This is a genomic window from Cupriavidus sp. GW822-FHT03E04, assembly GCF_058801495.1.
In genome coordinates, this window is the sequence record NZ_JBXANI010000022.1 from 57,672 (window position 1) to 164,364 (window position 106,693).

At 66.3% G+C, this 106,693-nt stretch carries 86 protein-coding genes, 2 pseudogenes and 1 riboswitch (1 of these 89 running past the window's edge); of the genes and pseudogenes, 32 read left to right on the forward strand and 56 right to left on the reverse strand.

Annotation, left to right across the window (positions count from 1 at the left end; all coding sequences use genetic code 11):
* The 3 genes from AC1RQC_RS28530 to AC1RQC_RS28540 all read left to right on the forward strand — a co-directional run.
* Positions 1–408 carry the end of a tripartite tricarboxylate transporter substrate binding protein gene (locus AC1RQC_RS28530; RefSeq protein ID WP_492375802.1) on the forward strand. 582 nt of this gene lie to the left of the window's left edge, so 408 of the gene's 990 nt are visible here — the last part of the coding sequence; the start codon falls outside the window, past its left edge; its stop codon occupies positions 406–408.
* Between the two features lie 80 nt (positions 409–488).
* The gene (locus tag AC1RQC_RS28535) at positions 489–1,484 is read left to right on the forward strand and encodes a Bug family tripartite tricarboxylate transporter substrate binding protein (RefSeq protein ID WP_492813326.1); all 996 of its coding nucleotides are present in this window, start codon (positions 489–491) and stop codon (positions 1,482–1,484) included.
* A 52-nt stretch (positions 1,485–1,536) separates the two neighbouring features.
* The gene (locus AC1RQC_RS28540) at positions 1,537–2,475 is read left to right on the forward strand and encodes a 2-hydroxyacid dehydrogenase (protein ID WP_492885302.1); all 939 of its coding nucleotides are present in this window, start codon (positions 1,537–1,539) and stop codon (positions 2,473–2,475) included.
* A 62-nt stretch (positions 2,476–2,537) separates the two neighbouring features.
* Here the strand turns inward: AC1RQC_RS28540 and AC1RQC_RS28545 are convergent, their stop codons facing one another.
* Positions 2,538–4,727: a TonB-dependent receptor gene (locus AC1RQC_RS28545; protein ID WP_492885304.1), complete on the reverse strand. Its 2,190-nt coding sequence runs from the start codon at positions 4,725–4,727 to the stop codon at positions 2,538–2,540.
* Positions 4,728–4,878: 151 nt separating this feature from the next.
* Here AC1RQC_RS28545 and AC1RQC_RS28550 point away from each other — a divergent pair, with 151 nt between their 5' ends.
* The gene (locus AC1RQC_RS28550) at positions 4,879–5,112 is read left to right on the forward strand and encodes a hypothetical protein (protein WP_492375798.1); all 234 of its coding nucleotides are present in this window, start codon (positions 4,879–4,881) and stop codon (positions 5,110–5,112) included.
* Positions 5,113–5,384: 272 nt separating this feature from the next.
* The gene (locus tag AC1RQC_RS28555) at positions 5,385–5,522 is read left to right on the forward strand and encodes a hypothetical protein (protein WP_174426420.1); all 138 of its coding nucleotides are present in this window, start codon (positions 5,385–5,387) and stop codon (positions 5,520–5,522) included.
* 42 nt (positions 5,523–5,564) lie between these two features.
* Here the strand turns inward: AC1RQC_RS28555 and AC1RQC_RS28560 are convergent, their stop codons facing one another.
* Positions 5,565–6,260 carry a GntR family transcriptional regulator gene (locus AC1RQC_RS28560; protein ID WP_492885306.1) on the reverse strand — a complete coding sequence of 232 codons (696 nt, stop codon included), beginning with the start codon at positions 6,258–6,260 and terminating at the stop codon, positions 5,565–5,567.
* 205 nt (positions 6,261–6,465) lie between these two features.
* Here AC1RQC_RS28560 and AC1RQC_RS28565 point away from each other — a divergent pair, with 205 nt between their 5' ends.
* Both AC1RQC_RS28565 and AC1RQC_RS28570 read left to right on the forward strand, forming a co-directional pair.
* Positions 6,466–7,890 carry an amidase gene (locus AC1RQC_RS28565; protein WP_492813334.1) on the forward strand — a complete coding sequence of 475 codons (1,425 nt, stop codon included), beginning with the start codon at positions 6,466–6,468 and terminating at the stop codon, positions 7,888–7,890.
* A gap of 55 nt (positions 7,891–7,945) precedes the next feature.
* A complete protein-coding gene (locus AC1RQC_RS28570; protein ID WP_492375795.1) occupies positions 7,946–8,950 on the forward strand; it encodes a Bug family tripartite tricarboxylate transporter substrate binding protein in 1,005 nt (334 codons plus the stop codon).
* 28 nt (positions 8,951–8,978) lie between these two features.
* Here the strand turns inward: AC1RQC_RS28570 and ybiA are convergent, their stop codons facing one another.
* Entirely contained in the window at positions 8,979–9,569 is a 591-nt protein-coding gene (gene ybiA, locus AC1RQC_RS28575; RefSeq protein WP_492885308.1) for a riboflavin biosynthesis intermediates N-glycosidase, read from the reverse strand.
* A gap of 185 nt (positions 9,570–9,754) precedes the next feature.
* Between ybiA and AC1RQC_RS28580 the strand changes: the two genes are divergently transcribed.
* The 5 genes from AC1RQC_RS28580 (at position 9,755) to AC1RQC_RS28600 (ending at position 13,186) form a co-directional block, all read left to right on the forward strand.
* Entirely contained in the window at positions 9,755–10,180 is a 426-nt protein-coding gene (locus tag AC1RQC_RS28580; protein WP_492885310.1) for a GNAT family N-acetyltransferase, read from the forward strand.
* 31 nt (positions 10,181–10,211) lie between these two features.
* Positions 10,212–10,397: riboswitch (yybP-ykoY riboswitch) on the forward strand.
* Between the two features lie 9 nt (positions 10,398–10,406).
* Positions 10,407–10,991: a TMEM165/GDT1 family protein gene (locus AC1RQC_RS28585; protein ID WP_174426415.1), complete on the forward strand. Its 585-nt coding sequence runs from the start codon at positions 10,407–10,409 to the stop codon at positions 10,989–10,991.
* Between the two features lie 246 nt (positions 10,992–11,237).
* The gene (locus AC1RQC_RS28590; protein WP_492885312.1) at positions 11,238–11,864 is read left to right on the forward strand and encodes a trimeric intracellular cation channel family protein; all 627 of its coding nucleotides are present in this window, start codon (positions 11,238–11,240) and stop codon (positions 11,862–11,864) included.
* Between the two features lie 2 nt (positions 11,865–11,866).
* Positions 11,867–12,688, forward strand: coding sequence for an AraC family transcriptional regulator (locus AC1RQC_RS28595; RefSeq protein WP_492885314.1), 822 nt, complete (start codon positions 11,867–11,869; stop codon positions 12,686–12,688).
* Between the two features lie 93 nt (positions 12,689–12,781).
* A complete protein-coding gene (locus AC1RQC_RS28600) occupies positions 12,782–13,186 on the forward strand; it encodes a cupin domain-containing protein (RefSeq protein ID WP_492813341.1) in 405 nt (134 codons plus the stop codon).
* A 48-nt stretch (positions 13,187–13,234) separates the two neighbouring features.
* Here the strand turns inward: AC1RQC_RS28600 and AC1RQC_RS28605 are convergent, their stop codons facing one another.
* Both AC1RQC_RS28605 and AC1RQC_RS28610 read right to left on the reverse strand, forming a co-directional pair.
* A complete protein-coding gene (locus AC1RQC_RS28605) occupies positions 13,235–14,311 on the reverse strand; it encodes an MBL fold metallo-hydrolase (RefSeq protein WP_492376577.1) in 1,077 nt (358 codons plus the stop codon).
* 156 nt (positions 14,312–14,467) lie between these two features.
* Positions 14,468–14,866: a cupin domain-containing protein gene (locus AC1RQC_RS28610; RefSeq protein ID WP_492885316.1), complete on the reverse strand. Its 399-nt coding sequence runs from the start codon at positions 14,864–14,866 to the stop codon at positions 14,468–14,470.
* On the opposite strand from AC1RQC_RS28610, the gene AC1RQC_RS28615 reads away from it, so the two are divergent.
* The 5 genes and pseudogenes from AC1RQC_RS28615 to AC1RQC_RS28635 form a co-directional block, all read left to right on the forward strand.
* Positions 14,751–15,518 carry a class I SAM-dependent methyltransferase gene (locus AC1RQC_RS28615; RefSeq protein WP_492885375.1) on the forward strand — a complete coding sequence of 256 codons (768 nt, stop codon included), beginning with the start codon at positions 14,751–14,753 and terminating at the stop codon, positions 15,516–15,518. The genes AC1RQC_RS28610 and AC1RQC_RS28615 overlap by 116 nt on opposite strands.
* Positions 15,519–16,440: 922 nt before the next feature.
* The gene (locus AC1RQC_RS28620; RefSeq protein WP_492376580.1) at positions 16,441–17,175 is read left to right on the forward strand and encodes an XpsR family transcriptional regulator; all 735 of its coding nucleotides are present in this window, start codon (positions 16,441–16,443) and stop codon (positions 17,173–17,175) included.
* A 78-nt stretch (positions 17,176–17,253) separates the two neighbouring features.
* Complete coding sequence (locus AC1RQC_RS28625; protein ID WP_492813349.1) at positions 17,254–17,520, forward strand: cupin domain-containing protein; 267 nt, start codon at positions 17,254–17,256, stop codon at positions 17,518–17,520.
* Between the two features lie 86 nt (positions 17,521–17,606).
* Positions 17,607–19,328 carry a dipeptidase gene (locus AC1RQC_RS28630; RefSeq protein WP_492885318.1) on the forward strand — a complete coding sequence of 574 codons (1,722 nt, stop codon included), beginning with the start codon at positions 17,607–17,609 and terminating at the stop codon, positions 19,326–19,328.
* A gap of 65 nt (positions 19,329–19,393) precedes the next feature.
* Positions 19,394–19,498: pseudogene (locus AC1RQC_RS28635) on the forward strand (MarR family transcriptional regulator); the annotation flags it as partial.
* Positions 19,499–19,582: 84 nt separating this feature from the next.
* Here AC1RQC_RS28635 and AC1RQC_RS28640 read toward each other — a convergent pair.
* Positions 19,583–21,022, reverse strand: a complete 1,440-nt coding sequence (locus AC1RQC_RS28640) for a purine-cytosine permease family protein (protein WP_492813353.1) — start codon at positions 21,020–21,022, stop codon at positions 19,583–19,585.
* A gap of 268 nt (positions 21,023–21,290) precedes the next feature.
* Complete coding sequence (locus AC1RQC_RS28645; RefSeq protein ID WP_492376584.1) at positions 21,291–22,019, reverse strand: cysteine hydrolase family protein; 729 nt, start codon at positions 22,017–22,019, stop codon at positions 21,291–21,293.
* A gap of 216 nt (positions 22,020–22,235) precedes the next feature.
* On the opposite strand from AC1RQC_RS28645, the pseudogene AC1RQC_RS28650 reads away from it, so the two are divergent.
* A pseudogene (locus AC1RQC_RS28650) lies at positions 22,236–22,325 on the forward strand (conjugal transfer nickase/helicase domain-containing protein); the annotation flags it as partial.
* On the opposite strand, the gene AC1RQC_RS28655 reads toward AC1RQC_RS28650, so the two are convergent.
* Positions 22,307–22,507 (reverse strand): hypothetical protein, encoded by a 201-nt coding sequence (locus tag AC1RQC_RS28655; protein WP_492885380.1) that lies wholly within the window; start codon positions 22,505–22,507, stop codon positions 22,307–22,309. The pseudogene AC1RQC_RS28650 and the gene AC1RQC_RS28655 sit on opposite strands and share 19 nt — an antisense overlap.
* Positions 22,508–23,162: 655 nt before the next feature.
* Between AC1RQC_RS28655 and AC1RQC_RS28660 the strand changes: the two genes are divergently transcribed.
* Complete coding sequence (locus tag AC1RQC_RS28660) at positions 23,163–25,115, forward strand: S8 family peptidase (RefSeq protein WP_492885320.1); 1,953 nt, start codon at positions 23,163–23,165, stop codon at positions 25,113–25,115.
* Positions 25,116–25,134: 19 nt separating this feature from the next.
* A complete protein-coding gene (locus AC1RQC_RS28665; RefSeq protein ID WP_492829352.1) occupies positions 25,135–25,632 on the forward strand; it encodes a hypothetical protein in 498 nt (165 codons plus the stop codon).
* 147 nt (positions 25,633–25,779) lie between these two features.
* Here AC1RQC_RS28665 and AC1RQC_RS28670 read toward each other — a convergent pair whose 3' ends face one another.
* The 16 genes from AC1RQC_RS28670 to AC1RQC_RS28745 form a co-directional block, all read right to left on the reverse strand.
* Positions 25,780–26,883, reverse strand: a complete 1,104-nt coding sequence (locus AC1RQC_RS28670) for a helix-turn-helix domain-containing protein (protein WP_492885322.1) — start codon at positions 26,881–26,883, stop codon at positions 25,780–25,782.
* A 505-nt stretch (positions 26,884–27,388) separates the two neighbouring features.
* Positions 27,389–30,508 carry an efflux RND transporter permease subunit gene (locus AC1RQC_RS28675; RefSeq protein WP_492813361.1) on the reverse strand — a complete coding sequence of 1,040 codons (3,120 nt, stop codon included), beginning with the start codon at positions 30,506–30,508 and terminating at the stop codon, positions 27,389–27,391.
* Positions 30,509–30,514: 6 nt separating this feature from the next.
* Complete coding sequence (locus tag AC1RQC_RS28680) at positions 30,515–31,675, reverse strand: efflux RND transporter periplasmic adaptor subunit (RefSeq protein WP_492885324.1); 1,161 nt, start codon at positions 31,673–31,675, stop codon at positions 30,515–30,517.
* Between the two features lie 2 nt (positions 31,676–31,677).
* Positions 31,678–32,958 carry a TolC family protein gene (locus AC1RQC_RS28685; RefSeq protein ID WP_492885376.1) on the reverse strand — a complete coding sequence of 427 codons (1,281 nt, stop codon included), beginning with the start codon at positions 32,956–32,958 and terminating at the stop codon, positions 31,678–31,680.
* A 193-nt stretch (positions 32,959–33,151) separates the two neighbouring features.
* The gene (locus tag AC1RQC_RS28690; RefSeq protein WP_492885326.1) at positions 33,152–33,640 is read right to left on the reverse strand and encodes a cobalt-zinc-cadmium resistance protein; all 489 of its coding nucleotides are present in this window, start codon (positions 33,638–33,640) and stop codon (positions 33,152–33,154) included.
* Between the two features lie 292 nt (positions 33,641–33,932).
* Positions 33,933–35,489, reverse strand: coding sequence for an AAA family ATPase (locus tag AC1RQC_RS28695; protein WP_492829360.1), 1,557 nt, complete (start codon positions 35,487–35,489; stop codon positions 33,933–33,935).
* 2 nt (positions 35,490–35,491) lie between these two features.
* A complete protein-coding gene (locus tag AC1RQC_RS28700; RefSeq protein WP_492885328.1) occupies positions 35,492–36,076 on the reverse strand; it encodes a hypothetical protein in 585 nt (194 codons plus the stop codon).
* Between the two features lie 19 nt (positions 36,077–36,095).
* Entirely contained in the window at positions 36,096–36,290 is a 195-nt protein-coding gene (locus AC1RQC_RS28705; protein WP_492376196.1) for a hypothetical protein, read from the reverse strand.
* Positions 36,291–36,309: 19 nt separating this feature from the next.
* Complete coding sequence (locus tag AC1RQC_RS28710; protein WP_492885330.1) at positions 36,310–38,031, reverse strand: hypothetical protein; 1,722 nt, start codon at positions 38,029–38,031, stop codon at positions 36,310–36,312.
* 1 nt (position 38,032) lies between these two features.
* Positions 38,033–38,509: a hypothetical protein gene (locus tag AC1RQC_RS28715; RefSeq protein ID WP_492376198.1), complete on the reverse strand. Its 477-nt coding sequence runs from the start codon at positions 38,507–38,509 to the stop codon at positions 38,033–38,035.
* A 230-nt stretch (positions 38,510–38,739) separates the two neighbouring features.
* Positions 38,740–40,878, reverse strand: a complete 2,139-nt coding sequence (locus AC1RQC_RS28720; protein WP_492885332.1) for a YehQ family protein — start codon at positions 40,876–40,878, stop codon at positions 38,740–38,742.
* Positions 40,875–42,035 (reverse strand): VWA domain-containing protein, encoded by a 1,161-nt coding sequence (locus tag AC1RQC_RS28725; protein ID WP_492813369.1) that lies wholly within the window; start codon positions 42,033–42,035, stop codon positions 40,875–40,877. The genes AC1RQC_RS28720 and AC1RQC_RS28725 overlap by 4 nt, the downstream gene beginning before the upstream one ends.
* Positions 42,032–44,506 carry a DUF5682 family protein gene (locus tag AC1RQC_RS28730; protein WP_492885334.1) on the reverse strand — a complete coding sequence of 825 codons (2,475 nt, stop codon included), beginning with the start codon at positions 44,504–44,506 and terminating at the stop codon, positions 42,032–42,034. Before AC1RQC_RS28730 ends, AC1RQC_RS28725 begins: the two co-directional genes overlap by 4 nt.
* A gap of 22 nt (positions 44,507–44,528) precedes the next feature.
* A complete protein-coding gene (locus AC1RQC_RS28735; RefSeq protein ID WP_183035408.1) occupies positions 44,529–45,638 on the reverse strand; it encodes an ATP-binding protein in 1,110 nt (369 codons plus the stop codon).
* Positions 45,639–45,754: 116 nt separating this feature from the next.
* Positions 45,755–49,672, reverse strand: coding sequence for a DUF4132 domain-containing protein (locus AC1RQC_RS28740; protein ID WP_492885336.1), 3,918 nt, complete (start codon positions 49,670–49,672; stop codon positions 45,755–45,757).
* A 192-nt stretch (positions 49,673–49,864) separates the two neighbouring features.
* On the reverse strand, positions 49,865–50,749 hold the full coding sequence (locus AC1RQC_RS28745; RefSeq protein ID WP_492885337.1) for a LysR family transcriptional regulator: 885 nt from the start codon (positions 50,747–50,749) through the stop codon (positions 49,865–49,867).
* Between the two features lie 100 nt (positions 50,750–50,849).
* Between AC1RQC_RS28745 and AC1RQC_RS28750 the strand changes: the two genes are divergently transcribed.
* On the forward strand, positions 50,850–52,826 hold the full coding sequence (locus tag AC1RQC_RS28750) for an alkyl/aryl-sulfatase (protein ID WP_492885339.1): 1,977 nt from the start codon (positions 50,850–50,852) through the stop codon (positions 52,824–52,826).
* Between the two features lie 34 nt (positions 52,827–52,860).
* Here the strand turns inward: AC1RQC_RS28750 and AC1RQC_RS28755 are convergent, their stop codons facing one another.
* On the reverse strand, positions 52,861–53,790 hold the full coding sequence (locus AC1RQC_RS28755; RefSeq protein WP_253928788.1) for a LysR family transcriptional regulator: 930 nt from the start codon (positions 53,788–53,790) through the stop codon (positions 52,861–52,863).
* A 140-nt stretch (positions 53,791–53,930) separates the two neighbouring features.
* Between AC1RQC_RS28755 and AC1RQC_RS28760 the strand changes: the two genes are divergently transcribed.
* Genes AC1RQC_RS28760 through AC1RQC_RS28770 form a run of 3 tightly spaced genes read left to right on the forward strand, consistent with a single transcriptional unit; the run spans position 53,931 to position 56,202 of the window.
* Entirely contained in the window at positions 53,931–54,632 is a 702-nt protein-coding gene (locus AC1RQC_RS28760) for an HAD family hydrolase (protein ID WP_492375924.1), read from the forward strand.
* Positions 54,633–54,653: 21 nt separating this feature from the next.
* Positions 54,654–55,799 (forward strand): DSD1 family PLP-dependent enzyme, encoded by a 1,146-nt coding sequence (locus AC1RQC_RS28765; protein ID WP_492885341.1) that lies wholly within the window; start codon positions 54,654–54,656, stop codon positions 55,797–55,799.
* The gene (locus AC1RQC_RS28770) at positions 55,789–56,202 is read left to right on the forward strand and encodes a RidA family protein (RefSeq protein ID WP_492885343.1); all 414 of its coding nucleotides are present in this window, start codon (positions 55,789–55,791) and stop codon (positions 56,200–56,202) included. The genes AC1RQC_RS28765 and AC1RQC_RS28770 overlap by 11 nt, the downstream gene beginning before the upstream one ends.
* Before the next feature lie 32 nt (positions 56,203–56,234).
* Here AC1RQC_RS28770 and AC1RQC_RS28775 read toward each other — a convergent pair whose 3' ends face one another.
* The 4 genes from AC1RQC_RS28775 to AC1RQC_RS28790 all read right to left on the reverse strand — a co-directional run bounded on the left by AC1RQC_RS28775 (position 56,235) and on the right by AC1RQC_RS28790 (position 58,387).
* Positions 56,235–57,320: an SRPBCC domain-containing protein gene (locus AC1RQC_RS28775; RefSeq protein WP_492813379.1), complete on the reverse strand. Its 1,086-nt coding sequence runs from the start codon at positions 57,318–57,320 to the stop codon at positions 56,235–56,237.
* Positions 57,317–57,700 carry an ArsR/SmtB family transcription factor gene (locus AC1RQC_RS28780; protein ID WP_492830797.1) on the reverse strand — a complete coding sequence of 128 codons (384 nt, stop codon included), beginning with the start codon at positions 57,698–57,700 and terminating at the stop codon, positions 57,317–57,319. Before AC1RQC_RS28780 ends, AC1RQC_RS28775 begins: the two co-directional genes overlap by 4 nt.
* A 75-nt stretch (positions 57,701–57,775) precedes the next feature.
* Positions 57,776–58,105, reverse strand: a complete 330-nt coding sequence (locus AC1RQC_RS28785) for a hypothetical protein (protein ID WP_492375919.1) — start codon at positions 58,103–58,105, stop codon at positions 57,776–57,778.
* A 78-nt stretch (positions 58,106–58,183) separates the two neighbouring features.
* Positions 58,184–58,387 (reverse strand): CopG family transcriptional regulator, encoded by a 204-nt coding sequence (locus tag AC1RQC_RS28790; protein ID WP_492375918.1) that lies wholly within the window; start codon positions 58,385–58,387, stop codon positions 58,184–58,186.
* 327 nt (positions 58,388–58,714) lie between these two features.
* Between AC1RQC_RS28790 and AC1RQC_RS28795 the strand changes: the two genes are divergently transcribed.
* Entirely contained in the window at positions 58,715–59,530 is an 816-nt protein-coding gene (locus AC1RQC_RS28795) for a fused MFS/spermidine synthase (protein WP_492375917.1), read from the forward strand.
* A 124-nt stretch (positions 59,531–59,654) separates the two neighbouring features.
* On the forward strand, positions 59,655–60,002 hold the full coding sequence (locus AC1RQC_RS28800; protein ID WP_492375916.1) for a YkgJ family cysteine cluster protein: 348 nt from the start codon (positions 59,655–59,657) through the stop codon (positions 60,000–60,002).
* 83 nt (positions 60,003–60,085) lie between these two features.
* Here AC1RQC_RS28800 and AC1RQC_RS28805 read toward each other — a convergent pair whose 3' ends face one another.
* The 3 genes from AC1RQC_RS28805 to hppD all read right to left on the reverse strand — a co-directional run bounded on the left by AC1RQC_RS28805 (position 60,086) and on the right by hppD (position 63,983).
* Positions 60,086–61,288 carry an amino acid aminotransferase gene (locus AC1RQC_RS28805; RefSeq protein WP_492375915.1) on the reverse strand — a complete coding sequence of 401 codons (1,203 nt, stop codon included), beginning with the start codon at positions 61,286–61,288 and terminating at the stop codon, positions 60,086–60,088.
* A 65-nt stretch (positions 61,289–61,353) separates the two neighbouring features.
* Positions 61,354–62,751, reverse strand: coding sequence for an amino acid permease (locus tag AC1RQC_RS28810; protein ID WP_492885345.1), 1,398 nt, complete (start codon positions 62,749–62,751; stop codon positions 61,354–61,356).
* Between the two features lie 158 nt (positions 62,752–62,909).
* A complete protein-coding gene (gene hppD / locus AC1RQC_RS28815) occupies positions 62,910–63,983 on the reverse strand; it encodes a 4-hydroxyphenylpyruvate dioxygenase (protein ID WP_174426710.1) in 1,074 nt (357 codons plus the stop codon).
* A gap of 235 nt (positions 63,984–64,218) precedes the next feature.
* Here hppD and AC1RQC_RS28820 point away from each other — a divergent pair, with 235 nt between their 5' ends.
* Complete coding sequence (locus tag AC1RQC_RS28820) at positions 64,219–64,692, forward strand: Lrp/AsnC family transcriptional regulator (protein WP_174426711.1); 474 nt, start codon at positions 64,219–64,221, stop codon at positions 64,690–64,692.
* Between the two features lie 59 nt (positions 64,693–64,751).
* On the opposite strand, the gene AC1RQC_RS28825 is transcribed toward AC1RQC_RS28820, so the two are convergent.
* On the reverse strand, positions 64,752–66,170 hold the full coding sequence (locus AC1RQC_RS28825) for an aminotransferase-like domain-containing protein (RefSeq protein WP_492885347.1): 1,419 nt from the start codon (positions 66,168–66,170) through the stop codon (positions 64,752–64,754).
* A 123-nt stretch (positions 66,171–66,293) separates the two neighbouring features.
* Here AC1RQC_RS28825 and AC1RQC_RS28830 point away from each other — a divergent pair, with 123 nt between their 5' ends.
* The gene (locus AC1RQC_RS28830; RefSeq protein ID WP_492830800.1) at positions 66,294–66,860 is read left to right on the forward strand and encodes a DJ-1/PfpI family protein; all 567 of its coding nucleotides are present in this window, start codon (positions 66,294–66,296) and stop codon (positions 66,858–66,860) included.
* Positions 66,861–66,890: 30 nt separating this feature from the next.
* On the opposite strand, the gene AC1RQC_RS28835 is transcribed toward AC1RQC_RS28830, so the two are convergent.
* From AC1RQC_RS28835 to AC1RQC_RS28880, 10 genes are all read right to left on the reverse strand, one after another.
* Entirely contained in the window at positions 66,891–68,120 is a 1,230-nt protein-coding gene (locus AC1RQC_RS28835) for an MFS transporter (RefSeq protein WP_492885378.1), read from the reverse strand.
* Between the two features lie 177 nt (positions 68,121–68,297).
* A complete protein-coding gene (locus AC1RQC_RS28840) occupies positions 68,298–68,627 on the reverse strand; it encodes a hypothetical protein (protein WP_492375911.1) in 330 nt (109 codons plus the stop codon).
* Positions 68,628–68,798: 171 nt separating this feature from the next.
* Complete coding sequence (locus tag AC1RQC_RS28845) at positions 68,799–69,044, reverse strand: hypothetical protein (protein WP_492375910.1); 246 nt, start codon at positions 69,042–69,044, stop codon at positions 68,799–68,801.
* Positions 69,045–69,175: 131 nt separating this feature from the next.
* Positions 69,176–70,099, reverse strand: coding sequence for a 3,5-dioxohexanoate:acetyl-CoA acetone transferase (gene kce, locus AC1RQC_RS28850; RefSeq protein ID WP_492375909.1), 924 nt, complete (start codon positions 70,097–70,099; stop codon positions 69,176–69,178).
* 57 nt (positions 70,100–70,156) lie between these two features.
* Positions 70,157–73,618, reverse strand: coding sequence for an indolepyruvate ferredoxin oxidoreductase family protein (locus tag AC1RQC_RS28855; protein ID WP_492885349.1), 3,462 nt, complete (start codon positions 73,616–73,618; stop codon positions 70,157–70,159).
* Positions 73,619–73,744: 126 nt separating this feature from the next.
* The gene (locus AC1RQC_RS28860; protein WP_492885351.1) at positions 73,745–75,070 is read right to left on the reverse strand and encodes an OmpP1/FadL family transporter; all 1,326 of its coding nucleotides are present in this window, start codon (positions 75,068–75,070) and stop codon (positions 73,745–73,747) included.
* Between the two features lie 74 nt (positions 75,071–75,144).
* Positions 75,145–76,119, reverse strand: a complete 975-nt coding sequence (locus tag AC1RQC_RS28865; protein ID WP_492885353.1) for a fumarylacetoacetate hydrolase family protein — start codon at positions 76,117–76,119, stop codon at positions 75,145–75,147.
* A gap of 13 nt (positions 76,120–76,132) precedes the next feature.
* Positions 76,133–76,729, reverse strand: coding sequence for a VOC family protein (locus AC1RQC_RS28870; RefSeq protein ID WP_492885355.1), 597 nt, complete (start codon positions 76,727–76,729; stop codon positions 76,133–76,135).
* The gene (locus AC1RQC_RS28875; protein WP_492885356.1) at positions 76,726–78,681 is read right to left on the reverse strand and encodes an FAD-dependent monooxygenase; all 1,956 of its coding nucleotides are present in this window, start codon (positions 78,679–78,681) and stop codon (positions 76,726–76,728) included. The genes AC1RQC_RS28870 and AC1RQC_RS28875 overlap by 4 nt, the downstream gene beginning before the upstream one ends.
* 41 nt (positions 78,682–78,722) lie before the next feature.
* Positions 78,723–80,573 (reverse strand): FAD-dependent monooxygenase, encoded by a 1,851-nt coding sequence (locus AC1RQC_RS28880; RefSeq protein WP_492885358.1) that lies wholly within the window; start codon positions 80,571–80,573, stop codon positions 78,723–78,725.
* Between the two features lie 237 nt (positions 80,574–80,810).
* Here AC1RQC_RS28880 and AC1RQC_RS28885 point away from each other — a divergent pair, with 237 nt between their 5' ends.
* Complete coding sequence (locus AC1RQC_RS28885) at positions 80,811–81,539, forward strand: TetR/AcrR family transcriptional regulator (RefSeq protein WP_492376253.1); 729 nt, start codon at positions 80,811–80,813, stop codon at positions 81,537–81,539.
* A 3-nt stretch (positions 81,540–81,542) separates the two neighbouring features.
* Here the strand turns inward: AC1RQC_RS28885 and AC1RQC_RS28890 are convergent, their stop codons facing one another.
* From AC1RQC_RS28890 to gdhA, 12 genes are all read right to left on the reverse strand, one after another.
* The gene (locus tag AC1RQC_RS28890; RefSeq protein WP_492376252.1) at positions 81,543–84,017 is read right to left on the reverse strand and encodes an ankyrin repeat domain-containing protein; all 2,475 of its coding nucleotides are present in this window, start codon (positions 84,015–84,017) and stop codon (positions 81,543–81,545) included.
* A 176-nt stretch (positions 84,018–84,193) separates the two neighbouring features.
* Positions 84,194–84,646, reverse strand: coding sequence for a GNAT family N-acetyltransferase (locus AC1RQC_RS28895; protein WP_492376251.1), 453 nt, complete (start codon positions 84,644–84,646; stop codon positions 84,194–84,196).
* Positions 84,647–84,678: 32 nt separating this feature from the next.
* Complete coding sequence (locus AC1RQC_RS28900) at positions 84,679–85,092, reverse strand: cupin domain-containing protein (RefSeq protein WP_492376250.1); 414 nt, start codon at positions 85,090–85,092, stop codon at positions 84,679–84,681.
* A gap of 105 nt (positions 85,093–85,197) precedes the next feature.
* A complete protein-coding gene (locus AC1RQC_RS28905; RefSeq protein ID WP_441634547.1) occupies positions 85,198–85,620 on the reverse strand; it encodes a hypothetical protein in 423 nt (140 codons plus the stop codon).
* Between the two features lie 513 nt (positions 85,621–86,133).
* A complete protein-coding gene (gene cysC, locus AC1RQC_RS28910) occupies positions 86,134–86,718 on the reverse strand; it encodes an adenylyl-sulfate kinase (protein WP_492813402.1) in 585 nt (194 codons plus the stop codon).
* A 38-nt stretch (positions 86,719–86,756) separates the two neighbouring features.
* Positions 86,757–88,856: a site-2 protease family protein gene (locus tag AC1RQC_RS28915; protein WP_492885360.1), complete on the reverse strand. Its 2,100-nt coding sequence runs from the start codon at positions 88,854–88,856 to the stop codon at positions 86,757–86,759.
* 1 nt (position 88,857) lies between these two features.
* Positions 88,858–90,201, reverse strand: coding sequence for an efflux RND transporter periplasmic adaptor subunit (locus tag AC1RQC_RS28920; RefSeq protein WP_492885361.1), 1,344 nt, complete (start codon positions 90,199–90,201; stop codon positions 88,858–88,860).
* Positions 90,198–90,968: an efflux RND transporter periplasmic adaptor subunit gene (locus AC1RQC_RS28925; protein ID WP_492885363.1), complete on the reverse strand. Its 771-nt coding sequence runs from the start codon at positions 90,966–90,968 to the stop codon at positions 90,198–90,200. Before AC1RQC_RS28925 ends, AC1RQC_RS28920 begins: the two co-directional genes overlap by 4 nt.
* Positions 90,969–91,031: 63 nt before the next feature.
* Positions 91,032–92,498, reverse strand: a complete 1,467-nt coding sequence (locus AC1RQC_RS28930; protein WP_367651515.1) for a TolC family protein — start codon at positions 92,496–92,498, stop codon at positions 91,032–91,034.
* A 118-nt stretch (positions 92,499–92,616) separates the two neighbouring features.
* Positions 92,617–100,104, reverse strand: coding sequence for a DUF4347 domain-containing protein (locus tag AC1RQC_RS28935; RefSeq protein WP_492885365.1), 7,488 nt, complete (start codon positions 100,102–100,104; stop codon positions 92,617–92,619).
* Positions 100,105–100,245: 141 nt separating this feature from the next.
* Positions 100,246–101,085, reverse strand: coding sequence for a sulfotransferase family protein (locus tag AC1RQC_RS28940; protein WP_492387181.1), 840 nt, complete (start codon positions 101,083–101,085; stop codon positions 100,246–100,248).
* Positions 101,086–101,494: 409 nt separating this feature from the next.
* Entirely contained in the window at positions 101,495–102,838 is a 1,344-nt protein-coding gene (gdhA, locus tag AC1RQC_RS28945; protein WP_416050706.1) for an NADP-specific glutamate dehydrogenase, read from the reverse strand.
* Positions 102,839–103,226: 388 nt separating this feature from the next.
* Here gdhA and AC1RQC_RS28950 point away from each other — a divergent pair, with 388 nt between their 5' ends.
* The gene (locus tag AC1RQC_RS28950) at positions 103,227–103,877 is read left to right on the forward strand and encodes a HugZ family pyridoxamine 5'-phosphate oxidase (RefSeq protein WP_492885367.1); all 651 of its coding nucleotides are present in this window, start codon (positions 103,227–103,229) and stop codon (positions 103,875–103,877) included.
* Positions 103,878–103,894: 17 nt separating this feature from the next.
* On the opposite strand, the gene AC1RQC_RS28955 is transcribed toward AC1RQC_RS28950, so the two are convergent.
* Positions 103,895–104,650 carry a DeoR/GlpR family DNA-binding transcription regulator gene (locus AC1RQC_RS28955; protein ID WP_492885369.1) on the reverse strand — a complete coding sequence of 252 codons (756 nt, stop codon included), beginning with the start codon at positions 104,648–104,650 and terminating at the stop codon, positions 103,895–103,897.
* Positions 104,651–105,384: 734 nt separating this feature from the next.
* Between AC1RQC_RS28955 and AC1RQC_RS28960 the strand changes: the two genes are divergently transcribed.
* Positions 105,385–105,888 (forward strand): fimbrial protein, encoded by a 504-nt coding sequence (locus tag AC1RQC_RS28960; RefSeq protein ID WP_492885371.1) that lies wholly within the window; start codon positions 105,385–105,387, stop codon positions 105,886–105,888.
* Positions 105,889–106,006: 118 nt separating this feature from the next.
* Positions 106,007–106,342: a hypothetical protein gene (locus AC1RQC_RS28965; protein WP_492885373.1), complete on the forward strand. Its 336-nt coding sequence runs from the start codon at positions 106,007–106,009 to the stop codon at positions 106,340–106,342.
* Positions 106,343–106,693 lie beyond the last annotated feature (351 nt).

A 106,693-nucleotide genomic window follows, 5' to 3' on the forward strand; every position in this document is an offset into this window, starting at 1 on the left:
CTGGCGCATCCGGACCTGACCAGCGGCCGCGTGTCGCTGATGTTCGACACCGTTGCCGCCATCGGGCCGCAGGTCAAGGGCGGCAAGGTGCGCCCGCTGGCGGTGACGACCGCCAAGCGCTCATCGGCCGCCCCGCAGGTGCCGACCATGGCGCAGGCCGGGCTGCCCGGCTATGAGACCAGCACCTGGGGCGGCGTGCTGGCCCCGGCCGGCACCCCCAAGGCGGTGGTGGACAAGCTCAACGCCGAGATCAACAAGGCGCTGGCTTCGCCCGACGTGCGCGAGCGCCTGCAGAACGCCGGCATCGAGCCCGCAGGCGGCACGCCCGCGCAATTCGCCAGCTTCCTGCAAGTGGAAATGGGCAAGTGGGCCAAGGTGGCCAAGGATGCGGGCATCCAGCCCGAGTGAGTTGCCGCCGGGCAACCACCAACCCATGCGTGCCGGCGCCAAGGCGCCCGGCCAGCAAGCCGTACTTTCGGAGACAAGACATGCGCTCGCTCTACACCCCCACACTTGGCCGCCGCGCGGCCCTGATCGCCCTGGCCATCGGCGCCTGGCTGCCCGCCGCGCAGGCCCAGCCCGGCGTTGCCTGGCCGACCAAGCCGGTGACCATCATCCTGCCGTTCGCCCCCGGCGGCGGCACCGACGTGGGCACCCGCCTGGTGGCGCTGCGGCTCTCGCAACTCTGGGGCCAGCCGGTACTGGTGGACAACCGCCCCGGCGCGGCCGGCAATGTCGGGCTGGACATCGTGTCCCGCGCCAAGCCGGATGGCTACACGCTGGTGGCCGGCAATGTCGGCACGCAATCGATCAATCCCTCGCTTTACAAGAAACTCAACTATGACCCGGCCGCCTTCGTGCCGGTCAGCCTGATGGCGGAGTTGCCCTTTGCCCTGGTGGTAACGCCCAAACTGCCGGCCAGGAACCCGAAGGAACTGGTGGCGCTGGCCAAGGCGCAGCCCGGCAAGCTGACCTATGCCAGCTCGGGCAGCGGCGGCTCGCCGCATCTGTCGGCCGAGATCTTCAAGGTGGCTACCGGTACCGACCTGCTGCATGTGCCCTACAAGGGCGGCGGCGCGGCCATGACCGACCTGATGGCAGGCAATGTCGACATGCTGTTCGCCTCGATCCTGGAAACCGCCGGCCATGTGAAATCCGGCAAGCTGCGCGCGCTGGCCGTGACCAGCAAGGTCCGCTCGCCCGCGCTGCCGGACGTGCCGACGCTGGCAGAGGCGGGCATCGCCGGCGCCGAGTCGGGATCGTGGGTCGGCCTGCTGGCGCCGGCCGGCACGCCCAAGGACATCGTCGACAAGATCGCCGCCGGCGTGAAGGAAGTGGTGGCGATGCCGGCGGTGAAGGAGCAACTGATTGCGCAAGGCGCCATTCCCGTGGGCAGCACGCCCACGCAGTTCGCCGACCTGATTGCCACGGATCGCAAGCGCTACGCCAAGATCATCCAGGACAACAAGCTCAGCGCGGACTGAATCAAGCACCGCCGGGCCACCATCACCATTTTCACCATTTGGACCTCTTCTCATGAAACCACGCCTTGCCCAGCACGGACGCCTGCCCGCCGCGCTTGAAGCCAGCCTCGCCGAGCACTACGACGTCCACCCGCTGTGGGCCGAGACCGATCCCGCCGCCTTCCTCGCCAGCCACGGCGGCGAGTTCGCCGCACTGACCACGCGCGCCGCGATCGGCGTCGACGCCGCGATGATCACGGCCATGCCAAAGCTGAAGGTTATCTCCAGCTTTGGCGTGGGCCTCGACAAGATCGATCTGGACGCCGCACGCGCGCGCGGCATCGCCATTGGCTATACACCCGACGTGCTCAACGATTGCGTGGCCGATACGGCCTTCGGCCTGCTGATGGACGTGGCGCGCGGCTTCAGCGCGGCCGACCGTTTCGTGCGGCGCGGCGAGTGGCCAAAGGCGCAGTTCCCGCTCGCCACCCGCGTCAGCGGCAAGCGCATGGGCATCGTCGGCATGGGCCGCATCGGACGCGTCATTGCCCGGCGCGGCGCGGGCTTCGACATGGAAGTGCGCTACCACAGCCGCCGCCCCGCGCAGGATGCGCCCTACCGCCATGAGCCCTCCCTGAGCGAGCTGGCCAGGTGGGCGGACTTCCTGGTCATCGCCACCGCGGGCGGCCCCGAGACCCGGCACCTGGTGTCGGCCGAGGTACTCGACGCGCTAGGCCCGAAAGGCTTCCTGATCAATATCGCGCGCGGCTCCGTGGTCGACGAAACCGCGCTGGTGGAGGCGCTGGTGCAAGGGCGCATTGCAGGCGCCGGGCTGGATGTGTTCGAGAACGAGCCGCAGGTACCGCAGGCGCTGTTCGCGCTGGACAACGTCGTGCTGCTGCCGCATATCGCCAGCGCCACGCACGAGACGCGCAATGCGATGGCGGATCTGGTGTTTGAAAACCTGCAGGCATTCTTTGCCAATGGGGCGGTGAAAGCCTCGGCGGTGTAGAGCGGTTAGATCGACGTTAACTGGGGGGCGACGCGGGCCAACGCCGCGCGCCACCCCCGCGCTCAGAAGGGCTTTGACAACGCCACGTAGAAGCTGCGCCGCGGCGCATACTGCGGCGCGCCCACCCCGATGCCGGTCCCGTCGCGCAACTGGTAGTTGCGATCGAACAGGTTGATCACCGTCAGCCGGACTTTGAATTTGCCGATGACCGGCGCATCGAAGGCGTGTCCGGCGCCCACGTTGACCTGGAAGTAGGCGCCCAGGTGATTGGTGTTGGCGAAGCCGTTGCGCAAGCCGCTGCCGAACAGCGCATCCGCGCTCAGCAGCGTGCCGTGCCACGTGTACGAGGTACCGAACGAGCCCGCCACCGTCTGGTCGTGGTCGAGGTGGACCCAGTTGCTGGCGATATACGCCAGCTCATCCGCGCCGAAATGGAACTGCCCGGTCTCGACCCCCTTGGCCAAGGCGCGCGAAACGCCCAGGTTGGCGTAAGCGGCAAAGCTCCCCTGCCGGTAGTTGGCCGTGCCCTCCAGCCCGTAGATCTTGCCTAGGTCGTAGTTGAACGAGGAGAAGATCAGCGCGTTGCCGAACTGCCCTTCGTCCTGCAGGTGGCGCACCTTGCGGTAGTAGGCATCCAGGCCCAGCGTGAGGTTGCGCGTGGCCTGGTGCGACACGCCAAGGTCGAAGTAATCCGAGCGCTCCGAGCGCACGGCCGTGTTGGCGTCCGACGGCAAGGCGTTGGTGGTGCCGGCGAAGCTGGCCACCGAGGTGGTGTCGATCTTCTCGGTCGCCGGTGGCGTGAAGTAACGCGCGTAGCCGGCATGCAGGCGGGTGACGTTGGTGAGATCGTAGGTCAGCCCCAGGCGCGGGCTGATCTGCTGCTCGCTGACAACCGTGTTGACGTGGTCATAGCGCGCGCCGTAGTTGACAGTCAGCTTGTCGGTGGCCTTCCACTCGTCTTGCAGGTAAAAGCCCAGCGTGGTGCCCGTATTGCTGGTGTTGTCCACGATGGTGAATGGCACCCCGCTGGTCTGGTTGCCGTTGGCGTCGGCGGGAAGCACGCTGGAGGTGTTGTCCACGCCGTAATGCTCGCGCTGCACGAACACGCCGGTGCGCAGCGTGTGGCTGGGGTTGAGCACGTAGCTGCCGTCGGCCTGCACGCCGTAGGCTTCGTTGCTGCGCGTGATGTTGGCGGCAACGCCGGTGTAGGCCAGGTCGCCGATCGGGTCCGGGTTGTAGTCGACGCGGCTGGTGCGATGGAACAGCGACACCTGGAAATCGAGCGCGGACGATACCTTGTTCTGGTACGAGAGGATCTGGAAATCGGTCTTCTCGCGCTGGTTGGCGTTGAGCTGGTCGGAGGGCGGCGTGGCCACGCCGTCGACGGTAAACGATGGCGACAGGCCCGGCCGGTTCGGAATCTGGAAGCGGTTGTCGGCGCTGCCAAACATGAAGCTCACCCGGCTGTCCGGATTGATCAGGTAGGACAGCATGCCGAATGCCTTGCCCTGGTCGGTGTGATCGTGAATGGCATTGCGCCCGGCGGCGGGGTTCTCGATGCCGAGGTTGTTCTCGACAAAGGAGCCGCTCAGGAAATAGCTCCACGGCCCTTTTGCGCCCTGCACATAGCCGTTGAGCTCATGATCGGCGTGGCTGCCGAAGACCGTGCCGATCTCGCCGCCGAAAGCCTTGGGCTGCCCCTCCTCGTCGGCGGCCGCACCCTTGGTGCGGATGTCCACGATGCCCGCCGTGCGAAAACCGTACTGCGCCGGCAGCGCCCCGGTGATCAGCTTGATCTCGTCCGCGAAACGCGTATCCAGCATTTGCCCGAAGCCGCTGATCGGCTCGGGAATGATGACGCCGTTGATGCGGTATTGCAGGTTGGCGTGGTCGCCGCGCACGTGCAACTGGCCAAAGGAGTCCTGCACCACGCCGGGGGCTTGCAGCAGGACCTGGTTCAGCGGTGTGTTTTCTCCCTGGGGCAGCGCGTTGATGTCCTCGCTGTCGAAACGATAGACCGAGCTGCCGGTCTCGGGCGACAAGGCGTTGCGCGCCTCGTCGAGCCGCTTGGCGGTGACCACGACGGCATTCAGGGCCTTGGCGCTGGCTGCCGGCGCGGGTGCCGGGGCGGGAACCGATGGCGAGGATGGCGCGGAAGAAGACGGGTCGGCCGGCGATGACTGCGCGTGGGCGGACAGGGCGAGCGCCGACGCGGCGCCGGCCGCGATGGCTCGAAGCGGAAAACGGGACATGGGGTGCCTCTGACGGAATGGGAATGTTGCGCACGGCCCTCAGGCCCGCGCGCATGCACTAAGCGAACAATCCGCCAGTCAGAGGGGGGCCACGGCTGCGGGGCCGTGGCGAGAAGATGGGAGCGATGTGCCGCTCGGCGAGCAGCGGGTAGTGCCAGCGGCGGAAGCTGACGAGCAGCAGCCAGCAAGCCATCGACGGCATGCCCACGGCGGCGGCCGCGAAGGCCAGGCATTGCAGGCAGGCGTCGTGGCCGGGCCCGCACTGTTCAATGTCGGCCGGTGCCGCGCATGGATTGCTCTGCTGGGACGCGTGGAGATGGGAAAGCGCGTGGACGACCGCACCCGCCTGCCCGAAGAGCAGGAACACGCAGAGCAGGAGCACTAACGGGCGTCGCCACATGGGATGGCTGGGAGGGCGAGGGCGCGGGGCCATGAGCGGCCCGGCCTTCTATTTTTGCAACAGTGTTGCAAGTGTGCCATCAGGACCCATCAGGACACAAGCGAACTCAACACCCATGTACCTGGCTGCCTGTGCGGCCAACCACGTTGTGATTCGGGCCACACCCCCCTCCGTCGAGTGGTAGCGGGCCAGGTGTGCTTTTGCGCATACTCGCGGCTAGCAAAAAAATAGCGCGAACGTGCATAGAGGGGTCAGAGATGGAAGCAACCATTACGTTTGCGGGGTACCTGCTGGCGTTTCTGCTGGCGCTGGTCCTCGGGGCGAGAAGCGTGAACCGGCACCATCCGGCGCTGCGCCAGGAATTGCCGGTTGCCGCGGAGCCGCAGCAGCCATAAACGTGGTCCTTGCGGCCCCCGCCAGCACTTAGCACTTAGCACTTAGGGTTCAGCAACCACCGCGACCTCGTCGCTTTCCCCCTGCGCCAGCGCCCTGAGCCGCGCCATCGAATTGCGGATATGCAGGCGGGCCAGATGTTCCGCCTCATCGGCATCCGCGCCTTCGATCGCCGCCACGATCTGCTCGTGCTCCTCGATGGCTGCCAGTGCCCGGTCCCGGGCAAACAGGACCCTTGGCGCAAACACCTGCGATGTCATATGCACAATGGGCACCTGCCGCGCCAGGTACTCGTTCGCTGCCAGCCCGATGATGGCCGTGTGAAACTCGACATTGGCCGCTGTATAGACCTCGGGCCGCCAAGGATCGAGGCTCCCCCGCTGCGCCTCGATGATGGCGCGCAAGGGCGCCCCGGCCAGCTCGCTGGCGCGTGATGCCGCCAGCCGGGCCGCCAGGCCGTCGATCACCTCCCGCAACTCGTAGGCATCCATCAGCTGCCGGAAATCCGCGCTGACCACGGTCACGCCGCGTGCCGTCTCGGCGCTGACCAGGCCCTCGCGCTCCAGGATGCGCAGCGCTTCGCGCAGCGGCGTGCGGCTGATCTTCAGGTCTTCGGAAATCTCCACCTGGCGCAGTGGCTTGCCCGGCGGATACACCCCGCGGTAGATGCGCTGGCGCAGTACCTGGGCGACTTCCTCGACCAGCCGCACCCGGCCTTGCCATTCGAATGTTTCTGCCATTTGCCCCCAATTTTATGAAATTTCACGCAATTTTGCGCATCCCGGCGCCGTTTGGGCACGGGGTGATTCAGCTTGGGTGGCGCAGTTTACAAGGGCTGCCCACGGGTCTACTATAGCCGCAAACAGTGGATTCTGGATCCAAAAACCAAAGCCTCGCAAAGCGCGGCATCCAGGCCCCCGAGACACTTTCTGGAGACGCCCACCGATGAGCGATGCGCTTTGCTTTCTGTCCGCCGCCGAGCTTCAAGGCCGCATCGCCCGCAGGGAAATCTCACCCGTCGAGCTCACGCAGGCCGTGCTCGACCGCGCCGCCCGGCTGCAGCCTGAGCTGAACTGCTTCATCACGCTGTGCGCCGACCAAGCCATCGCCGCCGCCCGCGAGGCGGAGCAAGCCGTCATGGCGGGCAAGCCACTTGGGCTGCTGCACGGCATTCCCTTCACCGCGAAAGACCTCGTCAATACAAAGGGCGTGCGCACCACATTTGGCGTGGCGCCGTACCGGGACAACGTGCCCGACCACGATGCGGTGGCCATCGCCCGCCTGCGCGAACAAGGCGCCATCCTGATCGGCAAGACCACCACGCCCGAGTTCGGCTCCAAATGCCTGACCGATTCGCCGCTGTTTGGCCGCACGCGCAATGCCTGGAGCCGCGAGCGCACCAGCGGCGGATCGAGCGGCGGCGCGGCGGTCGCCGTGGCTAGCGGTATCGCGCCGCTGGCGGTCGCAACCGATGGCGGTGGCTCCACGCGGATTCCGGCCGCTTGCAACGGCGTGGTCGGCATCAAGCAGAGCAACGGCGTGATTCCGCACAGCCAGGCGCAGGACCTGTTCGGCAACCAGACCTATGTCACGCCGACCACGCGCACGGTCGCGGATACCGGCCTGATGCTGCAGGCGATGGCCGGCGAGCATGCCTGCGACCCCTGGTCCATCGGCGTGCCCAAGCCGGACTATGTCAGCGCGGCGCGAGCGCAAGGCGATCTGCGCGGGCGCCGCATCCTTTACTGCCTGACGCCGCCAGGACGCCCGGCATCGGCGGAGGTGGCGCGGGCATTCGAGGCGAGCCTGTCCAAGCTGGCCGACCTTGGCGCGGAGCTGGAACCCTTTTCCGGGGAAGGTTTTGACGTGGAGCCGATCTGGCGCGCCATCAACCATACGGTCTGGCGCGCGCGTTTTGCCGCTATTGCCGAGGAGCACGGCGACCAGCTCAGCGCCACGTTCCTGCGCCAGGTGGCCTCCGCCGCGCAGGTCAGCGGCGTGGAGTACCAGCAAGCCATGTTCGACCGCACGAAGCTGTTCCAGCGCGTGCAGGCGCTGCTGCAGCGCGCAGACCTCCTCGCCATGCCTACGCTGACGCGCACGGCGCTGCCCATCGGGCAGGACCTGTTCGGCACCATCGACATCGACGGCGAGGCTTTCGAAAACGTGCGCGCGCACTGGTTCCCGTGGACCATGCCGTTCAACATGACCGGCCACCCCGCCATCAGCCTGCCCTGCGGCTTCGGCAGCGACGGGCTGCCGATCGGCTTGCAGCTGGTGGGCCAGTTCCGCGGCGACGCTGAACTGCTGCGTGTGTCGGCGCTGTTCGAGGCGTCGCACGGGCTGCTTGGCCAGTGGCCGCAACCGTAATCCGCTGCAACCGCCTCCCCCTTCATCACCGATAGACTTCGCCACCGCATCCGCCATGACCCAAGCTTTACGCCGCAACCTCGTGATCCACACCCTGGCGCTGTCGGCCTGCGCCGTTGCTGTCCTCGCCCTGCCCCGGCCAGCCAGCGCGGCGGACAACCCGGATGCCGCGATGCACATCATCGTCGGCTACGCCCCCGGCGGCGCGGCCGACAGCCTCGCCCGGATCTATGCCGAGCAACTGCGCCAGGATGGGCATGGCACCGTCATCGTGGAGAACAAACCCGGCGCATCGGCCCGCCTGGCGCTCGACTACGTGAAGCGCGCCAAGCCGGATGGCAAGACCATCTTCATCGGGCCGTCGCCGCTGTTCACCATCTTCCCGCTGACCTACAAAAAGCTGGGTTACGACGCGGACAAGGACCTGGTGCCCGCAGCCGTGCTGACCGACGTGCCAACCGTGATCGCGGCGGGCGTGCAGCAGCCGTACAAGAACATGAAGGAGTTCGTGGAGTGGGCCAGGCGCAATCCCAATAGCGCCAGCCTGGGCCTGGCGACCATCGGCAGCGCCGGCCACCTGGGCACGGTAGCGCTGGGCAAGGCCGCCGGCATCGCCATCACGCCGGCCGCTTACCGCGGCGCGTCCCCGATGCTGGTCGACGTGATCAGCGGCACGGTGTCGATCGGCTGGGATGCCGTGGCCAGCATGATGCCGCTGTACAAGGGCGGCAAGCTGCAGTTCCTGGGCGTGAGCGGCACGCGGCGCGCCAAGGCGCTACCGGATGTGCCGACCTTGAAGGAGCAAGGCTTCAGCCAGTATGACTACGCCACCAGCTGGTACGGCGCGTTCCTGCCGGCCGGCACCCAGCCGGATGTCGTTGCCAAGGTCGAGAAGATGTTCATCGTCGCCTCCGGCAACGCCGCGACCGCCGGCAAGCTGGAGGCCCTTGGGCTGGAAGTGGCAGCCAAGCCTGGCCAGGAGGCGCGGCATCGCATCCAGCTGGAGCGCGCCGCCTGGAAGCCGATTGTGGAGGCTACCGGTTTCGTCGCGGAGGACTGATCAAGGCCTGATCGAGGCCTGCGCCACGTTAGCGCGCTGATGCGTTCCTGAGTGCTTCGCGCGCCGCCATCAGCGCGAATCCCAGCAGGTTGGGGCCGCGCCATTGCTCGGGATTGCCGGCGCGCGGGTCATCGGCCGCCAGCCCAATGCCCCAGACGCGATCCACCGGGCTGGCCTCCACCAGTACGCGCTCGCCGGTACCGAGCAGGTAGCCGGCCAGCGCCGGGTCCTGGCGGAATTTCTCGATATTGCCCTGCGTCACCAGCGCCAGGCACACAGCGTCCCAACGCGGCGCATCGAAGCCGTGCACCTCGCGCCCCACCTGCTTTGCGGCGGCGGGTGTCGGCGCCGCCAGGATGCGCGACAAAGCCTGCGCATCCCCGAACAGCCGGGCCTTGCCTGCCATCATGAAATGCTCTGCGCTGGCATACGCCTGGCCATCCACGCTGAACGATGCGGGCCACCACTGCGACAGGCACTCCTTGCCCACCGGGGCCCCGGCCTTCGCGCTGTGCCCCCAGAAGAACAGGTAGTCAGGCTGCCGGCCTTGCCGAACGGCGCGGATCAGGCTGGCGTGGTCATGCGGAAGATGCGGGACGTGGGTGTCGGGTTGGCTCATTGCGGATGGTGGCATTCTGGCTGGATTGGAGTTGGCGCGAACCCTATAGTATTGTTCCCGGCACCAGCGGGCGTCAAAGGGTGCTAGCGGCTGCCGCGCGCCCGCCTGTTCCGCCAGCGGCAGATGATAGCCCCACCTTTATCTCACCTCCCACCCTTCCCCCTTCCCCCAGGAACGCAGACGTCATGAACAATCCCGAAATCGTTGTGACCGATGTGATTGACGAGCAGGTGGCGTCGATGATCGGCGACGGCCTCGACCGCTTCAATGCCTTGCAGACCGGATATAGCGACAAGCAACCGCTCGCGGTGGTCGTCAAGCACCCCGACACGGGCCAGGTCCTGGGCGGCGCGGTTGGCCGCTCGTCCCTCGGTTTGCTTTTCCTGGATCTGTTCTACCTGCCGGAATCGCTGCGCGGCTCGGGCCTTGGCACGCAGATACTGCTTGCGTTTGAAGCGGAAGGACGGCGGCGCAACTGCCGCTCCGCCGTGCTCTACACCATCAGCTTTCAGGCGCCAGGTTTCTATGAGCGCAATGGATGGCACATCTTTGGCGAGATCCCCTGCGAGCCGCCGGGCACCAGCCGGGTGTTCATGACCAAGGCACTCTGACCGCCCGGGCACGCAAGCCTATGGTATTATTTGCGCCGTCTTAGGGGAGTAGCTAGCCTCCAGTCCCCCTGGAGGAGCCTGCGTCAACATACTTGGTACAAAAAACCATGGCGCCGGCAGCCTGATTGGCTCAGCGAGACCTTTGACTTTTCTGTCCACCAGCTGGGGCTGGCACTGGGCAGCGAAGTCATTGGTTCGTTTGTTGCCGGCCCCCTTTGGATGTCACATGGAAGCACTCATTGCTTCGTTCGGTATGGTCGCCCTGGCTGAAATGGGCGACAAGACTCAGCTCCTTTCCTTTCTCCTGGCCTCCCGGTTTCCCGGCAAGCAATGGAGCATCATTGCGGGCATTTTCGTCGCAACGATCTTCAACCACCTCTTTGCCGCCGCCTTGGGCGACTGGGCTGCATCGCACGTCAGCCCGGATGTGACACGCTGGGTGCTGGGCATCGCCTTCCTGGCCTTTGCCGCCTGGGCGCTGATCCCCGACAAGCTGGACGACGAAGGGAACAACGGCAAGCGTGCCGGCGCCTTCGCCACCACCGTCGTCGCCTTCTTCCTCGCCGAGATGGGCGACAAGACGCAGTTCGCCACCATTGCGCTAGGCGCGCAGTATGCCAACCTGAGCATGGTCGTGGTCGGCACCACGCTCGGCATGATGGCGGCCAACGTGCCCGCGGTCCTGCTGGGTGAACGCCTGACCCGCATCATCCCGCTGTCCAAGATGCGCTTCGTCGCCGCGGCGCTGTTCGCCATCTTCGGCATCCTGATCCTGTTCAAGGTGAACTTTGGCCTGAACCTGGGGACCTGAGCCAGCCGCAGGGCATGGTCAACTCGCATGGTCAACTCGCATGGCCAACTCGTGTGCCTTCGCCAGCTTGCGCTTGCGCGCTGGCGTGGCAGGCGATTGGCCGCGATCGACGCTGGCCGTGCCATGAACAGCAACGCGCCGCCGCTGCACGCGCGGCGCGTACCACCGCAGGTGTCTATGGCGCCACTGCCCGGAGGCCAGTATCCTCCTACAGTTGCCCCGCCCCGAGCCCAATTCATCAGCCCAATGAGAACAAGAGCCGAAGTCGTCGTGCTGGCAGCCGATCTTGCCGGCACCACCGTGTTTGCCGTGGAGGGCGCCATCGTCGCCATGCGGCATGGGCTGGACTTTCTCGGCGTGCTGGTGGTCTCGCTGGTCACCGCGGTCGGCGGCGGCATCATCCGCGACCTGCTGATCGGCGCGGCCCCGCCCAATGCGATCCGGGACTGGCGCTATCCCGCCCTTGCCTGTCTTGCCGGCACCGCGGCGTTCGTATTCCACTCGGCGGCGCAGGGGTTTACCGGCCCGCTGATCATCGCGCTGGATGCGGCGGGCCTGGCGCTGTTTGCCGTGGCGGGCGTGCAAAAGGCGACGAACTACGGCGTGCGCCCGCTTGTGGCGACGCTGATGGGCACGCTCACCGGCGTGGGCGGCGGCGTGGTGCGCGACATGCTGCTGGCGCAGGTGCCGACCGTGCTGAGCGCCGACATCTACGCCACGGCGGCCTGGCTGGGATCCGCGGTACTGGTCAGTGCCAGGGCCTTGCGCCTGCCGCCAACCGTCGCCGCGCTGGCCGGCGGCGCCAGCTGCTTTGCGCTGCGGCTGCTTGCCGTGCAACATGACTGGCACCTGCCGAAGGTGCCGGTCTGGTGATCATGCCGTTGAAAGACACCCACACCCCAAAGGACTGGGTTCTGCGCGCGCCGCAAGCAGGCCGCATGGAACGCATCGAGGCGTTCTTTTCCGGGCATGGCTACGATCCGCATCGCCACGATACCTATGCCATCGGACGGACGCTGTCGGGCGTGCAGCGCTTTCAATATCGTGGTGCAGAGTGCAACAGCGTGCCTGGCGGGACCATCGTGCTGCATCCCGATGAAGTCCATGACGGCGAGGCCGGCACCGAGGCTGGCTTCCAGTACCGGATGTTGTATATCGAGCCAGCGTTGATCCAGCAGGTGCTGGGCGGCAAGCCGCTGCCCTTTATCAAGAACGGCCTGTCCTCGGATGCGCGGCTGTGCGAAGCGACCGGCGTCTTGCTGCAAAGCATGGAGAGCCCGCTCGATCCGCTGGAGGAGGACGATGCGCTGTTCGATCTCGCGCATGCCCTGAGCGCCGCTGCCGGCGCCCGCGCCAGGCACCAGGGCTATGACTACCGGGCCGCAGAGATCGCGCGGGGATTTATTCACGGCGCGCTACACCGCACGGTCACCTTGAGTGAGCTGGAAGCGTGCAGCGGGCGCGATCGCTGGAGCCTGTCGCGCGACTTCCGCTTGCTGTTCGGCACCAGCCCTTACCGCTACCTGACCATGCGCCGGCTTGACCTGGTCCGCTCGCTGCTGATGCGGGGCCAGTCGCTGGCCGATGCCGCGCTGGCCGCGGGCTTCACCGATCAGAGCCACATGACGCGTCACTTCGGCAAGGCCTATGGCATGTCGCCGGCACGCTGGGTGACGATGCAGCAAAGACTGCGCTGATGGCGCCGGCTGAGAGCTTGCACGATCGTACAAGATTTTGCCCGCCGGCCTTGCTAACGTGTGCGTTCATGACAAGGCAAGGAGATACACGCTATGCAACACGATCTGGCAAGCGCCCCACACAAAGAGCCCGGTGAATACAAGAGCCTGAACTTCGCGCAGAAGCTCGGCCTGATCCATGAGCGCTGGACGCCGAAAGTCATCGCCGAGATGAACGACTACCAGTTCAAGCTGGTCAAGATCGAAGGCGATTTTCTCTGGCACCACCATGCCGAGACCGATGAGGCGTTCATCGTGCTGGAGGGCGCGCTGCGCATCGATTTTCGCGACGGGCACGTGCAGCTATCGGCCGGCGAGATGTTCGTGGTGCCCAAGGGCGTGGAGCACAAACCTTTTGCCGAGACAGAGGTGAAGCTGCTGTTGATCGAGCCCCGGGGCGTGCTCAATACCGGCGGCGAAGGGGGCGAGCGGACGGCGGTCAACGACGTCTGGATCTGATCGCCCCGCCCGCCCTGCCCGCCCCGCCCCGCCCGATCGTCCCGGCGCTCAGGCCTTGCGATAGCGTGCGATGCCGTCCGGGCCCACCTCCATCACGGCCTCTTCCCGATGCACGAGATAGTTCAGGTGGGCAATGCTCTCGCCGGTTGCCATGCCGAGCAGCCCGGGCTCGGCGCCGATGGGGCGGGAGAATAGCTCGCCGAAGACATCCACCGCCCGCCTGGGCTCGGCCAGCGCGGCGCGCAGCCGGTCCAGCGCGTGGTGCTGGCTGCGCTCCAGATAGTCGATACGCGCGTGCAAGCCACGGAAGGGCTCGTTGTGTGCCGGCAGCACCAGTACGTCGTCCGGGACTTCCCGGCGCAGCTTGGCAAGCGAGGCCAGCCAGTCGCCCATCGGATCGGCATCGGGTTCGGTCGGGAAGACCGATACGTTGGAAGAGATGCGCGGCAGGATCTGGTCGCCGCTGATCAGGATCTTCAACGCCTCGCTATAGAGGCAGGCGTGTTCAGGCGAGTGGCCGTTGCCAACCACGACCCGCCACTGGTGCTCGCCAATCGTCAGGTTCTCGCCGTCGCGCAAGCGCCGGTAGCTGTCGGGCAAGGCATGGACGTACTTGCCGAAGCCGCCAAAGCGCACGCGGTAGGCCTCGATGGCATTGTCGCCCCAGCCTGCACGGCGATAAAAGCGCACGCCGTCTTCCGGTGCCTCGCGCCCGGTGTCCGCCGCGAGCACGCGGCAGTTCAGGTACTCCAGCCGGGTCATCCACAGGCGGCAGGCAAACTTGCGGGTCAGCCAGCCGGCCATGCCGATATGGTCGGGATGCATGTGCGTGACGAAGAGCCGGGTGAGCCCGTCCGCCAGCGCCCCACCCTGCGCGAAAAGCTCGCTCCAGGCGGCGGCGGTTTCGCTGGTTTGCAAACCGGCGTCAACCCCCGCCCAGCCTGCGCCGTCGCGCACCGCCCACAGGTTGATATGGCTCAGCGCGAATGGCATCGGCATGCGGATCCACAGCACGCCCGGTACGATTTCAATCGCGCTGCCAGGCGCCGGCGCTTCTCCGCAGGGGTAGTCGAGAACAGGCTTGCTCTCGGTCCCGGGTGAGGGGGTCAGACTCTCGTCGCTCATGTTGTTGTTTTCCTTGGGTCCGTGCGGACATGCCAGTTGCGCCACGTGGCGCTCCGGATACTGCACCGGCATGGGGCAAGGCTGCGCATCCTTGCGTGCGACGCCGTGAGCGATTCTACCGAGGTCCGGCCGTTCGCGCAGCAGCACGTACCCGGCTCAGCTGGCGCGCGCGGGCGGCGCGTGATCGCCCGGACCCGCCGGGTCGGCCATCAGCGGCGCAGTCGCCACGCCCTTGGCGCCGCGGCGGCGCCAGCCTGCCGGCGGCATGCCGAACTCCGCCGGCAGCGCATCGATGCAACGGCGCACCGCCTCCACAAAGAGCAGTTCGGACAACCTGGCAAGGACGATCTCGGTACCGGCCCGCCATTGCCCCGCCTCGGCCGTTGCGAACTGCAACGAGGCATCAAGCCAGGCCGAACGGGGATCGTTGCGCATGTCGATCTTGAAGATGCGCGGCAGCGCTGACAGCAAGGGGGGGCTCAACGTATCGTCGCAAGCCAGGAAGCCGCATACGAGACGCGTGCCGGCGCCTGCGCCGCCGTATGACAACCGCATCACCTGGCGTGGCGCCTTGGCGGCCGCGCGCCGCTGGTGCGATGTCACCTCCTCCGACTACGTGCCCGCCCTGCTCGAATCGGGGCGGGCACGCGCGCAAGCGGAAGGCCACACGATCTGCTTCCAGGAGGCCGACGCGGAAAACCTGCCGTTCCCCGATGCCTCGTTCGACGTGGCGATGTCCACCTTCGGCGTGATGTTCACCCCTGACCAAGGACAAGCCGCGAGCGAACTCGCGCGCGTATGCAAGCCCGGCGGCAGGATCGGGCTGGCCAACTGGACGCCCGAGAGTTTTATCGGCCAACTGTTCAAGACCATCGGCAAGTACATTCCGCCTTCGCCGGGCGTTAAGTCGCCCGCGCTATGGGGCACCAAGGCAGCACTCGAAACCATGTTCGGCGAGACCGCCCGGGCGATCCACACGGCCACCCGCGAGTTCACCTTCCGCTACCGCTCGCCGGCGCACTGGATCGAAGTGTTCCGCACCTGCTATGGCCCGATGCACAAGGCGTTCGGCGCGCTGGACGCCGGGAAGCAGGCGGCCTTCACCGAGGAAGTGATGGCGCTGATGGTGAGTCGCAACCGCTCGGGCGATGGCACGCTGGTTTTGCCCAGCGAATATCTCGAAGTGGTGATCGAACGCAACCGCTAATGCGCAGCGCGAAGCGTGCCCTGAAAAACTGACAACCCTGGTGGAAAAAGAACTTCAGGCATTCGATCGCAACCGGCGCCAGCTCCCTACTCTGCTGGCCGGTATCCACCCCCTTTCAGCAGGGTACTGAAATTGCTGTACTGCAGCACACTTACCAACGGCAACTCGATTGACCCTGTTGTTGCCATTCCTTGAGGGTGTAGGCGATCTCCCCGGCCTACACCCCTTTTTCCCCTTCCTCTCTCCATTTGAAGGGCCAGGACGCGTCAATCCAGGGGCGTTTTCACAAAACCAATCCCCCCATCAGAGGGGATGAAAATAATAGATGCGGCGTAACTCCTGGCATTCCATCGTTTTTATGTCAGACATTAAAATATTGCAATGTGTATCACAAATAATCTCGGATATAGTGCATCGCAACAATTGAATATTTAGCATTTTATTTATTTCATATCGATTTACTGCGGGAAGTAACTCAGAATATGAACGGTTCAGTCCGACAGGCATGAACTGGCTATTTCAGTTTCCAGCACCGTGCAAGACAAATACAACGAGCGAGGCCGCAGCCGGCGCGGGAGGGGGGAACCTCCGCATCGTGCAGCCGACCCGCCGGACACATCAAACAACCACGCGGCACGCGCGGCGCTGCAAGCGCCGGGCGGCACGTTGTGGAATCGGTGAAAACGGGGTCCCACCAAAAGGTAGGGGGGCAAAAGTGCAGCACACAGGGGTATTCACGCGTCAGGAACTAGACAACTACTTTGCCTCGTACGTAGGGATGGAAGGCGGAAACCCCAGGGCCAGTCTCTGGATCTGCGACAGAAGCCCGCATCCCTGGTACGAGCGCCTGGCGGGGCCATTGCGGCCGCGCACGGAGCCACCGGCATGGGATGCGGAGTTTCGCGCGAAGCATCGGGAAGACATGGGCAAATGGCTGAACCACCAGCGCATTGCCCGCATCATGGCCGCAGCGCGCGCGCAAGCGCTCGGTATCCGGCTGGATGACAATGACTGGAAGGCGTACTACCGGGACGAGCTCTACGCACCCGACGGCGCGCAATTCAAGCTGAACCTGTTTCCGCTGCCCGTCATGCTCGATGGCCTGACACCCTGGTCCAAAGTGTTCCGCGGCCAGTCCGAACTCGTGCCCAAGGATCGCTACCTGGACCTGTGCCGGCATGGCGGGCGATTCCGCTTCCTGCGCACGCTCTGCGCGCACTGGCGGCCCAAGGTGGTCGTCTGCATCGGCTATCGCCAGGCCGACGACTTCGTACGCGCATTTGGGCTCGAGCAGGTCGCATGTGAAGAGCGGCAATTGCAGCCGGCAGACCAGGTAAGAATCCTGCACATCTACAAGAGGGATGGCACCACATGGATCGTCTGCCCTGCACTCGCAGGCAGCGCGGGGCTGACCTCCGACGTGCAGCTCAACGCGTTCGGCAAGCTGCTCGGCGCCAGCCTGGCGCCGAGCGACTTCGACCACCCTCCCGCGGCGGCATGCGGTCCGGGCAGATTGCCGGAGAGCCTGAATGCGCTGTTGGCCGGCAATGCATCTGGTGGACTGCCAAGCGGCGGATATCCTGCCCAACGGCATCACCACCCTGACCCAAGGGACGCGCGGCAACACCGATCCGATTTCGTGCCCCAGGCCATGTAGCCGCCAGGGCCATGCGCCGGGCCTACGGATTACGCCTATATTCAAAGACCGAACCAAGCGCACGGACAGGGAGCAGCCATGGATCCTGAAGCCTTTGCCGGTCTCCTCGCTCGCGAGGGGTTCCAGGAAGTCGTCACCGTCACCCGTGAGGCTAACGGATCTCTTGACGTCCATGCGCATCCCTTCGAAGCCAGGGCGCTGATTCTCGAAGGCATGCTCTACCTGGCCACCGAAGGCGAGGAACAAGCCTTCCGGGCCGGGGATGAATTCCACTTGCGCGCCAACGAAGCGCACTCGGAGCGCTACGGGCCACAGGGCGTGAAGTACATGGTCGGCAGGAAATAGCGCGCCGCGGCTGCCGGCCGCCCGGCGGGATTTGCACCAGTTGGCCAACTCATGCGAACATCCTTCGTTTTTTGGGAGCCCTGCCCATGAAACGCTCGACCTTGCTCGCATCGCTTGCCCTGCTCACGCTGGCCGTGGGGCAGCCCGCGCTCGCGGACACGCTGAAGAAACCCGGCCTCGACGCACTAGCCGCCGCCGCGCAGGCCAGCCCGCCAGCCGATTTCAACGCATTCCTGAGTGCGGCAGCCAAGGCCGATCCCTCGCTGGCAGGCAGTGTCACCGCCTATCAAAAGCACGCCCCGCTGCACGGCGACGACCTGACCAATATCGGGCGCCTGCTGGGCCTCTATAACCGGATTCACAACCACCAGGCGGTGATCGGCGCCATCGAGCGCATGGTGGCCTTGCGCACCGTGCGCGACGACAAGATCCCGCAGCATGAGAACCCCGCCATCATCGCCTTCGGCAACCTGGTGGAAGGCATGGCCAAGGACTTCGGCCTCACCTTCCGCAATGTCGACAACCGCGTGTTCGAAGTCACGCTGCCGGGCACGGGCAAGGAAGAATTCGGCTTGCTTACCCACGCCGACGTCGTCCCTGCCGTGGCGGACGAATGGGGGCTGGACGACGGCACCAAACTCGATCCGTTCAAGGTCACGCGCGTGGGTGATTATCTGTACGGCCGCGGCACCATCGACGACAAGGGCTCGATTGCCACCGTGCTGTATGCAATGAAAACCGTGAAGGAAAGCGGGCTGAAGCTCAACCGCACCATCCGGCTGATGATCGAGACCACCGAGGAAACGGGCGGCGACGGCATGAAATATTACCGGCAGCACACGAAGCTGCCCGAGTACAACATCGTGCTCGACAGCAAATACCCGGCCGTGGTGGCCGAGAAAGGCTCGGGCAGCCTGAAGGTGTTCTTCCCCGTGCAGGCCACCGACGGCAACGCTACCGCCATCGTCGGCATGAGCGGCGCGGCCGCCGCCAACGCCGTGCCGCAAACCGCGAGCGCGCAACTCAAGGGCGGCGACCTGAACGCGACCCGCGCCCGGCTTGAAGCAGCACGCGCCGCCTTTATCGAGAAGTACGCGCCGCAGGGCAAGTTCGCCATCGATATCACCCAGCGCGCCGACAGCCTGGAGGTCAAGGTCACCGGCAGTTCCGCCCACGGCTCCCGGCCTGAGGAAGGCGTGAATCCCCTGCCGCGCCTGGCGCTGTTCCTGCGGGAATCCGGCATCGCGCTGGCCGACAACCACTACGCCCGTGCAGCGAAGTACCTCGACGACCTGTACGGCACGGGCTACCTCGGCGAAAAGATGGGCGTGGCCTACAAAGACGACTTCATGGGCCCGCTCACCCTGTCGCCCAACCTCGTCCAGGAAAAAAATGGCCAGCTGGAAGTCACCACCAACGTGCGCATGCCGCGCGGCAACACGCCGCAAGCCCTGTCCAAGGCCGTGGCCGACAAGATCAACGCCTGGGCTGGCGCCAACCACGCAACGGTGACCATCAGCCACGACCAGGGCGACTGGATGGCACGCGACCCTAAAGGCGCGTGGCTGTCCACGCTGCTCAACATCTTCGGCGACACCACGGGGCTGGAAGCCAAGCCCGTGCCCACTGCCGGCAGCACCACCGCCAAGCTGATGCCGAATGCCATCAACTTCGGCCCCGCCATGCCCGGCAAGAAGTACACCGCGCACAACGCCAAGGAGTACAAGGAAGTCACCGACCTGGACCTGGACATGCAGATGTTCACCGAGATGCTGATCCGCATCGGGGATCTGAAGACGATGCAGTGAGGACCTGGCGGCTGCTCAGTTCGTCATGCTATGCACCGTCCAGGAAATGGGGGGCTGTTCGCTTCATCGAGAAGACGATTCCCTTCGCCAAAGACGTGACTGAGAACACTTACGGCGATCTCAACCAGGGCGAGCGCATCGCCCTCCTGTTTCTGCTTCGCAAGATGATGAGTATGCAAGCGAATCGAGCGCGGATGGATCCGCATCGCCAATCACGCAGGGCCAAGTTGATCCATGATCGATCCACACTCTCTTTACATGGCCACACATCGCTTGTTAACAGCGAGGCGCTCATCAGACGCATCGGCAAAGTAAGTTCGACCTTTAGTTGCAACCGCCAGAGCAACATGGACCGTGAAGGCAACAGCAAAGCCGATGTACGCCGACAGGCCTGCAAGGATTGGGTCCTTTGCGAAGAACCAGAGCCATGAAGCGACAATCGTGCCCGACAACAGCGCAATGACACCGACCGGATTGCATGCGCGGATGTGGCCGGTACGATATTCAATCGGGCCAGTCACGATTTTCAATGCACCGCGGACTACGACAATGTCCGATACGACACAGGCGACCCAAGAGAGCAAAAAGATGCCAGTCCATTCCAGATAGACAGTGAGGTTACCCAGCACGTTGAACCACATCAGGGCGATCGACGCAGCAGTTACCATCAGGAGCCAGAATCGGCGGTGGAGCTTGCGTGCCCCGACGGCTTCGGCCCCGGACGCAAACGCGACGGAACTCACATGGAGATTCGTCAGGTTCACGCGGATTTGCGACACCCATGCCAGCGCAACACCGGGAAGCAATCCAATCAATCCGATGAAGTAGATCGATGGGTCCACGCTCCCGGTCACAAGCGTGAAATACATACCCAGGGGGATGGCCCCAAAGAAAAGCAGCGCATACGGCAGAACAACGCTGATGAGCGCCTTACGCTTGAACTCTTCGGCCCGGATGAAGCGATTGTAGTCCGCGGCCTCGAATGGATTGATACCCACCGTCCCCGCCAGCGCCGCAACAATCGCGATGGTGCCGGCGACACCCCCAACCGCGCCCGCGGGCATGGCCGTGAACATGCCGGAAGGCATTCCGGGATTCTTGTTCCACGCAGCCACAATCGCGGCCCCAAGGAGAATGACGTAGACCGGCACGGTCCATGCAAGAATCTTCGTCATGGTGTTAATGCCATTCCAGGCCATCGGCAGAAAGATCAGGGAGACCACCACGTACCAGATCTGCTCGGGGATATGAAAGATCTGGTTAATGGAGTGAGCCAGGATCTGCCCCTCAGTCCCGGCATAGATGACAAAGGTGCTTGCATAGATAGCGGAAGGGAGAATCGAACCCACTGCGCCAAAGCCAGTTCCACGGGTCAGCAGTTCGGCGGTCAAGCCTTCTTGCGATGCGGTCCGGCAGACGATGAGCGTGAGGACGACCAAAATCACGAACGAAATGACGAGGCCGGACCACGTCGCGGCGGCGCCGCTCTTGGCCAGGAACAGCCCCCCGACGAGTACAAAGAAGAAGGCTGTGACGAAGCCAACCAGTACGGTGAGAATCGAGCCTGCTCCACGCTTAGCGTGATCAGGCACTCTCGAACGGGCATAGTCGTCATGCTCGCCGGAAGCGGCATCGGCTCCTGACGCATGCGGAACTACCCCGCTGCCAGGTGTAATTTCAGAGGTATTGGACATTTCGCTCTTTCGCCTGACTTCAGGCCCGATTGATTTGGTTGGTCGTACAGTCCAGCACATGGGCAGGTAGCTGGGGCCTTGTGGGCCGACCTGTCAGGCCTGTGCTGGCAAGCTTGCAATCCGCCAATAAAGCGCATGAGCGCGGGGCGAAAAGGCGGTCATTCCGCCGCGCGAACCTTCCTCACACGCCGCGCTGTCGTGCCTCTTATGGCACCTCTGCATGCGTCGAGCGCGTATTCGATTCATTTGGGGTGGCGTGTCTACACGACTACTTGGCGATGCTCGGCAGGACGTTCGCTGTCATCGAACGATGAGGTGGGGTCCCAAGCTTCTCCGTCAGTTCGTCCGCAAGCATCAGGTCGACGAAGGTGGGATACAGGTTATTCAGCGTGGCGTTGTGTTCCTCGTCGCTTAGCGTCGCGTTAGCGTCTGCAACGAACACGACGTCATAGTTCAACTGGTGGGCATCGCGCGCCGTGGACTCGGAACAGCAGTTGGTGAGTGTGCCGGTAATGATCACTGTTTCGATGCCGCGCTCCATCAGCCGTTCGTGCAGTGAACAGGTTCCGGGCGTAAATGCACTAAAGCGTGTTTTTTCGACGATCCAATCACCCTCTCGAACATCAAGTTCGGGCCAGAGTTGATGCTCTCGCGCACCACGGCGGAAAGCTGCGCGGGATAGAGCGGCGACTTCCGGGCCACAGAACCTTTCGTACCATCGCGTCCACGGGGTTCGCTCATGCGGATCGTAGGTATATCGCAGGAACACATTGACCCCGCCGCCCTCTCGCACTGCAGTACATATCCGGTTGACGTTCGGAACGATTTCACGCGCAACAGGCACTTCTACGGGAGCACCAACTTCCAGAAATCCCACCTGGAGATCGATGACAAGGTGTGCGGTGCGCGTTACATCAATCGGCCTTGGTGTCAGGTGTCCGCCACGCTGACGTTGGGCGCGCTCCACGATGTGGGGCGAGAGCTTGATTTGATGCATTTATCCCCTCTTGCTGTGCGAGACGGTTGAAACGAGTTCATCCGCCACTTTTGCTCATATCGAGTGTCTACACTCTATTTCATAAGAAGAAACAGGGAATATAGGTAGATACCATGAGCGTAGTCACTGTATTTAAGAGCGATCCCCCGCAAGTATCGCGCTAGGGAAGCCCTCCGATTGCAAGCTGCCAGATTGGTTGAAAATCAACGATGCTGCCAACAGGCCGATGGACTGAATATCTGGACGTACGAGGTGACGGGGCCCCGCAAGTCGAGGCGGCTTCACGGCTACCTTCTTGCAGACCCGAAGCGTTTCCTTATCTCTCCCATCGGATGCGCAACAGGCCTCTTGTGCGCATCGTCGCCGGCCTCGGCGTGCTTCTCGCTTTCGATGGGCTCGACTTTGCCGTTGCTACCATCCTGATGCCGATAGTCCGGAGGCAGGTCACCACCGAGGCCATCGTCGCCTATGGGGTGGTGGCGTTCCATGATTTTCGAAGCGCAGGCCAAGGCAGTCGCACTCCCTAATGCGCCATCGACTGCATCCGGGATGCCAAGGGATCACTGATGCGCGCACAGCGGCTGTTTCAATTGCTGGGGGTACTTTCTATTGTGCATTGGACGCAGAAGTATGTACCCATCAAATCGCCACATGCCGCAGCGTGTGCGCGTCCTGATCCATTTCCTGCTACGCCGGCTGGGCCTATCTGCTTAGCAATCACGCTTGGCACGACGATGGACGCGCTCACCATCCTGAATCATGGCCGCCACAGGCAACCGCCCCGTTGAACACGGCCCGGCCCCCTCATGTGAGACAGAACGTCGGTTTTTGTGAGACACAGCGTCAAGTGACTAAACGATAACTCTGCAAAAATTGGCGCCGGTTCGTGGTACGCGCCACCCATCTAGCAAGAGCGCGGCCCGGGCCTGAGTGGCAAGCGACCTTCGATGGCAAGCATGACTTGCTTGCCGGCACCTGGCCGCGCACGACCAGGCCATCCAAGGGTTCTCGATAGCAGCCCGGCAGCGCAGCTTGTGTGCGGCACAGCCCACCGCGGCTGGCTGACACCATGCAGTTCCTGGGGGATGCGCCCGGCACGAGCCATAGCGTACTGAAAACACCATATTGAAGGCGGGAAATCTCATGTTGAAAAGTAGGACGACATTCATATCGCTGACACTCCTGGCCGCCGCCGCGCTCTCGGCATGCGGAGGTGACAATCCAGAGAACGCTGCCGCGAACGCTCAGACGCCCGCCGCGCCCACGCCCACGCCGGTGCCCCCGGCGTCCACCTGCGCCGAAACCGGCGTGGATGCGAAGTTCGCCTGCCAGACCGGGGCCACGGAGCCGCTCTACATCTACCAATGGGCGCTCAAGCAGGCCACCAGCTACTTCAAGTCTTTCTCCGGGATCGCGGATGGCGTCACCGATCTCAACGTGGAAGACGTGCACGCCGCGGGCATCAAAGGCCAGGGCGTCAATGTCCTGGTGCTCGACGACGGCGTCGATATCGGCAATGAGGACCTGGCCGCCAATGTGAACAAGTCGATGACTTACAACTTTGACAACGGCACCAACAACCCCACGCCCGCCGATATCCCCAATAACGTTTCGGAGGCCCATGGCACCCATGTCGCCGGCATCATCGGCGCGGCGCAGAACGGGAAAGGCGTGATTGGCATCGCGCCCCGCGCCACCCTGGGCGGCGCGCGTTTCATCGGCACCGCGAATGCCAGTATCTTGCAGGCCTACGGCGGTGCCGACTGGTCCAGGAACGCCCACATCATCAATGCATCATACGGAGGCAATCCCGTAGTGCCGGACGAGTACGACACCGAATCCGGGAGCAGCTCCGTCATCAGGGCCTTTCCAAACCTGAGAAGCGGCAAGGGCCTGGTCATGGTGAAGGCCTCAGGCAATGAGTACAACAACACCGGCGGCGACAACCCCAGGTTTTGCCCGGATGTCGGTGGGATACGCGGCGTCATCAGTTGCGAGAATCCCGCGAACGACACAGAGGCGCTGGAGCCAGGCGTCATCCTGGTCGGCGCGGCCAACGCCAAGGGCATCAAGTCAAGCTACTCCAACGCCGGGGCGGTCAACTGGATCACCGGGCTTGGCGGTGAATTCGGAGAAGCGGGACAATACGGCGAGCTCGGCTCCGGTCCGATGATCTTCTCGACCGACCTGAGCTCTTGCGCGAGAGGCTATAGCCGCAACTTCCTGGAACTCACCAACGCATTCAGCATTGGCGGCAGCGCAACCAACAAGAAAGATAACCCGAACTGCGACTATGCCAGCATGAATGGCACCTCGGCCGCCACCCCGACCATTTCAGGGGTGGTTTCACTGATGCTGGCGGCAAATCCAAACCTGACGTGGCGAGACGTGCGCGAGATTCTGCGCGCAACCGCCAGGAGAATCGATCCGGACTATGGCTCGCGCGACAACCGGAATCTCCGGCTTGACCTGAAGCAGGGGACATTTACCGGCAGCGAAGACGCCAGCCTCGTCGATGGCAGCCAAACGGCACGGCTGGACCTGGGCTGGCAAAAGAATGCCGCGGGCAACTACTACTCGAACTGGTACGGCTTCGGCCTGGCGGATGCCGCGGCCGCTGTCAGGCTGGCGAAGGCGTACAGTGCCTACAAGCCGGCAACCCTGGCCATTGGCGACTTCACCAAGGCGTTCGCCGATAGCGCCCAGCTCAAGTACGGCTCGGTCCAGAAACTGGGGCAGTTCACGGTCGGCGGCAATGACAAGGTGGATGCCCTGCAGTTGAGACTGAGCGGCTCCATCTGCGTCGGCAGCGTTGGCGTCTTTGTCAAATCGCCCTCCGGGACCATTTCCGCACTCGCTGTTCCATACAACAGCTACTACAGCACGGGCGTTCCGGAAGTGAAAAGCTACGGGCTAGGCAGCTATGCATTCCATGGCGAGAACGCCGCCGGGAATTGGGAGGTGTATGCGGTCAGCGTGATGCCGGCCACCGCAGCGCCCGGCACGTGCAGCAGTTTCCAGCCAGAAGCCGACGGCGTCAGCGTCAAGCTCAGCAAGCCCTTGGCTGTTGAATACCGTGTGATTGCCGCGAAATAACGGGGCGAGGAGAATGATGATGATGAAAATGAATTTGTCCTTCAGGGGCTTGCTGTGCGGCGTCGCAGCGCTGGCCACCACGCTGTGCTACGCAGGCGCGTCGACTTATGTGGCTGGGCAACAGCTGTCGCCCGCGCAATTGAAGAGCCTTGCGGGCGCAACGGTCGTTCGCCTTGGCAGCCAGTCGCTCCAGACGCTGCCGGCCTCGGCCACGGCGAAGAACGCGGGAGCCGTGGGCAGTGCGGTGACGCTGGTCGTCAACGATCGGGGCGTTGTGGGCGAAAGCCGCAACGAGGTGGTTGTTTCGCAAGTATCGACCCAGGAAGTCCAGCAGACGATCGGCAAGCTAAGCCACGCCGCAATCGGGGTCCAGTACTTTGACCACATGCGCATCAGCCAGTTGACGTTCGCTTCGTTCCAGGACGCGGTCAGCGCCAGGGAACAGCTCAAGACACTGCTTGCACCGGGGGCGGCGGTCGATGTCCCGATCCGGTATGGCAAGCCCAAGGTGCGCTGAGCCGGCTTTCGCGGCCGGAGTCACGCCTTCCTGCCGCGCTTGAAGACCCCGGCCGCCCGGGGCGTTGCCAATGCGACGGTGCTTGCCTGGCGTGCTACACGCAGTGCGGCGGGCAAGCGATCGACATCGAGGATGGAGGCCTTGCAGTCAGGCGCCGGCACCGATGGCAGTGAATTCGCTCCGGAGGCTCTCCAGCCATTCGTTGATGGTGGCAGCTTCGCTGCCGTTGGCCGACGCCGCTGGCCAGTTGTTGCGGGGACGCTCCGCGAGCGCGCGCACCTCCCGCGGACTCAGGCTGAAGCGCCGGCGAAAGGCGCGGCTGAACGTGCTCTCGTTGGAATAGCCGTAACGATATGCCAGCTCGGCGATACTGAGCCCGCTGCCCTTGGATCGGGCCAGTTCATCGAAACAGCGATCCAGCCGCCTGCCCTGGATGTAGGCGTTGACACCGCCGTCGCTCTCGAACAGCCGATAGAGGCTGGCTCGCGACAGGCGGAAGACGCTGGCAACTTGCTCCGGCGAGAGCGCTTCCGTGGCCAGATGTTGTTCGATATAGCGCCGTACCAGCTTGCGCATGCTGCGGCGTGCCGCCGTTTGCACTTCGGGCTCGCTATCGCGCAGCTTGGCGCCGCTGCCCTCCAGCATGATCAGCGCCGCGGTGACCGATGCGGCCGTCTCCTGCGCTGTCAGGCTGGCGCCGGCCAGCATGAGTTGCGACAGGTGAGACGCCAGCAAGCGTGTGGAACCCTGGCCGGCATCCAGCACGGTGCCGTGCAGGTTGCAACTCCTCAGCGAGGCGGGAAGGCGGTCGCGCGGCACGGTGAGGGTGATGTTCGAGAACGCCGGCGTCCGGCTATCCAACGTCCGCCCCAGGTCGAGCAGGCTGATCGATCCCTCGCTCGCATGGAACGGCCGGTTGCCGTACTCGCCCTGAACGCCGCCCGTGACGTAAAGCTGGATCAGGATGTGGTCGATATTGCTGCGCCGGATCTCGACGCTGCCCCGCTTGAAGCGATGCGCCACGGAGCCCCCGACACGGGCGATCAAGCTGTCGCCCAGATGGACGCCCATCAGCTCGGCCGAGAAAGCGTCAGATGCGGCACCAATCTCGACGTCAAAGAGCGGCGATAGCGCTGCGCGCCAGAGTTCGCCGGCGTCGGGAAGCGCCCGCCCATCAAGCCGGACATGCACTTGCGGCGGCGGCGGCGCCGCGCCGTCTGCCTGCGCGCCGGTTTCGGGTTCTGCCGCCATCTGTGCTGATGCTGGGCCTGCCACGCGCTTCTTTCCTTTTTGATTCATCCGACTTTCGTGTGGGTTGATGCATCGCTGGGCCAAATCCAGCGCTGCCGTAGCTCCCCTCTCCCGCATGGCGGGAGAGGGGTTGGGGGAGAGGGCGGGCCTGCGCAAGAGCGAGGCGCATCACGTTGAGCGAACGCCCACCCTCTCCCCCGGTTGCTCTCCCATTTCATGGGAGAGGGGAGCAAACCAGCGTTTTGCTTCCCGCCACTTATCCACGCGAAAGTCTGAATAACCTCTTTTTTGGGGGGCCGGTAAAAGGCTTCGGCGCGCCCCGCATCGGCACCCCGTCCACCCCACCCGGGTGTGATGCCATGCCGTAGCGTGCGCGCTGGTGCCGCTGCAGGGCACATGATATCGAATGGATGAGGCCATGCGTTAGCGCGGCGGCTTGCCCCAAATAAAAACGCCCCACCGGGACCGCGTGGGGCGTTGCCTGACTGTGCGATGTCTCTGCGCGTTACACCGGCACGTCCTTCATCGGGTCCGGTTTCCGGTTATCGAACCAGCGATACAACGTCGGCACCATCACCAGTGTCAGCAGGGTCGAGGTGATCAGCCCGCCGATCACCACCACCGCCAGCGGGCGCTGCACTTCGGAGCCCGGGCCGGTGGAGAACAGGAAAGGCACCAGCCCCAGCATGGCGATGGTGGCTGTCATCATCACCGGGCGGAAGCGCTGGGTCGCGCCCTGGATCACGGCCTGGTCCAGCGACAAGCCGGAGTCACGCAGCGTGCGGATGTACGACACCAGCACCACGCCGTTGAGCACCGCCATGCCCCACAGGGCGATAAAGCCCACCGAGGCCGGCACCGACAGGTACTCGCCGGTAACGAACAGGCCGATGATGCCGCCGATGGAGGCAAACGGCAGCACGGTGATGATCAGCGTGGCAAAGCGCACGGAGTTGAACAGCAGGAACAGCAGGAAGAAGATCGCGGCGATGGTCACCGGCACGATGATCTTCAGGTGGCCCATGGCGCGTTCCATGTTCTGGAACTGGCCGCCCCACTCCAGGTAGTAGCCTTCCGGCAGCTTGACCTTGGCGTGTGCGGCCTGCTGCAGCTCGGCGACGAAGCCGCCGAGGTCGCGGTCCTTCACGTTGATCATGACCACCACGCGGCGCTTGGCCATTTCGCGGCTGATCTGCGCGGGGCCGTCGGTGACCTCGATCTTGGCCACGCTTTGCAGCGGCACCTGGGCGCCGTTGGGCGTGGCCACCAGCAACTGGCGGATGGCCTGCACGTTGTCGCGGAACGCCTCGGGCAGGCGCACTGCGGCGGCAAAGCGGCGCTCGCCTTCGAAGATGTCCGTGGCGCGCTTGCCGCCGATGGCGATCTCGATGATGTCGTGGATGTCGGAGGCATTGAGCCCATAACGCGCGATGGCCTGTCGATCGATCTCGATCGACAGGTATTGCTGCCCGGAGATCCGCTCGATGCGGATGTCCTGCGAGCCCTGGATGCCACCGGCAACCCGCGCGATCTCGCCGGCCAGCTCGCGCAGCTTGTCGAGGTCGTCGCCGAACACCTTCACCGCCACGTCCGAGCGCACGCCGCTGACCATCTCGTCGACGCGGTCGGAAATCGGCTGCGCCATCACGATCTGCACGCCGGGAATGGCCTTGAGCTTCTCCCGGATGGCGTTGGCGATATCGTCCTGGGTCCAGCCGTCGGGCCACTCGTCGCGGTCCTTCAGGCTAGCAATCGGCGTCGATTCGTTCTGGCCCTGCGGGTCGGCCGGGCTTTCGCCGCGGCCTACGCCGGACACCACCGACTTCACGCCGGGCACCGACAGCACCAGCTTGTTGGCTTCCATCTCCAGCTTGACCGATTCCTCCAGCGAGATGTTAGGCACGCGGTCCAGCGCCGGCACGATCGAGCCCTCTTTCATCTCGGGGATAAAGGAGGTGCCCAGCAGCGGCACGATGGCCACGGTGGCCATGAATGCCACCACCGCGCCAATCACGGTCTTGCGGCTATTGTTCAGCGCCCAGTGCAGCATGCGCAGGTAGTGGCGCTTCATGAAGGCGATCAGCCAGGTATCGTGCTCCGCGCCGCCCTTGAGCAGGTAGGACGACAACACCGGCGAGAGCGTCAGCGACAGGAACAGCGAGATCGCCAGCGCAATCGAGATGGTGAACGCCAGCGGCGCGAACATCTTGCCTTCCATGCCGGTCAGCGTCATCAGCGGCAGGAACACCAGGATGATGATGCCCACGCCGACGATCACGGGCGTGGCCACTTCCTGCACCGCCTTGACCAGGATCTCGGTCTTGCTCATGCCGCTCTTGTCGCGGTGGCCGAGCCGCTCGAACGCGTTCTCCACCACCACCACCGAGCCATCCACCATCAGGCCGATGGCGATGGCCAGCCCCCCGAGCGACATCAGGTTGGCCGACAAGCCCACCTGGTTCATCACCATGAAGGTCATCAGCGGTGTCAGCACCAGCGTGGCCAGCACGATGACGGACGAGCGCACATCCCCCAGGAACAGGAACAGCACGATCACCACCAGCACCACGCCTTCGAGCAGCACCTTGGTGACGGTCCACAGCGCGGAGTCCACCAGCTCGCTGCGGTCGTAGTACGGCACGATCTGCAGCTTGCCCGGCAGCATGCCGCGCTCGTTGATCTCGGCCACGCGGGCCTTGACGCGGCTCACCACTTCCTTGGCGTTGCCGCCGCGCATCATCATGACGATGCCGCCGACCGACTCGGTCTCGCCGTTCTTGACCAGCGCGCCCTGCCGTACCTCGTGGCCGATGGTCACGTTGGCCACATCCCGCACATAGACCGGCGTGCCCGCGACCTCCTTGAGCACAATGCTGCCGATATCGTCCACGCCACGGGCCAGGCCCACGCCGCGGATCAGGTACTGCTCGGCGTAGTGCGGCAGCACGCCGCCGCCGGAGTTGGCGTTATTGCGCGCGAGCGACTGGTAGACCTGCTGCAGCGTGACCTGGTAATGCCGCATGCGGTCCGGGTTGACCAGCACCTGGTATTGCCGGACAAAGCCGCCCTGCGAGTTGATTTCCGCTACGCCCGGGATGGAGCGCAACAGCGGGCGCACCACCCAGTCCTGCGCGATGCGGCGCTCGGAGAGTTCCTCGGTCGTGAGCGCGCGGTTGCCGTCGTCGACGCGGTCCAGCGTGTACTGGTAGACCTCGCCCAGGCCGGTGGAGACCGGGCCGAGCACCGGCGTCACGCCCTCGGGCATGCGCCCGGCCACCTCGATCAGGCGCTCCATCACCAGTTGCCGCGCAAAATAGACATCCGTCGCATCGGTAAACACCAGCGTGATCAGCGACAGGCCCGCCTTGTTGAGCGAGCGCATTTCTTCCAGGCCCGGCAGCCCGGTCATGGCCATTTCCACCGGCACCGTGACAAAGCGTTCCACTTCCTCCGGCGAGCGGCCGGTGGCTTCGGTGGCGATCTGCACCTGCACGTTGGTGACGTCGGGGAAGGCATCCACCGACAGTTTGGTTGCCGCGCGCAAGCCAAAGAAGAACAGCACCACCGCCAGCACGCAAACCACCAGCCGCTGTTTGATGGCGGCTTCCACAAGGGATTTCAGCATGATCGATTACCCCTGTTCCAGGCGCTTGCGCTCGTTGTCGAGGTGGAAGGCACCATCCACCACGATGCGCTCGCCCGCCTTCACCCCGCTTTGCACCACGCGCATGCCGTCGCTCTCGGCGCCCAGCTTGACCTTGACCTGGCGGTACAGGCCGCCGGCCTGCTCCACGTAGACCAGCTCGTCGTTGCCGTCGCGCACGATGGCGGACTCCGGGATCACCAGTTGCTCGGACGCAGCGCTGGCAATCAGCATGCTGGCCAGCATGGCCGGCTTCAGGCGCCCTTCGCGGTTATCCAGCTCGGTGCGGACCAGCACGGTACGCGTTTGCGGATTCACGGTGCGGCCCACGTAGATGAGCTTGCCGGTGATCTGCTTCTGGCCCGCGCCGTTGCCAAGGGACGGCACCTCGATGTCCACGCTCTGGCCCTCGGCCACCAGCGCGGCCTGCTGCTCGGGCACTTCCGCCACCACCCACACGCGCGACAGGTCGGCCACGGTGTAGAGCGCATCGGCCGGCTGCACCACCTGGCCTTGCGCGACATTGCGCTCCACCACGGTGCCGCTGATGCTGGAGAACACCGGCGAGTAGGAATCGATGCTGCCGCTCTTGGCCAGTTGTGCCACCGCGGCGGCCGACATGCCAAGCACGCGCAACTGGTCGCGATAGGCGCGCATCTCGGCCGAGGAAATGGCCAGCTCGCTCTCGCGGCGTTGCAGCTCGCCGCGGCCGATCACGTCGGCGGCGAACAGCTGGCGCGCGCGCTCGGCGTTGCGGGCCTGCAGCTCGGTCTGCGCCTCGGCCTTGAGGAAGGCCATCTGGGCCGCGCCCAGCTCGCTGCTATGCAGGCGGGCGAGCACCTGGCCCGCCTTGACCTCCTGGCCCAGGATGCCGTAGAGATCCGTCACGCGGCCGGTCACGCTGGCGCCAATGCGCGCCACGCGCTGCTCGTCGAAATCGATGCGTCCGGACACGCGCAGCATTTCGCTGAACGGGCTGGCAGCCACCGCGGCCACCTTCAGGGTTTTTTGCAGCGTCTCTTCCGGCTTGACGACGCCGGGCGGCTGCCTAGGCGGCTCGGCGGCCGGTGCGGGTTCGTCGGAGCAGCCAGCGAGGGAAAACAGCAGGGCTGCGGTTGCCGTCAGGGAAAGTAGAAAATGGGGGCGCATGCTTATTTGGTTTCCGTAGATGCCGGGGGAGCCGTGGGTACGGACGGGGCCGTGGGGGCCGTGGGTGCCGCGGTCTGCCCGGGCACGCTCGACAGCAGCTTCTCGATCTGGATGGTGGCGGCCTGCAGCTCGAACTGCGCGGCAATCAGGTCGCTGCGCGCGCCGCGCAGCACGCGCTGCGCATCGAGGTAGTCCAGGATGCCGCGCTCGCCGAAGCGGTACGCCGACTCGGCCACCGCCAGCGCGGATTCGGCCTGGCGCACGATGCCGCCCTCCAGCGCGCTGACCTGCGACTGCGTGATCTCGTACTGGCGGTAAGCCGATTCCAGCTCCTGCATGAGCTCGAACTCGCGGGCCTCCAGCGCGGTGCGGGCCTGGATCGCCTGCGCGCTCGCCTCGCCCACCGGGCCGCTGCGGCGGTCCCACAGCGGGATGGTGAGGACCAGGCCAACCTGCGAGACCGTGTTGTCCGGCTGGCGCTCTGCGCTGGCGCGCACCGCCAGCTCGGGCAGGCGCAGCGAGCGCTGGTAGTCCACGGCCAGGCTGGCGCGGTCCGCTTCCAGGCGGCGCTGGGTCAGCTCGGCGTTGGCGCCGGTCAAGGTGTCGCGCAGCATCGGCAGGGCCGGCAGCGCGGAGGGCTGGCTCAGGCTGCCGGACAGCGAATAGGCCGCCGGCATGGCGCCGCCCACTTGCTGGCGCAGCGCCGCCTTGGCCTGGTTGACGCGCAACTGGGCGCTCTGCAGCGTCTTCTGCGCGCTCAGCAGCTCGGTCTCGGCCTTGATCAGCTCATAGCGCGGCGCTTCGCCCACCTCCACCCGCAGCCGCGCGCGGTCCTGGATCTGCCGCATCATGGCCAGGTCTTCCTTGGCCGCGGCCAGCTCCATCTCGCGCCGCAGCACATCGAAGTACGACGTCTTGACCCGCGCCGCCAGGTCCGCGCGGAACGCCTGGCGGCCGGCTTCGGTGGCCTCCAGGCTGCGCCCTGCGATCTCGGCGCGCAGCTTGCGCTGCTGCGGATAGTCCAGCTTCTGGGTGATGGCCATGGTCGGCGCGGCGCCACCGGTCACACCGGCAGTGCGCGGCGACAGACGGCCGTACATCACCTCGACCTGCGGATTGGGATAGGCACGCGCGCTGGTCACAGCGGCGCTGGCGGCATCGACGCCGGCCTGCGCCGCCTCCACGCCTTTGTTGGTGGACTGCGAAAGGGACAGCAGTTGCGGCAAGGTGAACGTTTGTGCCGCGAGAGCCGGCAAGGCTCCGAGCGACAGCAACGCCACCATGGAAAACATAGTGATCTGTTTGATCTGCATGACAAATGGGGGCAGGCGAAACGGCTGCGCGCCCGCCGCCGGCGCACGCAAAAAGCGTGCGCCAACGGTCAGCCAGCGATCGCCGACGCGATCGGGCCAAGGCGCCCAGGCAATAGGAACGCAGCCCGGGCGCGCAAGGAGCGCGCCGGGGTTGCCAGGGCTGTCAGATCAGGGAGATAGGGGGCTTGAAAAACGCCGCGGGCAAAGGATCCGGACGTGCGGGCAGCTGTTGCGCGATCTCGTTGGGGGGCAACGACACACGCACGGTGGGCAGCGCGAAGAGCGCGCTGGATTCTTCGATCTCGTCGAGCATGTCGAGGGGGTCGAGCAGGTCGGCAGACCAGATCTCGCAGTAGCCGGGAGGATCGTCCTCCACCGCCGCTGCCACCATCGCTTCGCCCGCCAGGCCGTCGTCGCCCGGCGCCACGACGCGCTCCAGGCCGGCACTGCCGTCCAGCTCATTGAGGGTGCGGGAGAACGCCGGTTCGGCAATCAGAAGTTCGGCGCGAACAGGATCAAATGCGGGATCAAATGCGGGATCAAATGCGGAATCAAATGCAGGCCCCGGCATACCGGCGTGCGTGTTCGCCGCTGCCCCGAGGGACAGCGCAGACAAGCACAGAACGGTGATCAGGAGCAGCAGGGATCGCATGAATCGGGGTAGAACGACAAGGGCCGAACCGGCGCGGATGGTGATAAATCAGCCACCCAGCGCCGATGGTGCACCACAGCATTGTAACGCGGATGTAAGTCATAGACCGCCAAAGGGCCGGTGCGTTCCGGTCACGCGCGACAAAAGTTACTTGCGCGCAGGCCGGGCTGGCACGGCGCCACGGGGACGGCGCCCTCGCCGGCCTCACTGAGCTGATGCTCATCTGCATCCCGGCGGGGCTGCCGCAAGGGATGGCGCTGGCAGCCATCTGAGCGCCATCGACAGTGCTGAATCACGCCAGCACTACCCGCCGCGACCGCGTCTGGCTCGCCGTCCCGCCGATCGGTAGCCCCGACGCCGGCACGGCCCGCTCCCGGCCCCAAGCCCGGATGGATTCGATCTGCTCGGGGCTGGTCTTGGACAACGGCACCAGGTTCTGGAAACTGCGGCGGAAGAGATCATCCGAGACAGCGCCGTCACCGTTCAGGTAAGCCTCCTTCACTACCTCGCGCACGGCCGATTCCAGGTCCGAACCGGCAAAGCCTTCCGAGGCCTCCACCAGTTCCGCCATCAGCGCCGCAGGAATCTCTCGCTTCAGGCCGCGCTGCACATAGATGCCAATGATCTCCCTACGCTCCTCGGCAGTCGGGAGATCCACGAAGAACAGTTCATCAAAGCGCCCTCTTCTCAGCAACTCGGGCGGCAGCCGCGACACGTCGTTGGCCGTGGCCACCACGAACACGCGCGAACGCGCCTCCTGTAGCCAGTAGAGGAACTGGCCGACCAGCCGCGTCGAGGTGCCGCCATCGCCGGCGCCCTGCGTGGCGCCGGCCAGGCCTTTTTCGATTTCGTCGATCCACAGCACGCACGGCGACACGTGGTCGGCGGTGCTCAGTGCTTCCTTGAGCCGGCCTTCGCTCTGGCCGAGGTACTGGCCGTGGATGGTGGAAAGGTCCAGCCGGTACAGCGGCATCTTCCAGTTATGGGCGATGGCCTTGGCCGACAGCGATTTGCCGCAGCCCGGCACGCCGACCAGCAGCACGCCGCGCGGCGGGCGAATGCCGCGCTCGCGCAGGTCGGCGGTGAGCAGCGGGCGCTCCTTGTCCAGCCACCCTTTCAGTCCGCCAAGGCCGCCGACGTTCAGCTCGGAGCCACGCACCTGCACGCGTTCTATGCCGGAGATATCGGCAAAGATGCGGTCCTTGGCATGGGTGAGCTCGGCCAGGTCGGCCTTGACGATGCGGCCGTTGGCCAGCAGCGTGGCGATGATGTTCTCCGCCTCGATGCGTGACACGCCGGTGAGGATGGCGGCAGCCTCGCGCTCGTCGGCGTCGTCCCACTCGATCACGTAGTCGGCACGATAGGCGCCGATCTGCTCGTGGATGATGTCGAGCATTTCGTCCTCGGTCGGCGGCGACAGTACCAGGGACATGCCCAGGCGTTGCAGTTGCCCCCAAACCGGCTTGGTGGTGATGACGGCAACCGCGCCGCCGTTCTCGGCCGCCAGCATCACGGCGTCCAGCAATTGGCGGGCAAAGGGCGTGTCGTCCTCGGTGTCCGATACCTCGGTCAGCACGAAGGTGAGGCTCTGCCGCTGGCCGATCTGCTGGCTGGCGAAATCCAGCGCGCCGATCACCGATCGATCTTCATTGGCCGACCTGCCACTGACCAGCTCCTTGGTGCCTTGCGAGAGCGTATGCACGTAGACCGGGGCGTTGTTCAGCCCTTGCGCGATCTCGCGGACGATGTCGAGCACGCGGGCGCGTTCCGCGCTGCGGATGGAGATAAAGGGCACCCGCGCCTTGAGGTAACGGGTCAGGGTGCTCTTGAATTCTTTGGTATCGCTCATGTCTAGGCCAGGATGTTTCTGCGGCGCGGCGCGGGGCCGCCCGTGGGCGTGCTCGCGGCAGGCTGCGCAACGCCGCCGCCGGATGTGGCTGCCGCGTTCGTGGGATTCGCGGAACTTGCAGGATTCGGTTCGGCGTCGAATCGCAGCAGCGAGTGGTTGCGGATGATGCTGGCAAGCAGCCCGCTGCGCTCGCTGCGCGCGCTGTCTTCCAGCGATTGCTGGGCCTGCGCTGCGTACTTGCGCAGCTGTTCCTGCAGGCTGCCGGCCAGTTCGCCCGGCAAGGACGGCAGTTGCGCCACGCGGTTGAGCACCCACAGCTTGCGCCGGGCATCCAGCAGCGTGCGCGACAGCACGACGTGGTCGCTGCCGGAGCTTCCATGACGCAGGGCGCGCGTCATTTCGTCGGCAACGCGCTGCAGGCGCAGGCTGAACACTTCGCTGATGCGTTGCGCGAACAGCGGTGCAACGCCGCCGGTCCAGCTCAGCACGCCAGCGCGCATCGCGGCGATGGCCTCCTCGTCACTGCCGCCGCGAGCGAGGGCATCGATACAGGCAGACCATTCGGCGTAGGTATGCGGTGGCGTCATGCGGCGGCGGCGCTGTCGCTCACCGCACCCGGCGCACGAACGGCGCGGCGGGCAGCAGGTCCCAGGCAGGGAACGCGCCAGCCAGGGCTTCGTTGAGCGGCGCCACTTGCGCAGCCTGCACCGGTTCGGTGGCTGCAGACGCGCCAGGCGTTGCGGCGACGGTACCAGCTTGGGCCGCGTCGCCCGTAGCGACGGCCAGGATCTGTCGGGTCATGTCTATTCCTTGTTGAGCATCAGGCCGCCGCGGCGATAACGCGGCGCGTGCTTTCGTGGGTGCTGAGCGTGTACTGCTCCGGCGAGATGGCGTCGAGCAGCTGGGTCACCTGCACGGCAACCGCGTCGCGGGCAGCTAGCTCCCGGCGCCATTCGACCAGCTCGGCCAGCGTTGCCTTGAGGGCCTGCTCGCACTGCGCTTTCTTCTTCTTGGCTTCCTGGATCACGAGTTCCTTCGCCTTGGCGATCTTGCTGCGGGCGACCACGACCCAGCCGATGGCCGCGATGCCAACGAGGGCCGGGACCATGCCGCCCTTGATGGCCATCAGCAACGCCATCACGCCGACCACACCTGCCACCCAATGGCCCACGCCCAGCTTGAGCTTGGCCAGCGTGGCATCGCGCTCAGCGTCCAGGTGCGCGCCCAGGCTCGCCAACAGCTCGCGCTCGTTCTCGCCACCGCGGGTGTTGCCCGCCCAGCCTTCGATGGCCACTTCGGCTTCGGCCGGCACGGCATTGCGGAACGTGGCGCTCAGGTCATCGTGCGCATCGCGGATCCAGGCGCGCGACAGGGCAATGGCATAGCGCTGCGTGGCACGCGTTGCCTTGCTCAGCTCGGGGTTCATGGCGGCGTTGGTGAGCAGTTGCGTAAAGCTCACGCGCTCGTCGAGCGCCGCGTTCTCCAGCGCCTGGCGGCGCTCGGCGGCCTGCCGGTCGCCGGATTCGTTGATGATGAGCTGGTTGAGCCGGTCGTCCCGGCGCAGCGGCAGTTCCTCGTCGTCGAACTGGCTCACCAGCGTGTCGAGCAGGCCGTCCACCGCCGCGCCAATGCTCTTGGCGCTGGGCAGCGCGCCGTCGAAGATGCCCTGGAAGTGCCTGAGGACCACCTCATGGGTGGCGGCCTGGTTCATCGACTCGTTCAGGCGCGGCCACGTCGGGCTGAAGCGTGAGAGGTGGCTGTACTTGTCCGAGCGGTCGGGCGTGGGCATCTTGGTCAGCAGCCCGTCGGTCCACTGGCGGCGCTGCGTCTCGACAAAGCCGGCTTGCTCGCTCAGCTCATCGATCCACGACTCGATGCGGCGCGTGCACTGCAAGCGGATCTCGCCGCCGAAGATGCCGCTGGCCACGGCATCGACCAGGATGACGCTCTGCCGGTCGAGGCTGGTCGGGTCCTGCATGCCGAAGAAGCGATCAAGCCAGGTACGGCAAGCCTCGCCGCGGCCGGCACGCCGGCTGACCAGCGCGAAGAACAGCGAGGTCTTCTCGTCATCGCGCCGGATGGCTTCGGCCAGCGCACGCCTGGCCAGCTCCGCATGGTCGCTCAGCCAGGCGGCCAGCGCCACCAGCGCGGGCGCCAGCCAATAGCGCGGCGCCGACAGCATCAGGCTTTCGGTCGCGGCCTTGATGGTCTCGTTGCGGACCACGTTGACGTCCGCTGCCTGCAGGATCCCGGTGGCCTGGCGGCGGACTTCCGCGTAGTAGCCGTAGGTGGTTTCGAGTTCCTGGCGGATCTTGACCTGCCGTGTTTCCGCCAGCGACAGCTCCTTGGCTTTCAGGTCCGCGGCGACAAAACGCAGGAAGGCATCTTCCAGCCGCTTGAGTTCCGAGCGGGTATTGGACAACACGTTGCCGACATCGGACACCTGGCTGGAGACCGCTTCGATGTCCTTGTTGAGGCTGTGCAGGCTCTTGGTGATATAGGTCAGGTCCGCGACCTGGATAATGCGTTCTGCCGTGCTCATGTCATCCCTTGACGATAGAGGTGTCACCGGCGGCAGTCACCGCGATAACTTTGTCCGTGTAGATTTCTACGAATGCATATTGCGCGTGCACGGCCAGTGCCCGGCCTCTTGCCAGCAACGGCGGCAAGGATTCGAAGGTCTTGTAGTGCTGGATGATGTTGCCCTGCCGGTCCAGCGTGTGGACCTCATAGGGCGGGCCTAGATGACATCTGGCGACAATGCCGACCGGCTGCTGGTCGATGGTGATATCGGGAAGCTCTTCGCTGATCGCCGCCACCAGCGCGTCCACGGCGTGGCGATCGTGCACGTGAGTGCCGGCATCCAGCCGCTGGACCGCCTCCATATAGGAGGCCGAGCGTTTCTTGCGCAAGCGGGCCTGCAGTTGCTCCGCGGACAACGCAATCGTGGATTGCGGTCGCGACTTCACCAGCAAGCCCAGATCTGGACCTGCCCCCGGAACCAACAGCTTACGTACCATGGACGCCCCGATGCGCCTCGCCGGGTGTGGCCCCAGCTTGAGCATTCAATAAAAACAATCGGCCACATGTTAGCTATCAGGCATATCGCCGTCAATCGAACCGCTTCAGGTCAGCGATCTGGATTCCCGCCGTCGCCCCGATGTCACACCTAATGGCAGACTGCATCGATATCGGCAGCCAGCGGAAGCGGCAACACCCCTCCGTGGTTGGGTGTGGGCTGCCAGCCGCGCTATGCGGGCGCGGCCACCGGCGGGCGCAGCGCCGCGCTCTCGATCTGCGCCAGCCACAGGACCAGTTCCCACCAGCGCGAGGCGGTGTTCTCATCCGGGCCGCCGCCAAAGCCCGCCAGCGCGGCCTCGATGCGCAGCGCCGTCTCCGCCAGCCCGGCGCGCGACAACGCCGCGGCTAGTTCGCGAGCTCGCTCAAGCGCGGCTGGACGCTGGTTGCGCAAGCCCTGGCGCAGCCACTGCGCCAGCAGCGCCAGCGCGGCGCCGGCCAGGGCGGCATGCGGCACCGTTGCCGCCGCGACGTAGGCCGGCATGGCGCCGGGGCTGGCGGGCTCGGTCGCCAGCACCACGGCGCGGGTCTGGGTCATCAGGGCCAGCGGCTCCATCTCCAGGGCGCCGCCAATCACGCGCACCGTGCCCGCCACGCGCTGGATGGCGTCGCCTCCGGCCTCGGCAGTGCGCAGCACGCTCGCCAGCGCGTCGACGGCGCCGGGCGCGCCGCTGCCGTGGCGGCAGCGCAGCAGGCAGCGCTGGCCATCGGTGTCGAGCAGGCTGGCGAGCAAGGTCTGCGCGGCGGCGTCCCAGCCCCACTGCTCCACGGCCATCACGTCCAGCACGTGCAGGTGCCCGATGGCCTGGCGCGGCAGCAGGCAGGCGGGCGCGGCTTGCGTGAGGTGCTGGCGCAATGCCGCCACCGTGGCAAAGGCCAGCGGTGGCCGCAGGTCGTTCCAGGCTTGGGCGGAGAGCGGCAGCACATTGGTCTGGCGCGCGGCGCTGCCGATCTCCAGCAAGCCGTTGGCGCGGCGGCGCGCCGCGCGCGTGACCACCTGGCTGGCTGCCAGGCGGCCCATCGGATTGCCCGCCACGCGCCGCTGTACCAGCGGCACCGGCGGCGCGGCGCCCTCCGACCTGGGCCAGCTGCGCTCGAGCGCGACAACGCCCATGGTGTCCGGATCCGCGAAGGCGATGGAGACTCCGCAGGCGGCATCGGGATGGTCGCCGTCGTCCCACATGACGGCGCCCAGCGAAACCAGCTTGAGGTGATCGAGCGCGACTTCGCCCTTGACGCCAAGGCCGAGGATCTGGCGCGCCGGCAGCAGCGCCCCGGGCAGCCCGCCGGCCGGTCCAGCAGTGCTGGCACTATCGGCCGATAGCGCGGCGGCCAGCCGGCCTTGCAGGCACGCCAGCGCATCCAGCAGGCGACGCGGGTCATAGCGGGCACTGCGGTTGTGCTGGTCGTCGAGCTGCGCCGCCAGCGCGTCGACGTCGGCGCTGACCCAGGCCGCGCCGAAATCGGCGGCCAGGCTGCGCATCAGACCCAGGCGCGGGGCGAGCGCCAGCGGCGCCTGGGCCGTGCCTTCCGCCCACAATTGGCGCGCCAGTGCATCGGCCGCAGCGGCAAGGGCACGCAGTGTTTCGGCATCGGCCTGGCGCGTCCCGGCATCGGTGTCATCCGGCTGCGGCGGCGCGATCTCCACGGTGGCATCGACCTGGCCGCGATGGCGGCCGGCCGCAGCGCGAAAGGCCCAGACCGCCAGCGCCACGTGGGCGCAACGGCTGCCCTCCTGGCAATCGCAGCGCGCGTGGCCAAGGCTGTGGCGCGAGAAAAACCGCACCGTGCACATCGGCAGGTGCGCGGTGGGTACCGGCGCTTCCACGCGCCAGCCGGCCAGCCGCGCCACCGGCCGCGCGCGTGCCAGCTCGGCGGCCTGGCGCAGCGTGGCCGGGCGCAGCGCGGCTTGCAATGCGGCGTCGTCGAAATCCGCCGGAGACCATGGGCCGCCGGCCAGCCCTTCGGGCGTGGTGACGGGCGTGGTGACGAGCGTATGGGCACTGCCCTCTTCCACGCTGGCCACTTCCCGGCAGGCCTGCTGGTAGGCCAGTACCAGCAGGATGCGGTGACGGCAGAGGCCCGAGGCAATGCAGCTACAGACCGCATCGCGCAGCGCGCGGCCTGCGGCAAGGCTGGTGCGGATGCCATCGGCGTAGGCGGCATGCAGGGTGCCATCGGCATCTTGCGCAAGCTCGGGCGCCCGGCCCTCGGCCATTTCCTTCTGCGCACGCTTGACGAAGCCGGCGTTGGCCAGCGCCACCAGCGCTTCGGGCGTCAGCTCCAGGAGATCGGCGCGGTCTGCCCTCATGCGACCAGCCCTCCGGGCACTTGCCCGCCGGCCTTGCCGGAGACTTTCTCGGCCAGCCAGGCGGCCAGCTCGCCAGGCGTCATTGCGGCCACGTGGGCGCCTTCGCGTACCAGGCGGGCTGCCAGTTCGCGGTTAAAGACCGGCTCGGCGCGCGCATCCAGCGCGGCCAGGCCGAGCACGGTCACGCCGGCGCCGACCAGCGTCTTGACGCGGCGGACCAGTTCATAGTCGCTGCCACCCTCGTAGAAATCGCTGACCAGCACCACGATGCTGCGTGTCGGCGTGGCGATCTGCGCCTGGGCATAGGCCACGGCCCGCGCGATATCGGTGCCACCGCCAAGTTGCACACGCATCAGCAACTCAACCGGATCGGCCACGTCGGCGGTGAGGTCCACCACCGCGGTATCGAACGCCACCAGCCTCGTGCGCATGCCCGGCAATTGCCACAGGCAGGCGGCCATCACCGCGGCATGGATCACCGAGTCCACCATCGAACCACTTTGGTCGACCAGCAGGATGATGTCCCACGATTGCGCGTGGCTGCGCACGCGGCTGAAAAATGCCGGCGCCTCCACGAACAGCTTGCCGCGCTGCGGGTCCCAGCGATGCAGGTTCTCGCGCAAGGTACGCCGAAAATCGAAATTGCGGGCGATGCGCGCGCGCGAGCGTCTTCGCCGGTCGCGCGTGCCGGCGAAGGCCTGGCGCACTTCGGTGGCGAGCTTTTCCATGATGCGCCGGACCACCTCGGCCACCAGCTTGCGCGCGGCGGCCAGCACCTCTGGGTTCATCAGGTGCTTGGTGTGGAGCACCGCGCGCAGCAGCGCTTCGGACGGCTCGATACGCTCCAGCACTTCGAGGTTGGTGACCACTTCGTCGATGCCGTAGCGCTCCACGGCGTCCTGCTCCAGCCGCTCGATCACTTCGCGCGGAAAGAGGCGGTGGATCTCGTTGATCCAGTCCGGCGTGGTCAGTTGCGAGGCGCCGCCGCTGCCGGTGCGCTCGCCGCGCCGCGCGCGCTCGGGGTCGCGGCCATAGAGCCAGTCGAGGGCGGCGTCGGCCGCAGCGGCATCGGCATCGAGCTCGCCCAGCGCGGGCTGCGCGGCTTCGCCCAACAGCAGGCGCCAGCGTTGCAAGGGATCAGGCAGGTGCAGGCTCATGGCGCGGTGGGCTTCGGGTTGGGATCGGGGGCCGCGCCGACGGGCACGCCCCAGTAACGCAGGCGCGCCGTCACGGCGGCCTCCAGCAAGCGCGCGGCAGCAATATCCACGGGATCATGCGCGCCCAGCGGCGCGGTGAGCGAGCGCTCGCCATAGGCTTCGCCGCCACGCAGAGCCAGCACCTGGCGCGCCAGCGCGCCGCGCTCCGCCGGCGGCAGCCAGGCAAAGGCCATGCGCATGGCGGGCAGCGCCTGCACGAAGGCCCCGTCATCGAGCTGCTGCAACAGGCCGTCGAGCCCGCTGGCAAACCCGCCGGCATCGGTCAATACATCGCGCGCCAGTGCCAGCAGGCCGGCCAGCGCATCGCCGATGCTGGCCGGCGGCAAGCCCGCCAGCAGGCGCAGTGCGCCCGCGATGCTGTCGTCGCCGCCGCCGTCGCCGTCTTGCGGCGCGGCCGGTTCGTCCAGGCTCGCCAGCGCCCCCAGCGCCGCGCCACGGCTGGCAGCCGCCGCCTGCGGGTCGCGCGCCTTGCGGCGCCACACAGCCAGGGCACGCTGCGGATCGAGCGCGGGCAGCGGCTGGCCATCGCCGAACGCGCCATTGCGCACATCGCGCACCACATCGCGCACCGCACGGAAGGTCAGCAGGTGTGCCTGCTGCTCGGCGCTGGCCACCTGCCCCGGCAGGTCGAGCAGCCACAGGGCGCGCTCGACCGCGGCCGCCACCACCGTATGCAACACCGGCGCGCCGGCCATGCCGAGTACCTGGCCATGGCGCAGCAAGGCATGGAGCAGCCCCAGCGCCTCGCCCAGCGCCTCGAAGCGGGAAGCCGCGCCCACCGCCCGGCCCAGTTCAGCAAGCGAGGCCGCGCCAGCTTCCGGCAGCCCGGCGAACGCGGCATCGTTGAGCAGCGCTGCCAGCGCCGCCAGCTTGCCGGCGGCGTTGCGCAGCGTTTCCTCCAGCCGGGCGCGCGCGGCGTCGTGCAGCGTGGCGCCATAGGCGCCGGCCTCGATCAGCGCGGCACGTTGCTCCAGCGAGCCAAGCAGCCGCCAGTGCTCCTCGCGCTCGCCGGACAGCGCCAGCGACGGGCCCCGCTCGCGCTGGATCCCGGGCAACGCCAGGATGCGTAGCCGGTGCAGGCTGCGGCTGCGCTCGCGGTCGGCGGTTTGCAGCAAGTCCAGCTTGAGCTGCAGCGCACGGCCCGGCTGCAGCACGATACCGTGCGCGGCCAGTTCGGCGTCGACGGCATCGACCAGCGGCGGCTGCGGCGTGCCGGCCGCCAGCCCGCCAACCTGGTCGCCTGCCAGCACATCCATCAGTTCGACCAGCACGGGATCGGTGCCGCGCAGCAGTGGGCCGCGATAGGTCCACGGCAGTGGCGCGTCGAGAGCGTCCTTGATCAGGGTGGCGGCGCTGGCGTCGAGCCAGTCGCAGCGCAAGGGCTGGGCATGGCCGCGCAGCATCGCCAGGCCGTGGGCGTGCGCGTGCAAGGCCTTGAGATCGGCGGTGGAGGCGGGAAGCTTCTTCTCGCGCAGGCGGCACATGGTGCGGGCGAGGGCCAGCTTGCCGGCTTCGGCGCTGCCGTGCTGCCACACCCAGGACTGGTACATCGGCGACGGCATGCCAGAGGCATAGCCAGCGAAGGCGTCGAGCCGCTTGCTGGTGTAGGGCACGAGGTAGCTGCCGCTGCGCACGGGCGTTGCGCCGTCTTCAACGTCGGCGGCTACCTCTGGCTGCGGCACGGCGGGGGGCTCGCTGCCAGCCGCCTCGGCATGCCCGCGCCATAGCGCGCGCAGTGCGGGCGCGTGATAGCCGCCGCAAACGACCAGCACCGGCGCGCCCTGCGCCTGGCGCATGGCCCATGCAATCCAGCGCGACATCATGGCCTCGCGCTCGGCATTGGCAGGGGAGCCGGGATCGTCGCCACGCAACTGGCCAAAGTGCGTATCCAGCGCTGCGGCCAGCGCCGGCAGCGGCATCTCGCTCTCGAACAAGTGCTCCCACAACGCGTCGCGGCCGTCGATGCCCAGCGCGGTGCACAGCGCCGCCTCGTAGTCGGCGGCGCGCTCGGCGTGCTGATCGTCGTCAGCGTCGGCGTAGCGGTTGGTGCGCCCGGACAGTGCATCGTGCCAGGCCGGCAGGTCGATAAAGCGGGCCTGCGCGCCGATGCGCCCGGCGCCCTGCAGCGCCACCCATTCCGGCGAGTATTCGCAAAACGGCGTCCACGAGCCACGCTGCGCGCCAGGGCCCGACAAGTAGCTGAAAATCGCCACCGGCAAGCGGTGCGGCAGGTGCAGCTCCGCCAGCCGCGCGTTGAAATCCGCCGGCCCTTCGATCAAGACGAAGCACGGGCGCAGTGTGTCGATGCGCTCGGCCACCAGGCGCGCGCAGGCGGGGCTGTGGTGGCGCACGCCGATCACATGCGGCTCGGTGTGCGGCTCGGCGTAGGGCATGGGGGTCGGCGCTGTCATCGGCCTGGGGCTGCGTGGCGTATCAAGGCAGGCGGTCGCGCGCGGCGAAATAGGCCTGCCAGTGCGATCCGGCGCGGCGCGAGACCTTTTGTTCGAAGTAGCGGCGCAGCTTGGCGCGGTCGTCGGCGTTGTCCTTGACCACGGTGCCGCCGATGCAGTCGACCAGGTCAGCCGGGCTGCCATCGCGTTGCTCCAGGAACCATGCGCGCACGCCCACCGCGTGCGCCACGTTCACGGCCTCGGCGGTGGACATGACTGCGCTCATGCGCTCGGCGCCGCCCTCATCCGCGTTGCGGCGCGGCTGCGTGCCCTGCCCGCGCAAGTCGCGGAAGGTGGTGACCAGCAACTCCAGCACCGGCTCCGGCACGCGCCGGGGAATGCCGCTGCGCGCCAGCAAGCGTGCCGAGGCCTGCTCCACCAGTTCCAGCTCGCGCTGGAAATCCAGGATCGGGAACACCGTCTCGAAATCGAAGCGGCGCTTGAGCGCCGCGCTCATCTCGTTGACGCCGCGGTCGCGCGTGTTGGCGGTGGCGATGATGTTGAAGCCTTCTCGCGCGTACAGCATGCCGGCGGCGCCTTCGAGCTCCGGCACCGCCATCACGCGGTCCGACAGCATGGCCAGCAGGCAGTCCTGCACCTCCAGCGGCGTGCGGGTGATTTCCTCGAAGCGCACGATGCGGCCCTGCTGCATGCCGAGATACAGCGGCGCGGGCACCAGCGCGCGCTGGCTCGGGCCCTCGTTGATCAGCAGCGCGTAGTTCCAGCCGTACTTGATCTGGTCCTCGGTGACCGAGGCTCCGCCCTGGATGGTCAGCGTGGAGGTGCCGCTGACGGCCGCCGCCAGCAACTCCGAGAGCAGCGACTTGGCGGTGCCGGGCTCGCCCACCAGCATGAGCCCGCGCCCGGTGGCCAGCGTGACCAGCGCCCGCTCGATCATGGCCGCCGGGGCCACCAGCTTGGCGGCGATATCGCTGCCGGCATCGCCCAGGATAAAGCGGCGCGCGGCGGTCAGCGACAGCGCCCAGCCTGGTGGGCGCGGCGCATCGTCGGTGGCGGCCAGCCGCGCCAGTTCGTCCGCGTAGAGCAGCTCGGCGGGCGGGCGCTGTAGCGTGGGGCTTGTCTTGTCAACCATGGTGGTTTTCCATTGGTGCGTTCAGCGGCGCCATCAGGAGCCGCGGGATATGGGGCGCGGGATAGGGGGCCGCGGAATAAGGAGCCGCGGGATAGGGGATGCATGGACGCAGGCGTTCATGCGCGCAGGCTCTCCATGTCGCGGATCAGTTCGCTGGCGGCGATCGGGTCGAGTCCGGCGAACTTCTTGCCGCCGTTACGGGCGATGCCCCAGCCGTGCGCGTCCACGCCGAACTGCAGGCTTTGCAAGGTCTGCTCCGGATATTCGTCGGGCATGCCCACGATCATGCCGGGATCGAACGTCAGTTCGATGGCCCGTCCACCCTCGACCTGCTTGGTGTAGTACCAGATGCCGCCACCGTCCTGCGCCGCGCCGCGCCGCCAGCCGCGGTTGGCCAGGCCGAACAGCTTGCCGGTGGGGATGACCACGCCCTTCCAGCGATCCAGGTCGATGGCCTGCCGCTCGGCCTCGGTCAGCGCGTAGGTGTCGCGGCCAATCTGCGCAAAGGGCTGCAGTAGTTCGTAGTCGGCGAACAGCTGGCCGAAGGCGGCGGCATCTGCGGCCGGCAATTCCAGCGCGTGGGGAATGCCCACGCGGATATCCTCGCCTTGCGGCAGCATGTAGGCATCGTCGTCGGCCGTGGTGTAGCTGCCGTCCTCGGCCACGCGAAAGCACGCCAGGAGTTCGCCGCCGCTGTCGCTGCCGTGCGCCACGCGGTACACGCCCCACGCCAGCCGCTGCACCAGGTGGCGCACCAGCGGATGCTGCGCCAGGAAGGGCTCGAACACCGCGGCGCTCCAGCGCCGGCGCGCGCACATGGCCAGCTCCAGGCGCAGCACCTGCTGGCTGGCGATGGTGCGGGCGTCTTTCTTGAGCGCCTTGAAGCGCTCCACGGCTTCCTTGGACAACGCGGCGTCGTCGGTTTTCTTGGGCTTGGGCAGGTCGGCCAGGCGTGCGCCATCGGTGTCGCGCACAAAGGGCTTGAGGGCTTCGTCGAAGCCAACACGGAACTGGCGCGGCCCGAAATCCAGCAGCAACGTGCCATGCGCGTCCAGCCCGAGGTCGGGCGCGAGGCGGTCTTCGAGCTCTTCGAGCGAGAGCGCGCGCGCCTCGGCCACTTCGTCGATCTTCTCGCGGGCACGGTCCTGCAGGCCCTTGAACTTGACCTTTTGCGCAATGCCGTTGAGGTGCATCAGCGCCACGTCGCTGCCGACCATGGCGAGCACATCCAGCCCGGCCACGGCGCGCGCATGCGCGGCCTCGCCGGGCCAGGCGCGGATATACGGGGTAAGCCGGCGCGCAGTGTCGTCGTTGCCGAGCACGCCCAGCGCGCTCAGCGCCCAGCTCTCCTTGGCCGGCGCGTTGACCAGCAGCCACGCCGCGAAATTGTCCCAGGCAAAGTCCGCCAGCGACTCCGGCGTGCAGGCCGCCTTGACCATGTCCAGGCCGGGATAGCGCCCTTGCGCCGCGGGAAACGCCAGCATGGTGCCCAGGTGCTGCAAGGCCGAATCCGGCAGCGGCTTGCCGGCCCCCGTGCCGGTGGCGAGCACGGGGCGGCGGAAGCTGCCTGGCTGGTAGAACTCGGGCAGCTTGGGCAGCTTGGCCGGGAAGCGCTGCAGCGGATCTTCATCCAGCACCCCGCGCACGGCGGCCACGATGGCGAGGTCCGCGTCGCGCTGGGCGAAACGCTCGGCCACGTCCATCACCAGCGCCTCGTGCCCCTCGCCGGCCAGCATGCGCAGCGCCGTGGCGGCGTTGTCGCGCGCCTCGCCAATGCGGCCCACCGCGGCCGGGATCAGGCCGGCGACGGCATGCTCCGGATGGCGCAGCAGCCAGGCCCGGCCCACTTCGCGCAGCGACTTGAGCCTGACCAGCGCGCGTGCCGCCGGCGCCGCCAGCTCAACCGCGCCAAACGGCATCGCCAGCGGCAGCCCCTCGGTGGGCGCGCGGCGCACCGTGCCCAGCACGCCGGGCAGTACCTGCAGGCCGAACCTGGCTGCCATATAAGTGTCGTTGTGGGTTGTGCTCTGCGCGGCCACCATATTGAACAGCGGCAGTGCCAGTTCCTCGGGCAGCAAGGCCGCCATCATGGCATCGAGCGAGCACCAGCTGGTGAGCTTGCGCAAGGCCTGCCAGGCGGCGAACAGCGCCTGCACATCGCGCTGGCGAATCGCCAGCATGGCGTGTTCGAGCAGGCCGGATTGTTTGCCGCGTGCGTTGCCGAACCCCAGGTCGCTCGCCAGCAGTTGCACATCGCGGGCCTTGGCCTGGTCGTAGCGACGCACCTGCCAGTCGCTCATCGACGCCCATTCCTCGCGCTTGCCCTCGGCCCAGCGCTCGACCGCGGGAAGATCCAGCGGCGCGAGCGCAAGCGGGCCGGCGGCGGCAACGCGCTTCTTGCCAAGCCAGGGCGGATCGGCCAGCACCGTGGGCAGGTCCTCAACGGCGGCTGCCTCGGCAGGCTGCGCCAGCCTGGCCTGCAGTTGCCTCACCAGGTCGCCCTCGGCCGGGCTCAGCCACGGCAGCACGCGCTCGGCCCCGGCGGCGTGCGCCTGCAGCAGCGCGGCCAGGCTGGCCGTGTACAGGCTGGCATCCTTGCCACCGGCAAGCGCCAGGCCGGGCAAGGCCCCAAGCGCCGCCAACGGCCAGCGGGCGGTAGCCTGCTGGAAGCGCGCCATGGCGGGCTTGCCGTTGGTCGCCACCCGCGCCAGCGCGGCAACGGCGTCGGGCAGGCCGATGGCCGCCAGGCCTTCGCCAGCCTCTTCGATGGCCGCGCCTGGCGCCAAGATGGGTAACGCATCGGCGCCGCGCTCGCGCAGCACGGTGGCCACCATGGTCTCCACGCCCCAGAAATTGCTGCCCCAGCCCTCCACCTTCTGCCGCTGCGCGAGCGCAAGCGCCACAGGATCGGTCACGGTCATCTGCAGCCAGTGCAGCGACGCCGGCGCCTGTGGCCCTTGCAGGCGCTGCGCGGTCTCGTTGCTGAGCTCGGGCAGGTCGGGCAGCAGCATGGCCATGACCGGCTGGCGCGACGGCGGCAGCAGCGGCAGGGCCGCGCGGATCTTGTCCGCGCAGGCTTGCCACTGCGCGGGCTCGGCGCGCGCCAGCAGGGCGCGCAGCGCCCACTCGGCATCGCTGTGGATGCCCGCGTAGCCGGTGCCGTGCGCACTGTCGACGTTGTCGTTCAGGCTCAGGCGGCGCTTGCGCGTATCGCGCACCCAGCCGAGCTCCGTGCCCATGGTCTGCGCGGTCAGCAACGCATCCACCGCGCCTTCCAGGCCGAGCCGGCCCGCCATGAAGGCCATGCCATTGGCGCCCAGTTCCACGTCGTCGCGGTAGTGCTGGGAGGACAGCTTGACGAGGATCGTCATCAGCACCGCGTCGGACGCGGGCGAGCCCTCCATGCGGCGGCTTTCCACGCGCTGCCATGCCTCGGCATAAGCGGCCTGCCAATGGGCGGCACTGGCGTCGATTTCCGGCTGCAAGTGCTTGAGCAGGGATTCGCGCACGCGCAGCCAGGCCCGCATCGGGTCCAGCGGCTCGGCGGGCGCGGTGCCGGGATGGCGCCGGCTGGGCTGGGCCAGGTCCTTGAGCAATTCCGGCATCAGCACGGCGGCGCCCCCCTCCAGCCAGGGCGGCGAATCGCCACGCGCGGCAGGCACGATGACGGCAGCAGGCGGCGCAACGGGTTCCGGTGCTTGCGCCCGGGGCGCAGAGGCCGGGGCGGTATCCTGGGGAATGGCGGCGGCGGCGGGCGCGGCGGCCCGGGGGGCGGGGGCGGCAGCAGGCGCCGGCGGCGCCGTGGCCCCGATGCTGGCGCCGGCCGCTACCTGCGCCTCCACATAGCCTTTGCCGGTTTTTTCGGCAATCAGCTTGGTCATTGCCGCAGCCGCCTTGGCGGCATCGGCAAACGGCTTGCTCTGGCTTTGGCCATGGGTGCCGATCTTGCCCCAGCGCAGGTTGAGCTGCGCGTCGTCCTGTTCCACTTCCCAGAATTTGCTGGAGCTGTCGCTGCGGAATTCGAAACGCCTCATACCTTGCTTGTCCTTTGGCTTCACATCGTCGACAAACCCACCGGGCAACGGGAATCGCCGTGGGTTCGGCGGGCGGCTATGCGGGTTTCCCGCCTGGCTGCGCCTCGCGCCCGTCCGATATGTTAAGAGAAAGGTACATTTTCGCAAACAAAGTTACATTTAGTTGGCTTTTGATTGGCGCTGGCGCGCCAATCAAGCGGCAGCCAGCACGGCTGCCACCGCCCTTTCCGCCGCCGGCGACAGCGTGCGCTGCGCCAGGTGCACGACGACAAAGTCCATGGCCATGGAAACCGTGCTTGCCAGCGCCACCAGCGCGCCGCTCTCCAGCTCTGCCTTGAGCGCCCGCGCGGGCGCCAGCAGCACCACATCGGATTGGCACGCCAAATGCCTGAGCGCATGAAAATCATTGCTCTGCACCTGAAACGGCAGGCTCTCGCCCGGCCGGCAGCCGAGCAGCCTGCGCAACTGGTCGTGGCCTTGATCCGGCAACGGCACGGACACCAGCGTAGCCTCGCGCAATTGCGCCGGCGTGACACGCCCGCCCGCAAGGGGATGGCCCGGGCGCGCGAACCAGCCCGATGGCTCGGGCCGCAGGCGCCGGACTTCCAGCTCTGCCGCCGCCGGCATGGTACGGCGCTCGGCAACCAGAAAATCCAGCGTCTCCGCGTGCAGGGCGGCGAGCAGCGCCGGGGCGCTGTTGACCTCGGCCTTCACCCGCAGCTTCGGCCAGTCCCGGTTGAGGGCGCACAGCACCCCGGGCAGCAGGATGGCGGCGGGAAACGGCCCCATCCCCATCTGCACGCTGCCGATCTCATGCTGCTGCACCAGCGTGAGGTCTCGCGCCAGGCAACGCGTCTCGAACAAGATCCGCCGTGCCCGCTCCGCCACCATGCGCCCGGCCGCGGTCAGCGCCACGCCGCGCGGGCCGCGATCGAACAGCGGCATGCCAGCCTCGGCCTCCAGTGCCTGGATGCTGCGGGTCAGCGCGGGCTGGCTCAGGTGCACACGGCGCGCGGCCCCCGCCAGCGAGCCCTCTTCCGCCACCGCGATCAGGTGCTCCAGCCGTTTCAGGTTCAAGACATGCGCTCCTTGCATCGCTGAGATAAAAAACTTGCAATTGAATTATAGGTGGCGGTGGACTCCAATAGACGTCCTCTTCGTTTCGCCGAGCCTTGCCATGCCCCTTCGCCGTACCCTCCCCGCCATCCTGGCGCTCGTTGCCTTCCAGTCCGCCACCGCCCAGACGGCCAGCGCGCCTGCCTCGCCCCTCACCGCGCAAGCCAATGCGGCATGGCTGCAGGCACTGCCCTTTGGCGACCGGCAGGATTTCGAGGATGCGCACCGTGGCCTGGTGGCCCGCTTCCCCGAAGGCACCATCCGCGGCGCGGACGGCCGCGTGGCATGGGACTTCAACGCCTACGCCTTCGAGCGCGCCGATGCAGCGCCGGCCACGGTGAACCCGAGCCTGTGGCGGCTCGCGCAGTTGAACAATGAAGCCGGCCTGTTCAAGGTCACCGACCGCCTCTATCAGGTGCGCGGGGCCGACCTGTCGAACATGAACATCATCGAAGGCGACACCGGCATCATCGTGATGGACCCGCTGATCACTGCCGAGACCGCGCGCGCGGCGCTGGCGCTGTACTATGCGCACCGGCCGCGCAAGCCGGTGGTCGCCGTGATCTACACGCACAGCCACGTCGACCATTTCGGCGGCGCCAAGGGCATCGTCGACGAAGCCGACGTGAAGGCCGGCAAGGTGGCGGTGATCGCGCCGGCGGGCTTCATGGAAGAGGCCATCAGCGAGAACGTGCTGGCGGGCAACGCCATGAGCCGGCGCGCGCAATACATGTACGGCACCACCCTGCCCCGCAGCGCGACGGGCCAAGTCGACGCGGGCCTGGGCAAGGCCACCTCGCGCGGCACGGTCACGCTGCTGGCGCCCACCGATCTCATCGCCAAGACCATCGACACCCGCCGCATCGACGGCATCGACATCGAGTTCCAGCTCACCCCCGGCACCGAGGCGCCGGCCGAGATGAACCTCTACTTCCCGCAGCTGCGCACGCTGTGCATCGCGGAGAACGCTGCCCGCACCCAGCACAACATCCTGACCATCCGCGGCGCGCAGGTGCGCGATGCCAAGGCCTGGTCGTTCTATATCGGCCAGGCGCTGGCCCGCTACGGCGAGCGCAGCGACATCCTGATCGCCCAGCACCACTGGCCCACCTGGGGCAAGGCGCGCATCAACGAGTTCCTGTCGGACCAGCGCGACATGTACGCCTACCTGAACGACCAGACGCTGCGCCTGATGAACCATGGCCTCACGCCCACGGACATTGCCGACACGCTGCGCAAGCTGCCTGAGCCGCTGGCCAGCAAATGGTATGCGCGCGACTACTACGGCTCGATCAGCCACAACGTGCGCGCCGTGTACCAGCGCTACCTCGGGTTCTACGATGGCAACCCGGCCCACCTGAACCCGTTGCCGCCGGTGCAGGGCGCGAAGAAGACGATCGAATGGATGGGCGGCACGGACGCGGTCCTGGCCAAGGCGCGCGAAGCCTACGCCCGCGGCGAATACCGCTGGGTGGCGCAGATCGGCAACGAGCTGGTCTTTGCCGATCCGGCCAACACCGCGGCCCGCGCGCTACAGGCCGACGCGCTGGAGCAGCTTGGCTACCAGACCGAAAACGCGACCTGGCGCAATGCCTACCTGACCGGCGCGCAGGAACTGCGCAACGGCATCAAGCGGGGCGCGCCCAGCGGCACGACATCGCCCGACCTGGTGCGCGCGCTGACCGTGCCGCACTTCTTCGACTACCTGGCGGTGCGCCTGAATGCGGACAAGGCCGCCGGCAAGGCCATGACGCTGAACTGGAACTTCACCGACCTGCAAGAGCGCTACGCCATGACGCTGCGCAACAGCGCCCTGACCTACCTGGCCAACGCGCAATCCGCGCAGGCCACGGCAACCATCACGCTGGACAAGGCCACGCTCGACCGCATCAGCCTGAAGCAACTGACGCTGCCGGACGCGATCCGCGATGGCAGCATCCGCATTGACGGCAACCCGCAAGCGGTGGCGTCGCTGTTCGGCATGCTGGATACGTTTGACGGGTATTTCAGCATTGTGACGCCACAAGCGGCGCCCTGAGGGGGGATGGGCAGCACGTCACTGGCGAGGGCTTTTAGCGCGGTGGGGGCGGCCCTGGCTTGCCCAGAGCCGCCTCGAAAAACTGCATCAATGCCTGTACCCGCGCCGTGCGGCCCCGCCGCGTGGGCACCAGCAGGGTCACCGGCGCGCTGTCGAACTCCCAGCCGGCCAACACCCGGACCAGCGTGCCGCGCGCCACCGCATCCGCCGTATCCCACTCTGAGCGCAGCACCAGGCCAAGCCCCTGTTCCGCCCACTGGCGCGCCACGCTGCCATCGTTGGTCGTAAAGGCCGGGACAACGCGCAGCGTTTCGCGGGCCGATGGCCGCCGCGCAGTGCCGGAACCCGCCCGGCGAAAACGCCACAGCGTCACGTCCTCGTCGTTCTCGCGAATGCAGATGCACGCGTGCCCCAGCAAGTCGCGCGGCTCTTGCGGCGTGCCGTGGGCGCGCAGGTAGGCCGGGCTGGCGCACAGCCAGCGTTCATTGGGGGCGAGCGTGCGGGCAATCCAGGATGAGTCCCGCACGGCGCCGATATGCACTACCGCGTCCGAGTCATGCTTGTCCGGCCAGGGCACCTCGCGCAGATCCAGCTGCAGGCGCAAGCCGGGATGGCACTGCGCAAAGCGCGCGAGCACCGGCGCCACATGGTGCCGGCCATAGCCGAAGGGGGCGGCGACGCGCAGCGTGCCCGTCAGGCGGCTGTCCTCCCGGCGGAACGACTCGGGCAGCGCCTCCAGCTGCGCCAGCAGCGCAGCGCCTTCCTGCGCAAAGCGCTCGCCCTCGGGCGTGAGGCTCAGGCGACGGGCGGTGCGGGTGGCGAGCGCCAGGCCCAGCGTGGCCTCCAGCTTGCGCAGGCGCATGGACAGCGCTGGCGGCGTCACATTGAGCGCGCGGGCGGCTGCGCTCAGGGACGGGGCCTGCGCCAGCGCCTCGACCAGCCGCAGGTCTTCGATCTGGATCATTCACTTCAGCTTAACGATTGATGTTCCGGCATTTAACCACGGACCACGTACTCCTTCCTACACTGAGGGCCTGATGTTACGCAGCGCCGCAGCTCGGCTATTGCGCTATTGCGCTATTGCGCCCACACAAAAAGGAACGTATGGAAATCCTCGACCAATCGCCCGCCCCTGCCTGGCCCCGCGCCGTGCTGTTCGACCTGCTCACCGCGCTGCTGGATTCCTGGACCGTATGGAACGCCGCCGCCGGCTCGCAGGCGCAAGGCCGGGCCTGGCGCGCGGAGTACCTGAAGCGCACCTACGGCTGCGGCGCCTACGTTCCCTACGAGCAACTGGTGCGCGAGGCGGCCAGCCACGTGGGCCTGCCCGCCAGCGCGCCGGAGGCGCTCGACGCAGGCTGGGACAAGCTCCCCGCGTGGGACGGTGCCCGCGAACTGTTGCGTGCCCTGCGGCCGCATTGCCGCCTGGCGGTGGTCACGAACTGCTCCGAGCGGCTGGGGCGACGCGCCGCGGACTTGCTGGAGATCGACTGGGATGTCGTGGTCACCTCCGAGCAAGCGGGCTTCTACAAGCCGGATCCGCGCCCCTACCAGCTCGCGCTGAAGCAGCTGGGCGTGCAGGCAACGGATGCCGCCTTTGTCGCGGGCTCGGGCTACGACATGTTCGGCACCTCGGCCGTGGGGCTGCGCACCTACTGGCACAACCGGGTCGGCCTGGCGCTGCCCGCCGGCGCGCCAGTGCCCGATGCGGAGTTCGCCACGCTGGAGCCCGCGCTGCCCTGGTTGCGGTCCTTTCATGCGGCAACCCCAACCCAGCCGCAGGCCAAAGTCCAATTGCTGGACTGACTGATCACTCTCAAGAACGCGATGAACACTGCCACCCACACACTGGCGAGCCTGGAAACACCGGCAGCGGTGATCGACCTCCCCCGCATGCAACACAACATCCAGCGCATGCAGTCGCGCATGGACGCGCTTGGCGTGCGGTTCCGCCCGCATGCCAAGACCAGCAAATGCTCGGCGGTCGTGCAAGCCCAGATCGATGCCGGGGCGCGCGGCATCACCGTTTCCACCCTGAAGGAAGCCGCGCATTTCTTTGCCGATGGCATGACGGACATTCTCTACGGCGTCGGCATGGTCTCGACCAAACTGCCCCAGGCCCTGGCGCTGCGCCGCCGGGGCTGCGACCTGAAGATCGTCACCGATAGCGTGACGTCCGCCGCGGCCATCGTCGCATTCGGTGCCGCGCATGGCGAGTCGTTCGAGGTCTGGATCGAGATCGACACTGATGGCCACCGCTCGGGCATCCGCCCGGACGAAGCCGCGCTGATCGACGTGGCCCGCGTGCTGCATGAAGGCGGCGCCCGCCTGGGCGGCGTGATGACGCACGCCGGCTCCAGCTACGACCTGGATACGCCTGAAGCCCTGGCGGCGATGGCGGAGCAGGAGCGGGCCGGCTGCGTCATGGCGGCCGAACGGCTGCGCGCGGCCGGGCTGCCATGCGCGGTGGTCAGCGTCGGATCGACCCCCACGGCGCTATCCGCAACGAGCCTGGAAGGCGTCACCGAGGTGCGCGCGGGCGTCTACGTGTTCTTCGACCTGGTGATGCGCAACGTCGGCGTATGCGCAACGCAAGACGTGGCGCTGAGCGTGCTGACCACCGTGATCGGGCACCAGGCGGACAAGGGCTGGGCCATCGTCGATGCCGGCTGGATGGCCATGAGCCGCGACCGTGGCACGCAAAAGCAGAAGTGCGATTTCGGCTACGGGCAGGTCTGCGGCATCGACGGCACCGTGCTCCCGGGCTATGTGCTCAGTGGCGCCAATCAGGAACATGGCATCGTGTCGCGGGAAGGCGCGCCCGAGCCGGACATCGCGGCGCGCTTGCCCATCGGCACGGTGCTGCGCATCTTGCCCAACCACGCCTGCGCGACTGGCGCGCAGTTCCCCGAATATCACGCGCTTGCGCAAGATGGCACGCTCGCTACCTGGAGCCGGTTCCATGGATGGTGATCAGGCGAGCGCCGCGGTAAAGACGGTCAACCCCGCCGGGCTATCCGCGCCGGGCGGGCACTACAGCCATGCAACCGTGGCCAACGGCTTCGTGTTCGTATCTGGGCAGTTGCCCATCACGCCCGCCGGCGAAAAGCTCGCCGGCGCGCCCTTCGAAGATCAGGCGCGCCAGGTGCTGGCCAATGTGGAAGCGGCGCTGATCGCCGCCGGCAGTGGCATCGGCGGCCTGGCGCAGGTGCGGGTCTATGTGGACGCCATTGAAAACTGGCCGGCATTCAACGCCATCTTTGCGTCGTGGGGAGGCAGCGCGCGCCCGGCACGCGCCGTGGTGCCGACCGGCGCGCTGCACTTTGGCCTGAAAGTGGAGGTGGAAGCGGTGGCGGTGCTCCTGCCCGCTGCGTAGCCGCTAGGCGGCTACGCAGCCAGGCGGTGGCGTCAGCCCATCTGCGGCTGCGTCGCGGCAAAGCTTGGCCGCTCGCGCATCACTGCCTGCGCGCGCCGCACGTTGGGGCACTTCTCCAGCAAGGCGGCGCCCTCGGGAAACATGCCGACGTACGCCAGGATTGGCGCGAGAAACAGGTCCGCCATCGACATCGCCGTACCGACCAGGTAATCGCGATTGCCGTAGGCTTCGTCGAACGCGCCTAGCTGCGTGGCCATCTCCGGCAGCGCGGCTTCGATCACCGCGCGGTCGGGCTGGCCGTTTTCGCCCTTGGGAAAGATGTACTGCAGTACGTAGCGGCGCACCATGGCATCGTAGGCATGGCAATTGATCAGGCTGATCCACTGCTCGCAGCGCGCATGGCCAATGGCGCCAGATTGCCGCGGGAGCAGGCTCGGCCCCTCGAAGGCTTCCTCTATATAGGCCAGGATTGCGCGGGTCTCATAGAAGGAAAGCGGGCCATCGCTCAACACCGGAATGCGGCCGAACGGGCTATGCGCAAGTACCTCCGGCGAGTGCGGCGGCACGGGCTGCAGCTTGTAGGCCACGCCCTTTTCCTCCAGCGCCATGCGCACCGTGCGGCAATAGCTGCTGCGCGGGTCGCCGATCACGGTGATGGAGCCGGCGCTGCCCTCCGGATCCAGGAAATCGCTGAGGCGATTGAACACCGATTGCCAGCCGCCCGTGTGCGAATCGCGCTCGCCCGCCTCGGGAAAGCCGCTGTGGCGCATGTGCAGGTGGGTGCCGCCATCCTTGGCCGTCAGCGTGACCTCGATCAGCGTCTTGATCTCCGGCGGCATCGGGCCGGCTTCCCAGGCCCAGGTATAGGCGAGGAAGTCCGCCCGGTCGATCGCCTGATACTCGCCGCCCACGGTGTACCTGGCACCATCGCGCCCGCCCATCACGATGCGGTACTTGCCGCCGACCCGCGCATCGGCGCTAGCCTCCAGCACGTGCATGCCGCGCGGGCAATGCCACTCGGACAGTGCGGCCTGGCTGGTGAATGCGTCGAACACCTTCTCGCGCGGAGCGCGGATGAAGCGGTCCATTTCCAGATGGAAGGTAGCAGCTTGGGTCATGATTTTTTCCCTCGGGCTTTGCCTGCGTTGCTGGTGCCTTCGGTCGAGCCCGCCGCATGGGTGCGTTCGACGAACTCGACGAGGCGATCGAGATTGCCCTCCCAATGGCGCCGGTAGGTGCTCAGCCAGTCATGCGCGTCGCGCAGCGCATCCGCACGCAGATGGCAGATGCGCCAGCGGGCGCTGACCTCCCGCTCGATCAGCCCGGCGTCCGCCAGCACGCGCAGGTGCTTGGAGATGGCCGGAGCCGACATGTCGAACGGCCGCGCCAACTCGCTCACCGGTGCCTCCCCTTCGGCCAGGCGCGCAAGGATGGCGCGGCGAGTGGGGTCAGCCAGTGCGGCAAAGATGGGGGTCAGCGGGTCGGTGGAGGATGGCATGGCTTCATTTAACCAACAGGTTAAATGAAAGTCAAGAAAGTAGATGGCGTGCGGGCGGCGTGTTGCCGCACCCGGCTAGCTGACGCCAGCACCACGTACGGCAACGGAGCCTGGGGTTGTCCTAAGCCCAACGCGTCGCAATAGCGTCTGAATGGCAGCTGCGGCAACGTCATCCGTTTCGTGCACATCCTTGAGCACCGCCCGAATCCGCAAGGCCAGTGCTTCGGCAAGCCTTGCAGCAGTCACGCGCAACGGACAAGAGTCGCATCGCGCATAAAGCGCAACATCCCTGACCAGGGTGTCGCCTCGATAGATAGCCACCAGGACCTTTGGTTGGTAGCTACCGTCGACGAGCGCCTTTGCGCGCGGCGTGACGCGATAAGTCACCGCCTCAAGCATGGACATCTTCCGATCGCTGCAAGAGCCTGCTCCAGTCTCGTCACTCGATGACAGCAGTATTGAAATCCGCGATGCGGACATCGGTCACTCGCCGTCCTTCTTGGCCAGAACCGTGGCGCCAACCTGGGGGCGGGTTGCATAGGCCACCCCATGCTGCTCCAGATAGTCGCGAATCAACTGACGCACGACCTGTGATGGCGTTTGATCCTGCGCCGCGCACAGTGCCTCAAAGGCTTTCTTCTTCACGGGGTCGATCAACACGGTGAAACGGGCAGTCTTGGATTCCATACGCTTCAGAGTAGTATTGTATGATAATAGCATTATCATTATATACAACTGATCGACCAAGTGCGGCCTGGCAACGGCCTTCGCCAGAAGGCTTTGAGGGCATGCCAGAACCACGCAATGCGATCTTTAAATATCTTTTATGCCCCTCAGGACCAATCCGACGACGCTTTTTCGGCCTGAGGCGGAAATCCGATGGCCTGGCGCCTGCAAGTTGCCTAGGGGCCGCTTTTCGTTTGAGGGCGATGTGGTCGACGGGACAATTGAGACGTCATCGCCGCGCTGTTGACTGAGTGACAAATCGAATAACAAGCCTGATCGAGCCCGCAGATGGATCCCAGCCGTACATCCTTTGAAGCCTATTTGAAGTTCCTCTCCGAAGCCCCTGACGACGGCACCCCGACTGTGCTGGAAACCCCGCTTGCACTTTCACTGCATTTCGATGCGCTGGCGACCCAAAGCATCATGTCGCGGCATGACCCCGACAAGCTTGTGCTCGGCTACACACGGACGATGATGGCATTTCTGCTGCTGCAGCCGGCACCCACCAGGATCTCGATGATTGGCCTGGGCGGGGGATCATTGCTCAAGTATTGCTATCGGCATCTTCCGCAGGCAAAGGTTGTTGCCATTGAAATCGATCCGGCAGTGATCGCCTTGCGCGATACGTTTCACATTCCGCCCGACGACGAGCGGCTCGAAGTGGTCTGCGCGGATGGCGCCGAGTACGTCAAGAGTCAGGACGCGCGGCCGGAGGTCATCCTGGTGGATGGCTTTCTCGCCCATGGCATGCCGACACAACTGGGGAACGCCGCCTTCTACGCAGCGTGCCATGCGCGGCTCGCCGACGACGGGGTATTGGTGGCCAACTTCCTCGACAGCGATGCTGATATCCCGTTCTACCTGGAAGAGATCCGTTCGGTGTTCGGCGAGTCATTTTCCATTGCCCTGTCCGAGGACAGTTGCAACTACACGCTGTTCGCGTGGAAGGGGGCGCGGGCGCTTCCCTCCCAGGACGAGCTGCTGACGCGGGCTCGCGCCCTGGAAACCACGCACCCGCTGAATCTGCGATCGGCCGCGCGTCGCCTGAAACAAGGCAAACGGCTCGCGTCGGATCGCATATTCTGGCAAAAGCTCGCGGGCTGAAGGACACGGCCTGAATGGCTATCGCAGCGAGCCGTGAATGTTCCGCACCCGGTGCCTGGGCGTACGCAAGCGGCCACCAGGCCAATCATAGGTACGCAGGCAGGCCAATGAAGAGGGACGCCAAATGATCAGTCAAAAAATCAGGTTCTTCCGCTCACGGATTCCCGCATTCGCGTGCACCCCGGGCTGCCACGACTGCTGTGGGCCGGTGATGACCTCGACGCACGAGATGTCGAGGCTTCCCGTCAAAAGCGATGCCGAGCACGAAGCCGCGCTGACAGACCTCAGTTGCCCTCATCTTGGCAGCCAGGGTTGCCAGGTCTATGCCGAGCGCCCGTTGATCTGCCGCTTGTTCGGCACGACGCCGCGGCTGGCCTGCCCGAATGGGAACCGGCCCGAGGAGATGGTCGATCCGGACATAGATCGCCAGATTCAACGCTTCTTCGTTGAAACACGTCACGTGCTGGTTTGAACTGATTTGAAGCAAACAGCGAGTTCACTGCCCCGCGCGGGCGGGAAGACTAACTGCCGCGCGGGACGTAGTTCAGCCGCCCGTCAGGCCGCGGGCACTAGCACGCTGGCAATCGCTTGTGCCACCTGGGTCACGTTGCGCTCGTTCAACCCGGCCACGCACATGCGTCCCGAACGCAGCAGGTACACGCCGTGCTCCGTGCGCAGGCGGTCCACCTGATCGGCCGTCAGCCCGGTGTAGGTGAACATGCCACGCTGCGTGAGGTAGCGCGACAGCGCCTCGCCACTCACGTGGGCGGCCAGGCCCTTGTGGATGGCCGCGCGCATCTTGGCGATGCGCTCGCACTTGCCCGCCAGCTCGCGCTCCCAGATCGTACGCAGCGCCGGCGTGGTCAACACCCGGGCCACCACCCGGGCGCCATGCGTGGGCGGGTTGCTGTAGTTGGCGCGCACCGCGCCCGTCAGCTGGCCGAGCACCCGGCCGGCTTCTTCGGCGCTGTCGCAAACCACGCTCAGCCCGCCGCAACGCTCGCCGTACAGCGAGAAGTTCTTCGAGAACGAATTCGCCACCAGGCACGGCACGCCCTGGGCCACCAGCTCGCGTACCGCGAAGGCGTCGTCGTCCAGGCCGGCGCCAAAGCCCTGGTAGGCCATATCGACGAAAGGCAGCAGCTCATGCTGCTTGAGCAGCGTGATGAGCTGGCGCCATTGGTCGTGGTTCAGGTCCACGCCGGTGGGGTTGTGGCAGCAGGCGTGCAGCAGCACGATGCTGCGCTTGGGGATCAGGCGCAGCGCGTCCAGCATGGCGTCGAACTTCAGGCCGCCGGTGGCGTCGTCGTAGTACGGGTACGTGTTGACGGTGAAGCCCGTGCGCTCGAAGATCACGCGATGGTTCTCCCAGCTCGGATCGCTGATCCAGACCTGGGCGTCAGGGAAATAACGCTTGAGGAAATCCGCGCCCACGCGCAGCGCGCCGGAACCGCCCAGCGTCTGCACCGTCGCGATGCGCCCCTCGGCGCGCGCCTGGCACGGCTCGCCGAAGACCAGCGCCTGCACGGCGTCGCGGTAGGCCGCAAACCCGGCCATGGGCAGGTAAGGCCGCGGGCCCATGTCGGCCATCAGCTCGGCTTCGGCTTTCGCCACGGCCTGCATCACCGGCAGCCGGCCTTCGTCATCGAAGTAGATGCCGATGCTCAGGTTGACCTTATCGGTCCTGGGATCGAGTTGAAAGCTCTCGTTGAGGGAGAGGATCGGGTCGCCCGGATAGGCATCGATGTGTTCGAACATTGGATACTCTGGCTGGAGTGCTGGGATGGGTCGGAGCCGGCGGCCAGTGGCCGCCAGGGTCATCATTATGCCGATACGCGTTCGGGCAGGGCCGGTTCGGCGCGCTTTTGCTTTTGCCTGAGGCGGTAGCTCAGGCCCAGTACGGCCAGCCATGCCGGGATCAGATACACCGAGACGCGCAAGCCGGGCGTGAGGTACATCACGTAGAGGATACCCGCCAGGAAGGCCAGGCACACATAATTCGTCAGCGGATAGCCCAGGCTCTTGAAACGCGTTTCCTGGCCGGCTGCGCGCTTGTCGCGGCGGAACTTGAGGTGAATGATGCTGATCATCGCCCAGTTGATGATCAGTGCCGAGACCACCAGCCCCATCAGCAGCTCAAAGGCCTCGCCGGGCATGAAGTAGTTGATCACCACGCAAGCCGCGGTGGCCAGCGCGGAAACACCCAGCGCGGCCAGGGGGATCCCGCGCTTGTTGACCTTCAGCAGCGCCTTGGGCGCATTGCCCTGCTTGGCCAGGCCGTACAGCATGCGGCTGTTGCAATACACACCGCTGTTGTAGACCGACAGCGCGGCGGTCAGCACCACGGCGTTCAGCACCGTGGCAACGATCTCGCTGTTCATCGCGTGGAAGATCAGCACGAACGGGCTGCCGCCGGTGACGACCTTCTCCCACGGGTACAGCGAGAGCAACACGCCGAGAGCGCCAACGTAGAAGATCAGGATGCGATAGATCACCTGGTTGGTGGCTTTGGGAATGGTCTTTTCCGGCTCATCCGCTTCTGCCGCGGTAATGCCCACCAGCTCCAGCCCGCCGAACGAGAACATGATCACCGCCATGGCCATGACCAGGCCGGAGATCCCGTTCGGGAAAAAGCCGCCGTGCTGCCACAGGTTGGACACGCTGGCCTGCGGGCCGGCCGTGCCGGACGCCAGCAGGTAGCCGCCGAACACGATCATGCCGACGATGGCCAGCACCTTGACGATGGAGAACCAGAACTCCATTTCGCCGAAGGACTTGACGCTGGTCAGGTTGATGGCGTTGATCAGGAGGAAGAACGCCAGCGCGGAAACCCAGGTGGGCACGTGCGGCCACCAGTACTGGACATAGATGCCCACCGCCGAGAGCTCCGCCATGCTGACCAGGATATACAGCACCCAGTAGTTCCAGCCCGACATGAAGCCCGCGAAGCTGCCGCAGTATTTGTTGGCGAAATGGCTGAAGGAGCCTGCCACGGGTTCGTCGACCACCATTTCGCCGAGCTGGCGCATGATGAAGAAAGCGATGATGCCGGCCACCGCGTAGCCGAGCAGGACCGAGGGCCCCGCCATCTTGATGGTCTGGGCAATGCCCAGGAACAGCCCGGTGCCAATCGCGCCACCTAGCGCAATCAGCTGGATGTGCCGGTTTTTCAAGCCACGCTTGAGCGTCGCGTCTGTATTGTCGGAAGCGTTGGGAACCATCTTTGTCTCTCTACCCACTCTTTTGGAATGTCGGCCTGCGCCTCTCGCGTGTCGCGGGCGCTTGGGCTTCGGCCAGGCACCACCGGCGCGCAGTCATGCTGCTGCGCCGGCGGTGTTGATGCGGTCAGTGCCGGGCGTGCCGGCTTGCCTTGTGGGCCTCAGACCTTGAGCGTGCCGCGCTCGATCTGGTCGCGTTCCAGCGATTCGAACAGCGCCTTGAAGTTGCCTTCGCCAAAGCCTTCGTCGCCCTTGCGCTGGATGAACTCGAAAAACACCGGGCCGAGCGAGGCCTTGGAGAAAATCTGCAGCAGCAGGCGGGGCTTGCCGCCTTCGGTGGTGCCGTCGACCAGGATGCCGCGCGCCTTAAGTTGATCCACAGGCTGGCCGTGGCCGGGCAGGCGCGCTTCCAGGCCGTCGTAGTAGTAGTCGTTGGGTGCCGTCATCAGGGGCACGCCGGCCATCTGCAGGCTGTCGATGACTTCGATCAGGTTGTCCGTCAGGAAGGCGATGTGCTGGATGCCTTCGCCATTGAAGGCCATCAGGAATTCCTCGATCTGGCCGCTGCCCTTGGACGATTCTTCGTTCAGCGGGATGCGGATCTTGCCATCCGGCGCGGTCATGGCCTTCGAGGTCAGGCCGGTGTATTCGCCCTGGATATCGAAGTAGCGGATTTCGCGGAAGTTGAAGAGCTTTTCGTAGAAATTAGCCCAGTAAGCCATGCGGCCACGGTAGACGTTGTGCGTCAGGTGGTCGATCAGGCGCAGGCCATGGCCCACCGGATGACGGTCCACGCCTTCGATGAACTCGAAGTCGATATCGTAGATGGACTTGCCTTCTTCAAAGCGGTCGATCAGGTACAGCGGCGCGCCGCCGATGCCCTTGATCGCCGGCAGGCGCAGCTCCATCGGGCCGGTGGCGATTTCCACCGGCTGCGCGCCGAGTTCCAGCGCGCGGGCATAGGCCTTGTGCGAATCCTTCACGCGGAACGCCATGCCACAGGCGCTGGGGCCGTGCTCGGCGGCAAAGTAGGCAGCCGGGCTGTGCGGCTCGCGGTTGACGATGAAATTGATGTCGCCCTGGCGGTACAGCACCACGTCCTTGGAACGATGGCGCGCCACCAGCGTGAAGCCCATCTGCTCGAAGATCGGTTCCAGTAGGTTGGGAGTAGGCGAGGCGAATTCCACGAATTCGAAGCCCATCAACTGCATCGGGTTTTCAAACAGATCGGCCATGGTGTGCTCAACGAAAAGTTGGGGGACGAGAGAAATAATATTGCGGCTCCTGCGCGCCAGCGCATCGATGCGCAGTGCCAGGCACGTGCGGAACAGGCTCTCATTTACCCGTCCGCACTGCTAATCTGGAGTTCAGTGTATATTCCGGGCCGCAAAATAGGATTTCGTAATCCACGCAGGCAAACCCTAGATCATGAGATAAAATTTCATGATTCACGGCAGGTAGGAAACAAAAGTGCACAAAGATGAGCTAGACCGCATCGACCGGCGCCTGCTGGGGGCGTTGCAGGAAAATGGGCGCGCGTCCAACCTGGAACTGGCCGAGGCCATCCGCCTGTCGCCAGCCCAGACGCTGCGCCGCCACCGGCGCCTGGAAGAGCTTGGCGTCATCAAGCGCTACGAGGCCCGGTTGGACTCCGCCAGCCTGGGCTTCGGCGTGGTGGCCTTTATCCATGTCACGATGGAGCGCGGCCATATCCGGGACCTGTCGAACTTCAAGGGGTTGGTCGCCGAGCTGGCGCAAATCCAGGAGTGCTTCTCCGTGACCGGCGATATCGACTATGTGCTCAAGGTGGTGGCGCGCGATCTGAAGTCGCTGTCGGACTTCCTGCTCGACACCCTGATGCGCATCCCGGGCGTGAGCGGCGTGAAATCCAGCGTTTGCCTGGACGAGATCAAGTGCACCAGCGCCATGCCGCTGGAGCCTTGAGCCAGGTCCTCTGACTGCTGGATTGCCGAGGCCGCGGGGCAGTCACAGCCAGCGCACGATCAAGCTTGCACCGCCGCGAGCGCGCCGATGCGGTCGAGCGCGGCGAGCAGCTTTGGCGTGGCCGGCTGGGCGCAATTGATCCGGACATGATGCGCGTACCGGCTGCCGTCAGGGCAGAACATGGCACCCGGACCGATGCTGATGCCCTCGCTCGCCGCCGCCTCGCACAGCGCTAGCGCGTTGACATGGGCAGGCAGTTCCACCCACAGCAAGAAACCATCGTCGGGCGCGCGCAGCTTCGTCCCCGCTGGCCAGGCGGCCGCGATGCGGGATGAGAACGTGCGCACCGAGTCCTTGATCCGCTGGCCGTAGCGCCGCAGATGCCGGTCGTAGTCGCCGCTCGAGAACATGTCGGCCAGCGCCGCCTCGAACAGCGGCGATCCGGCCAGGCTCGCCTCGACCCGCGCCTCCAGCACCGCCTCGAAGCGGTGGCCCGGCGCGATCCAGCCGATGCGCCATCCCGGCGCCAACGTCTTCGACACCGACGTGCAATACAGCACATTGCCGGACTCGTCGAACGCCTTGCAGGCCGGCGCCCGCGGCTTGCCGGCCGAGAGATCGCCGTACACGTCATCCTCGATCAGCGGCACCCCGGCATCGTCAAGCAGTTGCACCAGCGTGCGCTTGTCGGCGATGGACATCGTGAAGCCCAGCGGGTTGTTGGCGGTGGGCACCGACACCACGGCGCTAACCCGATGCCGCTGCAGGATCTGCGCCAGCGCCGCCAGGTCCATCCCGGTACGGGGATGGGTGGGCACCTCGATGGCGCGCAGCCCGAGGCTGCGCAGCAGCATCAACGTCCCGAAGTAGCAAGGCGACTCGACCGCGACCACATCGCCCGCTTTGCAGGTCACCTGCAGGGCAAGCCGCATGGCCTGGCTCTGCCCTTGTGTGAGCACCAGTTGATCGGGCGAGATGTGCAGGCCCCAGCGCGCCGCGCGGCGCGCGATCTGGCTGCGCAGGTCGAGGCGGCCCGGTGGCACGCTGTAGGCCAGGCCAGACGCCCCGAGCCTGCGGGCCGCGCCCAGCATGCTGCGCGCCAGCGCCTTGTCCGGCAGCCATGCCGCGCACGGCGATGCGGCCCCCAGCGCAACCGGGCCGGGCGCGCGCACCTGGGCGAATAGCGCATGTACATTGGCGGTCAGCGTCACCGGCCGGGCCGTGGCACCAGGTTGCGGGGCCAGCGGCTCGGCGGGCATGTCCGCGCAAACGTAGAAACCTGACCTTGGCCTGGCCACCACAAGGCCGCTCGCCTCCAGCACCCGCAGCGCGTGTTCCGCCGTTGGCGCGCTAACCTGCTCGATCTCGGCCAGCCGGCGCACCGACGGCATTTTGGCGCCGGGTGCCAGGTCGCCACGGCGGATGGCCGCGCGCAGCCGGTTGGCGATCACCTGGTAGTTCGGAGGGCTGTCCGCCATCTCTATCTGCTATCTGTATAGCTATGAAAATTGATTGATTGACTATACAGCCAAGTCGCGAGCGCGGTGAGAATCCCGTCTCCGAAGCGGACATTCCCTTCATTGATCCAATAGGAGAACCCGATGAACATTGCCATGCTGGCTTACGATGGCTTCACCGACGTCGATCTGTTCCTGCCCTGGGACCTGTTCAACCGGGTCCAGGACCCAGCCTATGTCGGCTACGCCAAGCCTTGGTCGGTGCGGATCTGCGCAGACACGCCGCAGGTGACCTCCAACACCGGCATCACCATCACGCCGCATGGCGGCTTGAGCGAGCTTGCCAAGGCCGATGCTGTGTTCATTGTCAGCGGCCCCGGGTCGCGGGCCAAGCTCAACGATCAAGGCTTCATGGGGCAGCTCAAGCTGGATCCGGCCAGGCAGGTGATTGGCGCGATCGACTCGGGTGTACTGTTTCTCGCCCGCCTGGGGCTGCTCGATGGCCTGAGCGCGACCACCTACCCGGGCGTGTTCGAAGAGCTCGAGGCCATGGGCGTGAAGACCGAGCATCGTCCGCTCGTGGTGCACGGCCAGATCGCCACGGCAGGTGGATGCCTGGCGACGCAGGATCTGGCGGGCTGGATGGTCTCGCGGCTGCTTGGCCAGGATATTGCTGACAGCATGCTGGAGATGATCGCCAAGGTCGAGTGACGAACCGAGGCCGCGGGGCTTAGCGCTGGCTTAGCGCTTGATCACGGACGGGCTGGATGGGCTGAAGAAATACGGCGCCACGGCAAGCGCCACAACCACGGCAGCCGTGAGGAAGATCGTCGAATAGGTCTTCGCCACCGGCCAGTGCCGGGCATCGCCCATGCTGGCGATCATGCCGAATCCCCACGACGTCAGCGCCGAGCCCAGGAACACAAAGGTGTTGAGCACCCCAAGCCCGCGCCCGCGCGAAGACGGCGGCACCAGGCCGCGCCCCTGCGCCATGACCAGCGGGTGCAGCATGCCGATGGTCGACAGCAAGGCCATCAGCCCCACGCCGGAGACGATGCCATGCGTGGGCCAGAGGCTCAGCAGGATGGCGCCCGACATCGCAAAGCAGGACCATCCCGCGATGGTGGTCTTGAGCGAGCTGCGCCGGACCAGCACGGGCAGGAAGAACGCCGTCAGGAACCCGCTCACGCTCAGCAGCGTCAGCGCGATGCCCCGCGAGCCGGAATCCAAGCCGTACACGCTGGCCAGGTAAGGGCCGCTCCATGCGTTGCGGAACGCCGTGCCTGCCGCCATGGCCACGCACATCGGGATCAGGGTCCACAAGGGGACGATGGCCAGCAGCTTCGCGCTTTGCGAGAGCATGGCGCCCAGCGGCACACCACGCGCCTGGGCATGGCCATCATCCCGCACGAAGCGCCAGACACCGTAGCAGGCCACCACCATGCACAACGCCGCGGCGGACATCGCCACGCGCCAGCCGAGCAGATGCATGGCCCATCCGAGCGGCGCCGTGGCGCACAGCGCGCCGATCATGCCGGTGGCATTGGACTGGCTGACGACCCGCGTGTAGTTTTTCTCGGAAAGTTGCTCGGAAGCAAAATGCAGCAGCCCCATGAAGACCGGCGCGCAAGCCAGCCCCAGCCCGGCCTGCGCCAGCATGGCGACGGTACCGTTCGGCGCCAGCGAGAACATCACGGCGGACACCGCGCCAATGGCCAGCAGCAACGACGTCGGCTTGCCCACGCCATACCGGTCGAACGCGATCCCCACGGGAATCTGCGCAACCGCGAATGCCAGGAAGAAGGAGGAAGACAAGGTGCCGAAGCCCGCCGCCGACAGGCCGAAGTCGTGCTGGAGCTCCGGCGCCATCACCGCCAGGCAGCTGCGATAGAACTGGCTCAGCGCGAACGCGAAGGTCAGCAGGAAGATGCCCCTGCGCGCGCGCCGCGCCAGAGTCGCGGCGTCAGCCACGGAGGTGAGCTCGCGATCATGCGCAGCGCTGGCCGGATTGTTCAACTTGATGTCTCTTCTCGTAGTAGGGCTGCCTTTTACCAGGCTTGTCCCGCAACTTGCCGGAGCATTCGGGATGCAGGACCGGTATTTTACGCCCGCTCCCGCTGGCCTGCTCCGGCCGGCCTCTCGCCCGCGTTATGCCCCGGCGGTGAACAGCGCAAATGAGGCAATGATCGCGATCAGAAGGATCGGGAACGCCCAATACTGCATGGGAATCCAGAACAGCGTATGGCGCTTGCGCAGTTCCACGGATTCCTGCGTGTTGGGATCGACCAGGATGCGGCCCGGACGCGAATTGAGGCGTTTGCCAAGATAGAAGACTGCCGCGGCCGACAGGATCAGCGATAGCACGATGGTCGCGATGTTGGAGAGATTCACCAGCGCGCCTAGCAGGCTCATGACAAGCAGGACGGCAAGGGGCAAGATGACAACGAGAAAACCTAAACCTTGCCAGATCAGAAACATGGAACACTCCCGGGTATGGATATCAAGCGGATATAAAAAAAACGAATGCCCCGGATCCGGGGCATTGACGACGAATTATATCCATGCGCCGGATTAATCACAAACCAGAATCCGGGGCCGCCTCGTTATGTCGGGGGCCTGGTCACAACAAGAGCCATCAACAAGCGCGGCTTAGCGCGCCAGCAACTGCTTGGTCTGGTCCGTCAGCGCCTTGAGCCCTTTCTCCACGATCTCGCGCCAGTCGTCCCCGGTCACCATCTGCTTGGACTCGGACACCTCGGTCTTCAGCACCTGCTTGTCCTTGATGCCACCCACATTGCCCTGAAGCTCGACTTCCGATTTCTGGTTGGTCGTGATCGCCCAGAACCCCGGCTTGATCCACGCCCAGCCAGCGTCAGTTGGAAAGAAAAGATCCAAGCCTGGCCGCAATGAGGAAGATGGCAAAGGCGCGGCACGCCGCGCCATTTCCCCTGTATCAGCAACGCAGGCTCAAGTAATGTATCGACAACTTTTTCTGAACCTTTAGCGGTGCGTGACGCCTCCCCTCTTCAAAACCCAACGTTGTCACGCCCCTTCAGCTTCAGCAAATTCCGCGCCTCTTCCGGCGTGGCAACCTCAAGCGACAAGGCTTCGATGATGCTGCGCACCCGCAGCACCTGCGCGGCATTGCTGTTGGCGAGCTTTCCCGGGCCATCCCATAGCGAATCCTCAAGGCCAACGCGCACATGGCCGCCGACCGATGCGCTGATCGCCGCCGCCGGCATCTGGCTGCGCCCTGCCCCCAGCACCGACCAGACATAGTCCTTGCCGAACAGCCGGTCCGCCGTGCGGCGCATATGCATGAGGTCTTCCACATGCGCGCCGATGCCGCCGCGCAGCCCGAGCACCGACTGAATCAGCAGCGGTGGCGTCAAGAGCGCGCGATCCAGGAAATGGGCTGCCGTGTACAAGTGGCCGATGTCATAGCACTCGATCTCGAAGCGGGTCTGGTTTGCGCTGCAGGACTGCAGGATATAGGCGATGTCCTTGAACGTATTCCTGAAGATGCCGTCGTAGCTGCGCTCCAGGTAGGGGCGCTCCCAATCGTGCTTGAGGTCTTTAAAGCGGTCCAGCAGTTCATAAAGGCCGAAGTTCATCGTGCCCATGTTCAGCGATGCCACTTCGGGGCTTAGCTGCAGCGCGGGCTGCAGGCGCTCCTCCACGCTCATGGTGGGCGCGCCGCCCGTGGTCAGGTTGATCACCACGTCGCACGCCCCCTTGATGGCGGGCACGAACCGGCGAAACAGCGCCGGGTCCTGCGAAGGGCGTCCATCCCCGGAGTCGCGCGCGTGGAGATGCACGATGGCGGCGCCGGCCTGCGCGGCGCCGATCGCGCTCGCGGCGATCTCATCAGGCGTGAGCGGCAGATAGGGCGACATGGACGGGGTGTGGATCGACCCGGTGATGGCACAGGTAATGATGACTTTGTTCATGGCGACGTCTTTGTCTGGGTAGGTGGTGCTGCGGCATGCATTGCATGCCGCAGCCCGTCAGTGTTCCGGGCGCGAGCCGGCCGGCGCATCCCGGGCCGTGGCGCGCCTTGCGAATCCGGCGCGCGCCTGGCGCTCGCGGACATGCCCGTAGCCACGCACACTGGCGGGCCACGAGAGCAGTTCCCGCAGGCGTGCCTCGGGCCATTGCGCTGCCCCGTGCCCGATGTCATCCAGATCCTCTTCGTAGGCATCGCGCACACGGCGATTGAGCTGCGCTTCCACGCCACGGGCAAAGGGATCGAGCCAGCTGCCGCGCAGGAAGCGCACGCCAGCCAGCAGGCGCATGGCAGGCCGGATCCAGCTGCCAACCGCCGTCTTGCTGATCCTGCCGGTGACGTTGTCGAGCTTGCCGAACGGGCCGCCCGCCAGATGGAACCTGACCTGGAACTCGCCTTCGAACGCCTCGTTCAGGGACTGCAGGAAGGCCGGGCGCGAATACAAGCGCGCCACCTCGAACTCGTCCTTGACCGCCAGCACGCGGAAATACTGCGTCGCCACCTGCCGGACCAGGGCGTCGGCATCGCTTCGGCCTGCCAGCATGCGCCGCACCGATTCCATCCGCTGGCGGTAGCGATCCGCCAGCGCGGCGTTTTGATAATCGACAAGGCGCCGTGCCCGGTCATCGATCAGCGCCGCCAGGGATCCCCCGGCGTTCATCGTCAGCTGAACGACCTGCGCGGGCGCCATCAGGCGGCGCACCGCCGCGTTGTCATGCGCGAGCCAGCGGCCCAGCGCGAACGCCTTCAGGTTGGTGTCGGTCGATACGCCATTGAGCTGTATCGCCTTTTCCATCGCTGCCCGCCGCACGGGAATCGCACCTTGCTGCCAGGCATAGCCCAGCAGCAACATGTTCGACAGGATCGCGTCGCCCAGCAGATGCCGCGCAAGCACCGTCACGTCGATGCACTCGGCGCGCCCGCCCAGCGCTTCGTTCAGGCGGTGCTTGAGCCCGGCCTCATCGGCGGCCCAGTCGGGCTGGCTGGTGAAGTCGCTGGTGGGAACCACCTCCGTGTTGACAAAGGCGCGCGCCAGCCCGGGACGCAGCTTGGACAGCGCGTCCGCGCCGGCCGCGACGATCAGGTCGCAGCCCAGCAGCACGTCGGCTTCGCCGGTGCCGATGCGCGCGGCGTGCAGCATGGCGGCGCTCGGGGCAATGCGGATATGAGAGCCCACCGCGCCGTACTTCTGGGACAGCCCGGTGACATCCAGCGAGCTCCCGGCCCTGCCGTCCAGGTGCGCCGCCATGGTCAGTACGCCGCCAATCGTCACCACGCCGGTGCCGCCGATGCCCGCGACGAGGATCGCCATGGGCTCGAAATCGCCCGGGATAATGGCGTCGGGCAACGCGGGAATCTTGAAGCCCGCCGCCGCCGCGCCTTGCGGCCGGCGCGGCTTTGCTCCCTGCAACGTGACAAAGCTCGGGCAGAAGCCGCGCACGCACGACATGTCCTTGTTGCAGGACGACTGGTTGATCTTGCGCTTGCGGCCCAGCGCCGTCTCAAGCGGCTCGATGGCGAGGCAGCCGGACTGATCGCCGCAATCGCCGCACCCCTCGCACACCTCGGGATCGATATAGGTACGCACCTGCGGGTCGGGCAGCTTGCCGCGCTTGCGCAAACGGCGTGCCTCGGTGGCGCAGGCCTGGTCGTAGATCAGCACCGACAGCCCGGGATACGCGCGCAGCTCGATCTGCACTGTCTCCAGCGCCGCCCGGTCGTACACCGGCACGCCCAGCGTGGCCCGGCGCGGCGCATCGTATGCCGTCACGTCGTCGGTGACCACGACCAGCTTCTTGATCCCCTCCGCCCGCAGCTGGGCCACGGCCTTGTCGACGCTAAGCTCGCCATCCACGGGCTGGCCGCCGGTCATGGAGACAAAGCCGTTGAACAACAGCTTGTAGGTCATCCGCAGATTGGCCGCAAGCGCCTGGCGGATGGCCAGGTAGCCGGAATGGAAATAGGTCCCGTCGCCCATGTTGGCAAAGACATGGGGCTCGCTGGTAAACGGCGACTGCCCCATCCACATCATCCCCTCGCCACCCATGTGCGAGACGGTGTGTGTCTTCTTCGGGTCATTGAGCATGGCGATCGTATGGCAGCCGATGCCCGCCAGCGCCCGGCTGCCATCCGGCAAGCGGGTCGATGTATTGTGCGGGCAGCCCGCGCAAAAGCTCGGGCGGCGCAGCGGCACGGCTTGTCCCGGCTGGTCCACCGCAACGGCATCCGGGGCCGCGGTCTCAAGCCCCAGCAAGCGCTGGATGGCCTCGGCGATCTGCAGCACGCTCAGCTCATTGCAGATAGGCAGCACCGGCGCGCCACGGGTGGCCGACCATTCCGGGGCGCCTTCGAACTTGCCGCGCACCACCGGCGGCTGCGCCATGCGCGCATCGAAGAGGATGGACTTAAGTTGCGACTCGAGCAGCGGGCGCTTTTCCTCGATCACCAGGATGGTGTCGAGCCCTTGCGCGAAGGCGCGCACGATCTCGTCCTCCAGCGGCCACACCATGCCGATCTTCAGCACCCGCAGCGCGGCGCCGCGCGCATCGCTGGCGTCGATGCCAAGGCGTTGCAACGCCTGCATGGTGTCGGCGTAGGACTTGCCGGCGGTGACGATCCCGACCCTGGCGCTCGTGCCAGGCCACACCAGGCGGTTGAGCCCGGCCGCCCGCGCGAACTGCACCGCCGCCGGCAGCTTGTGCACGTACAAGCGTTCCTCCGCGGCCGGCGCCATTTCGAAGGCGCGGATATGCAAGGGCCCGTTGGCGTCAGGCAACGCCCCCAACGGCTCGTGCTGCCCCACGTCGACTTCGCCGGCGGACTCCACCACGTCGGTCACCAGCTTCATGCCAACCCAGCATCCGGTGCGCCGCGACATCTCGATGCCACGCAAGCCAAAGTCGATGATGTCCTGCACGTTAGCCGGATACAGCACCGGTATGCCCGCCGCGATCAGCGAGAAATCCGACTGGTGGGCGGTGGTCGACGACTTGGCGCTATGGTCGTCTCCCGCCAGCACCAGCACGCCGCCGGCTGCGCTGGTGCCGGCCAGGTTGCCGTGCTTGAGCGGGTCGCCGCTGCGATCCACGCCCGGCCCCTTGCCGTACCAGATGCCAAACACGCCATCCACCGTGGCGCCGGCAAAGGTACCGACGTACTGCGTGCCCCACACCGCGGTGGCGGCCAGGTCCTCGTTGACGCCGGGCTGGAAGCGCACGTTCGCGGCCTGCAACAACGGCTGGATGCGCCACAGCTCCATGTCCAGCCGGCCCAGCGGCGAGCCACGGTAGCCGGAGATAAAGCCTCCGGTGTTCTTGCCGAACCGGGCATCGATGCGGCGCTGGTCCAGCGCGATGCGCAGGATCGCCTGGTTGCCGGTGAGGAACACCTTGCCGGCCGGCTGCTCGAACCGGTCGTCCAGGCGGGGCGGCTGCAATGCCGCTGGCTCCGTCCGCGTGTTCATGCCGTACCGCCGCTATGTACGATTGCAGGGGCGGTTGCTAGCCGGTTGCCGCGAGAGCGCGGAAGAAGACAAGCCGTCATCGAAACAAACTCCGTGATGAATGAACAGAAAAAGCGCCGGGGGCAATCAGAAGCGCTGCGAGTACTGCACGCCAATGCTTTGCTGCCGCGTTGCCAGGGTCTCCTGGCCCGAGACCGTGGCGTTGCCCGAGAGCTGCGTGGCCACGGCCGACCCCAGCGCCGAGCTGCCCGAGGTGGTGTGGCCCGGCGACAGGGAGTAGAAGACCGACCAGGTGGCATTGGCGGCGGTCGCATAGCCCAGCCCGAGCGTGTAGTGCCGGCGGAACGTGGCCGGCGAGGTGACGTTGTTGGCCGTATCCACATCCGCGTAGGCCGCGCTGTTCAAGGAGACGCCGCCCGACACGTGCCAGGCCGGCGTTACCTGGTAGCGCACGCCGAGCTTGAAGACATTCATGTCCTTCCAGCCGTTGCCCGGGCCACCGCTGCTGCCGCGCAAGGCGGTGCCATCGAACGCGCGATTGCCAAGGCCCGACGTGCCCGAGTAGTTGATGCGCTGGTAGTCGAACAGGAAGGAGAGATCCTGCCTCGGCGACCATTGCATGCCGAGCAGCAGGTTCTCCGGGATATCCAGGCGGCCCTGATCCGCCAGCAAGCCCTCGTACTCCTTGAGCCGCCCCATGCGGATGCGGGGCGAGTACGCCGCGCCAAAGCTCAGCGCATCGCTGGCGCGCCAATAGGACCCAACCCGCATGCCGATGCCAAACGACGACGCCGTGCCCTGGTTGGTCAGGTGGTTCGGCGCCGCCGACTGCGGCGCAAGTGCCTGCAGGCCCTCCGCGCTGAAGAGCTGCCCCGCGATCAGCAGCGAGAAGCCCACCGAGAACGACTCGGAGACCTTGGCGGAGACCGTCGGCGCCATCGTCAGCTGCTTGATCGTGGTGGCAGCCCTGCCGCTGCCGCATAGCAAGTTGCCGCGATAGGTGGTGCCGGCCGGTGCCGGCGACGGCGCCAGGCAGGTGGTGGTGTTGCCCTCGAAGTACGTGCCGGCGCCATTGCTGTAGCCGACAAGGCTCAGCGACAGGTCCGGATTGATCATGCGGCTGTACGCGATATCGGCCAGCGGCACCCAGCGGCTCTCGCTGTCCGTGCCCGTGTCGAGCACCCCGCCCACTGGCGCCGGCAGGCCCGCTGCGCGACTCATGCTGGTCCTGCCGTTGATCGCGATCAGGTTGCCGTCGAAGCGGTTGCCGGCCCAGACGGTGGTGGCGGGGTTGCTCGCGCCGCCGAACGCATCCCGCGTCGACGCCGCCGCGGCGCCGGCCACGCCGCGCGCTTCGGCGCCGTAGCCGATCTGGAAGTAGCCGTTGTCGGCCAACGCAAGCGCGGGGCACAGTGCTGCCGCGGATGTGACGATCCACTGTCTTGAATTCACTGCTGTCTCCATTGTCGTTGTGATCAAAGCGGGATCGTCTTTGCGCTCCTCGCAGTAAATTTTTGGGAGGATTGCTACGGTTGATGCCCGGTGATCGAGTTCGTCAGCACGCCAAGCCCGGCGATTTCCACGTCGACCCGGTCGCCGTCGTCCAGGAAGCGCCATTGCTCGATGCCGGCGCAGTTCGGCACGCAGCCGGTGGCCAGCAGCTCGCCGCCGTGCAGCGTCTCGTTGGCCGACGCATAGCTGACGATGCGGTCGATGCGATGGGTCATGCCAGCCGTGCTGCCTTCGCCGCGCACCTCGCCGTTGACGCGCACGGTCACGCCCAGCGCGTGGGGATCGCGGATCTCGTCCGCGGTGACGATCCAGGGGCCGAGGCTGTTGCTGCCGTCGAAGTCCTTTCCCTTGGCCGGGCCCGCGCTGGGCCGGGCGCGCATCTCCCGCATAAGCTGTGCGCGTTCGGAGAAGTCGTTGAAGATCACGTAGCCAAAGACATGCGACATCGCCACCGAGGCGTCGATGTTCTTGCCGGGACGCCCGACAACGACGCCCAGTTCGGCCTCGTAGTCCAGCCTGGCGCCGGGATCCGGCCGCAGCACCTTGCTGCCATGGCCGGACAGGTTGAGGCGCACGCCTTTGTAGTAGATCGGCGCCTCAAAGAAGGCCTTGGGTACCTTGCCGGCACCGAGCGCGCGCATCAGCATGCCCGTCGCCGGGCTCACGCCATGCGCCATGACCTGTTGGAACGCATTCTTCAGATGCTGCTCGTACACGCTGAAGCAGCGGATCTGCGGGGGACGGTATGGCACCTCGAAGCGGACTTGCCGCAGCGCATGCGCCGGGTGCGCGCGGCCCGGCTTCGTGCCTTGCGCTTCCAGCTTGCGCAAGGCGGGCAGCGTTTCGTCCTGGTGCTCGATCAGCGCCAGCAAGGTGGCAAAGCACGGATCCCCGGCAAAGGATGCGGTCACATCCAGCACGCGGTCGCCCGCTAGCGCCAGGCCGACGTGGCTCGCCACATCCGCGGTGGAAAACGTACACAGTCTCACGGTGGGCGGCCTCTCAACGCATCGTCAGGAACTGGCGGCTGGTCACCTCGCCGGGACGCATCAACAGCGCTGCGGGCTCGCCCGCCTGGTAGCGCTCCAGCAGATGCTCCGGATCGAACTCGACGCCGATAGAATTCTCGGCGAACGCGCCGGAGTGGAACCAGGTCTCCAGTTCCTCCGGTGTGGCGAAGTTGTCGACCTGAAGCTCGGCCTGGATGCCGTCGGGATCGCGGTAGTACAACGACGTGGTCGGCCCGTGGTTGATGCACCATTGCGGGTGCAGGCCGTGGCCCTTCAGGCGCTCGTAGGTATGCAGCAGGTCGCCGAGCGAGCCGAAGGTGAATGCCACATGGTCCAGGCCTGTGCTCTCGCGACGCTTCGGCTCGAAGTTGGCGGCATTGATCAGGGCCAGGCGGTGGTGCTCGTCGTCGTAGGAGAGGAAGCAGAGCAAGGCGTTGCGGTACATCACCCGCGCGCCCAGCACCACGCTCCACCAGTGGATCGTCTCGTCGAAGCGCCGCGTGGTGAGCACGATGTGCGCAAGCTTCTGCGGCGCACGGGCCTCCGGGTCCGGGCAGGGGATAGGAAACTGGTCCATGCTGTCGCTCATTGCATCTCCTTGGTGAGGCTGATGGGGCTGATGGGGCTGGGGGGACTGGTAGGGCGTGCCGGCGGTGCTGCGGGGATGGCGGACTGGGACACCAGGCGCGAAATCACATCCGGTAATGTCGCGCACGGATCGGCGCACTGACGCCGGCTGCGCCAGGCCACGATGCCGTCGCCGCGCAGCAGCACCGCGCCGGACTCATCGATCTCCATCGCAGTGGCGAAGGCCGAGGGGCGGATGCGAAACTGCGCGCCGTCTTCGGTCCCGATGCGCGGACACGCCACGTCGATGCCCCAGTCGGCACGCAACTGCGTCAAGGCCGCCTGCCAGCGCACCCGCTCCTGGTCGCCCACCAGCAGCGTCAGCGGCGCGCGGCGCGCGAGGTCCCGCGTCGACAGCGACTCGCCAGCGGCCTCGCTCCAGAGATGCGGGATCAGCGAGCCCGGGCTGGTGGTCGGCCAGTACTCAGTGCCGCTGTGCGGGGACTGCGGATGCGGATGCGGCTCGCGGCAGACGAACCCACTCGATAGCGCATAGCCAAGATCGGTGCCGAGCGTGACAAAGACTTCGCGTTGCTTGTCGATCGCCCTTCTGACCTTGGCGCGCACGGCAACTCCCGCGGGCGCGGTGCTCGCCAGATGGCGCAGGGGTTTCAGGCCGGCCCCCGCCACGGTGCGCAACAGTGTGCGCGCGGCGCGCCTGGGCAGCAGGCGGACCACCGTGGAGCGGGAGAGTGCGGCCAGCGTCTTGAGGCCGGCGGGGTCCGCACCGGCGGCACGCAATACTTCGTCGGACAGGTCGCTGAGCTGCTGCGTGCGGTGCGCGTGGGCGGCGGCGCTCTGCGCGCGCTCGGTGGCATAGCTGGACAACAACCCGTGCGCAAGGCCTTCTGGCACATACCCGCCCAGCAGCAATGGCAGCCGCCACGCCAGGCTCGCGGCGTCTTCGATCCCATGGTTCATGCCAAAGCCGCCGATGGCGGAGAAGCCGGCAGCGGCATCTCCCAGCAACACCACCCGGCCCACCCTGCTGGTCTCGGCGCGGCGCAGCGCCATCGTCCAGGGACGGATCGAGACAATGCTGGCATCGACGCGTTCATCGCCAATCGCCGCACGCACCAGTGCCAGCGCCCGCGCTTTGGGCATTTCGCCGGCGGGCTCGATCTCGGGCAGCACCACCGTCGACAGGACCCAGTCTTCGTCGTCGGCGGTGTGGGCCGTGAGCGTGCCCACGACGTCGGGGTTGAGAATCCAGTACAACGGGCTGGGCCGCGACGTGGTCAGCCTGCCCAGCTTGGCGCGGAAGTGGATCTGCGCGACCGCTTGCAATGGGGTTGTGGTGGAGCGCACGCCAAGCAGATGCCGCACGGTGCTGTGCGCGCCATCGGCGCCCGCAACGAAGCGCGCGGTGCGCCGGACGACCCGCCCGCTGCGCAGCTCGCGCAGCGTCAACGTGCAGGCGTCATCGTCCTGCGACAGCGCCTCCAGCTCATGCCCTGCCAGCAATTCGATCAGCGGGCTGTCGGCCACGCGCTGCCGCAGGATGGGATCGGCCACGTTCTGGGACAAGTGCAGCGGGCGGCAAGGGCCGCTGCCCAGGAGGCGGGCGGTATGCACCGGGTCGTTGCCGATCGGCACGCAGCGCCCGAGATCCACCCCTGCCAGTGCCGTGCACCACGTGATGTAGCGCAGCTTGAGCGGCGGCGAGCTGATCTCGCGCAGCGCCTCGGCCAGTTCCGGATCGATCGAGCGGATCACCTCCATGGCGCGGGCCGACCAGACATGTCCGCGCGGATGCGTATCCGTGCCAGGCTGGCGGTCGACCAGCAGGCAGCGAATGCCGCGGCTGGCCAGCAAGAGCGCCAGCACGGAGCCGGCGATGCCGGCACCGATGATCGCCACGGGGCTGGGCTGCCCGGCCTGTCGGAGAGGCACGGCTTCGGGATCGATGTTCACGGGTGGACCTTTCTCTTGAGCTTTGGTGATGTCAGGCACGGTCATGCACTGACAGGCACGGGGACTTGCAGCACTTCGCACAGGGCGGCCAGGACGTCGCCGGGCGCTACGTCCGCCTGCAATGCGTAGCGCCATGCAACGTGCCCATCGGGGCGCACCAGGATGGCGGCGTCGGGAAGGCCACCATTCCACGCGGCAAGTTGCGGGTGGTCGTCGCGATGCGCGATGGCATCGAGGTCCAGACCGCGCACCGGCACGCCTAGCGCCTGGCTCACGCCATGGCCGAGCGCGGCGCACGGCTTGCCATGGCGGCCAAAGCCGGCGAGCAGGAAGTGCGCATTGCCAACGAGATCGTGCGAAGTGGCCGGCGCCCCCGGGGCGCCTTGCAACCGGAAGTGCGGCAGGCGTGCGCCCGGCGTGAACGACTGCGCCACCTCCAGTACGGGATGTACGGGATGTACGGGATGCGATGCGATGGGCACAACCGGCGTTGCGGCGCCGCTCGCACAGATTGCCGCGCTCCGGTAGACGTAGCCCAGGTCCAGCCCCAGTGTATTGAAGTGTTCCATCTGCGCTTCGGCGGCCCGCTGCACGTCTTGCCGGATGCGGGCGAACTTTGGCGAGGACGCTTGCTGCACGTTCCGGGTCCGCGCTTCCACGCTCGCCACCAGCAGGCGCTTGACCGCCGAGCGCAGGGCGCCGGGCAGCACGCGGGCCGGGGCGCTGGCGCGCAGCCGCGCGAGCGTCGGCAAGCCCGCTTCGTCCAGGCCCAGCGCCGCGGTCACCTGCCCCATCTTTTGATGGTTGGCCACGCTGACGCGGCTGTTGGTCTCGGCAACCGGCTTGCGCTCGGCGCCATACGTGTCGAGCAGCCCGGGCGCCGCTTTGCCCTGCATGACAAGGGCCAGCTTCCACGCCAGGTTGTGCGCATCGGCTGCGCCTGTGTTCAGCCCCAGCCCACCCGTGGGCGGAAAGCGGTGGGCGGCATCGCCGATCAGGAAGGTGCGCCCTTTGCTGTAGGGCTCGGCAATGTGCGCCTGCATCGTCCAGTTCGACAGCGACGTGATGCGCAAGGGCAGATGGCGCTCGCCAAGCGCTGCCCGCAACATGCGCTCGCACCTGGCCACCGGGAAATCGGCCGGCGATTCGTACGCCGGGAAATACGGCGTCATGAACACGGCGTAGCGCGCCGCATCGTGCACGATGAAGGTGCCCGGGGCCTGCGCCGAGAGAATCCAGAACAGGATCGACGGACTGTCCTTGACCAGATGCCGGATGTCGGCCTCGAAGTTGATGGTGATGAGATGCGCCAGGTTGGTCTCCCCCACCATCGGCAATCCCAGCCCACGGCGCACGGCGCTGCCCGCGCCGTCGGCCGCGATCAGCCAGTCGCTGCGCACCCGATACGCTTGGCCGGTGACGGCATCGCGCACCTCTGAGGCCGCGCCGTGCGCGTTATGCTCCGCGCTTTGCCAGACGTGGCCGAAGCGCGCCTCGCAGCGGGCGCGGCGCGATACCTGCGCAAACAGCAGGCGCTCAAGATGGTGCTGGGGAATATTCGCGGTCCGCTTGCTGCTGGCCGCCGCCAGATTGGCAAGGTAAGTGTCGCTGGCGATATCGATGCGCGCCAGGTCTGCCTCGGCCAGGTTGCGCCGCCAGGTCACGAAGCGCGCCCCGGCCGCATGCGTGGTGATGCCGGCCAGGTCCTCGTGCGTGACGCCGATGCCGGCCAGGATCTCCTGCGTTCTCGCGTTGATGACATGCGCCTGCGGGGCGAGATGCAGGTCATCGCGCTGCTCGATCAGCATCGACTCGATCCCCTGGTCCGCCAGCAGCGCCGCCATGAGCATGCCAACCGGGCCCGCGCCCACGATCAAAACCGGAACTTCCAACTCCCGCATACCTGCCCCCAATGTTGCCAGCCACCTCACGGCCGCCATGGGACGTGAATTTATACAAGTATAAGTCAGCGGCACACTGGTACTTATACTTATATCAGGATGACTAGCAAAGGACTGGCAAGGAACTGGCGTTACCGGTTACCGGCGTTCGGCCGCCCGGATTCAAGCCCGGGGCATGTGGGAGAATGACGGGATCGTTACCGTGTGCGAAACGCGTCGCTAGCCAACATGACCCCTGTCGAGACCCGACGCCCCAAGACTTCCGCCCGCAAGCCAGCCGCGCAGACACCTGTGGCCACGGCGAGCGCATCCCGCGCCGCCGAAGCATCGGGGCGGCAACGGCTGATCGAAGCCGCCGAGCTCGAGTTCACGCAAAAGGGGTACGACGGCGCCTCGGTGCTGTCGATCGCCAACCGCGCGGGCGTGAAGCAGCCCCTGCTGAACTACCACTTCGGCAGCAAGGAGGGCCTGTGGCGCGCGGTGGTGGAGAACGCGTACACGGGATCGCTCACAACATCCCGGCAGGCAGCGGATGCGCCCGAACCCGCCGATCCGCTCGCGCGGCTGCAAGCCGCGCTAAGGGCTTTCGCGGTCAGCAATATCCTGCATCCGGCGGCGCACTCGCTTGTGCTGATGGAAGTCGCGCAGGATGGCCCCAGGCTGGACTGGCTGGTGGACAACTACATGAAGCCGTTTCATGACAAGCTCGATGCGCTGATCGCGCAGTGCCACGCGGCGCAATTGCTCAAGCCCTACCCGCCCGAACACGCCAGCGTGACAATGACCGCCACGCTCACGGCGGTTCAGTCGGCCACGCATCTGATCCAGCGCCTTTACGGCGTCGGCCCCATGACGGCCGAACAGGCGGAGCAGCACGCGGAACAGGTCATCGACGTGCTGCTTAACGGCATGCTTGCGCGCCCCGCCAGCCGCCGGCGGACGGCCGGCGCCAGGTAGCGTTCAGCGCGCGGCGACGCCTTTTTCGATGTAGCGCGCCAGCTCATCGGCGCTCACGCCGATATACGGCCTGGCGCGCGCCTTCATGCTCATGTCGCAGTTGCCAGCCTTGGCGGCGCCTTGCATGACATGGCTGATCGCGCCCGCCATTTCCGGGCTGATGGCCTTGCCGGCATTGCCCAGCTGCCATGACAGCACATCCGCCACGGCCATGCCGCAGCGTTGCGGGTCGCGGTATAGCGCGGCGTCGTGCTCCAGCAGCATCTTCACCTTGGCTTGCTGGCCCAACTGCATCATGATCACCAGCGGCAGCGCGTCGTTCTGGTCCACGCCGTTGATGCGCATGCCACCGTCGCTGCGGTCGGTCTGGTCGGCCCCTGCCTTCAGCCACGCCAGGTACAGGTCATCCGGCAGCCATGGCGCGCTCAGCGGCGCGATCGCGTTGTCCTTCATGCCCTGCACGCTGTTCTGGTATTTGAGGCTGACGCCGGCCGCGACCATCCGCTCGGCCGTGGCACGCGCGCTGGCGCGCAGGCCGTCCCATGCGGGGCTGTCCTTGCTGGCTTGCGCACGTGCCTCCAGGTAGCTCCACGCGCGCAGCAGGGCCGACAGGGGCTCGCTGGTCAGCGGCGCCGCCGGCTTGCGTGAGGCCTGCACCAGCCGGTCTACCAGCGCGGGCTGCAAATAGGAGGCCGAGACGCTCAGCGCCTCGTCCAGGCCGTTGCGCGCCACGGCGTCCTTGCCGCCATAGCCGCCCACCGAAGCGTCCGCGCCACGATCGAGCACAAAGGCCACGCGCTCCGGGATGGCGAGGGCCGCGCCCGGCTTGAGCTCGCCACTCGACTCGCGCAGCGCTTCCAGCAAGGGCGTTTCCCACATGAAGCTACTGCCGTAAACCATGCGGATGTAGGCCGCGTTGATGTCGGCGCCCTTGGCCAGCAGTTGATCCGCAAACCAGCGCGTGCGGAAGTTGCTGATGGCGGCGTGCAGCACGGTGCGGCCTTTTTTTTCATGCGTGTTCGGATCGGCGCCGTGGGACAGCAGGTATTCCAGCGTGGCGCGATCATCCCCATAGTAGGACGTGCGCGTGATCAGCAAAGGCGTGCCGTTGATGTCGGGCGCCTCCAGCGAGGCGCCCGCCGCCAGCAGGATGTCCGCGATGGCATAGCGCTGCGCCAGGGGCCGCTGGTCGCGCCCGTCCGGCATGGCTGAAGCCATCAAGGCCGAGCCCCGGTTCGGCCCGTCCACCCTGGCGCCACCGGCCAGCAAGGCGCGCACGATCTCCTCCTGCTGGTAGTACACCGCCACGCTCAGCGCGGAGACGCCATGCTCGTTGACCCCGTTCGGATCCTGGCCGCGCGCCAGTTGCAGGCGCACCGCCTGCAGGTCGCCGGCCTTGATCGCCGGGAAGATCTCCAGGCGCGGCCGGCAGGTGGCCGCGGTCAGTTGCTTCTCGTCCAGCGCGGTGCTGATGCGGGCCGCCACGTTGGACGGGATGGCATTGTTGGACACCAGCCGCAGGCTGCAGTACTGGCGGTAGTCCTCGCGCGCCAGCGCCAGGTAATAGTCGCGCTTTTCCGGGTTGCGCTCGCGCTCGCGCTGCTGCCAGCGCGCGTCCGCGCGGTTCAGGTAGGCCGCGATGCGCGACGGGTCCCGGCGCAGCACCTCGCCCAGGATCAGGTCGGCCTGGGCCGCATCGCCGGCCTCGGCCAGCCAGAATCCATAGTCGTTCAGGGCGACCAGTGTGTCGGGGTAATCGCCCTTGGGATCGATCTCGCGATAGTCCTGCTCCATGACGAAGGTGCGCAACTGCGCCAGCGCGCGGGCGAATTCCGCGGTCTTCGAACGGGGGATGACGCGCGCTGCCTGGTGCAGCGCCCGGAAGGCAGCCAGCGTGTCGACCGGCGGGCGCTGCACGAAGCGCAAGTCGGCCGGCATGGCCGTCAGGCGGCTGGGATAGCTCACCAAGGCTTTGCGCAGCGTGGCCATGGCCTGCGCCTGGCGCGCCGCGTCCCAGGGCCGCGTGCTGGTCACCGTTGCGGTGCTGGCGTCGGCGCGCACCGTGATGGCTTCGCCGGCTGTGTCCACCAGGTAGCCGTTCACCTGCTTGCCGTCGACATCGTTGTAGGTGTAGGCCACCCAGTAAAAGGTCTCGTCGCCCCTGGGCGTGGTGACGGACACGTTTTCCTCGTGCGCAGGCCGCCAGGTGTCCGGGTCGATCACCAGCGGTGGCGAGCGGAACGCCAGCCTGGAGGTGCCGCCTTCGCGCACATAGCGGTAGAAGAACAAGCGGTTTTCGACCTGGCCGACCAGCAGCGCATCGCGCGCGTTTTCGGTGCCCCACACGCGCCGTTCAGGCGCGTTCAGGGCATAGCGGCTAAGGCGCATGGCGTCGATCACCGCGCCGATATCGTATGCCAGCGCGGGGCGCGGCGTGCCGGCGAGGCAGGCCAGTGCCAGCGCCGCGGCGCCGAGCAAGCGGGAGATGCCGGGGAAGCGTGGAACGAAGGAAACGTGGAGAGCTTGAGATTGAGCCGTGGCAGGAATGCGCAACATCCGGGACCGGGAAGAGTGACAGGCGGCCCGATGATACTCCGCTCACCCGTCAATGCCACGATTCGTTCACTTTTAACGCGGCATTCCGTATCGGCAGGCTAAGCCACATCCTTCTGCATGAACACGCTCAGCGGATCGTGCGCATAGTCGCCGAACGGGTCGCACCGCAGGTAGCCGGCCCGGGCGTACAGCGCCAGCGCCTCGGGCTGGCTGACGCCCGTCTCAAGCACAAAGCGCGGACAGGCCCTGGCCACGGCCTCTTTCTCAAGCGTGGCCAACAGCCGCATCGCAATGCCGCCGCCCCGGTTCGCCGGGCGCACGAACATGCGCTTGATCTCGCCGAACTCCGGCTGCAAGACCACCGCCCCGCAACCAACGGCAATGCCCTGCTGGTCTCGCACGACGGCAAAGAGAACGTTGGGTTGGGCCAGCGCGTCAATGTCGATGCCGTGGTGGCTCTGCGGCGGGTACAGCGGCTTCTGGTAGGCGTCCAGTTCGTCGATCAGGCGGATTACTTCTGCCTGCCTGGGGCTTTCAAACGCAATGCGCATGTTTCGTAGCGTTGGTGCGAAAGCATGAGATTTTATTCCCGCATTGGATCGTACGGCAAAACCTGCTCGTGCTCGTCCGGCTGGTTGCGCGCAACGATGGCTTTAGCGGGCATCGTCGCACTCAGGTTGAACGGCTGGTGCGGCACGCCCGGCGGTATGAACAGGAAGTCGCCGGCTTCGGAGATGACCGACTGGCGCAGCCCCGGCCCGTAGCGGGTCTCGACACGCCCTTCGAGTACGTAGATGCCCGTCTCGTGGCCGCAGTGCACGTGCGGCTCGGCGTGCCCGCCTGGCGGCACGACCACGAGGTACATCGACAGGCCCTTGGCACCCGCGCTAAGCGCGGAAATGCCGACGAAGTAGGGCAAACGCTGGCTGGTTGCAATTTCCCGGTCGGGGCGCACCGTGACCAGGCTCGCTTCCACACTGGATGAAGGGTCCGGCATGTGCGCTCCTCTCGGTATCCCGACGAGGAATTCTACGCCGGAAAACCGGCAGGGAGGCCACCAGCGGCCCACACCCTGCCCGTTCCGCCAGCGGCAAGAGGCCGCTCAGAGATGGCGCGCGGGCGTGTCCACCTTCTGGTGCGCGTCCGCGTCGAGCGACTTTTCCGCATCGTCCCCCGAGAGCCCCTTGTAGTACAGGTGCACCCCGATCGCCAGCGAGTCGTGGCGGATTTCCTGGAACGCTTTCCATGCCTTCGCGGGGTCCTTGAAGACCAGGTAGTGCGCTTCCTGCGAGACCAGCGTCGCCACCTCGTGCAGGCCGTGGCCGTGCAGCGTGCTGACCAGCGTGTCAAGGCTTTGGTGCGTGCGCGCGTCGGTGCGCGGGTACAGCATGTGCAGCACGGCCACGCGCTGGTCGGCTACCAGCGCCGACAAGGCGACGACGATCTCCTGGTGGTTGAGCGCGGTAACGACGCTGCCGGCGGCGCCTTGTTGCTTCGGGAACAGTGCTTCGATCGTGGAGCTCATGGGTTCACTTCCTTTCCTGCAGACTTGGGTGAAGGCGCACCGGGGTGCGCCCGGGCACGAGGCTGCGCCAACGACATGAAATCCTGCTTGCCGCTGGCAGAGCGCGACATGATCACTGGACACCCTCGGGTTAACGCTGCGCCCGGGGTTTTCGCCGACATCCAGTGCGGCATGCCGATGCGTGAATTTACTCCTGTCCGGGGACTAGGGGAAACCCTGAGATAGACCGATACACTTTCCTGCACGCCAGACAATGCCGCCCGGCCCGCGCCAGCACTGGATGAGGCACCTGCGTTTCTTCTGGTGCAATGCGTCAATCCGGATTCCGCAACGCCCGGCGATCACGCCGTGGCGTCGAATGCCTCGTGATTGCGCGCGGCGCCCGCGGCCCGGCCACCCGGTCAAGTGCCCCTATCGCCGAGGACTGTTGAATCGCGGTCAGATAGACGAGTCCTTCCGTATTCACCCAAAGGCGGACTTCCACCAGGACGGGCTCGGGCAGACGCTCTCATTTCATGCCGGCGCTGCCCGCGGTGGCCGCCCTGCCAACGTCTCGCAGATCAGATCCGCCGCCTGCTCCGGCCCGACGATTTCGGTATCGATCTCCAGGTCTGGCGTAAAAGGGGCTTCGTACGGGGCGCTCAGGCCGGTGAACTGGCTGATCTGCCCGGCCGACGCCTTGGCATAGAGCCCCTTGGCATCGCGCCGCGCGCAAACCGCGAAGCTGGCGCTGAGAAACACTTCAAGGAACGCATCGCTGCCGATGATCTCGCGCGCCTGCTGGCGCTGGCTGCGCAGCGGCGAGATGAATGCCGCCACCACCCACAGGCCGCTGCGATTGGCGAGCCTGGCCACTTCAGCGGCGCGGCGGATGTTCTCCGTGCGGTCCGCGTCCGAAAAGCCCAGATCGCGGTTGAGGCCAGCGCGCATTTCATCGCCATCGAGCAGCAGCACCGGATGGCCGGCGGCCAGCATGCGCTTGCGCAGGGCGTGGCTGAGCGTGGTCTTGCCCGCCCCTGATAGCCCGGTGATCCAGACCGTTCCCGGCCGGCGCCCGGTGTCGTGCGATGAATTTGGCGTGAGGTGCGTGAGGTGCATGCTGTGCGTGATCCGGTATTTGGCGTCGGGCTGCGGGATCAAAGGCCGCGTTCGCGCTGCATCAGACCCAGCAGCGCGGTCCAGGCATCGCCCGCCAGGCTATGGCGCTGGCGTGCCAGCAGCACGGTACCGGGCAATTCGCGAGACAGAGGGAGCGAGTCGCAATGCGACAAGCGCACGCGGAAGATGGCTGTGGTTGGTGCCAGCCCGTTGTGCTGGCTGCGCGTGACCGCGATGGGGCCGCCATAGAGGCTGGCCAGCGTGCGCTGCTCCAGGCCGGCGACATTGACCTGGTCCGTCTGCGCGGCGGCGCAGCGCACCGAGCCGAATTCCGGGAGATTGGCGACAAAGACGCCACTGCTGCCGGCGGTGAGCGCGGCATGGTCCTGCTCGCCGATGAAGGCCTCCGCCTTGAGCTCGCTACCCTGGCCGACGATATGGTAAAGCGGTTCGCCGCGCGCCAGCCACGCGCCATCGGCGAGGAACAGGTTGGCATCCACCACGCGCCCGGCGAACGGCGCGCGCACTTCCATGCGCTTGCGTTCTTCGGCAAGGCCCGTCACCTCCGCCTGGGCGGCGGCCCAGCGGCGGCGCAGCACATCGCCCTCATCGCGCAGTTTGGTGGCAAACGGCTGCTGCTCCATTTGCCAGCGCAGCTGCTGCGCCTGCGCCTGTGCGGCGGCCAGGCGGAAGTCCAGTTCCGGCGAGACCAACTGCGCCAGCAACTGGCCGGCGGCGACAGTCTGCCCCGCTTGCACCGCGCCGCCGCTCACATAGCCGGGCTGGGCCGCATAGAGCGACTGGCTCTGGCTGGCGCTGAGCACGGCCGGTGCGCGAATGGTGCCGCCCCAGGGGATCACGACCACGGCCAGCAGCACGCCGAGCAAGACCATGGCGCGCCGGGTCTGCGCGTTCCAGTGGATATCCGCACGGCGGTGGCGCCACACCAGTACTTCGCGAACGACTGGCATGACGATGAACACGCCTAGCTCGATGGCCAGCAGGGCCAGCCCCAGCGTCTTGAAGAACAGGTGATAGACGGTCAGCGCGATGCCGAAGAACAAGCCGAGCCGGTAAAGCCAGGTCAGGATGGCGAAGACAATGAGGAAGCGGCGCCGCGAGGCGGAAAAGGATTCGGGCGCCGGATCCGCGAAGCCGAACAGCCGCTCCCGCAGCCACCAGCGCGCCATCGCGAATGCCCGGTCGTGCAGGTTGGGCATGTTGAGCCAGTCCGCCAGCAGGAAGTAGCCGTCGAAGCGCATGAACGGGCTGGCATTGACGGCGAGGGTCAGCAGCCACGTGCTGGTTGCCAGCATGAACGCGCCCGCACGCAGCGGCCCGTCCGGCAGGAAGCTCCACGCCACCGTGGCAAAAGCCGCCAGCGCCAGCTCCGAGAGCATGCCGGCGGCGCCGATCTTGAGCCGGTCCTCGCGCCGCATCAGCTTCCAGGCTTCGTTGGTGTCCGTATAGAGTACCGGCCACATCACCAGGAAGGCGACCCCCATGGTGGGTACGCGGCAGCCGTAGCGGTAGGCGGTAAACGCGTGGCCCAGCTCATGCAGCACCTTGGCCAGCGACAGCGCCAGCCCGATGCCCAGCAATCCCTGCAGGCCCGCATAGGAGGCAAAGGTATGGGTAAATTCATCCCAGCGGCGCGAGACCAGGTAAAGGCCAAGCAGGGCCACCAGCCCCACGCCCCACCAGAAACGCGGCTTGAATGCCCATTCGACCCACGGCGCGCAACGCTGCAGCATGGGCATGGGCCGCACCAGCGGCACGCGGAAGAACAAGTAATGCTTGAGCAGCCACATGGCCTTGCTCACGCGGTGCGCGCCCGCGATGCGGCCCAGCCGCGCGCTGTCTTCTGCCCGCCACGCAAGCAGCAGGTTGTGCCGGTGGAGCAACTGCACCACCGCTTCGAGTTCGTCCTCGCCCACGGTCAGCGTGGTCTCGCGGTTCACCGCATCCAGCAGCGCGCGCGCGTCTCCAAGCGGCCAGCGCGAGAGGATCTCGAATGCCGGCCAGGATAGTTGATAGAACTTGTTGGCGGCCGGGTCGTGCAAGGTCCACGTGGGTGCACCGCTGGTGTCGGCCGGACCGGGGTGCAGCGTCAGGTCCTGACGTAATGGGGGCAGCACGTTAGAGGCCTATCCACTGGCGCGCCACCGTCAACGGACGGCGCAGCGCATGATAGAGAAAAGGAACCCAGCCGGCCGACAGCCGCGCGGTGCCGCGCAGGCCTAGCCGCGGCAGGTCCTTGGCGGCAAAGCTCGCGCGCACGCGGTAGGCCAGCACGCCGCCATCGGTTTCGGCCGCGGCGTAGGACACGCTGATGATGCGGGCATCGAACGCCTGGGTCGGGTTGGCGTCCGGGTAAAAAGTGATTGTGTCGCCGGCCTGGATGCTGACCTGCTCCGCCACCGGCATCTGCGCGGTGAGTTCCACCTTGGCCGGATCGGCCAGCAGCAAAACCTTCTCGCCAATGGTGACGGCCTTGCCCTGCCAGTCGTTCACATCGCCGAAAACGGCCACGCCCTCGCGCTCGGCCTTGACCTGCACGCGCGCCAGCTGCCTGGCGGTGTAGTCGAGTTCCAGCGCCTTCTGGTCCAGCTCACCACGGGTCTGGGCCATCTTGAGGCGGCTCTCGTCGTCGGTCACCGCCATCTGCGCCGACTGGCGGTACGTCTCCTGCGCCGTATCGTAAGCGCGCTCGGCCACGGCGCGGCGGGTCTGCAGCGCCACTGTATCCAGGCTGAACAGCGGCGCGCCTTGCGGCACCGGCTGGTTCGGCTGGACGTACACGCGTTCGATCACGCCATCGAGCGGCGCGCGCACCAGGAACGGATCCCGCGCGGACACCTCGGCCGGCGCCAGCACGGTGAGCCGCATGGGAATCAGGCAGACCACCAGCAGGCCGAGCAGGACCCGGCGGCGGGTTCTCCCCGGCCGCAGCATGGCCTTGAGCCGCTGGCCCAGCGGCTGCGCGGGCCGGAACGCCGCCAGCGCGTGGCCATAGGCATGCGTGACTTCGGCCAGCACCGCCAGCTCGTGCTCGGTAAACGGCGCTTCGCGCGCGAGCAGCAGCGCGCCGTCGCGCCGGCCGAGCTGGTCTTTGAGCGGCAGCCACAGGGCGTGCGCCGGCAGCCAGTCCGCCCAATCCGCGCTGGCTTTAGCTGGCGCGGCACCGGCATCAACGGACGTGGTATCGGCGTGCGCATGAGCCAGCCCGCGGCAGAGCTGGGTCAGCCATTGCAGATAAGGCGCGTTGGGGTCGACCTGCGGCAAGCCGGATACGGCCGAGACCTGGCCCAGGCCGCTCTCCAGCCAGACCGCCGCCTGCCGGTAGGGCACGAGGCTGAGCGTCTCGTTGGCCATCACAAACCCGAGCGCCTCCACGCTTTGCGCTTCCCGCGCGCGGCGCTCCAACTGCAGCAGTGCAAGCAGCGGGGCAACCGCCGTTGGTGCATCGGCGCCTTGCGTCATTTGTCCGGGAAACTCGCCCAGCCGCTCATGCCCGGCAGCAAGGAGACCTGGCTGCCGTCGATCTTGCCGGTGATGGAAATCGCCTGGCTCACCGGGTCGATCCTGGCGCCGATGCGGCTGACCTTGGCCGGGAACGACTGGTTGAGTTCATCGACCAGGACCGTGAACGGCGTGCCGGGCTTGATGCGCGCCAGCCACCTGGACGGCACGATCATCTGCAGCTCGAGATCGCTGGAATCGACAATCTCAAGCAGCGGCTTGCCCGGCGTGACAAACTCGTGCGCCATCGCCAGGCGCTTTGTCACGCGGCCCGAGAAAGGCGCCGCGATACTGCACTTGCTGACAGTGGAGCGCATATAGGCAGCCTCCGCGGCCGATTCCTTGGCCTTGGCTTGCGCCTGCTCGATCTCCAGCTTGCCGACCGAGTTCAGTTCCGCCAGGCGCTTGTTGACGGCAAGCACCTGCTGCGCGGCCTCGGCGGAGGCTTCGGCCTTGCGCAGCTGCGCGCTGAACAGCGCGCAGTCAAACGAGACCAGCGTCTGGCCGGCGCGGAAGCTGTCGCCGTCCCGCAACGGCAGGCGGTCGATCTTGGCGTTGATCTCGCTGGAGATAGTGGCGAATTCGCGCGCTGCCAGCTGGGTCCGGATACGGCCATCCTTGTCGGCGCCGGCAAACGTGGTGGGCGTGGCCACGGGTGCGGCATCGGCCGCTGCTGCCGCCAGCAGCAGCGGCAGCAAGGCAGCGGCGTTTAATGCAAAGCGTTTCATTACGGAGTGACGGTAAAACTGGATTACGGGATGAATGGCTTGCTCGATTGCTCGATTGCCTGGTTACTGCGCCTGCTTGGGCGGCTCGACCAGGGTTTTCTCGTGCTCGGCGATGGCCGCGCGCAAGGTCGGCAGGTCATAGCCGCCAACCGCGGTCGGCAACGGGTCCAGGCCCAGGGTGGCCATCATCTGGCCAGAGGCATTCTGCAGCGCGCCGTAGGCTTGATACAGCCGCAGCTCGGACATCACCGCGCTGGCGCCCGCACGAATCTCGGCCAGCTTGCCGGTCGCATCGGAACGGGTGGCATTCTGCGTATGCGTCAGGATGCGCTGATCGACGTCGTTCATCTTGCCGGACAACTCGAAGGCGCGCTTGTAGCCAATGTAACCACGATATGCCACGTGCACCTGCGTGAGCACCGCCATGTTCAGCGCCAGGCGCTGCTGCTTGGCGACTTCATACTGCGCATCGGCGGCGGCACGGATGTTGCCGGCGTTGAGCAGGTTGAGCAGGTTCCAGCTCATGCGCAGGCCGATGTTGTTCCAGGCATTGTTCACCAGGAAGTTGTCGGTGTCGAAGTTCGCGCCCAGCTGGAAGGTCACGCCCGGCAGCAGCTTGGCGAGGGCCTTCTTGGTTTCATCCAGGCCAATGCGCTCGTTGTAGCCCGCCTCGACCAGTTCCGGCCGGTTGACGAGGGCGGTTTCTTCCATCTTGTCGGCGGCCACCGGTAGCTTGGGCAGGCTGAAGCCCGTTGGCGCGGCCAGCGTGTAGTCATCGCCCGGCGGCACGTTCATGATCGAGGCCAGGCGCGGCTTGGCTTGCGCAAGCTCGTCGCGCACGGCTTCGAGCTGGCGCAGGATGTCGAGCAGCTGACGCTGGTAGTTCAGCGTTTCCAGCGGCGACTGCAGCCTCTCCTTCTCGATGCGCTGGGAGTCGTCCAGCGCCGCTTGCGTCAGCTTGAGGATGGGTTCCACCTTGGCTTCGAGCTGCTGCGCGCCCACGGCTTGCCAGTAGGCTTGCCTGACCTGCTGCATCATCAGGTGAACCACCTTGCGGCGGCGCTCGCTCATTACCAGCACGCGGTCGGCCTGCTGGCGCGCGGTGTAGTAGCTGACGCCGAAGTCCAGCACGTTCCACGACAGGTTCAGGTCGCCGTTATAGTGCGAACGCTCGGACGAGGTCGACGGCACCAGGGACTGCTGCCCGGTGACCACGTCCCTGGAGGAAGAGGCGAGTTCGTTGCTGCGCCAGGCGTAACCGGCGTCGGCCGTCAGGCGGGGCAGCATGTCCCAGCGCGACAGGTCGAGCTGGCGCTGCGCCATGGCTTCTTCCATCAGTTTGAGCCTGCCGTCGAGGTTGTACTTCAGCGCGCGCGCCATGGCCTCCTCGAGCGTAACCGGGCCGGCCAGCGCCTCCTGGTTCTGGAACATCGCCTGGCGTTGGTCAGGCAGTTCGGCCTGGCGCTCGGCCAGGGTGGTGGCGACGGGCTGAATGGCACAGCCACCCAGCATCGCGGTGGCGGCCAACACGGAAACCAGCCGTTTGGGTCCAGGTTGGACAAGGCGAGAGATAGCGTTCGACAACGGATTTTCCTCTTTCCGGGGTTGCTGCGTTTTATATGGATTCATGGCGTGATTCGCTATCGGCCTAGGCCCGCTCCGGTTGTGCTGGTGCTGGTGCTGGCGCTTGCGGCTGCCGGCTCATTTGCAGGTGGCGCAGCAACGCCGCATTGGCGGCCTGTTGCGCGGGCCGGCCAAACTGATCGAACTGCACCGCCAGCGCCGGCTTGCCGGCTGGCTGCGCCGTGGCGGCTTGCAGGAGGCCGGCCAACGGATCGGCATGGCTGCCGTCGCCCTGTGCGAGCGTGTCGGCGTGCTCCAGGCCCGCACGCGAGTCGGCCGACGCTTTCACGTTCAGGTCCAGGTGGCTGCTGGCGCGATTGCCCTTGCTGTCCCGTGCGGTGACTTCGATCTGGAGTTGCTGGTTCATGCCTTGCGGCGGCTTGCCGGCCAGCGTGCCGGTCACCGGATCGAACTTGAGCCACGGCGGCAGCGGGCGCCCGTTGGCCAGGCGCACTTCCACCGTCACCGTGGCTTCGCGGTCGCTCGCGCGGAACAGGGACGCCGGCAGCGCGATGCTGACCGCCTCGCCCGCCCGTGCCGAGAAACTGCCGATCTCCGGCATGGCTTGCAGGCCAATGCTGCCGGCGCCACCAACGTCGACCAGATTCATGCGCCCTTCCGGCGCCTGCAGCGCATAGCTCAGGCTGCCCGCTGAAAGCGGATCCGCATTGAACGGGTTCCGGCCAACGGCGTCGGCACTGAAGCCGGTGCCGTTGCCGGCCGGGTTGAGCGTCGGCGCGTCGACGCCAGGCGCCGAGTCAAGCGCGGTCAGCGTGATCAGAGGCGCCGACGGGGCTGGCGCCAGCGGTGCCGGCCCCGGCACGGGCGCCGGAGCTGGCGCGGGTTGCGTCGTCAGATGGACCGTCGAGCGCACCTCGTACGGATCGCCGCTCGCGCCTGCAGCGAGCGCATTGCCCGCGCCATCGGCAATGCCCGTGACGCTTGCATTGAGCGTCAGGCCAATCTGCCCCGAGCCGCCGAGACCGGTGACAAGCACGGTATAGGTCCGCGCGTCGACCTGGGTGACGCTGCTGATGGCGCCCGTTGCGGAGCCGGTCCGGGTCAGCACGAAGTCGGCCGCATCCACGCCGGTGACGCCTTCGGCGAACGTCACGGTATAGCTCACTGCCCGGCCCGAGGTGGGCGATGCATCCACGCGCGTAATGCCCACAGCCGTGGGCGGCGTGGTGTCCACCGTCACGGCACGCGTATCCGCCACGCCGTGCAGGGACACATCGATCGCATTGCCCGCGCTGTCGCGCATCGTGCCACCGTTGGCCTGCAAGGCGGTCACGGTGATGCCATTGGCGTCGTTCTGGCCAGCCGCAACGATGTAGCGGAAGGTCAGCGCGGTGGTCCCGCTCCCGGACACGTAATCGGCGTAGACCGTCTGGCCACCGACATCGAGCGCCAGGCGCGGCGTGCCCCTGGTGGTATCGATCACCGTGTTCTCGGACAGGCTCACCGTGAAATCAAGCACCTTGCCAGCGTTGTAGTCGCCACCGGCCGGCGCGCTCACGCCGAGCACCACCGGGGCGGTGTGGTCGACCACGTAGCGCTGGCCGGCCAGGCCGCCGGCAATGGCGTTGCCTGCCACATCGGCAATGCCGGTGCCGCTGGCCTTCAGGTCCAGGCCCAGCTGGCCGTCGCCGGTCACGTTGTTCACCACCACGCTATAGGTATGCCCATCGACCTGCGTCACCGAGGCAACCTGGCCAGTGGCCGTGCCGGTGCCCGACAAGACGAAATCGCTCACATCCACGCCGGTGACGTTCTCGCTGAAGGTCACCGTGAAGTGGACGGCGTTGCCCGCGGTCGGCGTGGGGTCCGCGGCGATGACCGCTACCGCCGACGGCGCCACCGCATCGACCAGTACCCCGGTGGTGGAAGCCACACTGTTCAGCGCGGTCACCGCATCGTTGCCCGCGACATCGCGCACCGTGCCGCCGTGGAGATCCAGCGCGGAGGCAACGGCCACGCCATTGCTGTCGAGCTGGCCGCTCGCCACGGTCAGGCGGAATGTCAGGGCGCTGGTGCCGGAGCCGGACACGTAGCTGGCGTAGACCGTGCCGCCAGTGTCCAGCGTCACGGCGATGCGCGGTGTGCCGCCGGTGGTGTCGACCACCACGGCCTCGCTGTAGTTGACGGTGAAATCGAGGCTCTGGCCGGTAGCATAGGTGCCGTTGGCCGGCACGCTGACGGTGGCCACGGTCGGTGCAATGCCATCGACCACGATGTCATGCTGGCCACCCATCGAATGGGCGCCGCCCACGGCGGGCAGGGTCAGTACCGCGGCATCGCTGCTGGTGTTGGTAATCACGCCGCCGTTCAACGCCAGCGCGGCTGACGATGCCACATCGAGATCGGCGCTGCTGTCGCCGGCCTGCACGGTATAGCGGAACGTGAGCGTATTGGTGCCGGAGCCCGAGATGTAGGTGGCATTGCGGTCCACCGCGCCGGTTTCCAGCAGCAGGGTCGGCGTGCCGCCCGTGGTGTCGACGGTCACCGCCTGGTCGAACGTCACCACCACGCTGACCGTATCGCCAACCTTGTAAGTGCCATTGGCGGTGAGGGCATCGACGTTGGTGACGACGGGATTGATGCTGTTGACGGTGATCGCGATCGTATCGGTAGCCGTCTTGGCGCCGCCGGAACCCGTCAGCCCTTGGTCGTTCGTGGTGATCTGGATGCTGCCTGCGCCGTGATAACCAGGCGTAGGCGTATAGACAAGGCCATTTAGCGCGGCGTTGATGTCCGCCAGTGTCCCCGTGAATGTCATGGTGGCGTCACCCACACCGGAGCCGGTCAGAAAGCTCAGGCCCGACGTGCCGGAGAGCGTGACCACGCCGTGGGCTGCCGTCAGTGTCACTTGTTCGACGCCGCCGCCGGAATCGAGATCGCTGACCGAGATCAGGTTGCCGTTGCCGGCGCTGAATGTCAGCGCGCTGTTCTGATCGACACTCTGGGCCGCTGGAACGGCGTTGACCGGGGTGTCATTGACGGCATCCACGCTGACAAGCTTGGTGGCGGCGGCACTGTCGGTCGTGCCATCGTTGACCGTGAAGCTGATGGTGCGGTTGCTGGCATTCGGCAGGTCCGACGTATCCGTGTACGTGACGGATCGCAGCGCCGCTTGCCACTGTGCCGTCGTGGCGCTCGCGCCGGACGACGTCAAGGTCATCACCCCGGTCCCCAGGTTGTAGCTCGCCGTGATATTGCCCATGGTGGCGCCGTCGTTGGTGAACGCCAGCACATCCTCGGCGGCATGGAAATTGCCGGTAATCGACACGGTGGCGCTGGCGAGCGTGGTGTTGTCCAGGTCGCTGAGCGTCAATCCGCTGTCGATGGCAACCGGCGTGCTCGCGACGTTGTTGCCCTCGGTGAACGCGGTGGTGCCACCGCTGGTGGTAGCCACCGGCGTATCGTCGACCGCGGTAACGCTGACCGTCTTGGTGACCGTATTGCTATCGGCCGTGCCGTCGTTGACGGTGAAGCTGATGGTGCGGTTGCTGGTGTTCGGCGTGTCCGAGCTATCGGTATAGGTGACCGAGCGCAGCGCCGCTTGCCACTGCGCCGTCGTGGCGCTCGCGCCCGACGAGGTCAGGGTCATCACCCCGGTCGCACTGTTGTAGCTCGCCGAGATATTGCCCATGGTGGCGGGGTTGTTGGTGAAGGCCAGCACGTCTTCACCGCCGTGGAAGTTGCCGGTAATGGCAACGGTAGCGCTGGCGAGCGTGGTGTTGTCCACATCGCTGACCGTGAAGCCGCCATCGATGGCAACCGGCGTGCTGGTGACGTTGTTGCCCTCGGTGAACGCGGTGGTGCCGCCGCTGGCCGTTGCAATGGGCGTGTCGTCAACCGCGGTCACGCTGACCGTCTTGGTGACCGTATTGCTATCCGCCGTGCCGTCATTGACGGTGAAGCTGATGGTGCGGCTGCTGGTGTTCGGCGTGTCCGAGGCATCGACGTAGGTCACGGCGCTCAGCGCCGATTGCCATTGAGCAAGCGTGGCGGTCGCACCGGACGAGGTCAGGGTCATCACCCCGGTCGCGCTGTTGTAGCTCGCCGTGATATTGCCGTAGGTGCTCGCGCTGGTATTGATAAACGCCAGTACATCTTCGCCGATGTGGAAGTTGCCGGTAATCGCCACCCTGCCGCTGGCGAGCGTGGTGTTGTCCAGGTCGCTCAGCGTCATGCCGCTATCGATCACAACCGGCGTGCTGGCAACGTTGTTGCCTTCGGTGAACGCGGTGGTACCGCCGGAACCAGTGGCAATGGGCGAGTCGTCGACAGCCGCGACGGTAACGACCTTGGTCGCCGTATTGCCATTGGCCGTGCCGTCATTGACGGTAAAGCTGATCGTGCGGTTGCTGGTATTCGGCAGGTCCGACGTATCCGTGTACGTGACGGATCGTAGCGCCGCTTGCCACTGTGCCGTCGTGGCGCTCGCGCCGGACGACGTCAAGGTCATCACCCCGGTCCCGAGGTTATAGCTCGCCGTGATATTGCCCATGGTGGCGCCGTCGTTGGTGAACGCCAGCACATCCTCGGCGGCATGGAAATTGCCGGTAATCGACACGGTGGCGCTGGCGAGCGTGGTGTTGTCCAGGTCGCTGAGCGTCAATCCGCTGTCGATGGCAACCGGCGTGCTCGCGACGTTGTTGCCCTCGGTGAACGCGGTGGTGCCACCGCTGGTGGTCGCCACCGGCGTATCGTCGACCGCGGCAACGCTGACCGTCTTGGTGACCGTATTGCTATCGGCCGTGCCGTCGTTGACGGTGAAGCTGATGGTGCGGTTGCTGGTGTTCGGCGTGTCCGAGCTATCGGTGTACGTGACCGAGCGCAGCGCCGCTTGCCACTGGGCCGTCGTGGCGGTCGCACCGAACGAGGTCAGGGTCATCACCCCGGTCGCGCTGTTGTAGCTCGCCGAGATATTGCCCATGGTGGCGGGGTTGTTGGTGAAGGCCAGCACGTCTTCACCGCCGTGGAAGTTGCCGGTAATGGCAACGGTAGCGCTGGCGAGCGTGGTGTTGTCCGCATCGCTGACCGTGAAGCCGCCATCGATGGCAACCGGCGTGCTGGTGACGTTGTTGCCCTCGGTGAACGCGGTGGTGCCGCCGCTGGCCGTTGCAATGGGCGTGTCGTCGACCGCGGCAACACTGACCGTCTTGGCCGCGGCATTGCTATCGGACGTGCCGTCATTGACGGTAAAGGTGATGGTGCGGTTGCTGGTGTTCGGCGTGTCCGAGCTATCGGTGTACGTGACCGAGCGCAGCGCCGCTTGCCACTGGGCCGTCGTGGCGGTCGCACCGGACGAGGTCAGGGTCATCACCCCGGTCGCGCTGTTGTAGCTCGCCGAGATATTGCCCATGGTGGCGGGGTTGCTGGTAAAGGCCAGCACGTCTTCGCCGCTGTGGAAATTGCCGGTAATCGCCACCTTGCCGCTGGCGAACGTGGTGTTGTCCACATCGCTGAACGTGACGCCGCCATCGACCACCACCGGCGTGCCGGCAACGTTGTTGCCTTCGGTGAATGCGGTCGTGCCGCCGCTCGTGGTGGCGATGGGTGCGGCGTTCGGGATGTAGGTCTTGTCGAGAATACCGCCGGTGTCGTTGTAGATCTTGCCAACGGCCGTTGGGCTGATACCGGTAAGCCCTCCGCCGAGTGCCGGGCCACCCGCCCCGCTTCCGCCCGCGTTGCCGGTTATCGCCGCATAGGCCGAAGCCGTGACGTGCACGGTGCCCTGGTTCCATATGGCGCCCACGCCCAGGCCACCGGCACCGCCGTTTGAGGCGCTCCCGCCCAAGCCGCCCCCGCCGCCACCGCCGCCGCCTGCGCCCAGGTTGTTGCTGATGATCGAGTTGCCAACCACGTTGAGGGTTGCGCCCGTCGCGTTGAAGATGCCGCCCGCCGCGCCGCCACCGGCGGCGCCGGTGGCATCCCAGCCGCTGCCGCCGCCGCCGCCGCCGATCGAGATGGTGCCATTGTTGGCAGTCCCGCCGTTGCCGCCGCTCGAATAGTTTGCAGCGCCGATGCCCCCCGCACCGCCAGTGGTAGCGCCGCCATGGCCTCCCATGTAGCTCGGGTTGTAACCGCCGCCGTTCCCGCCAACGCCGGTATGGCCTGACGTACCGGCATAGACACCTGTTCCGAAGCCAGCCGCGCCCCCCGCTCCACCGCCAACGCCGGACATGCCGCCACCGCCGCCGCCGCCGCCACCAACAGCGCCGCCGACATAGGGGGCGGCCACACCACCGCCACCGCCGCCACCGGCAGCCGCATTGGCCGTGACGGTGACATCCGTCAGAGTCAGCGTCCCGGCGTTGTAGATGCCACCACCTTTCGCGGCGGTTGCGGCCACCCCGCCGGCCCCGCCCGTCCCAGAAACCAGACCATGCTCGATTACCAGCCCCTCCAGCCCGACGGTTGAGCCGGAGGTGATTTCCAGCACACGGCCGTTGTAGTGCCCATCGAGCGTGACATCGGCAACGCCATCGTGATTGATGTCGCCATCGATGGTGAGGTTCTTGTTGATCACCAGCAGCGAATTGCCCGACGTGATGGTCGACAGGTTGATCGTCATGCTGGTGCTGAAGGTGATGGTGTCACCCGCCTGCGCCGAGGCGATCGCGCTGCGCAAAGTACCGGCACCGGCATCTGCGGTGCTCGTCACGGTGATCAGCGCCAGGTCGTGCGCATAGGCGGATTCCGCGCTGGCCGACAGCACCGAGGTGGCTTCGATCTGGCCGGTGGTGATTTCCAGGTTCCAGTCGCTGCCCGCGCCGGTGCGGTTGTCCGAGGCGGCAATATCGCGGCCCGTCAGCGCCGCCAGCGAGTCGACGAACGACAGGCCGGCCGCGCCTTGCGCGGTACTGCAGGCATAGATCAGGATGTCGCCACCGCTCTGGATGCCGCTGCCGATCCTGGCCAGGCTGCTGGCGTAGTTGCCAACGTTGTCGCCGGACAGGTAGGTATTGCCAAGCCACAGGTCGCCAGCCTCGCCGTGCGCGATGATCTGGACGGACTTGGCGCCAGGGTGGGCCGACAGGTAATCGGCCATCTGGGCCAGGCCGTCCGCGTTGCGGTTCAGGTAGACGATTTCCGTGCCGGGCGCGACACCGGCCAGCAGGCTCGCGCTGTCCTCCACCCGGCTATCCACGAACAGCACGTTGTGCCCGGACGGCGCCGGAGCCGGCGAGGACGGGGCACCGGCTTCGGCCGGCGCGGGAGCATGGCCGGCGGCGTCCGCAGGCTGGGCAGTGGCTGGCGCTGCGGCCGGTGCCACATGGCTATCCGTGGGGTGGCTATCCGCTGCGTGGCTGTCCGCCGGCGTGCCATGGCTATCCGCTGCCGGGTGGGCCGCCGCGGCCGCCGTGGCGACAGCGGCGCCGTCGAACATGATGCGGGGCTCCAGCGCCATGATCAGCGACGAGGAGAGCGGGCTGGACCGCTTTGCGGGCCGGGCCGGGATTGCAACCGCGCCCTCTACCTTCTGCTTCCGGGTCCACCACATATCGCTCTCCTCGCGCATCCGCGCCGGGCACGGCTCAGGAGGCGCGCGGCGGGCTGCAATTTTCTGGTCGGTTTTCTGCAATCGGCCAGCGAGTGCCAGCCCTTGTTCGTCGAACTAAACGCGCCAATCGTGCTAGTTGCGCTATTCGAGCTTTGCGCGGATGACATTGGCCGCGCTTTTGCTGCCGTCCTCCCAGAACGACAGCGCAGCGTACTTCTCGAACAGGTCCGGCGGCAGGATGCTGCGCCGTGCTTGCTTTGCCACCTTGGATTTCACCTGGTGCAAGCCGGACACGCCCAACGCCTGATCGAACTCTGGCGCGTCGTATTGCACGTTATTGAAATCGTGCGCAAACCACGGCTCGCCGATAAAGTCATAAACCAGGCGCATTACCTTGTCGGGCGCCTGGCTGAGCAAGTCGTAGTCGACCAGCAGCAGGGAACCGGCGTTCTCGCCGTAATAGGCTTCCTTGAGCGCGGCCCACGCAAAGCCAACCAGGCGATTGCGCTGCGCCAGGGTATCGACCCGGCTATAGACGGTACTGCGTTCGGCGTCATCGGAAAACAGCTTGGTGTTTTCATACGGATTGGCGCGATACAAACGCTCAAGGCTGTCCATGACCCAGGCGACATTGCGCACGCAGGCAATCACCTTGGCATTGGGAAACAGATCCTGCAGCGCGGGCATGCGTGCGCACCAGTTGCGATTGGTGTCGAACACCACGCCTTTGCCGGCCTTGTCCGCGTAATAGCTATCGAACAGGCCACGCAGCAGCCGGCGGCGCTGGTCCTGGGCGATCACGGGCCCGAATTCGCTGCCGGCACTGCATTGCGCCAGCACGGCATTGAACAGCGTCCCCACCGGACTCGTCATCCCGGCGTGGAACCGGGGATTCTGCAGCAGTAGCGCGGACAGTAAGGTTGACCCTGACCGGGGTAAGCCTGAGATGAAGTGGAATTGGTTGGAAGACACCCGATTCACCGCTGTTTTTATGTTTTAAGCCGGTAGTCTATGCGATGGACATGGCGCTCGTACATATGACAGACGGGCAAGATTGGGGCCGCCGCAGGGATTTTCAGCGGACTTGTATTACAGAATATTGGCGCGCGGCAAGGCGCTTTCCCGCAAATCGGGCACCCGCGCGGGCCGGAGAATTAACACCCCTCTAACGAGGGGATCTGACACAATCTCCATATCTGCTATCCGGTACTCCCACGCAATCGCCGGAGTGTCGACGGCAAACAACGCCCGACAGCTTCGTGGCCGACAAATGCTTAAAAAAATAGCGGGATGGCGTCGCCGCCCTCCCGCTATGCTGCTATGCCGCCGGCGGCCTGGTCAGAAAACCAAGGTGCCGGCCAACGTGCCTGGGCCCGCTATGAGCCCGCTATCAAACCACGCCCTGCGCCAACATCGCGTCCGCAACCTTCACAAACCCGGCCACGTTCGCACCCTCGACGTAGTTGATGAACCCGTCGGCCTTCTGGCCGTAGTGGATGCAGTTGCCGTGGATGTCCTTCATGATCGCGTGCAGCTTCTCGTCGACCTCGGCATGGTGCCAGGACATGCGCATGGCGTTCTGCGACATTTCCAGCCCCGAGGTGGCGACACCGCCGGCATTGCTGGCCTTGCCCGGCGCGTAGAGGATGCGCGCGGCCAGGAAGCGGTCCACGGCGTCCAGCGTGGAAGGCATGTTGGCGCCTTCGGCCACGCAGAACACGCCGTTGGCCAGCAAGCGTTCGGCGTCATCGCCGTCCAGCTCGTTTTGCGTGGCGCACGGCAGCGCCACGTCCGCCGGCACGTGCCAGGGCGTGCGGCCGGCTTCGAAGTGCAGGTCCTGCTCGGCGGCGAAATCCCCCAGGCGGCCGCGCGCCTCGTTCTTGAAAGCCATCAAGGCCGTCAATTGTTCGCTGTTCATGCCCTTGGGGTAATGCAGCACGCCACCGGAGTCAGAGACCGTGAGCACCTTGGCGCCCAGTTCGATCGCTTTCTCGGCGGCATACTGGGCCACGTTGCCCGAGCCGGACAGCAGCACGCGCAGGCCGCTGAAATCGCGCCCCCGGCGGTGCAGCATCTCCTGCGCGAAATACACCGTGCCGTAGCCGGTGGCTTCGGGCCGCATCAGGCTGCCCCCGAAGGCCATGCCCTTGCCGGTGAAGACGCTGGCGGAGCTGTTGGACAGCTTTTTCATCATGCCGGCCATGAAACCGACTTCCCGCGCGCCCACGCCGATGTCGCCGGCGGGCACGTCGGTGTCCGGGCCGAGGTGGCGGTAGAGCTCGGTCATCAGGGCCTGGCAAAAGCGCATCACCTCGCCGTCGGACTTGCCCTTGGGATCGAAGTCCGAGCCGCCCTTGCCGCCGCCCATGGGCAGCGTGGTCAGCGCATTCTTCAGCGTCTGCTCGAAGCCCAGGAACTTCAATACCGAGAGATTGACCGTGGGATGCAGGCGCATACCGCCCTTGTAGGGGCCGATGGCGGAGCTGTGCTGCACGCGGAAGCCCCGGTTGACCTGCACCTGGCCGCGGTCGTCGGTCCATGCCACGCGGAACTGGATCACGCGCTCGGGTTCCACCAGCCGCTCCAGCAAGGCCTGTTCGCCGTAGCGCGGATGCTGCTCGACGAAGGGCCAGAGCGTCATCATGACTTCCTTCACGGCCTGGAGGAATTCGGGCTGGTCGGGGTCGCGCCGGGCAACGCCGGCCAGGAATGTTTCAAGGGAGGCAGATGTCACAAGTGTCTCTTTGTTTCGATGTGCTGGTGCTTGGCAGAAGACGGCCGCCGCGGATACCTGTCCGGCAGGCGTGCCGAGGGATGCCACGGCGCTGCCCGGATGGTCCGGGGCGGCGCAACTGCGGCGAGCCCGGCGGCAATGCGGCAACGGCCGCCGGGTCATGTCAATACATTCAAGATTGGGGTTGAATGTATCGCCAAGGGCGAAGCTTAGCATTTGAGGTGGGCGGCAAGACAGGCACAACCCCTTTGACCAGCAGACATATAAAGGCCGCCTGCTTGTATTTCTGTGCGATCAGCGACCACCAAGCAGAGGCTGGCGGCCTCGAAGGCAGACCCGAGCACGCCGTACAATGCTCGGATCGCGCACAGACAAGGGGGCAAAGAACGTGGAAGTCCCGATCGATCAAGTTGTCAGCCTGCTCCACGAAGCGGCCTACGGCACCCTGGCCACGCACGCTTGCGCCCTGCCCGGCTACCCCTACGCCACCGTGGTGCCGTTCGTGACCGACGCGGCCAGCGCGCCCGTGATCTGCGTCAGCACACTGGCCGAGCACACGCGAAACCTCCTTGCCGATGCGAGAGTGAGCCTGTCGGTGCTGCAGCCCGGCGCCGCGGACGTGCAGAACGCCCCGCGCCTGACGCTGGCGGGCGATGCGGCCTGCATCGAGCCGAATGCCGACGAGCTGGCGCGTTACCTGCGCTATGCGCCGGCTACCGAGCCATTGCTGGCGCTGGATTTCCAGTTCTTCCGCATCCGCCCGAGCGCTATACGATTTATCGCCGGCGTCGGCCGGATGGGCTGGATCGGGCAATCGGCGTGGGATGCCTTGCCGCAGGTGCCGCCAGGCATTGAGGCCGGGATCGTGCAAGCGCTGTCTCTCGCCGCGCCGGACGGCGTACGCGTGCTTGGCGTGGATGGCCATGGCATTGACTATGACATCGCGGGGCGCCGCCGCCGCAGGTGCTTTCCCCATGCCCCTATCGCGCTGGACGCGTTGAAAACGACAGCCCTGGCTTTTGCGCCCAGCCTCGGCTGAACCCGCCTTTGCCGCCCTCAGGCGATGCGCAACACCGGCCCGCGCTCCTTGAGCGCAGCGGCCAGCTCGGGCTCAGGCGCCATATCGGAAATCACGTAAGACGCCTTCTCGAAATGCTTCACCAGCACCCCGGCATTACGGCCAAACTTGGTGTGGTCCGCCACCACGCAGGCCACGCTCGCCGCTTGCAGCATGCAGCTGCGCAACTCGGCGGCAGCACGCGAGAAATCGCTCATCTGACCGTCGGCGGTAATGCCGCCGGTGCCGATAAAGGCAAAGTCCGTGTGGTAGCGCGACAGTTGCTCGATGGTGTCCCAGCCGTGGGTGGCGTCCTCGTTGTCCTGCAGCTCGCCACCGAGCATCACCACCCGATTGCCGTTGCGCCGCCCCAGCAGCAGCGCGATGGCGAAGTCATTGGTATAGACCAGCAGGTTGTGATGGCCATGCAGCGCCTGCGCCACGGTGTGGGTGGTAGTGCCGTAGTCGATGATCAGCGAGGCGCCATCGGGCACCAGCTCCGCCGCGCGCATGCCGATGGCGCGCTTGCCCTCGGCATTGACCGCAGCGCGGATCTGGGTGTCCGGCTCGGCCCGCTCGGGCGTGAGCGCGCCACCGTGCGTGAGAATCAGCAGGCCGCGCGCCGCCAACGCGTTGAGGTCGCGCCGGATGGTCTCGCGCGAGACATCCAGCTCGGTGACCAGCTCGCTGATGGCCAGCGCGCCGCTGGCGGCGAGCTGGTCGAGGATGAATTTTTGCCGCTGTTCAGCCAGCACGTGGACTCCGCTGCGTAGGAAAAACAAAGTGGGATTCTAACGTGTCGATCGTGATCGACTTCCTGAACTCCGTCCTTCTCGCCAAGCCACGAAGGACTCCTGCCGCATCAACAGCGTCAGGTGGATCCGGTGGCAAGGGACTGCGATTGCACAAATCGGCGCGCGGAGCAACGGCTGCGGGAGGTCACTGGGTGCCCCCGGAGATGTAAGGCGCCGCCACGCCCGAAGCCTTGCCAATTTCGCTCCCGCCTTCGAGATTGCAGACAGGACCTTTGCGCTGGACAACTCCGCTCTGCGTTCGCGCCTGATTCTGTCCTGGGAAAACGACCGCATGCGCCAGCGCTCTTCCAGGCTGCCGCAATGGGCCTCGGATGCATTTCCTGGCCGGCTCTTGCCCCAGTTCGCTGGGCCACCGTATTAGAGGCCATTTCAAAAAGACTCCGGCGTCGTCGCGCGGCCTTGGCCGATCCACTTGTGCTGTCTGCGGCCGCGCGCCTAGCCAGTAGCCAGAACCGCTTCGCTTCATTTTGAAACAGTCACTTGAGAACCCATCGATCGAGCGCGCCTTGCCCGACCGCGGCATCGATCTGCCCTCGATACGCCAACGACGAAGCGTATCCTCGTCGACGGCACGCATTTTAGTACTCGTCCTATTCTAAACGACCTGCAATCTCGATATCCTAGTTGCTTCAGAACGCCTTGTCGCCGACATTTGCACCATTCCGCTTCAGGCTGTGGCCGTCGTAAGGCCGCGGGATGCAGACGGTAAGCGGCGCACCGGAAATAGCATCCATCTTTCAGTCCCAGGGACGATCAAGGTAACGACGCGTGGATGCAAGGTGACATCCGGAGCGACCAATGCCATCGTGTTGCCCACCTTGCTATCACATAGCCTGAAGGCGGTCGGCGCGGTGTCGGATGCATCGGCACCCTTCTCCATTGGAGTGAATTGCGATGGCAATGTGGGGCTATACGCGACACTCACGGACGCCTCGAATCCGGCCAATACCAGCAATGCACTGACGTTGGCCGGCAATTCCACCGCTGCCGGCGTGGGCATTCAAATGTTCCGCTCGGGCGAAACGACGCCGCTGGGGCTCGGTTCGGATTCGGCGGCGAAGGGAAACACCAACCCATGGCATGTCGGCCGCTCGTCGGCGTCGGCGGGGCAACCTCAACATTCCCCTGGCTGCAAAATATGTGAAGACCGAACCGACCATCAAGCCAGGCACGGTTAGCCCGCGGAGCAGGATTACGTTCTCGTATCCGTAGCGTCAACCGGTTTCGGTTCGGTCTGCCCTGCCGCCCCCGCTGACAACGACTTGAAGACATAAGGACTCTCAAATGAAGATGAAGATGAATTCCCCAAGAAAATGGCAGTTGTGGCAGCTTGCCTCGAAGGGCAGCGGATACTGTGCGCTGGCCACCGCATCCCTGGCAAGCCTGCCGCCGCAAAAGCAGGACATCGCCCAGAACATTGCAGCCAGGCTCTTGCCACGCGACCGTTACTCCGACGTCAAGGCAGCGCTATTGGTCCTTGTCACGCTGGAGTTGGGCGATAAGGTGCGCGATGAGGGCCGCCCGCAAGCCGCTTGCACAGCCGTGGGGCGAGCGCTGCACTACGTTTACGCGCCCTGGAGTCTGCAATTTGCCTATCGCCAGCTCAATCACACCGGCCCGGTACCTTGCTGATGGTCCATGGCGCATGGGATCGGCTGGCCAGCTCGGCTGGTGCATCCGTGAGAAGCGTCAAGAGGTTATTTCGTCGGCCAGTTCAGCAACGACGCGGTGACGCTGCCCCTATCGCTCACCATGCCTTGATGACCACTTAGCCCCCTTTCAAGGTGACGAAAATTAGGGCACCCTCCGTGCTCTCGAACAGAAACCGGAGTCAATGTGGAGACTCTGCTCGCATCGGCCAAGCCGGCCGAAGATCCCCCTGCGGGGTTGGTCGTTGTTTCTTTTAGCGGCGTTGGTTTTTGGACCCAAGGGCCATACGACATCCCCCTGCGGGGGCTGCCGGTCACTCTTCTTTGCGTCGGC

Coding starts and splice junctions, on each gene's coding strand:
- AC1RQC_RS28535 (WP_492813326.1), top strand. CDS start 489: ATGCGCTCGCTCTACACCCCCACACTTGGCCGCCGCGCGGCCCTGATC.
- AC1RQC_RS28540 (WP_492885302.1), top strand. CDS start 1,537: ATGAAACCACGCCTTGCCCAGCACGGACGCCTGCCCGCCGCGCTTGAA.
- AC1RQC_RS28545 (WP_492885304.1), bottom strand. CDS start 4,727: ATGTCCCGTTTTCCGCTTCGAGCCATCGCGGCCGGCGCCGCGTCGGCG.
- AC1RQC_RS28555 (WP_174426420.1), top strand. CDS start 5,385: ATGGAAGCAACCATTACGTTTGCGGGGTACCTGCTGGCGTTTCTGCTG.
- AC1RQC_RS28560 (WP_492885306.1), bottom strand. CDS start 6,260: ATGGCAGAAACATTCGAATGGCAAGGCCGGGTGCGGCTGGTCGAGGAA.
- AC1RQC_RS28565 (WP_492813334.1), top strand. CDS start 6,466: ATGAGCGATGCGCTTTGCTTTCTGTCCGCCGCCGAGCTTCAAGGCCGC.
- AC1RQC_RS28570 (WP_492375795.1), top strand. CDS start 7,946: ATGACCCAAGCTTTACGCCGCAACCTCGTGATCCACACCCTGGCGCTG.
- ybiA (WP_492885308.1), bottom strand. CDS start 9,569: ATGAGCCAACCCGACACCCACGTCCCGCATCTTCCGCATGACCACGCC.
- AC1RQC_RS28580 (WP_492885310.1), top strand. CDS start 9,755: ATGAACAATCCCGAAATCGTTGTGACCGATGTGATTGACGAGCAGGTG.
- AC1RQC_RS28585 (WP_174426415.1), top strand. CDS start 10,407: ATGGAAGCACTCATTGCTTCGTTCGGTATGGTCGCCCTGGCTGAAATG.
- AC1RQC_RS28590 (WP_492885312.1), top strand. CDS start 11,238: ATGAGAACAAGAGCCGAAGTCGTCGTGCTGGCAGCCGATCTTGCCGGC.
- AC1RQC_RS28595 (WP_492885314.1), top strand. CDS start 11,867: ATGCCGTTGAAAGACACCCACACCCCAAAGGACTGGGTTCTGCGCGCG.
- AC1RQC_RS28600 (WP_492813341.1), top strand. CDS start 12,782: ATGCAACACGATCTGGCAAGCGCCCCACACAAAGAGCCCGGTGAATAC.
- AC1RQC_RS28605 (WP_492376577.1), bottom strand. CDS start 14,311: ATGAGCGACGAGAGTCTGACCCCCTCACCCGGGACCGAGAGCAAGCCT.
- AC1RQC_RS28610 (WP_492885316.1), bottom strand. CDS start 14,866: ATGCGGTTGTCATACGGCGGCGCAGGCGCCGGCACGCGTCTCGTATGC.
- AC1RQC_RS28620 (WP_492376580.1), top strand. CDS start 16,441: ATGGGCAAATGGCTGAACCACCAGCGCATTGCCCGCATCATGGCCGCA.
- AC1RQC_RS28625 (WP_492813349.1), top strand. CDS start 17,254: ATGGATCCTGAAGCCTTTGCCGGTCTCCTCGCTCGCGAGGGGTTCCAG.
- AC1RQC_RS28630 (WP_492885318.1), top strand. CDS start 17,607: ATGAAACGCTCGACCTTGCTCGCATCGCTTGCCCTGCTCACGCTGGCC.
- AC1RQC_RS28640 (WP_492813353.1), bottom strand. CDS start 21,022: ATGTCCAATACCTCTGAAATTACACCTGGCAGCGGGGTAGTTCCGCAT.
- AC1RQC_RS28645 (WP_492376584.1), bottom strand. CDS start 22,019: ATGCATCAAATCAAGCTCTCGCCCCACATCGTGGAGCGCGCCCAACGT.
- AC1RQC_RS28655 (WP_492885380.1), bottom strand. CDS start 22,507: ATGGAACGCCACCACCCCATAGGCGACGATGGCCTCGGTGGTGACCTG.
- AC1RQC_RS28660 (WP_492885320.1), top strand. CDS start 23,163: ATGTTGAAAAGTAGGACGACATTCATATCGCTGACACTCCTGGCCGCC.
- AC1RQC_RS28665 (WP_492829352.1), top strand. CDS start 25,135: ATGATGAAAATGAATTTGTCCTTCAGGGGCTTGCTGTGCGGCGTCGCA.
- AC1RQC_RS28670 (WP_492885322.1), bottom strand. CDS start 26,883: ATGGCGGCAGAACCCGAAACCGGCGCGCAGGCAGACGGCGCGGCGCCG.
- AC1RQC_RS28675 (WP_492813361.1), bottom strand. CDS start 30,508: ATGCTGAAATCCCTTGTGGAAGCCGCCATCAAACAGCGGCTGGTGGTT.
- AC1RQC_RS28680 (WP_492885324.1), bottom strand. CDS start 31,675: ATGCGCCCCCATTTTCTACTTTCCCTGACGGCAACCGCAGCCCTGCTG.
- AC1RQC_RS28685 (WP_492885376.1), bottom strand. CDS start 32,958: ATGGTGGCGTTGCTGTCGCTCGGAGCCTTGCCGGCTCTCGCGGCACAA.
- AC1RQC_RS28690 (WP_492885326.1), bottom strand. CDS start 33,640: ATGCGATCCCTGCTGCTCCTGATCACCGTTCTGTGCTTGTCTGCGCTG.
- AC1RQC_RS28695 (WP_492829360.1), bottom strand. CDS start 35,489: ATGAGCGATACCAAAGAATTCAAGAGCACCCTGACCCGTTACCTCAAG.
- AC1RQC_RS28700 (WP_492885328.1), bottom strand. CDS start 36,076: ATGACGCCACCGCATACCTACGCCGAATGGTCTGCCTGTATCGATGCC.
- AC1RQC_RS28705 (WP_492376196.1), bottom strand. CDS start 36,290: ATGACCCGACAGATCCTGGCCGTCGCTACGGGCGACGCGGCCCAAGCT.
- AC1RQC_RS28710 (WP_492885330.1), bottom strand. CDS start 38,031: ATGAGCACGGCAGAACGCATTATCCAGGTCGCGGACCTGACCTATATC.
- AC1RQC_RS28715 (WP_492376198.1), bottom strand. CDS start 38,509: ATGGTACGTAAGCTGTTGGTTCCGGGGGCAGGTCCAGATCTGGGCTTG.
- AC1RQC_RS28720 (WP_492885332.1), bottom strand. CDS start 40,878: ATGAGGGCAGACCGCGCCGATCTCCTGGAGCTGACGCCCGAAGCGCTG.
- AC1RQC_RS28725 (WP_492813369.1), bottom strand. CDS start 42,035: ATGAGCCTGCACCTGCCTGATCCCTTGCAACGCTGGCGCCTGCTGTTG.
- AC1RQC_RS28730 (WP_492885334.1), bottom strand. CDS start 44,506: ATGACAGCGCCGACCCCCATGCCCTACGCCGAGCCGCACACCGAGCCG.
- AC1RQC_RS28735 (WP_183035408.1), bottom strand. CDS start 45,638: ATGGTTGACAAGACAAGCCCCACGCTACAGCGCCCGCCCGCCGAGCTG.
- AC1RQC_RS28740 (WP_492885336.1), bottom strand. CDS start 49,672: ATGAGGCGTTTCGAATTCCGCAGCGACAGCTCCAGCAAATTCTGGGAA.
- AC1RQC_RS28750 (WP_492885339.1), top strand. CDS start 50,850: ATGCCCCTTCGCCGTACCCTCCCCGCCATCCTGGCGCTCGTTGCCTTC.
- AC1RQC_RS28755 (WP_253928788.1), bottom strand. CDS start 53,790: ATGATCCAGATCGAAGACCTGCGGCTGGTCGAGGCGCTGGCGCAGGCC.
- AC1RQC_RS28760 (WP_492375924.1), top strand. CDS start 53,931: ATGGAAATCCTCGACCAATCGCCCGCCCCTGCCTGGCCCCGCGCCGTG.
- AC1RQC_RS28765 (WP_492885341.1), top strand. CDS start 54,654: ATGAACACTGCCACCCACACACTGGCGAGCCTGGAAACACCGGCAGCG.
- AC1RQC_RS28770 (WP_492885343.1), top strand. CDS start 55,789: ATGGATGGTGATCAGGCGAGCGCCGCGGTAAAGACGGTCAACCCCGCC.
- AC1RQC_RS28775 (WP_492813379.1), bottom strand. CDS start 57,320: ATGACCCAAGCTGCTACCTTCCATCTGGAAATGGACCGCTTCATCCGC.
- AC1RQC_RS28780 (WP_492830797.1), bottom strand. CDS start 57,700: ATGCCATCCTCCACCGACCCGCTGACCCCCATCTTTGCCGCACTGGCT.
- AC1RQC_RS28785 (WP_492375919.1), bottom strand. CDS start 58,105: ATGTCCATGCTTGAGGCGGTGACTTATCGCGTCACGCCGCGCGCAAAG.
- AC1RQC_RS28790 (WP_492375918.1), bottom strand. CDS start 58,387: ATGGAATCCAAGACTGCCCGTTTCACCGTGTTGATCGACCCCGTGAAG.
- AC1RQC_RS28795 (WP_492375917.1), top strand. CDS start 58,715: ATGGATCCCAGCCGTACATCCTTTGAAGCCTATTTGAAGTTCCTCTCC.
- AC1RQC_RS28800 (WP_492375916.1), top strand. CDS start 59,655: ATGATCAGTCAAAAAATCAGGTTCTTCCGCTCACGGATTCCCGCATTC.
- AC1RQC_RS28805 (WP_492375915.1), bottom strand. CDS start 61,288: ATGTTCGAACACATCGATGCCTATCCGGGCGACCCGATCCTCTCCCTC.
- AC1RQC_RS28810 (WP_492885345.1), bottom strand. CDS start 62,751: ATGGTTCCCAACGCTTCCGACAATACAGACGCGACGCTCAAGCGTGGC.
- hppD (WP_174426710.1), bottom strand. CDS start 63,983: ATGGCCGATCTGTTTGAAAACCCGATGCAGTTGATGGGCTTCGAATTC.
- AC1RQC_RS28825 (WP_492885347.1), bottom strand. CDS start 66,170: ATGGCGGACAGCCCTCCGAACTACCAGGTGATCGCCAACCGGCTGCGC.
- AC1RQC_RS28830 (WP_492830800.1), top strand. CDS start 66,294: ATGAACATTGCCATGCTGGCTTACGATGGCTTCACCGACGTCGATCTG.
- AC1RQC_RS28840 (WP_492375911.1), bottom strand. CDS start 68,627: ATGTTTCTGATCTGGCAAGGTTTAGGTTTTCTCGTTGTCATCTTGCCC.
- kce (WP_492375909.1), bottom strand. CDS start 70,099: ATGAACAAAGTCATCATTACCTGTGCCATCACCGGGTCGATCCACACC.
- AC1RQC_RS28855 (WP_492885349.1), bottom strand. CDS start 73,618: ATGAACACGCGGACGGAGCCAGCGGCATTGCAGCCGCCCCGCCTGGAC.
- AC1RQC_RS28870 (WP_492885355.1), bottom strand. CDS start 76,729: ATGAGCGACAGCATGGACCAGTTTCCTATCCCCTGCCCGGACCCGGAG.
- AC1RQC_RS28885 (WP_492376253.1), top strand. CDS start 80,811: ATGACCCCTGTCGAGACCCGACGCCCCAAGACTTCCGCCCGCAAGCCA.
- AC1RQC_RS28895 (WP_492376251.1), bottom strand. CDS start 84,646: ATGCGCATTGCGTTTGAAAGCCCCAGGCAGGCAGAAGTAATCCGCCTG.
- AC1RQC_RS28900 (WP_492376250.1), bottom strand. CDS start 85,092: ATGCCGGACCCTTCATCCAGTGTGGAAGCGAGCCTGGTCACGGTGCGC.
- AC1RQC_RS28905 (WP_441634547.1), bottom strand. CDS start 85,620: ATGAGCTCCACGATCGAAGCACTGTTCCCGAAGCAACAAGGCGCCGCC.
- cysC (WP_492813402.1), bottom strand. CDS start 86,718: ATGCACCTCACGCACCTCACGCCAAATTCATCGCACGACACCGGGCGC.
- AC1RQC_RS28920 (WP_492885361.1), bottom strand. CDS start 90,201: ATGACGCAAGGCGCCGATGCACCAACGGCGGTTGCCCCGCTGCTTGCA.
- AC1RQC_RS28925 (WP_492885363.1), bottom strand. CDS start 90,968: ATGAAACGCTTTGCATTAAACGCCGCTGCCTTGCTGCCGCTGCTGCTG.
- AC1RQC_RS28935 (WP_492885365.1), bottom strand. CDS start 100,104: ATGTGGTGGACCCGGAAGCAGAAGGTAGAGGGCGCGGTTGCAATCCCG.
- AC1RQC_RS28965 (WP_492885373.1), top strand. CDS start 106,007: ATGAATTCCCCAAGAAAATGGCAGTTGTGGCAGCTTGCCTCGAAGGGC.